Source organism: Amycolatopsis sp. TRM77291, assembly GCF_054166285.1.
In genome coordinates, this window is the sequence record NZ_JBSZHF010000001.1 from 5283756 (window position 1) to 5399098 (window position 115343).

At 66.1% G+C, this 115343-nt stretch carries 111 protein-coding genes, 1 tRNA gene and 2 pseudogenes (2 of these 114 cut by a window edge); 52 read left to right on the top strand and 62 right to left on the bottom strand.

What is annotated here, in order from left to right; all coding sequences use genetic code 11:
- The 3 genes from ACXIZN_RS24415 to ACXIZN_RS24425 all read left to right on the top strand — a co-directional run.
- Positions 1-97: the end of a VOC family protein gene (locus ACXIZN_RS24415; RefSeq protein WP_457957065.1), read on the top strand. Its footprint begins 368 nt before the window's first position; the window shows 97 of its 465 coding nt (coding positions 369-465); its start codon lies off the left edge, out of view; the stop codon is at positions 95-97.
- Complete coding sequence (locus tag ACXIZN_RS24420; RefSeq protein WP_457957066.1) at positions 94-1065, top strand: CPCC family cysteine-rich protein; 972 nt, start codon at positions 94-96, stop codon at positions 1063-1065. The genes ACXIZN_RS24415 and ACXIZN_RS24420 overlap by 4 nt, the downstream gene beginning before the upstream one ends.
- A gap of 123 nt (positions 1066-1188) precedes the next feature.
- Positions 1189-1662, top strand: a complete 474-nt coding sequence (locus ACXIZN_RS24425) for a hypothetical protein (RefSeq protein WP_457957067.1) — start codon at positions 1189-1191, stop codon at positions 1660-1662.
- On the opposite strand, the gene ACXIZN_RS24430 is transcribed toward ACXIZN_RS24425, so the two are convergent.
- Positions 1659-2492: a hypothetical protein gene (locus ACXIZN_RS24430; RefSeq protein ID WP_126737171.1), complete on the bottom strand. Its 834-nt coding sequence runs from the start codon at positions 2490-2492 to the stop codon at positions 1659-1661. The two genes, ACXIZN_RS24425 and ACXIZN_RS24430, sit on opposite strands and share 4 nt — an antisense overlap.
- Before the next feature lie 96 nt (positions 2493-2588).
- Here ACXIZN_RS24430 and ACXIZN_RS24435 point away from each other — a divergent pair, with 96 nt between their 5' ends.
- From ACXIZN_RS24435 to ACXIZN_RS24445, 3 genes are all read left to right on the top strand, one after another.
- Positions 2589-2999 (top strand): DUF6228 family protein, encoded by a 411-nt coding sequence (locus ACXIZN_RS24435; protein WP_457957068.1) that lies wholly within the window; start codon positions 2589-2591, stop codon positions 2997-2999.
- A 488-nt stretch (positions 3000-3487) separates the two neighbouring features.
- The gene (locus ACXIZN_RS24440; RefSeq protein WP_457957069.1) at positions 3488-4897 is read left to right on the top strand and encodes a M20/M25/M40 family metallo-hydrolase; all 1410 of its coding nucleotides are present in this window, start codon (positions 3488-3490) and stop codon (positions 4895-4897) included.
- A gap of 7 nt (positions 4898-4904) precedes the next feature.
- Entirely contained in the window at positions 4905-5498 is a 594-nt protein-coding gene (locus ACXIZN_RS24445) for a hypothetical protein (RefSeq protein WP_457957070.1), read from the top strand.
- On the opposite strand, the gene ACXIZN_RS24450 is transcribed toward ACXIZN_RS24445, so the two are convergent.
- Positions 5485-6189 (bottom strand): class I SAM-dependent methyltransferase, encoded by a 705-nt coding sequence (locus ACXIZN_RS24450; RefSeq protein ID WP_457957071.1) that lies wholly within the window; start codon positions 6187-6189, stop codon positions 5485-5487. The two genes, ACXIZN_RS24445 and ACXIZN_RS24450, sit on opposite strands and share 14 nt — an antisense overlap.
- Positions 6190-6364: 175 nt before the next feature.
- Between ACXIZN_RS24450 and ACXIZN_RS24455 the strand changes: the two genes are divergently transcribed.
- Both ACXIZN_RS24455 and ACXIZN_RS24460 read left to right on the top strand, forming a co-directional pair.
- On the top strand, positions 6365-6619 hold the full coding sequence (locus ACXIZN_RS24455; protein WP_093932065.1) for a hypothetical protein: 255 nt from the start codon (positions 6365-6367) through the stop codon (positions 6617-6619).
- A 45-nt stretch (positions 6620-6664) separates the two neighbouring features.
- The gene (locus ACXIZN_RS24460; RefSeq protein ID WP_457957072.1) at positions 6665-7459 is read left to right on the top strand and encodes an LmeA family phospholipid-binding protein; all 795 of its coding nucleotides are present in this window, start codon (positions 6665-6667) and stop codon (positions 7457-7459) included.
- 53 nt (positions 7460-7512) lie between these two features.
- Here the strand turns inward: ACXIZN_RS24460 and ACXIZN_RS24465 are convergent, their stop codons facing one another.
- The 7 genes from ACXIZN_RS24465 to ACXIZN_RS24495 form a co-directional block, all read right to left on the bottom strand.
- Entirely contained in the window at positions 7513-8706 is a 1194-nt protein-coding gene (locus ACXIZN_RS24465) for a peptidase inhibitor family I36 protein (protein ID WP_457957073.1), read from the bottom strand.
- A gap of 131 nt (positions 8707-8837) precedes the next feature.
- Positions 8838-9434: a hypothetical protein gene (locus ACXIZN_RS24470; protein WP_457957074.1), complete on the bottom strand. Its 597-nt coding sequence runs from the start codon at positions 9432-9434 to the stop codon at positions 8838-8840.
- Positions 9431-11056: a VWA domain-containing protein gene (locus tag ACXIZN_RS24475; protein WP_457957075.1), complete on the bottom strand. Its 1626-nt coding sequence runs from the start codon at positions 11054-11056 to the stop codon at positions 9431-9433. The genes ACXIZN_RS24470 and ACXIZN_RS24475 overlap by 4 nt, the downstream gene beginning before the upstream one ends.
- Positions 11053-12207, bottom strand: a complete 1155-nt coding sequence (locus ACXIZN_RS24480; protein ID WP_457957076.1) for a toxic anion resistance protein — start codon at positions 12205-12207, stop codon at positions 11053-11055. Before ACXIZN_RS24480 ends, ACXIZN_RS24475 begins: the two co-directional genes overlap by 4 nt.
- Positions 12207-13295 carry a hypothetical protein gene (locus ACXIZN_RS24485; protein WP_457957077.1) on the bottom strand — a complete coding sequence of 363 codons (1089 nt, stop codon included), beginning with the start codon at positions 13293-13295 and terminating at the stop codon, positions 12207-12209. Before ACXIZN_RS24485 ends, ACXIZN_RS24480 begins: the two co-directional genes overlap by 1 nt.
- Before the next feature lie 139 nt (positions 13296-13434).
- Positions 13435-14856 carry an ATP-binding protein gene (locus ACXIZN_RS24490; protein WP_457957078.1) on the bottom strand — a complete coding sequence of 474 codons (1422 nt, stop codon included), beginning with the start codon at positions 14854-14856 and terminating at the stop codon, positions 13435-13437.
- Positions 14853-16505: an NAD(P)/FAD-dependent oxidoreductase gene (locus ACXIZN_RS24495; RefSeq protein WP_192746180.1), complete on the bottom strand. Its 1653-nt coding sequence runs from the start codon at positions 16503-16505 to the stop codon at positions 14853-14855. Before ACXIZN_RS24495 ends, ACXIZN_RS24490 begins: the two co-directional genes overlap by 4 nt.
- 25 nt (positions 16506-16530) lie before the next feature.
- Here ACXIZN_RS24495 and ACXIZN_RS24500 point away from each other — a divergent pair, with 25 nt between their 5' ends.
- Positions 16531-17256 carry a hypothetical protein gene (locus ACXIZN_RS24500; protein ID WP_457957079.1) on the top strand — a complete coding sequence of 242 codons (726 nt, stop codon included), beginning with the start codon at positions 16531-16533 and terminating at the stop codon, positions 17254-17256.
- On the opposite strand, the gene ACXIZN_RS24505 is transcribed toward ACXIZN_RS24500, so the two are convergent.
- Positions 17243-17797, bottom strand: coding sequence for an HdeD family acid-resistance protein (locus tag ACXIZN_RS24505; RefSeq protein WP_457957080.1), 555 nt, complete (start codon positions 17795-17797; stop codon positions 17243-17245). The genes ACXIZN_RS24500 and ACXIZN_RS24505 overlap by 14 nt on opposite strands.
- A gap of 102 nt (positions 17798-17899) precedes the next feature.
- Positions 17900-20053, bottom strand: coding sequence for an RICIN domain-containing protein (locus ACXIZN_RS24510; RefSeq protein WP_457957081.1), 2154 nt, complete (start codon positions 20051-20053; stop codon positions 17900-17902).
- A 269-nt stretch (positions 20054-20322) separates the two neighbouring features.
- Here ACXIZN_RS24510 and ACXIZN_RS24515 point away from each other — a divergent pair.
- Positions 20323-20395: transfer RNA gene (locus tag ACXIZN_RS24515), tRNA-Ala, on the top strand.
- Positions 20396-20762: 367 nt separating this feature from the next.
- Positions 20763-21134, top strand: a complete 372-nt coding sequence (locus tag ACXIZN_RS24520; protein ID WP_457957082.1) for a hypothetical protein — start codon at positions 20763-20765, stop codon at positions 21132-21134.
- Positions 21135-21287: 153 nt separating this feature from the next.
- Here the strand turns inward: ACXIZN_RS24520 and ACXIZN_RS24525 are convergent.
- The 3 genes and pseudogenes from ACXIZN_RS24525 to ACXIZN_RS24535 all read right to left on the bottom strand — a co-directional run.
- Positions 21288-22151: pseudogene (locus ACXIZN_RS24525) on the bottom strand (recombinase family protein); the annotation flags it as partial.
- Positions 22148-22771 carry a recombinase family protein gene (locus ACXIZN_RS24530; protein ID WP_457957083.1) on the bottom strand — a complete coding sequence of 208 codons (624 nt, stop codon included), beginning with the start codon at positions 22769-22771 and terminating at the stop codon, positions 22148-22150. The pseudogene ACXIZN_RS24525 and the gene ACXIZN_RS24530, both read right to left, overlap by 4 nt.
- Positions 22768-22902: a hypothetical protein gene (locus ACXIZN_RS24535; protein WP_457957084.1), complete on the bottom strand. Its 135-nt coding sequence runs from the start codon at positions 22900-22902 to the stop codon at positions 22768-22770. Before ACXIZN_RS24535 ends, ACXIZN_RS24530 begins: the two co-directional genes overlap by 4 nt.
- Positions 22903-23669: 767 nt before the next feature.
- On the opposite strand from ACXIZN_RS24535, the gene ACXIZN_RS24540 reads away from it, so the two are divergent.
- Positions 23670-23972: a helix-turn-helix domain-containing protein gene (locus ACXIZN_RS24540; protein WP_457957085.1), complete on the top strand. Its 303-nt coding sequence runs from the start codon at positions 23670-23672 to the stop codon at positions 23970-23972.
- A gap of 29 nt (positions 23973-24001) precedes the next feature.
- Here the strand turns inward: ACXIZN_RS24540 and ACXIZN_RS24545 are convergent, their stop codons facing one another.
- From ACXIZN_RS24545 to ACXIZN_RS24565, 5 genes are read right to left on the bottom strand one after another with little or no spacing between them, the layout of a single operon-like run.
- Positions 24002-24790, bottom strand: coding sequence for a deazapurine DNA modification protein DpdA family protein (locus tag ACXIZN_RS24545; protein WP_457957086.1), 789 nt, complete (start codon positions 24788-24790; stop codon positions 24002-24004).
- Positions 24787-25308 (bottom strand): VUT family protein, encoded by a 522-nt coding sequence (locus tag ACXIZN_RS24550; RefSeq protein WP_457957087.1) that lies wholly within the window; start codon positions 25306-25308, stop codon positions 24787-24789. Before ACXIZN_RS24550 ends, ACXIZN_RS24545 begins: the two co-directional genes overlap by 4 nt.
- Positions 25305-26087, bottom strand: a complete 783-nt coding sequence (locus ACXIZN_RS24555) for a recombinase family protein (RefSeq protein ID WP_457957088.1) — start codon at positions 26085-26087, stop codon at positions 25305-25307. The genes ACXIZN_RS24550 and ACXIZN_RS24555 overlap by 4 nt, the downstream gene beginning before the upstream one ends.
- The gene (locus tag ACXIZN_RS24560; RefSeq protein ID WP_457957089.1) at positions 26084-27010 is read right to left on the bottom strand and encodes a DNA methyltransferase; all 927 of its coding nucleotides are present in this window, start codon (positions 27008-27010) and stop codon (positions 26084-26086) included. The genes ACXIZN_RS24555 and ACXIZN_RS24560 overlap by 4 nt, the downstream gene beginning before the upstream one ends.
- On the bottom strand, positions 27003-27977 hold the full coding sequence (locus ACXIZN_RS24565; protein WP_457957090.1) for a hypothetical protein: 975 nt from the start codon (positions 27975-27977) through the stop codon (positions 27003-27005). Before ACXIZN_RS24565 ends, ACXIZN_RS24560 begins: the two co-directional genes overlap by 8 nt.
- A 666-nt stretch (positions 27978-28643) precedes the next feature.
- On the opposite strand from ACXIZN_RS24565, the gene ACXIZN_RS24570 reads away from it, so the two are divergent.
- Entirely contained in the window at positions 28644-29486 is an 843-nt protein-coding gene (locus tag ACXIZN_RS24570) for a hypothetical protein (protein WP_457957091.1), read from the top strand.
- Complete coding sequence (locus ACXIZN_RS24575; RefSeq protein WP_457957092.1) at positions 29477-29917, top strand: pilin; 441 nt, start codon at positions 29477-29479, stop codon at positions 29915-29917. Before ACXIZN_RS24570 ends, ACXIZN_RS24575 begins: the two co-directional genes overlap by 10 nt.
- On the opposite strand, the gene ACXIZN_RS24580 is transcribed toward ACXIZN_RS24575, so the two are convergent.
- The 3 genes from ACXIZN_RS24580 to ACXIZN_RS24590 all read right to left on the bottom strand — a co-directional run bounded on the left by ACXIZN_RS24580 (position 29854) and on the right by ACXIZN_RS24590 (position 31203).
- The gene (locus ACXIZN_RS24580; RefSeq protein WP_457957093.1) at positions 29854-30456 is read right to left on the bottom strand and encodes a hypothetical protein; all 603 of its coding nucleotides are present in this window, start codon (positions 30454-30456) and stop codon (positions 29854-29856) included. The genes ACXIZN_RS24575 and ACXIZN_RS24580 overlap by 64 nt on opposite strands.
- Before the next feature lie 190 nt (positions 30457-30646).
- A complete protein-coding gene (locus ACXIZN_RS24585) occupies positions 30647-30904 on the bottom strand; it encodes a hypothetical protein (RefSeq protein WP_457957094.1) in 258 nt (85 codons plus the stop codon).
- A 65-nt stretch (positions 30905-30969) separates the two neighbouring features.
- A complete protein-coding gene (locus ACXIZN_RS24590; RefSeq protein ID WP_457957095.1) occupies positions 30970-31203 on the bottom strand; it encodes a hypothetical protein in 234 nt (77 codons plus the stop codon).
- 665 nt (positions 31204-31868) lie between these two features.
- Between ACXIZN_RS24590 and ACXIZN_RS24595 the strand changes: the two genes are divergently transcribed.
- Complete coding sequence (locus tag ACXIZN_RS24595; protein WP_457957096.1) at positions 31869-33050, top strand: PrgI family protein; 1182 nt, start codon at positions 31869-31871, stop codon at positions 33048-33050.
- Positions 33047-34870 (top strand): VirB4 family type IV secretion system protein, encoded by a 1824-nt coding sequence (locus ACXIZN_RS24600; RefSeq protein WP_457957097.1) that lies wholly within the window; start codon positions 33047-33049, stop codon positions 34868-34870. Before ACXIZN_RS24595 ends, ACXIZN_RS24600 begins: the two co-directional genes overlap by 4 nt.
- A 41-nt stretch (positions 34871-34911) precedes the next feature.
- On the opposite strand, the gene ACXIZN_RS24605 is transcribed toward ACXIZN_RS24600, so the two are convergent.
- Positions 34912-36018 (bottom strand): DUF3644 domain-containing protein, encoded by a 1107-nt coding sequence (locus ACXIZN_RS24605; RefSeq protein WP_457957098.1) that lies wholly within the window; start codon positions 36016-36018, stop codon positions 34912-34914.
- A 75-nt stretch (positions 36019-36093) separates the two neighbouring features.
- Positions 36094-36342: a hypothetical protein gene (locus tag ACXIZN_RS24610; RefSeq protein WP_457957099.1), complete on the bottom strand. Its 249-nt coding sequence runs from the start codon at positions 36340-36342 to the stop codon at positions 36094-36096.
- 277 nt (positions 36343-36619) lie between these two features.
- On the opposite strand from ACXIZN_RS24610, the gene ACXIZN_RS24615 reads away from it, so the two are divergent.
- The 8 genes from ACXIZN_RS24615 to ACXIZN_RS24650 all read left to right on the top strand — a co-directional run bounded on the left by ACXIZN_RS24615 (position 36620) and on the right by ACXIZN_RS24650 (position 46097).
- The gene (locus ACXIZN_RS24615; protein ID WP_457957100.1) at positions 36620-37447 is read left to right on the top strand and encodes a GP88 family protein; all 828 of its coding nucleotides are present in this window, start codon (positions 36620-36622) and stop codon (positions 37445-37447) included.
- 55 nt (positions 37448-37502) lie between these two features.
- Complete coding sequence (locus ACXIZN_RS24620) at positions 37503-40043, top strand: type IV secretory system conjugative DNA transfer family protein (RefSeq protein ID WP_457957101.1); 2541 nt, start codon at positions 37503-37505, stop codon at positions 40041-40043.
- An 18-nt stretch (positions 40044-40061) separates the two neighbouring features.
- Positions 40062-41105 (top strand): replication-relaxation family protein, encoded by a 1044-nt coding sequence (locus tag ACXIZN_RS24625; protein ID WP_457957102.1) that lies wholly within the window; start codon positions 40062-40064, stop codon positions 41103-41105.
- A gap of 3 nt (positions 41106-41108) precedes the next feature.
- Entirely contained in the window at positions 41109-42053 is a 945-nt protein-coding gene (locus tag ACXIZN_RS24630) for a C40 family peptidase (RefSeq protein WP_457957103.1), read from the top strand.
- Positions 42054-42217: 164 nt separating this feature from the next.
- Positions 42218-43336, top strand: a complete 1119-nt coding sequence (locus tag ACXIZN_RS24635) for a tyrosine-type recombinase/integrase (protein ID WP_457957104.1) — start codon at positions 42218-42220, stop codon at positions 43334-43336.
- Entirely contained in the window at positions 43333-43665 is a 333-nt protein-coding gene (locus ACXIZN_RS24640; protein WP_457957105.1) for a helix-turn-helix domain-containing protein, read from the top strand. The genes ACXIZN_RS24635 and ACXIZN_RS24640 overlap by 4 nt, the downstream gene beginning before the upstream one ends.
- On the top strand, positions 43665-44873 hold the full coding sequence (locus ACXIZN_RS24645; RefSeq protein ID WP_457957106.1) for a hypothetical protein: 1209 nt from the start codon (positions 43665-43667) through the stop codon (positions 44871-44873). Before ACXIZN_RS24640 ends, ACXIZN_RS24645 begins: the two co-directional genes overlap by 1 nt.
- A gap of 300 nt (positions 44874-45173) precedes the next feature.
- Entirely contained in the window at positions 45174-46097 is a 924-nt protein-coding gene (locus tag ACXIZN_RS24650) for a hypothetical protein (protein ID WP_457957107.1), read from the top strand.
- Here the strand turns inward: ACXIZN_RS24650 and ACXIZN_RS24655 are convergent.
- Positions 46025-46609: pseudogene (locus tag ACXIZN_RS24655) on the bottom strand (histidine phosphatase family protein). The gene ACXIZN_RS24650 and the pseudogene ACXIZN_RS24655 sit on opposite strands and share 73 nt — an antisense overlap.
- Before the next feature lie 597 nt (positions 46610-47206).
- Between ACXIZN_RS24655 and ACXIZN_RS24660 the strand changes: the two are divergent.
- Positions 47207-50098 carry an NACHT domain-containing protein gene (locus tag ACXIZN_RS24660; protein WP_457957108.1) on the top strand — a complete coding sequence of 964 codons (2892 nt, stop codon included), beginning with the start codon at positions 47207-47209 and terminating at the stop codon, positions 50096-50098.
- 221 nt (positions 50099-50319) lie between these two features.
- Here ACXIZN_RS24660 and ACXIZN_RS24665 read toward each other — a convergent pair whose 3' ends face one another.
- On the bottom strand, positions 50320-51231 hold the full coding sequence (locus tag ACXIZN_RS24665; protein ID WP_457957109.1) for a hypothetical protein: 912 nt from the start codon (positions 51229-51231) through the stop codon (positions 50320-50322).
- A 323-nt stretch (positions 51232-51554) separates the two neighbouring features.
- Between ACXIZN_RS24665 and ACXIZN_RS24670 the strand changes: the two genes are divergently transcribed.
- Entirely contained in the window at positions 51555-52181 is a 627-nt protein-coding gene (locus tag ACXIZN_RS24670) for a hypothetical protein (protein WP_457957110.1), read from the top strand.
- Between the two features lie 26 nt (positions 52182-52207).
- On the opposite strand, the gene ACXIZN_RS24675 is transcribed toward ACXIZN_RS24670, so the two are convergent.
- From ACXIZN_RS24675 to ACXIZN_RS24800, 26 genes are all read right to left on the bottom strand, one after another.
- Positions 52208-52486: a hypothetical protein gene (locus ACXIZN_RS24675; protein WP_457957111.1), complete on the bottom strand. Its 279-nt coding sequence runs from the start codon at positions 52484-52486 to the stop codon at positions 52208-52210.
- A 162-nt stretch (positions 52487-52648) separates the two neighbouring features.
- Positions 52649-52933, bottom strand: coding sequence for a M48 metallopeptidase family protein (locus ACXIZN_RS24680; RefSeq protein WP_457960592.1), 285 nt, complete (start codon positions 52931-52933; stop codon positions 52649-52651).
- Entirely contained in the window at positions 52834-53436 is a 603-nt protein-coding gene (locus ACXIZN_RS24685) for a YgjP-like metallopeptidase domain-containing protein (protein WP_457957112.1), read from the bottom strand. Before ACXIZN_RS24685 ends, ACXIZN_RS24680 begins: the two co-directional genes overlap by 100 nt.
- Positions 53433-54044 (bottom strand): DNA-processing protein DprA, encoded by a 612-nt coding sequence (locus tag ACXIZN_RS24690; RefSeq protein ID WP_457957113.1) that lies wholly within the window; start codon positions 54042-54044, stop codon positions 53433-53435. The genes ACXIZN_RS24685 and ACXIZN_RS24690 overlap by 4 nt, the downstream gene beginning before the upstream one ends.
- Positions 53947-55833 carry a hypothetical protein gene (locus tag ACXIZN_RS24695; protein WP_457957114.1) on the bottom strand — a complete coding sequence of 629 codons (1887 nt, stop codon included), beginning with the start codon at positions 55831-55833 and terminating at the stop codon, positions 53947-53949. Before ACXIZN_RS24695 ends, ACXIZN_RS24690 begins: the two co-directional genes overlap by 98 nt.
- A 59-nt stretch (positions 55834-55892) precedes the next feature.
- Positions 55893-56462 carry a hypothetical protein gene (locus ACXIZN_RS24700; protein ID WP_457957115.1) on the bottom strand — a complete coding sequence of 190 codons (570 nt, stop codon included), beginning with the start codon at positions 56460-56462 and terminating at the stop codon, positions 55893-55895.
- Between the two features lie 192 nt (positions 56463-56654).
- Positions 56655-56969: a hypothetical protein gene (locus tag ACXIZN_RS24705; RefSeq protein ID WP_457957116.1), complete on the bottom strand. Its 315-nt coding sequence runs from the start codon at positions 56967-56969 to the stop codon at positions 56655-56657.
- Positions 56970-57018: 49 nt separating this feature from the next.
- Complete coding sequence (locus ACXIZN_RS24710; RefSeq protein WP_457957117.1) at positions 57019-57318, bottom strand: hypothetical protein; 300 nt, start codon at positions 57316-57318, stop codon at positions 57019-57021.
- Between the two features lie 13 nt (positions 57319-57331).
- Positions 57332-58105, bottom strand: coding sequence for a DUF7178 family protein (locus ACXIZN_RS24715; protein WP_457957118.1), 774 nt, complete (start codon positions 58103-58105; stop codon positions 57332-57334).
- Positions 58106-58468: 363 nt separating this feature from the next.
- On the bottom strand, positions 58469-58864 hold the full coding sequence (locus ACXIZN_RS24720) for a hypothetical protein (RefSeq protein ID WP_457957119.1): 396 nt from the start codon (positions 58862-58864) through the stop codon (positions 58469-58471).
- A gap of 1835 nt (positions 58865-60699) precedes the next feature.
- Positions 60700-62667, bottom strand: coding sequence for an AfsR/SARP family transcriptional regulator (locus ACXIZN_RS24725; protein ID WP_457957120.1), 1968 nt, complete (start codon positions 62665-62667; stop codon positions 60700-60702).
- Positions 62668-63765: 1098 nt separating this feature from the next.
- Positions 63766-64200, bottom strand: coding sequence for a hypothetical protein (locus tag ACXIZN_RS24730; protein WP_457957121.1), 435 nt, complete (start codon positions 64198-64200; stop codon positions 63766-63768).
- A 26-nt stretch (positions 64201-64226) separates the two neighbouring features.
- Positions 64227-64652, bottom strand: coding sequence for a pilus assembly protein TadG-related protein (locus tag ACXIZN_RS24735; RefSeq protein WP_457957122.1), 426 nt, complete (start codon positions 64650-64652; stop codon positions 64227-64229).
- A 26-nt stretch (positions 64653-64678) separates the two neighbouring features.
- The gene (locus ACXIZN_RS24740; protein WP_457957123.1) at positions 64679-65155 is read right to left on the bottom strand and encodes a TadE/TadG family type IV pilus assembly protein; all 477 of its coding nucleotides are present in this window, start codon (positions 65153-65155) and stop codon (positions 64679-64681) included.
- On the bottom strand, positions 65152-65619 hold the full coding sequence (locus ACXIZN_RS24745; protein ID WP_457960593.1) for a TadE/TadG family type IV pilus assembly protein: 468 nt from the start codon (positions 65617-65619) through the stop codon (positions 65152-65154). The genes ACXIZN_RS24740 and ACXIZN_RS24745 overlap by 4 nt, the downstream gene beginning before the upstream one ends.
- 13 nt (positions 65620-65632) lie before the next feature.
- Positions 65633-65818, bottom strand: a complete 186-nt coding sequence (locus ACXIZN_RS24750; protein ID WP_457957124.1) for a hypothetical protein — start codon at positions 65816-65818, stop codon at positions 65633-65635.
- A gap of 50 nt (positions 65819-65868) precedes the next feature.
- Positions 65869-66762, bottom strand: a complete 894-nt coding sequence (locus ACXIZN_RS24755) for a type II secretion system F family protein (RefSeq protein ID WP_457957125.1) — start codon at positions 66760-66762, stop codon at positions 65869-65871.
- Positions 66759-67670 (bottom strand): type II secretion system F family protein, encoded by a 912-nt coding sequence (locus ACXIZN_RS24760; RefSeq protein ID WP_457957126.1) that lies wholly within the window; start codon positions 67668-67670, stop codon positions 66759-66761. Before ACXIZN_RS24760 ends, ACXIZN_RS24755 begins: the two co-directional genes overlap by 4 nt.
- Complete coding sequence (locus ACXIZN_RS24765; RefSeq protein ID WP_457957127.1) at positions 67667-68890, bottom strand: CpaF family protein; 1224 nt, start codon at positions 68888-68890, stop codon at positions 67667-67669. The genes ACXIZN_RS24760 and ACXIZN_RS24765 overlap by 4 nt, the downstream gene beginning before the upstream one ends.
- 215 nt (positions 68891-69105) lie before the next feature.
- A complete protein-coding gene (locus ACXIZN_RS24770) occupies positions 69106-69945 on the bottom strand; it encodes a chromosome partitioning protein (protein ID WP_457957128.1) in 840 nt (279 codons plus the stop codon).
- The gene (locus ACXIZN_RS24775) at positions 69945-70526 is read right to left on the bottom strand and encodes an SAF domain-containing protein (protein WP_457957129.1); all 582 of its coding nucleotides are present in this window, start codon (positions 70524-70526) and stop codon (positions 69945-69947) included. Before ACXIZN_RS24775 ends, ACXIZN_RS24770 begins: the two co-directional genes overlap by 1 nt.
- A gap of 227 nt (positions 70527-70753) precedes the next feature.
- On the bottom strand, positions 70754-71746 hold the full coding sequence (locus tag ACXIZN_RS24780; protein ID WP_457957130.1) for a hypothetical protein: 993 nt from the start codon (positions 71744-71746) through the stop codon (positions 70754-70756).
- Between the two features lie 14 nt (positions 71747-71760).
- Complete coding sequence (locus ACXIZN_RS24785) at positions 71761-72129, bottom strand: hypothetical protein (RefSeq protein ID WP_457957131.1); 369 nt, start codon at positions 72127-72129, stop codon at positions 71761-71763.
- A gap of 232 nt (positions 72130-72361) precedes the next feature.
- Positions 72362-73018: a prepilin peptidase gene (locus ACXIZN_RS24790; protein ID WP_457957132.1), complete on the bottom strand. Its 657-nt coding sequence runs from the start codon at positions 73016-73018 to the stop codon at positions 72362-72364.
- On the bottom strand, positions 73015-73677 hold the full coding sequence (locus ACXIZN_RS24795; RefSeq protein ID WP_457957133.1) for an SAF domain-containing protein: 663 nt from the start codon (positions 73675-73677) through the stop codon (positions 73015-73017). The genes ACXIZN_RS24790 and ACXIZN_RS24795 overlap by 4 nt, the downstream gene beginning before the upstream one ends.
- On the bottom strand, positions 73674-73856 hold the full coding sequence (locus ACXIZN_RS24800) for a hypothetical protein (protein ID WP_457957134.1): 183 nt from the start codon (positions 73854-73856) through the stop codon (positions 73674-73676). Before ACXIZN_RS24800 ends, ACXIZN_RS24795 begins: the two co-directional genes overlap by 4 nt.
- Positions 73857-74140: 284 nt before the next feature.
- On the opposite strand from ACXIZN_RS24800, the gene ACXIZN_RS24805 reads away from it, so the two are divergent.
- Positions 74141-74536 (top strand): winged helix-turn-helix transcriptional regulator, encoded by a 396-nt coding sequence (locus ACXIZN_RS24805; protein WP_457957135.1) that lies wholly within the window; start codon positions 74141-74143, stop codon positions 74534-74536.
- On the opposite strand, the gene ACXIZN_RS24810 is transcribed toward ACXIZN_RS24805, so the two are convergent.
- Positions 74537-77206 (bottom strand): MFS transporter, encoded by a 2670-nt coding sequence (locus ACXIZN_RS24810; RefSeq protein ID WP_457957136.1) that lies wholly within the window; start codon positions 77204-77206, stop codon positions 74537-74539.
- A 164-nt stretch (positions 77207-77370) separates the two neighbouring features.
- A complete protein-coding gene (locus ACXIZN_RS24815; protein ID WP_457957137.1) occupies positions 77371-78225 on the bottom strand; it encodes a sigma-70 family RNA polymerase sigma factor in 855 nt (284 codons plus the stop codon).
- A gap of 1531 nt (positions 78226-79756) precedes the next feature.
- Here ACXIZN_RS24815 and ACXIZN_RS24820 point away from each other — a divergent pair.
- From ACXIZN_RS24820 to ACXIZN_RS24830, 3 genes are read left to right on the top strand one after another with little or no spacing between them, the layout of a single operon-like run.
- Entirely contained in the window at positions 79757-80158 is a 402-nt protein-coding gene (locus ACXIZN_RS24820) for a helix-turn-helix domain-containing protein (protein WP_457957138.1), read from the top strand.
- On the top strand, positions 80159-80620 hold the full coding sequence (locus ACXIZN_RS24825; RefSeq protein ID WP_457957139.1) for a DUF5753 domain-containing protein: 462 nt from the start codon (positions 80159-80161) through the stop codon (positions 80618-80620).
- A gap of 43 nt (positions 80621-80663) precedes the next feature.
- Positions 80664-80903 carry a DUF397 domain-containing protein gene (locus tag ACXIZN_RS24830; protein ID WP_457957140.1) on the top strand — a complete coding sequence of 80 codons (240 nt, stop codon included), beginning with the start codon at positions 80664-80666 and terminating at the stop codon, positions 80901-80903.
- A 69-nt stretch (positions 80904-80972) separates the two neighbouring features.
- Here the strand turns inward: ACXIZN_RS24830 and hisS are convergent, their stop codons facing one another.
- The 4 genes from hisS to ACXIZN_RS24850 all read right to left on the bottom strand — a co-directional run bounded on the left by hisS (position 80973) and on the right by ACXIZN_RS24850 (position 86080).
- Positions 80973-82274: a histidine--tRNA ligase gene (gene hisS / locus ACXIZN_RS24835; protein WP_457957141.1), complete on the bottom strand. Its 1302-nt coding sequence runs from the start codon at positions 82272-82274 to the stop codon at positions 80973-80975.
- 75 nt (positions 82275-82349) lie between these two features.
- On the bottom strand, positions 82350-83552 hold the full coding sequence (locus ACXIZN_RS24840; protein WP_457957142.1) for a hypothetical protein: 1203 nt from the start codon (positions 83550-83552) through the stop codon (positions 82350-82352).
- A gap of 354 nt (positions 83553-83906) precedes the next feature.
- Positions 83907-84806 (bottom strand): phosphotransferase family protein, encoded by a 900-nt coding sequence (locus ACXIZN_RS24845; protein ID WP_457957143.1) that lies wholly within the window; start codon positions 84804-84806, stop codon positions 83907-83909.
- Positions 84803-86080, bottom strand: coding sequence for an XRE family transcriptional regulator (locus tag ACXIZN_RS24850; RefSeq protein WP_457957144.1), 1278 nt, complete (start codon positions 86078-86080; stop codon positions 84803-84805). Before ACXIZN_RS24850 ends, ACXIZN_RS24845 begins: the two co-directional genes overlap by 4 nt.
- 188 nt (positions 86081-86268) lie before the next feature.
- On the opposite strand from ACXIZN_RS24850, the gene ACXIZN_RS24855 reads away from it, so the two are divergent.
- The 14 genes from ACXIZN_RS24855 (at position 86269) to ACXIZN_RS24920 (ending at position 103172) form a co-directional block, all read left to right on the top strand.
- A complete protein-coding gene (locus ACXIZN_RS24855) occupies positions 86269-86778 on the top strand; it encodes a hypothetical protein (RefSeq protein WP_457957145.1) in 510 nt (169 codons plus the stop codon).
- Between the two features lie 685 nt (positions 86779-87463).
- The gene (locus ACXIZN_RS24860) at positions 87464-88219 is read left to right on the top strand and encodes a DUF5753 domain-containing protein (RefSeq protein ID WP_457957146.1); all 756 of its coding nucleotides are present in this window, start codon (positions 87464-87466) and stop codon (positions 88217-88219) included.
- A gap of 662 nt (positions 88220-88881) precedes the next feature.
- Positions 88882-90096, top strand: coding sequence for an ROK family protein (locus ACXIZN_RS24865; protein WP_457957147.1), 1215 nt, complete (start codon positions 88882-88884; stop codon positions 90094-90096).
- A gap of 277 nt (positions 90097-90373) precedes the next feature.
- A complete protein-coding gene (locus ACXIZN_RS24870; protein ID WP_457957148.1) occupies positions 90374-91072 on the top strand; it encodes an ABC transporter permease in 699 nt (232 codons plus the stop codon).
- Positions 91069-91833: an ABC transporter ATP-binding protein gene (locus ACXIZN_RS24875; protein ID WP_457957149.1), complete on the top strand. Its 765-nt coding sequence runs from the start codon at positions 91069-91071 to the stop codon at positions 91831-91833. The genes ACXIZN_RS24870 and ACXIZN_RS24875 overlap by 4 nt, the downstream gene beginning before the upstream one ends.
- Before the next feature lie 38 nt (positions 91834-91871).
- The gene (locus ACXIZN_RS24880) at positions 91872-92954 is read left to right on the top strand and encodes an ABC transporter substrate-binding protein (protein ID WP_457957150.1); all 1083 of its coding nucleotides are present in this window, start codon (positions 91872-91874) and stop codon (positions 92952-92954) included.
- Positions 92951-93886, top strand: a complete 936-nt coding sequence (locus ACXIZN_RS24885; protein ID WP_457957151.1) for a carbohydrate kinase family protein — start codon at positions 92951-92953, stop codon at positions 93884-93886. Before ACXIZN_RS24880 ends, ACXIZN_RS24885 begins: the two co-directional genes overlap by 4 nt.
- Before the next feature lie 15 nt (positions 93887-93901).
- Positions 93902-95338, top strand: a complete 1437-nt coding sequence (locus tag ACXIZN_RS24890) for a sulfatase family protein (RefSeq protein ID WP_457957152.1) — start codon at positions 93902-93904, stop codon at positions 95336-95338.
- Complete coding sequence (locus tag ACXIZN_RS24895) at positions 95335-95715, top strand: YidH family protein (RefSeq protein WP_457957153.1); 381 nt, start codon at positions 95335-95337, stop codon at positions 95713-95715. The genes ACXIZN_RS24890 and ACXIZN_RS24895 overlap by 4 nt, the downstream gene beginning before the upstream one ends.
- Positions 95712-95996, top strand: a complete 285-nt coding sequence (locus ACXIZN_RS24900) for a DUF202 domain-containing protein (protein ID WP_457957154.1) — start codon at positions 95712-95714, stop codon at positions 95994-95996. Before ACXIZN_RS24895 ends, ACXIZN_RS24900 begins: the two co-directional genes overlap by 4 nt.
- A 47-nt stretch (positions 95997-96043) precedes the next feature.
- Positions 96044-96925, top strand: a complete 882-nt coding sequence (locus ACXIZN_RS24905) for a formylglycine-generating enzyme family protein (RefSeq protein ID WP_457957155.1) — start codon at positions 96044-96046, stop codon at positions 96923-96925.
- A gap of 1150 nt (positions 96926-98075) precedes the next feature.
- Positions 98076-99503: an amidase gene (locus ACXIZN_RS24910; protein ID WP_457957156.1), complete on the top strand. Its 1428-nt coding sequence runs from the start codon at positions 98076-98078 to the stop codon at positions 99501-99503.
- A 174-nt stretch (positions 99504-99677) separates the two neighbouring features.
- Positions 99678-100034, top strand: coding sequence for a nuclear transport factor 2 family protein (locus ACXIZN_RS24915; RefSeq protein WP_457957157.1), 357 nt, complete (start codon positions 99678-99680; stop codon positions 100032-100034).
- 786 nt (positions 100035-100820) lie between these two features.
- On the top strand, positions 100821-103172 hold the full coding sequence (locus ACXIZN_RS24920) for a molybdopterin-dependent oxidoreductase (RefSeq protein ID WP_457957158.1): 2352 nt from the start codon (positions 100821-100823) through the stop codon (positions 103170-103172).
- A gap of 64 nt (positions 103173-103236) precedes the next feature.
- Here ACXIZN_RS24920 and ACXIZN_RS24925 read toward each other — a convergent pair whose 3' ends face one another.
- The gene (locus ACXIZN_RS24925) at positions 103237-103446 is read right to left on the bottom strand and encodes a hypothetical protein (protein WP_457957159.1); all 210 of its coding nucleotides are present in this window, start codon (positions 103444-103446) and stop codon (positions 103237-103239) included.
- Between the two features lie 559 nt (positions 103447-104005).
- Here ACXIZN_RS24925 and ACXIZN_RS24930 point away from each other — a divergent pair.
- Entirely contained in the window at positions 104006-104863 is an 858-nt protein-coding gene (locus ACXIZN_RS24930) for a PaaX family transcriptional regulator (protein WP_457957160.1), read from the top strand.
- Between the two features lie 43 nt (positions 104864-104906).
- On the opposite strand, the gene ACXIZN_RS24935 is transcribed toward ACXIZN_RS24930, so the two are convergent.
- Positions 104907-105320, bottom strand: a complete 414-nt coding sequence (locus ACXIZN_RS24935; protein ID WP_457957161.1) for a RidA family protein — start codon at positions 105318-105320, stop codon at positions 104907-104909.
- Positions 105321-105468: 148 nt separating this feature from the next.
- Here ACXIZN_RS24935 and ACXIZN_RS24940 point away from each other — a divergent pair, with 148 nt between their 5' ends.
- The 5 genes from ACXIZN_RS24940 to ACXIZN_RS24960 are packed head-to-tail and all read left to right on the top strand — an operon-like array spanning position 105469 to position 111811.
- The gene (locus ACXIZN_RS24940) at positions 105469-106311 is read left to right on the top strand and encodes a fumarylacetoacetate hydrolase family protein (RefSeq protein ID WP_457957162.1); all 843 of its coding nucleotides are present in this window, start codon (positions 105469-105471) and stop codon (positions 106309-106311) included.
- A gap of 12 nt (positions 106312-106323) precedes the next feature.
- Positions 106324-106767: a cupin domain-containing protein gene (locus tag ACXIZN_RS24945; RefSeq protein WP_457957163.1), complete on the top strand. Its 444-nt coding sequence runs from the start codon at positions 106324-106326 to the stop codon at positions 106765-106767.
- Entirely contained in the window at positions 106764-107708 is a 945-nt protein-coding gene (locus ACXIZN_RS24950) for an acyl-CoA thioesterase (protein WP_457957164.1), read from the top strand. Before ACXIZN_RS24945 ends, ACXIZN_RS24950 begins: the two co-directional genes overlap by 4 nt.
- A 57-nt stretch (positions 107709-107765) precedes the next feature.
- The gene (locus ACXIZN_RS24955; RefSeq protein ID WP_457957165.1) at positions 107766-109424 is read left to right on the top strand and encodes an AMP-binding protein; all 1659 of its coding nucleotides are present in this window, start codon (positions 107766-107768) and stop codon (positions 109422-109424) included.
- 11 nt (positions 109425-109435) lie between these two features.
- Positions 109436-111811 (top strand): bifunctional salicylyl-CoA 5-hydroxylase/oxidoreductase, encoded by a 2376-nt coding sequence (locus ACXIZN_RS24960; protein WP_457957166.1) that lies wholly within the window; start codon positions 109436-109438, stop codon positions 111809-111811.
- Positions 111812-112407: 596 nt separating this feature from the next.
- On the opposite strand, the gene ACXIZN_RS24965 is transcribed toward ACXIZN_RS24960, so the two are convergent.
- A complete protein-coding gene (locus ACXIZN_RS24965) occupies positions 112408-112869 on the bottom strand; it encodes a MarR family transcriptional regulator (protein WP_457957167.1) in 462 nt (153 codons plus the stop codon).
- A 51-nt stretch (positions 112870-112920) separates the two neighbouring features.
- Between ACXIZN_RS24965 and ACXIZN_RS24970 the strand changes: the two genes are divergently transcribed.
- A complete protein-coding gene (locus tag ACXIZN_RS24970) occupies positions 112921-113118 on the top strand; it encodes a hypothetical protein (protein ID WP_457957168.1) in 198 nt (65 codons plus the stop codon).
- Positions 113119-113261: 143 nt separating this feature from the next.
- Here the strand turns inward: ACXIZN_RS24970 and ACXIZN_RS24975 are convergent, their stop codons facing one another.
- Positions 113262-113561, bottom strand: coding sequence for a hypothetical protein (locus tag ACXIZN_RS24975; RefSeq protein ID WP_457957169.1), 300 nt, complete (start codon positions 113559-113561; stop codon positions 113262-113264).
- 1063 nt (positions 113562-114624) lie between these two features.
- On the opposite strand from ACXIZN_RS24975, the gene ACXIZN_RS24980 reads away from it, so the two are divergent.
- A protein-coding gene (locus tag ACXIZN_RS24980) for an SDR family NAD(P)-dependent oxidoreductase (RefSeq protein WP_457957170.1) crosses the window boundary here: on the top strand, positions 114625-115343 show its 5' portion. The gene runs 16 nt beyond the window's last position; only the first 719 of its 735 coding nucleotides appear in the window; the start codon lies at positions 114625-114627; the stop codon falls past the right edge of the window.

Below are 115343 nucleotides of genomic sequence, written 5' to 3' on the forward strand. Positions count from 1 at the left end.
CGATCTCGCGGTCCAGCCGGGATTTCGCGAAACCTGGGCCCCGGACGCAGCGGCGATGCCGCCGCTCGAATTCGACGACCCGGCCGCCGGTCCATGAAACCGCCGGATGAGGTCGACGGTCTGCGCGCGCGTTTCGAGGCAAGGCTGAGCGGACTCCGGGGCAGCCGGATCTTGGCGGTGGACTACTGGGATGTCCACAACTTCGCCGCCGAACCTGCGCCGTGGGACTACGGAAACTGGCATCACGCCGTCATGGGCGTCGGACTCGACACCGATGCGGGGCCGGCGACGATCACCTGGACCGACACCTTCTACAGCTACGGTGTCGAGGTCCTCGACGGCCGGATCGAAGACCACCTCAGGATCGGTGACGAGGGCCCGGAGCGCGTCGGGCCCGACGTCGGCTCCGCGGGCCCGTGGGACCGATACCTGCGGACGCCGATTCACGGGACCGCCGCTCATTGGGAGCGACTGGAACTGGGCCCGAGCCGGCGAGCCGACGGCACTGTCGTCGAGCCCGCGAGCGCCGTGGAAGTGCCGCTGGCCCTGCGCCTCGACTTCGCCGCCGGATCGGTGTGGTTCGTCGCCGCCATGCCGCAGCCGCCGGACTGGCAGCGCGTGTTCGTCGGAGGCGACGAGATCATGGTCGTCTTCTCGCCCGAGCGAATGCGCGACATGGGCTTCGGAGACGCCGAATTTCTGACCGCACAACTCGTCACGAGCCGGCCCAGGCGCTCCGGCGCGCCCGGGCCGGACGCGGACGACGAGCCGATCGGCGGGCGAACGACCTGGTACCAGGCGTACACGAGGCACAGGAACGTCTTCGCCTCACCCGACGGAGGGCCATACACCTGTCCCTGCCGCGGCCACGCGACCCTCGGTGAGCGAGGCGGATACGAAATCTGCGAAGAATGCGGCTGGGAAGATGACGGGCAGGACGACCACGACAGCGCCATCGTCCGCGGCGGGCCGAACGGGCGGCTCAGCCTTGACGCCGCACGAACCCGATACGTCGCCGCAGGCGGCATGAGGCGACCTCACGTGCTGCCTCACCAACCCACCTGACCTCATGCCGCTGTGCTTTCCACTTCGAGATATCGGACAGCGACTGCTCACTTGTCCCGAACCGGCCACCCCCGTGTCGTTGCCACTCTGCTCACCCCCGGCCCGGCCGGTACTGTCTCGTGCATGGACACCTCGGCCTTCGCACTGATCTTCGGTGATGGAGGCATAAGGGCGCGGCTGGACTGGCGACGGGTCCATGACGAGTGCACCGTCGAAGAGCGGTACACCCGCTCCCGTAAGGAACTCGGCGAGCTGTGCACCGTGTGGTACACGGACGAGTCCGGACGCGACACCGACTACGCCCACCAAGGCGCCCGCCCCTTGCGGGTGTCGGAGGTCGCGATCACCGAAGCGTCCTGGCCGCGCGCCCGTGCGTCCATGATCACCACACTACGACAGGAGTTCGGTCGCGCGAGCAGGCCGGTGCAGCTGGCGCTTCCGGGTTACCGGGCCGGCGACGAGGTGGTGCTGCTCGATGGCAACCATCGCGCGGCGGCGGCGTACCTTGCCGACGCCGATACCCGATTGCTGCTCTACATTCTTTGCGGCCCAACGGATTCTGGCATGTTGCCCGACCTCAGGCACTACTCGCGCTAGGCCGCTTCCTCTTCGTCACGCCGTTCCACGTCGGGGTACTTGGCCTCCGCCTCGCGCATGGCGAAGTCGAACGCCAGGTTGCGCAGCGCCTCGGCCTGCTCGGTCTTGCGCAGGCGCCGCACGGCGTTCATGATCACGAGACTGATGAGCACCGCTCCCGGTACGGCGATGATCTTGATCGCGATCGGCGTTCCCGACAGCACGGTCGCGTCGACGGCGAGAAGGAGCACGGGCATGATGGTCGACACCAGGATGTTGATCTCCGCCTCGGTGTTGTCGACGCTCAGTGCGGGCGCGCGCCCGCGCAGCCACAGCTTGCTGTAGGTGAACAGGTGCAAGGACGCGTTCGCCTGATGCCCGCCGCCCGCGGGCAGGCTGCGATCGAGGGCGTCGTTCCGGCCCTGCTCGCCGGAATCGAGATGCCGCAGGATCGGGTGCAGCCCGGTGAGCCGCTCGGTGAAGTCGTCACCGAAGGTGTCGCGAATCCTGGTCCACGATGCCGTGAGCGGTGGCGACCCTTTGCGCCGGGTGAACCGCTCCGACAGGGCGGTGAGCTTGAAGCCGACCTCCCTGGCGAGATAGCCGACCACGAAGCTGGCCGCGATCGCCACCAGGATCAGCACCACGATGCCGGCACCCTTGACCTTGGCCAGCGAGTCCAAGATGAACGCGATATCGGACTGGCCGCGCCTGACGAGGTGCACGCAGAACACGAGGAGCTCGGTCACCAATACGGCCCCGGGAAGAAGCACGCTGGTCAGGTAGATGGCTGTGTAGAAGCTCATTCTGCTTGGCGCGGACTTCGCGGCGAGTCCGCTGAGAGGCTCCATGCGGCTCGACCTTAGACCGGCCTGGACGACCGGGATAGCACTTTCCGGGTTTTTACCGGGTTGTCGTACTCGCATCCGCGACACCATGATGCGACGGTGAACCAGACGAAAATCGGCTCCGGCCACGAATATCTGCGACTGACGGCCGAAGCCGCCGATGGCGAGCCGCCACAGTCCCTGCTGGCCGAGCTGCGGCTCCACGGCCTCTCCGCGTCGGTCGAGGTCTCGCACCACTATGCGACAGGGTTCGCCGATCTCGCGGAGTTCTTCCAGCGGCACGCGGACGACTGGCGTGGCTGGGACGGAATCCGAACCTGGGAGTCCCTCGAAGGGGAGCTGAAGATCGATGCGTCCCACCGATACGGCCACGTGCAGCTGCGGGTCACGCTCCAGAGCTTTCGGCACGACTGGGGAAACGACGGCTGGACCGCGACCGGCGACTTGACGATCGAGCCTGGAGAGGAATTGTCGCGAGCCGCCGAGGAGATCAAGTCCCTGGCGGGTTAGGCGGCGCGTCAGGCCCCGAAAGCTTTGACTTCACAGGGATTACGACTGTCCATAAAGGACTAAAGGTCGGGCTTCGGCACGCGCTGCCGGGCGCAGGCCTAGACCGGGGGTTGCGAAAGCCACTTTCGCAACCTTCAACGTTGCGAAAGTGGCTTTCGCAACGTTGAATGTAGCCGGGCATCGTCCTGGTGACCATGTCGCGAAAGCCACTTTCGAGACGTCTGGTGTCCCGAAAGTGGNTTTCGCGTGGTGGCTGATGTCGCGAAAGCCACTTTCGCAACCTTCAACGTTGCGAAAGTGGCTTTCGCAACGTCGGCCGCGGCCGGGCACAGTACCGCCCTGGCGATCATGTCGCGAAAGCCACTTTCGAGACGTCTGGTGTCCTGAAAGTGGCTTTCGCGACACCGCTTCCCAGGCCATAGCCCCCTCGCGACGGCTCACCCTTTCGCCGCTAGACGCCCGAACACGAGGCGCGTAGGAACAGGAGAATGGCTGAGGAAAGGTCCAGACGAGTTTTCCTGTCCACCACGGCGGCGCTCTCGGCGGCCGCCCTCACCGGTGTCCCGGCCGGCGCCGAAGAACCGGAGGTTCGAGGCCCGGGCGAACACCTCTCCCCGCAACGCCCCGACGCCGAACTCCGGGCGATCATCCGAGAGATCGACGAACGTCGCATCGAGGCCATCGTAAGGAGGCTCGCCGGATTCGGGACGCGGCACACGTTGTCCTCGCAGACCGACCCCGTCCGGGGAATCGGCGCCGCCCGCGACTGGATCTTCGCGGAGCTGACGAAATCCGCGCAGCGGTCGGGCGGCCGGATGACGGTGGAACCGCAGTCTTATCTCCAGCAGCCCGCCCCGCCCCGGATCCCGGTCGCCACCACGATCACCAACGTCGTCGCCACGTTGCGCGGTTCCACCACCCCCGAGCGGGTCTACGTCGTGTCGGGCCATTACGACTCCCGGTGTTCGGATCCGCTCGACGCGACGAAGGACGCTCCGGGCGCCGACGACGACGCTTCCGGTGTGGCCGTCGCGATGGAACTCGCCCGGGTTCTCGCCACCCGCCGCCCGGCGGCGACCATCGTGTTCGCGGCGGTCGCGGGCGAGGAGCAAGGCCTGTTCGGCGCGCGGCATATGGCGACGCTCTACAAGGCGGCGGGCACGAACGTGCAGGCGATGTTCACCAACGACATCGTCGGTTCGAGCAAGGCGGACGACGGCACGAGGGACCCGCGCACGATCCGGTTGTTCGCCGAAGGGGTGCCGACGTCGGAAACCCCGGCGCAGGCCGACATCCGGCGCGCGGTCGGCGGCGAGAACGATTCGCCGTCCCGTCAGCTGGCCCGGTTCGTGCGGTCGGTGGCGGAGAACGACGCGACCGGGATGACCGTCCGGGTGATCCACCGCCGCGACCGCTATCTCCGGGGCGGCGATCACATCCCGTTCCTCGAACAGGGTTATCCGGCCGCGCGGTTCACCGAACCGCACGAGGACTACGCGCACCAGCACCAGGACGTCCGGGTGGAGAACGGCAAGCAGTTCGGCGATCTGCCCGAGTTCTGCGACTTCCCGTTCATCGCCAGGGTCGCGCGGGTCAACGCCGCCACGGTCTGGTCGCTGGCGACCGCGCCCGGCACCCCCGAGGACGTGCGGATCCGGACCGACCGGCTGACGAACGACACCGATCTGGTGTGGCGGCGCGGGACGGACCCGGATCTCGCCGGTTACGAGGTCGTGTGGCGGGAGACGACGGCGGACGACTGGACGCACGCGATCAAGGTCGGCGACCGGACCGAGGCTAAAGTGGATCTGTCGAAGGACAACGTGTTCTTCGGTGTGCGCGCGGTCGGGAAGAACGGCCGCCGCGGTCCGGTCGCGTTCCCGACACCCTTGAGTTGATGCCACGATGACTGTCACCCCCGACGACCTCGACGCGGCGATCGCGAGCGTGACGCACAGCCTGCGCGAGGCGTCGGGCCGTGACTGGTCGTCGGCTCCGGGCACCGGCGAACTGAACGCCTGGCGCACCGCCGAACATCTCGGCGACTGCCTCATCTCCTACGCCGGACTGCTGATCGCGCGGCCGTCGACGCCGCGGTTCGTCTGCTTCGAAGCCGTCGCCGACCGGGCCGCGACCCCGGCGGAGATGCTGGAGTTCGTCACGGTGGGCGGCGGGCTCCTGAGCGCCGCCCTCCGCACGGTGGCCCCGGACGTCCGCGCGTATCACCCGAGCGGCCGCGCCGACCTCGAAGGATTCGCCGGAATGGGCTGTGTCGAGGTGCTGGTCCACGGCGAGGACATGGCCCGCGGGCTCGACGTCACCCTCGATCCGCCGCGCGACGTCTGTTCGCGGGTGCTCGCGCGGATGTTCCCGGAGGTGGACGTCACCGGCGTCGATCCCTGGACGGCGTTGCTGTGGGCGACGGACCGGACGGAGCTGCCGGGCCGCCCGTCGCGAGCCGGCTGGCAGTGGCGCGGCGCGCCGCTCAGCGAGGCCTGAAAGCCACCACGGCGGCCTGGACACCGTCCCGCCAGACCACGGCGGGCTCCTCGACCGGGTCGGCCCCCAGCGCACGCAGATGCCACGCGGCGGGCGGATGCCATTCGGCCGAGGGCGAATCGCCGAACAACCGGGCCCGTTCCACCACCGCGGGGCCGAGCACCGGATCCGCCGCGGCCTGCTCCCACCAAGCATTCCAAGAAGTTCCGCCGTCGTCACTCGTGGGCACCACCGCGCCGGCGTCCGGCATGTCGTCCACAGTGGCCACGAATCCGCCCGCCCGCACGAGCCCGGCGAGTTCGGTGTACAGCTCGGTCAACCGGGCTGGCGGCAGGTAATGCAACGCCATGGCCGCCAGAACGGCGTCGTAGCCGCCATCCGGCAGCCGCGTGACCCAATCCGGGTCACGCAGATCGGCCGGGACCACCTCCACCGAGGACGGCAGGGACGCGCCGGCGATCGCCAGCATCACCGGGTCCAGATCGACCAGCGTGACCTCCGCCCCGGGAAGGCGCTCGAGCAGGCGGGAACAGAGCGTGCCCGTGCCGCCACCCACGTCCAGCACCCGCGGCGCCGCACCGTCACAGCGCGACGCGACCAGGTCGATCATCCGCTCGATCGCCCGCTCCCGCCCTGGCTGGTACCTCGCCATGAGGCGCTCCCAGCGGCCGTTCCAGTCCCCAAGTGTCATAACGGCAATGATAATCGATATCAATTTTGCAGCGTTCCGTCATCGGCCGCCTCCAAGCAGTGGGCGCGGTACGGCCGATCGGCGCAACTTGCCCGCTGAAGCGTTTGCCGCGGCGGAGTCCGGGAACTTTTCCGGTATGTCCAGATGGCGAACCACCAGCAGGAGCAACACCGCCGTGCGGGTCATCACCGGTATCGGCGCGCTGTTCGCTTTCATCGAGTTGCTGTACATGGTGATGGTGCTCGCGGGAGCCAACGCGGGCAACGGATTCTTCATCTTCATCCAGGCACTGGCCAAACCGCTGGCGTTGTTCTGGCCGGGACTCTTCCCGGTGAGTGACCCGAATCTCGCGGTCATCCTCGACTACGGTCTGGCCGCGGCGTTCTGGGTGATCCTGGCGGGTGTGATCGCCCGTTTCGCGGCCCGCTGACCCCCTGCGGCGGCGATCGGCGTCCCGTTCGGCGACACTGGACTGATGAGCGACGGCAGATGGTTCGACCTGAACCCGCTTCCCGAGCTGTTCGGCCTGGCCGCCGCCGGGCGGGCGCTGCTGCCCAGCGTGCCCGTGACGCCGGCCGCGATCCTGAAGACCGTCACCGAACAGCTGGTCGGGCGGCGGCTGACGGCCAAGGTGGACGGGCACGACGTCGGGCTCACCCTGACGGGGCTCGACTACCACGCCGACAGCCTCAGCCTGGCCGCGACCGGCAAGATCGGCGACGTCCGCATCGTCGTCGAGGACGTCGACTGGCCGGAGACGCCGCTCGAACGCATCACCGTGCTGGCGTCGAACGTCCGGCTCCGCTCGCTCCCGTCCCCGGCCGCCATCCCCGAGCAGGTGAGGATGGCGATCCGAGTGGCACCGGAAGTCCTCCAGGCGCGTGTCGCCGAGGTCCGGCCGGGCATCATCGTGACCCCCGGCGACGACGGGCATTTCCACGTCCGCTGGGAAAAGCGGCCCCGCTGGGGACATCTCGCCCTTGAGTCCACTGTGGAGGGCGACGCCGTGGTCCTCCGGCCGATGGCCGTCCACATCGGACGCCGCCGGTTCGGCCCGCCGTCCCGCCTCAAACCGATCGTCCTGCCGCTTCCCGAACTCCCGCAAGGGATCCGGCTCACCGCGGTCGAGGCGCACGACGGTCACCTGGTCCTGCACGCGCTGGCGGACGAATGGCCCGAAAAACTGTCCACCATCCCGCTCGGCGACCTGCTGGGCTGGGTGACCACGGCGGTGGCCACGCTGACCCTGCCGCGGCTCGGCGGACGCTGATCGGCGACGACCCCCGTCACCACGGGCGGCGGGGGCCATCGCCGGGTCATGGATCAGCTGTGCAGCCGCCCTTGCGCGACGGGCAACGCGGTCGTCTTCGGCGTCGCCGCGGGAAGCGCGGCACTTTCCGCCTGCGGCGCGGCCTGGGTCCGCACGAGCCCGGTCGAGTTACCGCACACCTTCTTCTTCTCGGCCGAGGTCATCTTCTTGCCGACGGTCCTGGTCTGGCCGACGACACCGGGCGCCGGGCCTTCACCACTGAAGTTCCAGACGTACCACTGGTGGTGTCCCCACCGGCGCTTGTCGTACCACATGTCGTACGAGCCACTGGCCACGCGCATCACCGGTGAGCGGTCCAGACCCGCCCAATAGCCCGGATTCACCTCGATCCGAGTCTCGACGTTCTCGCTGGTCTCCCAGCCCCATTCCTGGCCCCACGTGCGCTTGTAGGCGACCGTCCACTGGACGAGGAACTCGAAGCCCGCGCTCACGCTGAGCTCGTTCGACACCGTGTTCTTCCCGCTGCGCGTGTCCCGCTTGCCGATCACCTGGGTGATCTTGTTGGAGCTGCAGTTGAACACCGTGTCGACCCGGCCCCAGTCGCCGTAGAAGTCCTGGCCGCGCTGGTCGACGTGCGCGTTGCAGGTCTTGGTGGCGCGGCCGCAGTCCCGGAGCAGTTCCGCTCGGGAGGGCCCTCGTTTGTACAGCACCGAGCTGCCGCGGTCGTTCATGTTCGACCCGTAGTTGCCGCTGTCGTTGGCGTACCAGTCCTGGATGTCGCCCTGCCGGTAGGCGTCCGCGTACATCGTGATGTGGCAGTTGTTGAAGGTCTGGAAGGAGGAGACCTTGTCGTTCCAGTCGTTCCCGAGATAGTCGAGGTACTGGACGGTCCCCTCCGTGCACGGCGACCCGTGGATGGCGAGACTCGCGCCGCCGAAGTTCCAGTGTTCGTAGAGCACGCTGATCACCGTGGCGGCCGCCCCGGCCTTGCCGGACTCTTCGATCCGCGCGGCCATGCGGCCGTTCTCTGGGGTACCGGGTTTCGCCGCCGTCTCCGGCACACCGGTCACCTTGCCGTCCGACGCCGCGGCGATCGACTCGCCGAAGCTGCCGTAGCACCGGATCGCACCGGTCGCAGCATCGGCGACGCAGTGCTCGCCGCGCTGTCCGGCGTTCGCCGGGACACCGCCGGCGAGACACATCACCACAGCGGCCAGGACGGCCGCCCCGAGTCTGTACTTGTGCACGTCTGAACTCCCTGGGACTGACGGAAACCGACCACCACCGGATCGGCTTCCCGAGTCCACCACGGGAAAACAGCCTTGCCCATGCAGAAAGACCGGCAGACCTGAGTTCGCTTACCGGTGACCGGGACCGCTCAACCGGATTCGCCGCGCTCGCGCAGATATCGCGTGTGGTCGACCTGCTGATGGACGTCGGCCGCGTAGAACCGCTCCGCGATGCGATGCGCTTCGGTCTCCAGCAGTTCCAGTTGCGCGAGGAGTTCCTCGGACGCGCTCGGCTCGCCACTGGCCCGGCGTTTGGCGGCGAACCACCACGGCAGATTCAGGTAGGTCTCCACCGAAAGCGGCAGATCGGTGCGCGCCAGCCGGGTGACGGCGTGCTGTACGTCCGGGTTGGCCGCCCATCGCTCCGGCCGCGAAAGCAGGTCTTCGAGCACCTCGGCGATCCGCCGCACACCGTCCACAGAGGACTCCGGCATCCGTTGTGTCCGCGCGGTCACCTTGCCCACCAACGAGTCGAGATCGGCGCGCAGCTGACCGGCCTCGGCGACGGCGTCCACCGAAACCAGCCGCACCCGCTCGGGCGGCGCGAGCAGCGCGAACACCGCGTACAGCCCCGCGACGACGACCGGCCACAATCCGCCGACGACACCGGTCAGGTACAGCGCGAGCCCGATCAGCCCGCCGACGCAGCCGGCGAGGTTCTTCGTGGAGCCGAGGTACCGGATCACTGGTACCCGCGGATTTCCTGGAACACCTTGGGCAGCACGTCGCCTCGCGCGTCGAACACGTTGCCGCCGGTGCGTTTCGCGACCTCGCCTAGTTCGGCGGAGTCGCCTTCGCCGAAGATCACGGTGAACACCGGGATCTGCCGCACCGCCTCCGGCAACGACGGGAACCTCAGCTGGAAGTCCGAGAACTTGGAGCCGTTCGCGTTCTGCCCGTCGGTCATCAGGACGATCGAGGTGAACCGGTCGGGGTCACGCGCGACCAAGGGACCCATGATGTCGTACGCGCGTTGAAGACTGTCGTAGATCGCCGTGCCGCCGTTCGCGTCGAGGCCTTCGGCGAACCGCTTGATCTTGTCCAGCGCGGGTTGCGGATCGCCTTCCGGCACGGTGAACGTCTCCGGGCTGCCGGGCACGGTGTCGAACGGCAGCATCGTGACCTCTTCCCGGCTGCGGAACCGGCGGTACCGGCCGGTCAGCGAGCCGTCGGCGCCGGTCAGCCCGATCAGCGCGGTGCGCAGCGACTCGATGCGGTCACCCGACATGGAACCGGAGGTGTCGAGCACGTACAGCGTCCGCGACGGCCGCCGGATCTTGTCGAAGTAGGCGCCCAGCAACGCGTCGACCGCCTGCTGCGTCGCCGGGAACGGCAGCTCGACGAGGTCCTTCTGCGCGAACTGCTGTCCCAGCTGGACACCCGGGACGACCGGGCGGCGCTGCGTGGTCTCCATGATCTTGCGCTGGGTGTCGGGCGTCCGCAGCCGCTCGGCCAGCTTGCGGTGCGCGTCGCGCGCGTCGGAATTCGCGCTCTGCAACAACGTCAGCGGGTAGTCCGCGGTGACGACACCGTCGGACGGGTACACGAGCGTCAGCGGCTCGGGAAGTTTCCCGCTCGCGTTCATCGACAGCAGGACGGACTCGTAGTTGATCAGGCCGTCGACCTTCTTGCCGGGATCCTGGCCGGTCGCGCGTCGTTGGTAGGCCTCGGAAAGCCAGCCGGACGAGCCGGCGGACATCGCCTGCGCGCTGAAGAATTCGGTCAGTTTCGGGGTGACGGAAGCGATCTGCCGCGCGTCGACCGCGTTGCCGGCCCCCGCGAGCGCCGACGCCACCCCGACGAGTGCCGAGAAACCGGAGTTCGACGCCGAGGGATCGGTCATGCCGTAGGTGAAGGCCTTCTTCCCGGCCTGCTCGGCGATCTCGCCCCAGCCCACCGGCCTGCCGGTCCACCCGAGCCGCTGCGCCGAAGACGCGGACAGGCCGAGCACCACCGGCGAACTCATGATCTTCACCTGCTCGCCCAGCCGTTTCGCGGCCTCCGGAACCGCCGCCGGGTAGCGGTTCGACGAGAACCAGACGGCGTCGTACTGGCCGTCCACCTTGCCGTTCGCCAGCGACTCGGTGCCCTCCAGCGTGCCGGTGAACTGGAACTTGACCTTGACCCCGGTCGCGGCCGCCTCCTGTTCCAGCAGCGGCTGCAGGTCGGCCAGTTCGCTGCCCGCGAGCACCCGCAGCGTGCCGGCTTCGGCCGCCCCCAGGTTCTGCGTCCCGCCTTCGCTCGAATCGCAGGAAACCAGTGACAGCGCGCAAACCGCGCCGACCGCCAAGACCGCCCAGCGTTTCACGATGCCCCCTCGGCCGTCGCCGTCTCGTGAGACCGGCGCAGATGGTCTTCGGCCCGCCGGATCTCCCCCGACAGCGCCTCCACGGTCGCCGCCATCGTCGAGACGGCCCCCTCCTTGAACTCGTCGATCGCGTCGATGCTCCGGTAGATCCGCTCGAACGACTCGCGGATCGTCTCCACCGCCACCGCGGGATCACTGCCCGCGCGCTGGATCTCGGCGCTGCGCAGTTCCAGCATTTCCGCGTTGGCCCTGATCAGCCCGTCGGTGGTGGCCTGCACGGCCTGGACCTCGTCGAGGACGTCCCGCTGACCGGCGAGCGCCCCGCTCACCAGCAGCGCGACCCGCAGCGCCGCGACCGTGGTCGACACCGCCCGTTCAATCCCGCGGATCAGCTCGTCGTTGTTGCGCCGCACCAGATCCAGCGCGAGATAGCCCTGCGCGCTGACCGCGAGCTGGGTCAGCAGGTCCTGATGCCGTTGCCGGATCGGGTGCAGCGCGTCGGCCCGCAGCGACTTGGCCCGCGCCGGGTCGGTGAAGTCGAAGATCCCGGCCTGGCGTTCGACCGCCGTGTCGACGGCTTCGGCTAACGCTGCCGCTTCCGACAGTTTGCCGAGCGTCGCCCACAACCGCTCTCGTTCGCCCTTGAGCGCGGCGTTGTCCCGCCGCAGGACGTCCTGCCGCGCCCGCAGCTCCAGTACCAGCGCGTTCACCGGCTCGTTGGCCGCTCGGTAGCGGTCCAGCGCCTTCTTCGCGCTGCCCGCGACCGGGATCAGCCCCATCAGCTTACGGCCGGTGAGCGGCAGTTTCGCCGGGTCGATCTCCGCCACGGTCCGCCGGAGCCCGGCCAGGCTCACCGCCGCCTGCTGCTGAGGTGACCCGATTTCCGCCAGTGCCCGCGCCGAGCGATCCAGGAGCGCCCCCGCGACGGTCGCCGCCGCCCGCATGTCGGACTCGCCGACCGCGAGCAATTCGTCCAGGACGCGGGTGAACTCCGGGGACCGGACGTCGAGCGCTTCGAGGCGACGGGCGAAGTCCTCGGCGCGTTTCGCGACCTCCGCGTGGACCTCCGGCGCGAGGGTGACCAGGCCGGCGGCCCGCTCGGCCGGGATCGCCTCCACCGGTTCGGGTGGAGTGAGCGTGAAATCGTCCATCAGTACTGCTTCTTCACGGCGTCGAGCAGCCGCTCCAGCGTTTCGAACGACGGCGGCTCGACGGCGTCCACCAGATCCGCGGGCACCGGCGCCTTGGCCGCGGCCACGACGTCGGCGAACAAGCGCGGGTCCCCGGTGCGGAAACCGAAGGTGGCGGCGAGTTTCCCCAGTTCCGGGTCGGTCGCCAGCAGCCTGCCCACCTGGTCGCCGTTCGGCTTCAGGGGCACGAGCGTGTGCTTCGAGTACACCGTCGGCGCCGTGTACAGCAGGCGCATGTCCGGCCGGATCGAACCGTCGGCGCGGACCAGCCGGTCGACGAACTGCGACTCGTAGATCAGCGCCATCGGCGTCTTGCCCATACCGGCGGCGAGGTAGTCCTCGAACGGGCCTTCGGTGCTGTTCTGCGTGTAGCCCTGGTCGATGAACAGCTTCGACACCGCGGGGAGCACCTTCGCCTCGGCCTCCGGCGTGCTGACCACGTTGTTGCCGTTGGCGACGAAGGAGACGATCGACAGGTACATCGCCGCCGAATTCGATTCGCGCGGGTCCGTGGTCGTGACCAGCACGTTCTTGCGGGCCGGAAACGCGGTGTTTCCGGGAAGCTGGTCCCAGCGCGTGCCGTTGCGCGCCAGGTCGAGGTACTTCGCGATGTCGAGCACCTGGTAGTCCCCGGCGCCCTTGCGCACGATCCCGTTGGCGCTCAGGAGGTTCACGATCGGCTCGAAGGTCGCGACCGCCATCGGCGACTGGAACGGCGTGTGCACGCCGGTCACCTTGTGGTCGCGCTGGATCCGCTGCGCGGCGGGCGACGAGGACGGGAACGCGAACTCGTACTTCCCGAGGTCCATACTCGCGATCTGCCGCGAACCGGCGGTGTCGGCCTCGACCTTCAGCCCGTGCTTGGCGAACGCGTCCGCCACCCGCTTGTCGGAGAAGAAGGCCAGCTTCTCCGAACCGATGACCCCGCGCACCGTGGTCAGATCCGTACCCTGCGCGGTGCTCTCGTCACCGTCCGGGCCCCAGACGATCACGGCGGCCACGGCCAGCAGCAGCACCACGGCCAACCCGATCGACAGACGGCGTTTCACCGGCCCACCCCCTCGTTCACGGGCTCGATCTTTCAGCCCGTTCGACTCTTTTGACGCGCGGGCGAGCCATTTCGAAGTGAACGATCGATGAACGGAAGAAGTCGTCGGTTTCTGGCGAAACGTTGGGGTAGAAGGAAAATCAGATCACGGACTGCTCCGAGACCGGAAGGCACACGGTGAACCGCGTGGCACCGGGCGCCGAGTCGACCCGGAGGTCGCCCTGATGCCGTTCGACGACGATGCGCCAGGAGATGTCCAGACCGAGCCCGGTCCCCTGTCCGACCGGTTTCGTGGTGAAGAACGGCTCGAAGATCCGCTGCCGCACCTCCGCCGGGATACCGGGTCCGGTGTCGCCGATCTCGACGTGCACGTGATCGTCCACTCTGGACGTCCGCAGGGTCAGCGTGCCCTCGGCCCCCATGGCGCCGAGCGCGTTGTCGATGATGTTCGTCCACACCTGGTTCAGCTCGCCCGCGTACGCCGGGATCCTCGGCACCGCGTGGTCGTACTCCTTCACGACCCGGATTCCCGGCCCGATCTTCCCGGCGAGCATGACGAGGGTGGAGTCGAGTCCTTCGTGGACGTCGATCCACTGGTGCGGCGCGCGGTCCATCTGGGAGTACTGCTTGGCCTTGCCGACCAGCACCGAGATCCGGGTCGTCGAATCCTCGATCTCCCCCATCAGCATCTCGGTCTCGAGCGCGTACGCCAGCCAGCGGACTGCGCCGTCGAGGAAGGTCTCCCCGACCGAGTCGAGCAGCCGGTCCAGATCCGGCACGGTCAGGCCCGCGCGGACGTAGATGTCGGCGAGGTCCCAGCCCTGGTCGATCCCGTGACCGTCGAACCAGTCGCCGATCTCGTCCTCACGGTCGGCCTGCTGCATCGCGGTCAGCTTCGGGGCCGAGGCGACCTGCTTGACCAGCTGTTCCTGGATGTCCAGCAACTGCTCCAGCAATGTCGGGTCGACGTTCTTCTTCGCCAGCATCGCGAGCTTGTGCCGCATCCCGGCGACCCGCTCCCGCAGCGCCGCCGTCGCGCGGACGGCGGCGGCCGCCGGGTTGTTGAGTTCGTGCGTGAGCCCGGCGGAAAGCTCGCCGAGCGCCAGCAACCGCCGCCGCGAACCGATCACGGTGTCGCTGTTGCGCCAGCCGAGGTACATGCCTTCCAGCAGATGCGTCGCCATCGGGAACCAGCGGCGGAACTCGGTGGCGAACTCGGCCGCCGGCAGGGTCAGGAAGGTGAGGTCGCTGACCGCGTGCACCGAAGCGCCGTAGGTGTGTTCGGTCTCCTGGTGCACGAAGAACTGCGTCGCACCGCAGTAGGCGCCGCGCTGATCGGACCGGATCGTCTCGACCTCGGTGCCGCCGACGAGCCGCGTCATCCGCAGCGCGCCCGAAAGCAGGAGATAGAAGCAGGTGGCCGGTTCACCTTCGCGGATGACCGTCTCGCCGCCGGTGTAGTGCTCCAGCACGGCGTGCTCGTCGATCCAGTCGAGCTGGTCCTCGCTGAGGTGCTCGAAGAGGAAGAGCCCGCGCAGTTCCTCCCTGGGCAGAACGCTCATTGCTCCTCCAGATAGCGGTGGACCAGGGTGACCGCCATGGCGCCTTCGCCGACGGCCGACGCGACACGCTTCACCGACGCCGCCCGGACGTCTCCCGCCACGAACACGCCCGGGATGGAGGACTCCAGGTAGTGCGGGTCGCGATCCAGCGGCCAGCCCGGCGGCGGGCTGCCTTCGGTGAGCAGATCGGGGCCGGTCCGCACGAAACCGTGGTCGTCACGCTGGATCTCCGTGCCGAGCCAGTCGGTGCGCGGGGCGGCGCCGATGAAGATGAAGAGGTGCCCGGTGGGCACGGTCTCGGTCGCGCCGTTTTCGCACAGGGTCAGCCGTTCGAGATGATCGTCGCCGTGCGCCTCGACCACCGTGGTCCGGGTGCGGACGTGGATGTTCGGTATCCCGGCGATCTGCTCGATCAGGTAATGCGACATCGACGCTTCGAGCGACTGGCCGCGGACGAGGATGGTGACGTCCGCGGCGTGCTTGGAGAAGAACACCGCCGCCTGGCCAGCCGAATTCGCGCCGCCGACGATGTAGACGTGCTCGCCCTTGCACTCGGGCGCTTCCGTCGCGGCCGAGCCGTAGTACACGCCACGGCCGGCGAGCTCGGCTACGCCCGGAGCCTCCAGCGCCCGGTAGGTGACGCCGCTGGCGAGCACCACCGAATGCGCCGAGATCTCGGTCCCGTCGCCGAACATCACCACCCGCGCGGAGCCGCGTGCCTCCAGGCCCACAACGTCGCGGGCGGTGAGCACTTCGGCGCCGAACTTGAGCGCCTGACGCCGCGCGCGGTCGGTGAGCTGCGCGCCGGAAACGCCGTCCGGGAAGCCGAGGTAGTTCTCGATGCGGGAGCTGGTGCCCGCCTGTCCGCCGGTCGCCTTGCGCTCGACGATGACGGTGCGCAGGCCCTCCGACGCGCCGTACACGGCCGCCCCGAGCCCGGCGGGGCCGCCGCCGATCACGATCAGGTCGTAGAACTCCTGCGCCGGGCGCGTGGACAGGCCGACGGCGTCGGCGAGCTCCGGCCCCGACGGCTGGCGCAGCACCGTGCCGTCCGGGGTGACCAGCACCGGGATGTCCTGCGGCGCCGCGTCCGCCGCCTCGAGGATCCGGCGGCCTTCATCGTCGTCGACGGAGTACCAGCGATACGGCACGGCGTTGCGCGCCAGGAAGTCGCGCAGGTGGAACGACGGCGAGGAGTACCGGTGACCGATGAGCTTGATCTCGTCGACCGGCCGCTCCCCCACCGCGCGCCAGGTCTCCACGAGCGCGTCGACGACCGGGTAGAGCTTCTCCTCCGGCGGGTCCCACGGTTTGAGAAGGTAGTGGTCGACGTCGACGACGTTGATCGCCTGGATCGCGGCGTCGGTGTCGGCGTAGGCGGTCAGCAGCGCGCGACGGGCGTTCGGGAACAGGTCCATCGCCTTCTCGAGGAAGACGATGCCGTCCATCTGCGGCATCCGGTAGTCGGCGAGGATCGCGGCCACGGCGTCGCCGCGCAGCTTGATCTCGCGCAGCGCTTCGAGGGCGTCGGCACCGGAATCGGCCCGGATGATCCGGTAGTCCTTTCCGTACCGTCTGCGCAGGTCGCGGGCGACCGAACGGGACACGGCGGGATCGTCGTCGACGGTCAACAGGATCGGCTGGCTCACCGGATCAGCCTATTACGTTGTGGCCATGCTGACCGAAGCCGAAGAAGTGATCCACGCCCGTGCCGCCGTCGCGTGCGAGGCGGCCACCGCGGCCGGGCTGCCGGGCACCTTCTCGGCCTGGCGCGAAGACGGCCTGCTCGCCGTCCTGGCCACCGCGCCGGAGTTGCGGTTCCTGCGCACGATCACCGGCGTCACCGAGGCGAACCTGCCCCGTGCCGTCCGGCTGGCCGGCGAGTCGTGCTGGGACGGCGACCCGCCGACGCTGGTGCTGCCGCCGGGCTTGATCCCTCACGGCACCGGTCTCGTGCCCGCCGGTGTCCGTCCGATCGCGACTCTTCCGCTCGCCTTCGCGGCGTCGGACGCGGACGTCGACGACTCGCCCGACCTCGACGCGTTTCTCCGCATCCTGCTCGATGGGTACGAAAGTGACGGCGTCGTGACGGCGTTCATGGCCGCCGAACACGCCGACCCGCGAATCAGGCGGTCGCTGCTGGTCGAGGACGGGGCGCCGATCTCCGCCGCGGCCCTGAGCGCGCACGGTCCCGGCGTCGTTCTCGGCGGGTCCGCCACGCCACGTGCGCATCGCGGCAAAGGCGCGCAGGCGCGGCTGCTCCTGCACGGCCTGGGCACGGCCGCCCGCGAGGGCCGCCGCTTCGCCGTCGCGACCGCGGTGGAAGGTTCGCCGAGCTTGTCGAACCTGCGCCGTGCCGGAGCACAGGTCCATTTCCGGCGGGCTTTCAGGCCTGGGTGAGCTTCCGCAGGCGGAAGGCCAGCACGAGCAGCATCACGCCGTACAGCAGGGCGTAGATCCCGACCAGCAGCGCGATCCCGTACGCGCCGGCGATCGGGTTGACCACGATCACGATGCCCGCGATCAGCGAAAGCGCGCCCGCCGCGATGAGGAACGCCTCGCCCTCGATCTGCTTGCGCAGCCGGATCGCCGCGACGATCTCCATGATGCCGGTGAAGATCGCCCAGAAACCGACCAGCAGCGCCAGCACGAGCACCGTGATCCCCGGCCAGATCAGGACCAGGACACCGGCGATGATGCCGAACGCGCCGAGGACCCCGTAGGCGGCGCGATGGGCGGCGTCACCCGGCCGGAAGGCCTGCACCACGCCACCGATGCCGTCGAAGATGGCGTAGATGCCGTAGAGGATCGCGAGGGCGAGGACGGTCGTTCCCGGCCAGATCAACGCGAGAACGCCGAAGAGGATGGCGAAGACCCCGCGCAGGGCGGCGAGCGGCCAGGCCAGGCGGGGTTCGACGACGGTGAGACCGACGAGAGGCATGCGCCGAGTATCGGAGCGCCGGTGCGCGAGCGCGCGGCACGCCACCCGTTGGGGTGAGGCCGGTGCGCGCCGCGACCGCCATCCCGGCGCGCACCGGGGTCATCAGGGATAGGCGACCAGGTTGGCCACGGTCGATCCCGAGTTGGCGGGCCCGCCGCGGTCGTTGATCACCCGGCTGATGGTCCCGTTCCCGCCGAGGGAGACGGCGACCATGCTGCGGAACCGGACGTTCGGATTGTTCGGCACCTCGATCGCGCGATCGGCCACCACACTCGGATTCACGTTGAAGTAGCAGTAACTTCCGAGCCCGTATGCCTCGTGGTTCGTCACCGAGCCCGCCACCTTGTAGGCCGCGTAACCCCGCGTCGAGCCGTTCATCCAGGCGGCCTGATTCGGTGGGTCGTAAGGCATTTCGTTCTGATAGAAGTACGTCCGGCCGCGCTCGCCGGTCCAGATCGTCTGGTACTTCTGGTAATGCTCGACGAACAGGCCGTACATCGTGATGTCGTCACCGTTGACGATCAGGCCCGTGTCGCCGGTGTTGGTGTTCCACCCGACGCCGCTGCCGTGGTCGGCACGCCAGATCCACAGGTGGTCGCCGATGACGTCGTCGCTGTTGACCACCAGGCTGTTCGTGGCCTTGCCGACGCCCGCCCCGCCGACGCGGAAGAAGACGTCGTGCAGCGAGGTCGGGTTGGCCGCGTGGTCCTGCGCCGAATTCGCCGGGCCGACCTCCATGAGCGTGTTCGAGTTCGTGGTACCCGCGTCGATCAGCACGCCGGCGATCTTGACGCCGTCGACGTCGGCCACCGTCATCGCGGTGATGCCGTTGTCCGGGATCAGCGTCGCCAGGCCGAGGCCGAGCACGACGGTGTCCGGCCGGGTGACGCGGAGCGTCTCGTTGAGGTGGTAGACGCCCGGGGTGATCAGGAGGTCCTTGCCCTCGGCGAGGGCCGCGTTGATCTGCGCCGCCGTCGTGCCGGGCTTCGCGATGAAGAACCGGCTGATCGGCAGCGAGGAGCCCGGCTGGCCGGCGCCCCACGTGATGCCGGAGGCGTTGGTGCGCTTGGCGGGCACGAAAACCTGGTACGCGCCCGCGCCGTCGACGTGGAGGAACGGCTTCTCCCGCACGACCGGCGTCGTGCTCACCGTGGTGTACGGCGGATTCGGGAAGCTGGTCGACGGTGCACCGTGGACGCCCGCGAACACCATGTTCCAGTTGGAGCCGCTCCAGCTCCCGAACTGCGAGTTGCGCGAGATCCACTGCTGCTGCGAACCGGACCGGACCTGACCGTCGACCTTCACGTCGGACATCCAGCCGCCGCTCGACCAGCCGCCGTCGTCGAGCTGCAGGTTGCCGCGGACATGCATGCGGCGATACGGCGCGGCTTGCGAAACGGCCCACCGGTCGGTGCCGCCCGCCGGGTTGACGGACAGGTTTTCCGCGCCACGCCAGAAGTTCTGCGTCGCGTTGCCCTGGAACCAGTCGGCCTCCGCGTGCACCGCGCCGTTGATCGTCACGTTGTCGGGAGAAAGGCCGAGCCCGAGCACCTGCGTGTAGAACCCGACGTTGACATCGACGTTGTACGAACCCGGCTTGAACAGCAGCGCCTTGCGATTCGAGCCGAACTGACTGGTCTCCTGCTGCGAGAACACACTGTTCACCTGTGACTGGATCGCCGCCTGCGACATGCCGGGGTCGAAGACGAGCACGTTCGGCCCGAGGTCGGGGTTCGCGGTGCCGGAGACCGGGGTGAGCCGGAAGGACTGGGCACCGGTGCCGTTGCAGGCGTACTGCTGGAGCTGGGTGCTGTCCTGGGTTGAAAGACCGGGGATGTCCAGGCACTTGCCACTGTTGCGGCTCACGAAGTGATACGCCCCACCCGACTCCTCGACCGGCTGCCACTGCTGGTTGTTCCCGCCGCCGTAGGCCCACAGGTGGATCAGCCCGCCGTCGGCCGTCGACACCTCGGCGACGTCCCACACCTGGGCCGGGTTGTTGCGCGTGTTGACCCGGTAGTAGCCGCCCGAGGTGGGCTGGAACCGCCACTGCTGGGAAAGGGTCTGGTTGCAGGCGTACTGCTGGACGACCGTCCCGTTCGCCGTCCCGGCGGCACGCGCGTCCACGCACTTCCCGCCGGTGGTCGACACCGTGTACCAGGTGTCGGGGACGATGGCCGCCTGCGCCGCCGGAGCCACCACCATCAGCGCTCCGACCAGTGAAAACAGGGCTATCAGGGCTGCTCTGGCCCTCATCGGGACCTCCTCCGCGTCATTCGGGCAGGGCGAGCTGAGGCGGAGCCCAGTGGAGACGCGGCGTAGCGGGCGGGGACCTCGGCGTCACGATGGTCGAAAACGTAACGGCGGTCACACGCCGAGTCAATACACGTCTAAAAATAAGGCTCAAAGATGCTGGTCAGCGCGGTTTACGGCAACCAAGGGTGCATAGAGTGACCCCCGCGTGAACGGCACTGACGGGCGGTGTAATGTATGGACACACGAGATGCGGAGAACAAAGCCGCTCCGGGGCTATGGCGCAGCTGGTAGCGCACCTCACTGGCAGTGAGGGGGTCAGGGGTTCGAGTCCCCTTAGCTCCACCCTAGGGTCACTATTAGAACCCTTGCCCGCGTGAACGCCCTTGAGTAAGAGGGCGACACCGGAAGCTGAATGGCCACTCGCTGAGCGGGTGGCCTTTTTGCTGTCCACTCGTCGTGGCAAGGCGCTTCGAGGTGCCGGGACGTGTTCACGCTGGAGGGCGTGAAGCTGACCAAAGGGCTCGTGCAGGTCGTGATCGGTGACCTGGTCGTCCTCGATGTAGAGGCCATGGAAGATGGCTTGATTGAGTAGGCGCCGTTGCTGGTCGTTGCAGCGTCGGTAGAGCTCTTCGGGCGATTCCAGGAACTTGAGCGCAGCTCGGATGAGCCGAGCGCTGTCGGTTAGGTCGGCGCTGGTCGTCTCGAGCCGTTGCGTGAGACGTCGCCGTTCGGTTTCGATGTCGCGGAGCTTGGCCTTCACCTTGGTTTGCGGCAGGGTGCCGTCGGCGGCGAGGTCGATCAAGTTCTCCTCCTTCGTGTCGAGCTCCCGCAGCTGACCGGAAAGCTGCTTGTGCAGCAGACGCGCGGAGGCTTCCTGCTCGTTGATGACGGTGTCGATGTGCGCGCCGACCTCCGCGATGTATTCCGGGCGGAACCGCACGCTGGCGTAGTGGCGCTCGATCGCCTCCTCGACCTGGTAGACGTGGACATGCGCGCCAGGGCAAAGGCTCTCGCGCTTGTTCCGGCAGAAGAAGTACAGGTACTCGTACCCGTGGCGATTTACGGTGCGCTGGATCGCTAGCCGCTGAGTCCGACCGGCCCGGCGGCAGAAGCCGCAGAACACCGAGCCTTTGAGGTAGTGGTGGTGAACACGACGGCGTTCCTGCGCCGTTGTCCTCGACTCAAGGATTTCCTGGACTTTCTCGAAGAGCTCCTCGTCGTCGATCAGCCGCTGATGCCGGCCGCGGATCTCCTCCCCCTTGTAGTCGACGTAGCCGAGGTAGTAGCGATCGCGCAGCATCTGCGAGAGCTTGTTGATCGACACCTTCTTCGCCGGGTGCCTGTTGGTGGCACGCGTGCGAAGTCCGCGGTCATACAGTTCATCAGCCAAGTCATCCAGGGAGTAGTCGCCCGTGGCGTAGAGCTCGAAGGCCAGCTTGACCATCGGCGCTCGCTCGGGGTCGACGATGATCGTGCGGATCACCCGTCCCTCGGAGTGGTCGATGTAGTTGAGATAGCCGAGCTTGGCGCGACCGAGGGTGCCGCCGCTGCGGGCTTTCTGCCCCATCTTGTAGGCGATATCGGCACCGGATTGGCGAGATTGGTACTCGTTGAACGTCGCCAGGATGCCGTGCATCAGCTGGCCGACCGGGGTGTCGTCGATGGCCTCAGTGGCTGACACCAGGGTCACGCCGCGCTTGCGGAGGTCGGCCATGACGATCGCGTCGTCGTAGCGATTCCGCGCCATGCGCGACAGCTGGTAAATGATGATGACGTCGACGTCGCCCTTGCTGCGGACTCGCGCGAGCATGCGCTGGAACGCCTCTCGCTTGGTCATCTCCAGGGCCGACCGACCGGGCTCGACGTACTCGTCGACGACCGTAACGCCCAGTTCTCTCGCCTTGCGCTGGCATGCCTCACGTTGAGCCGGGATGGAGATGCCCTCGACGTTGTAGTCGGTTTTCACTTGCCCGGACGAGGACACTCGCAGATAGATCACCGCGCGCGTGCCGGGCTCGAGGCGTTGGGACGGCCGCTGGGAGCAGTGCGCGACGTCTATCTGCAGTTCGTCATTCGAATCGGCGTAGGCGCTGGTCATGGCATCTCGCTGTGAGTCGCCCTGGAGGGGGACAGCGTTCGTCGACGCGACTTGTCGCCGGATTGCTGCTCGTGACGACGGCGGTCGCGACGGTCCGCGAGCGCGCCCGTTTGCTCAATCTCGGCAACGGCGCTTACTACGCGTACAAGGAAGAGGCCGTGCGGAGTTTCGGTATCAAAGGCGGGGTCAGCCACCGAGACGACCCGCACACCTCGGGACGTCAACTCCGCGAGCAGGAAGGCGAGGTGTCGAGTTACGCGGGACAGGTTGTACATGTGGCCAACGACGAGCACATCGATGGCGCCGGATCGGACTGCCGTCAGCATGCGCTGCAGACCTGGACGCCTCAACGTGCCGCCTGATCCGTCGTCGCTGCTGCGGAGGACCACGCGCCAACCAGGCTGAGAGGCAACATAGGACCGCAGGAGATCATTTTCGGTGAGCGTGGGCCATCGCTGGTAAAGGCCAACGCGCACGACACGTCGAGCCCGCGAGTTCGCGACCGGCGCACGAGTACTGGGATCATGATCGACTGGCGGCATTGCTGAGCTTTCCTTTCGGGGCTTGACGAGCGAGTCGTCCGCGGGGTTCGTTTGAGTGAGCGGAACTTGCGGCGTCATGCCGCGTCGCGGAGTTGATCGCGATGGTCGGCGTCCGAGGTGTCCGGCTCGACTGACGGTGGTTGCTCGCCAGATTCGGCCGCCAAGATGTCCGCCGCGAGGCTGGCGACCACCCGCGCGAGCTTGCGCATGTCGGGCGGATCGCGGCGAACACCGCGCACCACCAAGTTGCGTCCAGTCCTGCCCGCGCCTCCACGTCGTTGGGACTGCTCGACCGGAGCAGGGACGTCGGTGTGGTTGTCATTTGACTGATCGGAGTTGCGAGGTTGAGCGCACATGAGCGCCCCCTTCGTGCCCGCGACGCCCGCAGGTGACGGAGCTTCACGGGACTGCTGGTCGGCGACAGGAACCGTCGACACAGCGGGCTCTCCCAGCCGTCGACACCTGCAGTCGCCGGTTCGCGCAAAGCGGATTTCGCGGTGACGCGGGCACGCACCATGACGTGCGTTGAATGAGCTGGGATCGCCGAAGCTGCCACGGCCAGCGGACCTCTACTCCCCGAGTACGGCTTCGCGGGGCCGGCGCTCGTGGCCGTGCTGGACTCTTGCCGTTCGACAGGATCGTGTCCCTTGCCGAACTGGTGCCGGGTCACCTCGTTGGCGCGAGATGGACGGTCGATGCGAGTCCAGATGAGTGCAACCGGCGCGGACCGCGAGCCTCGATACGTCGCCATGGCGATGAACATGATGGATGCCGAGGCACCTCCCCTGTATCGAGCCGAACATGGGCTTGCCATCTAACTAAGGTAACACCTGAATTAACCTGGCAGCACGTTAGTTAAGCAAGTACTGCCTGTTACTAGTGAGTGTCTACTGAACACGCCGAGCGTGCGGCGGTCGACTTCCGTCACCATCGGGGACACTGAGCGTCGGTTGGCGACGGCGCGAAGCGCCCCGAAGTGACGAACGCGGGACGGCAACAGGTGCAGATTGAGTGGCGGCTGCGGAAGGTCATGGCCTCCCGCGACATCTGGACCGCGACCGAATTGCGCCAACTCCTCATCCGGCGTGCCGGGTTCGAGCTGTCCCTCCAGTCCGTTGACGTGCTGATCAAGAAGCAGCCGGTCCAGGTGAAGATGGCGACCTTGCAGGCGTTGTGCACAACGCTGCGGTGCACGCCCAACGAGCTGTTCGGCATCGAATCGCCACGTGAGGTCTCGCTCGTCGAACCGGAAGATGCGGAGTCGCGCGGCGAGCGTTGAGCTCGCAGGAGCCGCTGCCGTGATGGTGTTCACGTGACCCTCGCCAATTGCTCTGGGAAAGCCCCGACCGCGGACAGTCTTGCCGAGCTAAGCGTGGATTGGATCCGTCCATACCAGCTCAGCGCGAAGCGCAGGCAGTTCGATTCGGTGCGGTGGCTCGGGCCGCATCCAGGGACGTAGCGGCCGCGTCTACTCCAGGACATCGAGTCCGAACTGGAAAGAGCCTCGGCGTACCGGTTGAGACCGGTGATCTTGATTCCGAAGCCGTGCAGACTTAGGTCGCGCCCTGCAAAGGCGCGCATGATGCGCTCCACGTCAGCGCTGCTCTGGCGCCGGCACACCGTGCCTACCCCGACGAGCGGCTCGGCTGCCAGATCGATCCCGGACCGGTCGTAAAGGTCAGCACACCTTTTGTAGTCCGACAGGGTCCAGCCTTGCAGCGTCGGCACCCAGGCGAGCTCGGGCGCGAGTTCCCGCAGGCGGACGAGGTTGCGCACGGTACGCCGTTGATGCTCGCGGACCGTGAGACCAGTGCTCTTGAGGATGCTCTGCTCACACATCCAGTCCTGCGGTGCAGCCCAGGAGAGGTTGCCAATCTCGTCGGCGTAACGGCGGACCGCCCGGACGTAGTCCTTCTCGTTGGTCTCCCAGCGACCGTGGAGCTGCAGTTCAGTGAAGCCACCGGAGTCAAGAGCCCACTCGGTGATCGCCCTGGGCAACGTGCGGCGGTGGCCAAGTCGCCGGTGCGATACCAGCAGCGGAATGTCCGGCACACGGGTGAGCCAGATGGGTTGATGGACGCCCAGGTAGAACTTCACGCTGGCACCGCCCTCCGGCGAGCGCGGACGCCTACGAGCAGAGCGACCGCGACGACGGTGGCGGCCGTCTTCCCTACGAGTTGGCCGGGAAGGTAAATCAGTGAGCCAAACGCCAGTGGCAGGAACAGCAGACTGTCGACGGACAACCCGACAGCGTTCGAAAAGCCCACCGCTGCGATGCGACTCCGGCGGCGCAGCGACGTGTAGGCGACGAGGTCAACCAGTTCGGAGACAGCGAACGCCGCCACACTGGCCAGCGCGATGCGCGGCTCCGCGACCAGCCCGGACAACACCATGCCGACCGCGATCGCGATCAGCGTTGTCCGGGTACCAACCGCCTCCTGGAGGAGATCGCGCACCGTGAACGCGAGCCCGGCGAAGAACGCACCGGCAGGAATCTGCAGACCCGCGACGGCGACTGCTGGCCAGATGGTGAAGGCCTGATTCGCCCCGGCGACCGCCGCCGCGTAACCGGCGAACAGGACCGCAGTGGCAAGAGTCCACTGGTAGGTGTTCATGCCGCACTCGGTGGAGTGTCGGCCGGGTTCACTGAGCCGGGAAAGGGCTCAGCAGGGTCGGGCTGAGCGCGGCGGAAGGTGCGCTCGTCGACCAGCCGCTCGTGCGCGTTCGGTGCCGACGTGACCCACCGGTCCACGGGCACCGGGCGGCCGGCGACGGTGCGAGCCCAGACTTGGCGTCCGGTGTACTTGACGTTGGTGACGATCCGCCGCACGGCCTTGGCAGTCCATCGCCCGTTGGGCACCGGAGCTGGGTACTGGCCCGGGTCGCGGTTGAGCCGCGCGGCGATGACGGCGAACTTCAGGCCGTAGTCGGCACGCCAGATGAAGATCTGCTTGACGACCGCGGCGGTCTGCCAGTCCGGGACGAGAACCGCCCGCAGTCTGCTGTGGCCGCTCGGGTCGGTGACGCGGATGCGTAGGGATCGGTAGCCATACGGCGGCGACCCGATCTGGTAGCCGGCGCGGACGAGTTCGACCATCGCCTGGCGAGCCCGACGAGTCGTTTCGGCATGGTGCGCCGTGAGTGCAGCCCACTCGATGCGGTTGCCGCGAGCGTCGACCGGTTCGCCGTCACCAGCCCCGGATTCTGCATCCACAACTGAGACGCTCGAACGATCTACCCACAGGTTTGTCCACAGCCGAGACCACCGCGATGGACAGGTTTCGGCCACCGGCGTGCCAGTGCAGTGATGGCGGTTGGCGGCGCGGAACGCGGCGCGCTTACGGCGGAACTTGGGGTGCCAACCGCACTCGCGGCAGTACAGGCGGGTGGTCATGCCGCTCGCCTCCAGCCCGAGCACTCGACGTCTTTGAAGGCGGGCTCGATGACCGCGTCCTCAGCCGTCCAAGGGATGCCGGCCACCGCGGCCGCGGTGAGCTCGGCGTCGTGTGCGCGTTGGAAAACGAGCACCTCGTGGTGTGCGGCGAGGGCGGTCGGCGTACCGACGGCGCATGCTCGGGCGGCGGCGCGGCGTTCGGTGAGCGAGGCGCGCGTGACCAGTCGGGTGCCGCGCAGTCCGGCGGTCAGCGCGATGCACCGGTCGATCGGTGCGAGGCCGGCGACCGTCGCCGCGGACAGCAGCGGGGTGGTCAAGTCGATCAGCGAACCGGTTGGCTGCCGAAGAGGGCGTGTCACGATCGCGAGGTGTCCACCGGAGCGCAGCAGCGGCTCGCAGTAGGCGAACGTCGTAGCGAGCTCGGTGATGGCCGAGTCGGGGTCGCGGTCCGAACCCGGTGTGCGGTCGGATGCGGTGCGCAGGGCGGTCAGGATGAGTCCGACTCGACCGACCAGGCCTGCAGCGCGGGTCCTGGCGAGCACCTTCGGATGTGCGTCGAGGACCGATCCGTCGTGCCAGGCGCCTGCCGCCTTCGTGGCGGTGATGTTGGCGCGCGCGAGCGTCCACCATCGGCGACGGGAAGTCAGACCGAGCGTGTGCCGACCGGCTCGCAGCGCCTCGGTCAGCACGGTTCCTGCCCCGCAGTCTGGGTCCACAACAAGGTCTCCGGCCCGGGTGTAGATCGCGATCGCATAGGCGGCGACGGCGGGCGGGACCCGGTCGATGTCGGCGTCGGTTCCGGGCACGCAGCCGCTGTCGCGCAGCTGCACCGAAGGTTCGCGCTGCCCGGTCGGCCAGACCGACAACGGCGGAACCGGGGGCTCCTCCCCTTGCGACAACGGCAACGCAGGAAGGTCAGCCATCGGAGGTCACCTCGCCGTCGCTCCTGCGGCTCAGTGCGGACCGGTTCGTAAACACCAGGAGGTCTTCGTGCACCTGGAGGTGCCGGAAGGAGGTCGTCAACCGTTCCGACTGGGCCTGGGAACGAGCACGCACGGCCGAAGTCGTCACGGCGAGCGTGCCGTCGCGGACGGGCACGCGCAACAGCGCGATGCGATCGAGATAGCGCAGTCCGGCGTGGTGCGCGGTGCGCACGAGCTCACCAGCCGGGTCGGCGAGCTGGCCACTGGAGCGGTCACCATGAGTGACAACGGCGAGGGTGCCGTTCGAGGTCAGCAGGCCGGCCCAGCCGGCCGGGCGGAACCAGTCGAGCGTGCGCGGATCAGCTGCGGTGATGATCAGGTCGTAGCGGTCCGGACCGTGGCCAGTCGTGGCTGAGTCCGATACCGGAAGGCGGTCTGCCGACGGTCCGGCTGGGCCGCCCGCAAACGGACTCCTAGCGTGCAGTCGGGGTCCGGACTCCGACCCGTCGACGGTGCGTTCGCCGACAGGGCAGGGATGTGCGACGGCGATATGGGTCTGGACGCCGCGGCCGAGTCGGACCACGGCCCAGCCGGCTTCGTGTAGACCCTCGTACGGCACGGGCCGGGGCCGATTGCGAACCATCGTCGCCGGCCGCGACGCGGGTGGCGCGAGGTACGAGGCGGGCTCGAGCAGCAGCACGCGCTGGCCGGGCTGGGTGTAGTTGGTGACGATCTTGATGACCGCGGTCAGCAGCCAGTTGGCGAGCAGGCCAGTGCCCTCGCGCAGGTCGTCTTGAGCACACGCCCAGACGGTGCTCGGTCGGGCAGTGCGGGAGTGACCTAGCGCCCGGTGCGGAGTGCGCAGGCGCGGTGTTCGCCGTGGCTGTGGCAGCGGGATCGGGATGGTCGGGGTGTCAAGCTCCTGGGAGTCGTCTCCTGGGGAGCCACTGCCATGTGCCGGGGTCATCGCGGACCTCCTCCGACGGATGGTGCCGTGTGTTCTGACACCCCTTAACTCCGTTTTTCGGCCCTGTTTTGGACACACTGAACCAACTTTCGTTGAACCCGGATTAGCCCGGCCTTGAGGCAACGGAAACTGCTCACCCAGTTCCGACCAAGGATAGACGATGACACAAGCCTGCAATGTCAGAACAAGTTCCGCGAACCGTGTCCCAGTCGGCTCCCAACCAAACCTTTCAAGATCGTGTTGCGCTGATTTGTAGCGAGCTCTCAGACCGTGCCCGCTCGGGCGCCAGCCGATACCAACGCCGTACTAGCATGCGACTATAAGCCCAGCTCAGTGACTACTACAGCTGATCACTACTTGACCACCGACATGTGACGTAGTCGATCTTGCCCGTCGGGCTTACACACGGCGAAATAGTAGCCATGGAGCACTTTGCTAGCTGAAGGCTAGTAATAGCCTGGTATTTCACTGGTATCGGTCATGGCTTCCTGACGTCGTTGTTGTTCACATCGACGCCGTGGGAGTAAAGACATGGCAGTACAATCTGTTTTCCATCGCGGTTTCGAAGATGCTGTTCCGAACTCGTTGGATATCGCGCGGGACACCTTTACCTGGCTGGTGACCGGGCCTCATCCGGTGTCGCTGAATGGCCGGCTCTTCCCAGGGTTGCCCGATCGGCGCATTCCGCTGGACGAGGTCCGCGACCATCTGTTGGCGCGCCGGTGCCCGCAGTCCACACGGGACTCGGTGTGGGCGCATTTGGTGCTGCGCTCCCGTATTGAAGGAGCGACCTGGACGGTCGCCGCGGTCGGAGTCGCCCTGCCCGCGCTGACCTCCGTCGCGGCCACCTTGACCAACCGGTTCGCCGGCGATCCGGCCGACATTCACGCCGAAGTTCTGCGCGGCTTCCTGACCGCGTTGTCGACCATCGACCTGCGTCCGCCGCGGATCATGCTGCGGTTGCGATGGGAGGCGTACCGGTCCGGCTATCAGGCACTGGAGGAAGCGCTCGCGGGTCCGACTCCAGTAGCGCCGGGTTTTCGATCGACCCCGCCGCACGCGCCGTGGGGTCACCCGGATCTAGTGCTCGCCCGCGCGGTAGCGGACGGAGTCCTGACCCAGACCGAGGCCGCGTTGATCGGCACGACCCGGTTGGAAGAGGTGCCGGTCGCGGACTGGGCGGCGCAGCACCAGCTCGGCGAGTGGGCGGTCTATAAGGCGCGCAAACGGGCCGAGCTCCGGCTCGCCGAGTACCTGCGCGCCAGCGCAGCCGAGACCGATCCGACTGACTCGCTGACCGACCAGGTGGCCACCGCGGTCGCCCTCGCGCGACCGGTCACGCCCGCCCGCGACCTTCCGCGGTCGTCACTGCCTGTGTCCACGCCGGAGGTCGAGTCGGCGCAGAAAATTCAGGATCGCGTGTCCAAAACGGACGCGAAATCCGGAGTTCAGGGCTGCGGGACACACCCGCGCTCAGCCCGACTTCCGGAGGTGCCCCAATGCGCCTGATCGATCGGTTCCTCCCCGCCGTAGGCGGGCCGCGTAGTGCTCCCCTCGACAACGATCCCCAGCCTGTCGCGCCGGGCAATCGGACTCCGACGCGACCGCGGCGTTGGGCGCACATGGCCCTGACCGTCGAGCTGGCAGTCCTCGCGCTGCTGGTGTCGTCGTCCCCGGCGCACGCCGACACCGTGGTGCTCGCCATCGCCGGGTCGGTAACCGACGTCCTGAACAACATCCGGAACTGGATCATGGGCATCCTGGCCGGCTTAGCCACGGTGTTCCTGTCCATCGGTGGCGTCCGGTACGTGATGGGAAGCGGCGACCCCGGCGAGATCGAGAAGGCCAAAACCGCATTCAAGTCGGCGGGTTGGGGCTACGGCCTGGCGGCGCTCGCACCGCTCGTCGTGGAGATCCTCAAAGGCATCGTGGGGGCCTGACTGATGTCCGCCAGCACCCCGCCCACCGTTCGCCCGTACCGACAGCCCGGTCCGATCGCGCCCGCCGCCGCGGATCGAGTGATGCTCTCGCCGATCTCCGACGTCGGCGCTGACCGGCCAGCGACCGGCCGGCCGCCGCGTTGGGGCGCGGGCTGGTTGCTGGCGCTGACCATCGTCGTGTTCCTGACCGGTGTCCTCACGATCAGCGCATCGGCGCAGCCGCCCACACCGAATCCCGGCCCGCCGACCCCCACGCCAACGCAGCCCACGTCTCCGATGCCGTCCACTCCAAGCCGGCCGGCGACGACTCCGAGCACGCCATGCACCGGCGAGGACTGCATCCCCCAGCCGAGCGCACCCCCCTCGAGAAGCACCGGCCCGCAACAGCCCGGAAGCGGCAACGATGACAGTGACTCGGACTGCGGGATCACCGATATCGGAGCCTGCATCACCGAGGCCATCAACTCGGCGTTCAGCAGCGTCGTCGACGCCGCGCTCTCGCCGATCCTGGAACTGATCGGGCACACCGCGCTGTCCACGCCGACAATCAGCGACCTCCCCGGCATCGGTGACCTGTGGAACAACTCGTGGGAGATCGTGGTCGCTGCCTACGGCCTGCTCATCCTCCTTGGCGGCATCATCGTGATGGGACACGAGAGCGTCCAGGCGCGCTACTCGATCAAGGAAATCGGGCCGCGAATCCCGATCGCCTTCCTGGCCTCGGCCCTGTCATTGTTCTTCGCCGACAAGCTCATCCGACTGGCCAACGGCCTGACCCTGGGAATCATGGGGGATGGGGTGAACGCGCCCTCGCTGGGCAACACCCTCAAGGACGCTGTCGCCGGGGTGAAGAACGGCGGGCTCTTCCTCATCCTGGTCGCTCTGGTGCTCGTCGTCGTGGGTCTCGGCCTGCTGGTCGTCTATGTGGTCCGGATCGTCGTCACGCTGGTTCTGATCATCTCGGGCCCCTTGTTCCTGATGTGTCATGCACTGCCTCACACCGATCCCCTGGCTCGCTGGTGGTGGAAGGCGCTCACCGCGACGCTGGGAATTCAGGTCGCGCAGGCCCTGGTGCTGATCACCGCGGTGCGGACAATCCTGTCCGGCGGCGTGAATCTGTTCGGTTCGACGCTGTCCGCGCTCGGCACACTGGTCGCCGCGATCGCGTTGTTCTTCATCTTGTTCAAGATCCCGTTCTGGTTGCTGAAGGCGGTCAAGGTCGGCTCTGGCCGTTCCCTCCTCGGCGGCCTGGTTCGCGCGTACATCGCGGCGAAGACCTTCGGCATGGTCGCTGGCAAGGCCGGGGCGTTCGGTAAGGCCGGCGCCGCCGTGGGCGCGAAGTCCGGCCGAGGAGGTGGAGGTGGCCGCGGCAGTGGCGGCGGCTCAGCGGACCCGCCATGGCCTGCTCGGCCGCGCCTCGCGCCGACCCCGGACATGGTCAACAAGCGGCTCCAGGCCGCCCATGACGCCGAGCGCGCCCGCGCGGCCCGCCGGTCGCGGCTCCCTTCTCAGGCGCCGGAGTTCCTGCAGCCCTCGCCCCAAGACACCACCCACGACCCCGCCGTCACTCCGGCGAACCAGGGACAAGCCATGCCTCCCGAATTCAGCTCAGCCCCTACGCCAACCACGCCAATGTCATCGTCCCGGCGAGGGCCGCGGCCCGGCTCGGCGCCGAATTTTCAGGCTGCGGATGGGCCACGGCGGCGCGGCGCCACACCACCGCCGGCCCGCGCGATCCGTGTCGCGTCGGTGCCGGCGCAGCTGCGGTTTCAGCCGGCCACGCCGCCCGCTCCGCAGCCCGCGAGTCCCGCCAAGCCGCAGTCCGGATCCGCTGCTCCGTCTTCCGGCAGGCGCGGCCCGAGTCCCGCATCGGCGATGCCTACCGCCGCACTCAGTCCGTTCCACCGCCGGTGTTCCGCGCACCGAAACCCGCCTCAGGAGGTGAAGGAAAATGAGTCAGCCGGTAAGGATTCCTGCCGACGTCGATCGCGAAGACCGCGTGATCGGCCCGCTGACGGCGCGGCAGCTCTTCATCCTCGCCGTGGCAGGGATCGTCCTCTACGGCGTGTACACGCTCACCCGCGAGTTCGTTCCAGTGGCGGTGTTCCTCGTCGTCGCCATCCCGGTCGGGGTGACCGCCGCGTTCCTCGCGCTCGGTCAGCGCGACGGCATCACCCTCGACCGGCTGGTCCTGGCGGCACTGCGGCAGCGGCTGAGCCCGCAACACCGGGTGGCCGCGCCAGAAGGCATCCGTTCCGCTCCCGAGTGGCTCGACAATGCCGGCACCAAGGGAAGGCAGGGTGCGGGCACGACGGTGTCACCGGCCGCGCTGCGGCTGCCCGCGGAGGCGGTCACCGAGGCCGGTGTCATCGACCTCGGCAAGGACGGCGTCGCCGTGGTCGCGGTCTGCTCCACGATCAACTTCGGCTTGCGCACGCCGGCTGAGCAGGAGTCTCTGGTCACCACCTTCGGCCGGTACCTGCATTCGCTCACCGCTCCGGTGCAGGTCCTCATCCGCGCGGAGCGCCTGGATCTCTCCGGGCAGATCGCGGAGCTCCGGGAGCAGGCCGGAGGCTTGCCGCATCCGGCGCTGGAACAGGCGGCGCGTGAACACGCCGACTACCTCGACCAGCTCGGCCGCGCGACCGATCTGCTGCGCCGTCAGGTGCTGCTGATCCTGCGCGAGCCGTTGCTCACCAGCCGCCCTACCGACGGGCTCGGCGGCGCCTCACCACTGGCCGCGCTGGCGGCGAAGCGCAAGTCCGCGAAGCAGGCCGTCCAGGTTGATGACGCCACCCGGCGGGCCGCCGAGGCGCGGCTGGTGCGCCGACTCGGCGAGGCGGTCGAGCTTCTCTCGCCGTCGGGGATCACGGTCGTCCCGCTCGATGCCGGGCAGGCCACCGCAGTGCTGGCCGCGGCCTGCAATCCGGACTCGCTGATCCCTCCGAGCGCGGGGCTGGCCGGGTCGGACGAGGTCATCACCACTGCCCCGGACGAGGGCTGGAACGAGAACGCGTTCGGCCGGTCGGTGTTCACCACCGACGACGACTTCGGCGATGCCGAGGACGTCTGGGATGACGACGCCGAGGACCCCGACGACTACGAGAACTCCTCGGGGAGGTCCCGCTCATGAAAGCCAAAGACAAGCGCCTCCGCCAGAAGGTCGCTCAGCCGACGCTCGGACGGGCAGGCGCGTTCACCCCAGACGCCATCTCCGTCCGTGCCCGCGCGCTGGAAGTCGGCGGCGAATGGGTCTCCTCGTTCGCGGTCGTGGGCTACCCGCGCGAAGTGCACAACGGGTGGCTGCAACCGCTGCTGACCTACCCCGGACGCGTCGACGTCTCGCTGCACATCGAACCGATCGACCCCGTCACTGCTGCGAACCGGCTCAAGAAACAGTTGTCGAAACTTGAGTCCGGGCGCCGGCACACCAGTGAGAAGGGCCGTCTGATCGATCCCGCGGTCGAAGCCGCCACGGAGGACGCCTACGACCTGTCCGCACGGGTCGCTCGCGGCGAGGGAAAGTTGTACCGGATCGGCCTCTACCTGACCGTGCACGCCCAGACCGAAGAAGCCCTCGGCGACGAGGTCGCCGCGATTCGGTCGCTGGCGGCGTCGCTGCTGTTGGACTGCAAGCCCACCACGTACCGCAGCCTGCAGGGCTGGATCACCAGCCTGCCCATGGGACTCGACCTCGTGGGCATGAGGCGGACGTTCGACACCTCCGCACTGTCCGCGACGTTCCCGTTCACCAGTCCGGACCTGCCACCGCCGGACCCCACCTCGGTCGGCGCACCGAGCGGGGTGCTCTACGGCTTCAACGTCGGCAGCCAAGGGCTCGTCCATCACGACAGGTTCGCTCTCGACAACCACAACAGCGTGATCCTCGGCCGCTCCGGCGCCGGAAAGTCGTACCTGGTGAAGCTGGAGTTGCTGCGCTCGCTGTACCGCGGGATCGAGATCCACGTCATCGACCCGGAGGACGAGTACGCCCGGCTGGCCGCCGCGGTCGGTGGAACCTATGTCCAGCTCGGTGCCGAGCAGGTCCGTCTGAATCCGATGGACCTGCCGATCCACACCCGCACGGACGGGCGCCGCACCGCGCCCCGCGACGCGCTGATCCGCCGGTCGCTGTTCCTGCACACCGTCATCTCGGTGCTACTCGGCGCGGAGCTGCCGGCGACCGAACGCGCGGCGCTGGACCGAGCGATCACCGCGACATACCAGCGCGCAGGCATCACATCCGATCCGCGGACCTGGACCCGTCCAGCGCCGCTGCTGGCCGACCTCGCCGAAGTCCTCGCCGACGCCGAAGATCCCGCCGGAGTCGAACTTGCAGCACGGCTGCACCCGTATGTCACCGGGGCGTTCTCGGAGCTGTTCTCCGGATCGACCTCGACCCGGCCCGAAGGGCACTTGGTCGTGTTCTCGCTGCGGGATCTCGCCGATGAGCTCAAGCCGATCGGCACGCTGTTAACGCTCGATGCAGTGTGGCGTCAGGTCTCCAACCCGGCGATCCGCAAGCCCCGGCTGGTCGTGGTCGACGAAGCCTGGTTGCTGATGAAGGAACCCGCAGGCGCCGAATTCCTCTTCAGGATGGCCAAAGCGAGCCGCAAGCAGTGGGCCGGCCTCACGGTGGCCACGCAGGACACCGCCGACGTGCTCGGCTCAGACCGGGGGAAGGCTGTCGTCGCGAACGCGGCCACGCAAATCTTGTTGAGGCAGGCCTCGCAGGCGATCGACGAGATCACCCGAACCTTCGATCTCTCCATGGGTGAGCGCCAGTTCCTGCTCTCCGCCGACCGCGGCCAGGGTCTCTTGTCGACCGGAACCCAGCGCGTGGCCTTCCAGTCCATTGCTTCCCCTGTCGAGCATCAGCTGGTCACGACTGACCCGAAGTTCCTCGCAACTCTTCAGGATTCCGGAACGAACTCAGGGTGGGTTGAGCTGTGACCTGGAGTTTGCGAACTCGGCGGGCGACCGCTCAGCCTCAATCAACTGGCACGGCAACCCCCCACCGTGCAGAATGCGTGACTCGTCGAACGCCTCCGTGGACGGTGCGCCTGCCAAATGGCTTCCATATCGATGGCGCCGATCGCATCCCGCATCACTGTAAAGGCGTTGTCGGAATACCGGCGTTGACGGAACGAATCGAGTTCAACAAGATGGCTATATGGGCCGTCTTCATCAAGCCCAAGGTGTTGACGCAGAGCCGCGCTGCGGGGCCCGCTGAGCCCCACAGCCGAGGCGAGTTTGCTAGGCGACCTGTGATACTTCTTCAGGAGGTCCACCTCGCGAATCGCTGCCGCTGGAACAGATTCGTCTGCGACATATCTGACCGGCGCGCCTTGTTTCTGGGTGAAATGGACCGTGAGCGTCAGTCCTGCCCCGTCAACGGTCGTTGCGATATCCTCCAGTCGCGGGAAGACGTGTACACGGGAGTCGCCGCTGCGGACGCCGCGCTCAACCCTGGTTACGTCCTTATTGGATACTCTGGTGTCGGGTTCGACGTGAGCCTCCATCGCCAGCAAAGTGCGTATACGCGCTCGCGCTTCGTGCCCTGCGCGCCGCCCTGGCTGCAACAGCGCTCTGATCTGGCTGTACTCCTCATCGAGCACAAGTGCCAGATCACGAGGCGGATCGACCGACACCGGCAGCACTCTCGTGGGCAGATACGTAGCCAATCGATCAGCGAACACGCGCTGAAGGACATCGTCGAACAGCGTCACCCCAGCCCTCGCGTGCAGATAAAGGATCTGTTCCGAAACAACGTTGTACCAGTGCTGTTCGTCGTCGCGCATCGCGTCGATCGCACGGAGGGTGCCAGCGTCAGCGTCCTCAAGTTTGATGATGTTGTTCCCCATGGCGAGACGGACACATTTATCGAAACCAATGGACCGACCAGTTACTCTATCGAGCACATTCTTCTCGCCGGTCTGCACAAGAGCGGCCTTGAGCAGCATCTCGAACGCGTGTTGCAGGTGCAGCAGAACGCGAGTCACCTGGCCGGTGTCGTGAGGCGAGTTGAACGCTTCGACCGCGCAGGTCAGCGAGGCAACGGCTTTACCCTTCAGCACCCGGCTCTGTTGCTTGAGCTTCATCGCTCCTCCTGGCCCGCGTGTCGCGTCCGTTGTGGATGCAGTCGGGATTATGAGCGAAGGCGTTTCACGGCGAGATCATTGCGGCATCGTTTTGTAACCGGCGACACCGGGTTGATCGACGGTGGCGGTGTAGCGGTAGGCGCCGGCGATGGAGAGGCCGAACAGGTCGCAGATGCAGCGGACGTCGCCACGGCTTGCGTGGGCTTCGTCGAGGTAGCGGATGAACAGGTGCGGGTGGGCGATGTTGGGCCACGATCGTTGCCGGCAGGTCAGGTAGGCGATCAGTCGCAGCCGGACGGGGGCCGCCAGCGGGATGGCACTCACACAAGCACAGACGCCGGCGTTGTCCCGCCTGGCTTCAGCAACAGTGCCCGGGCACCACGGACAGTCAACGCGAACCTCGGGAACTTCCGGCATCCAAACCCCGCTGAAATCGCTGGGTATTCCGACACCGCGTCGGGGATCGAGAACTCTTTCGTAGAACTCGGCGCTGACGACGGCCTAGCGTCGCAGTTCGAACTCGACGCCGCCTGATTGCTCCCGCGCCGCATAGCGCGCACCACATCGAAAACTTCACCGACTCACCACTCAGGGGATACCCATGTCTGCATCCCAGTCCATATCTGGCGATTTTCGCCGACCCGCTCGGTTGCTCACGCAGAACAGTGAGATGCGCCAGATCGGCGTGTGGAACTGGTCGCTGCCCGCGTGGGCCGGCCGACTCGCCGACGGCCGCAGCTACAACACCTGCCCGAGTGCCGGTATCTGCGCCCAGGCGTGCTACGCCCGGCACGGCACCTACACCTGGCCGGTCGTGCGTGCCAAACACCAGGCGAACTTGATATTCGTCCTGGACGACCTTTCCGGCTGGGAAGCCGCCATGGTCGCCGAACTCGGCGCACCCAAGTTCTTCGGCGCCTGGATCAGGATCCACGACGCGGGCGATTTCTTCTCCGACGCCTATCTGCTCGCGTGGCTGCGGATCTCCCGCGCTCGTCCTGGCGTAAATTTCTATGCGTACACAAAGGAAGTCGACAGGTTCCGTCGACTCACTGAACCGAACGCGCCTGCGAATTTCCTATGGGTCTATTCCTACGGTGGATCGCAGGATGCCGCCCTGAATCCGGCCACTGACCGGGTGGCCGATGTTTTTCCCGACGAAGCGGCGATCGCCGCAGCCGGCTGGGCATCGCAGGAAGCCAGCGATCTGCTCGCGGTGCTCGGCCCGCGGCTCGTCGGCGTCCCTGCCAACCGGATTCCCGCCTACCTCAAGCGGTTGGCAGGCCGCCGGTTCTCCGAATGGCAGGCCGAGGTCGACGCCGAACGCGTCGCCCGCCAAGGCCGCCGCCATCTGCGCCTGGTCGTCGACAACACCCGCCCCGCGCCCGACCGCGCCACAGGGCAAGCCGACCGGCCGCGAGCGGCCTGACCTCACCACCCAGTTCATGCCCTGTTTCGTCGCTGCCTTCGTTGGGAGGTCCACGATGTCCAACTCGCTCATCGCCGCACCTGTGTCTTCTATCGCCCAACCGCGCGCCGACCTGACGGTAGGTGTGCTCGCCTCGCCGGTCGGCGACTACCTTCGCGACCCGCTCGGCGCGTTCCAGAACGTGCTGACACACCTGCGCGACCTTGCACTCACCTGGGCCCCAATCGTCGGACCGATCCTCGCCGTCGCCATCACCGCCGCGGTTGTCGCGCGGCGCCGGTGGCGACGCCGCTACCACGAGAAGCTGGTCACCGACGCCCGATTGGTCACCGTGCTGGCGCCGCCGACAGTCGACCCGTCCGGGGCGATCACCGTGTGGTCCAACCTGGTCGGGCTCCTGAGGCCGGGCTGGCGACGCCGGTTCGGCGGGCAGCCCCATCTCGGGTTCGAGCTCACGTTCACCGACGCCGGCGTGCACATCCGGCTGTGGGTGCCCGGCCTCGTGCCACCTGGCATGGTCGAGCACGCGATCGAAGCGGCCTGGCCCGGTGCGCACACCCGCACTACACCGGCAAAGCCACCGATCCCGCTCTCCCCCACGGCGGGCCGGCAGATCGAAGCGGTGGGTGGCGAGCTGCGACTGGCGCGTTCGGAGGCGCTGCCGATCCGCACGGATCACCCAGCCGACCCGATCCGGGCTCTACTCGGCGCGCCGGTCGGACTCGGCCCGCATGAGCGTGCCTGCGTGCAAGTTCTGGCCCGCCCGGTCGCCGGGCACCGGGTGGCCAAGGCCCGCCGGGCGGCGCTGCGGGTGCACGCGGGCGGTTCGGTCAACCTCGTCGGCCGGCTGCTCGACGTCATCACGCCCGGCAAGACACCCAAGACGTCGACCAGCAAGCGAACGCCGCAGCTGGATCGACAGACCAGCCTCGAGTACGCCGCCCAGGACCGGGCGGTTGTGGAGAAGCTGCGCGCTAACCAATTCGAGACCAGCATCCGATACGTCGTCGCCACCACCATCCCCGCGAACGGGACACACGGTGAAGTCCAGGCAGTGCGAGAGGTGCTACGGGGTCGCGGGCACGCGATCGCCTCGGCGTTCGCCGCGTACTCCGAGCACAACTACTACCGTCGGGTCAGGCTCCGTCATCCGGTCAATGCGCTGGCCGACCGACGACTCGGCAATGGCGACCTGCTCTCGATCTCGGAACTGGCCGCGATCGCACACCTGCCGATCGACGAATCCACACCCGGTCTACAGCGAGCCGGTGCGAAGGCCGTCCCGCCCCCACCCGGCATCGCCACCACAGGTGACCTGATCAAACCCCTCGGGTTGTCCGACTCCGGGCACGCCCGTCCGGTCGGCCTACACGTCGCCGACGCCCGCCACCATCTGCACATCCTCGGCGCCACCGGCTCCGGCAAAAGCGAGCTGATGGCCCGGATGATCCTCAACGACGCCGAGGCCGGCCGCGGGGTGGTCGTGGTCGACCCGAAGGGCGACCTGGTCAGCGACATCCTCATGCGCCTTCCCGAGGCGCTCGGCGAGAAGGTCGTGCTGTTCGACGCCGACAGCAGGTCCCGCCCGCCAGTGCTCAACCCCTTGGAAGGCACTGACAAGGCCCGCGCGGTCGACAACCTGGTATCCATCTTCTCCCGGATCTACGCCGCCTCGTGGGGACCACGCACCGACGACATCCTCCGCGCCGGGCTGCTCACCCTGACCGCGATGGCAGGCACGCCAACCCTGGTCGACCTGCCCAAGCTGCTGACCGTGCCGGCGTTCCGGCAACGGGCCTGCGATCAGATCGACGACGACGTGCTCAAGGGTTTCTGGTCGTGGTACGACGACCTCTCCGAAGCCAGCCGTGCACAGGTGATCGCACCGCTGATGAACAAGATCCGTGGATTCCTCTTGCGTCCCTTCGTCCGTGCGGCCATTGCAGGCGGTGCATCCACTGTGGACATGGACGAGGTGCTCAACACCGGCGGAATCTGTCTGGTCCGCATCGCCCGCGACGCGCTGGGGATGGAAACCGCACGGCTGGTCGGCTCCATCGTGGTCGCCCGCACCTGGCAAGCCGCCACCCGCCGAGCTCGCGTACCGCAGCGTCAACGACGCGACTGTGGGCTTTACGTGGACGAGTGCCACAACTTCTTGAACTTGGCCTATCCGTTGGAGGACATGCTCGCCGAGGCCCGTGGCTACCGGCTCTCCATGGCGTTGGCGCATCAGTACCTCGGGCAGCTACCCAAGGAGCTCGAGGAGGGCATCAGCACCAACGCTCGCAGCAAGATCTTCTTCAACGCCTCGCCCGAGGACGCGAAGCGACTCTCAAGGCACACCATGCCGCGGCTGAGTGATCACGACCTATCCAACCTCGGCGTCTTCCACGTCGCCGCCCGGCTCGTCCTAGGTGGCGAGGAGGCACCGCCGTTCACCGCGGTCACTGAGAAGCTCCCACCCGCAATTCCCGGACGTGCCAAGGCAATCCGCAAAGCTGCGAAAATCAACACGCGGCCGCCTGTTGCCGCCCAGGAGAACGTGTCGAGCCGTTCCGGTAAGCCCCGCGTGGACCCGCGCCGAGCAGCGTAATCCTGGAGGTGCATACCCATGATTTCAAATCCCACGCCTCAAAGGGCATTGCGCGGACACATGCCCCAACGCCCAACTCCACGCGCGGCCACCACCGGCGAACACCACGCCCAGCTCGCCGGGCGGCTTACCCTTCGAGACCGCTGGCTAGCCAGGATGCTGTACGAGCACAAGGTATTCACCACCCAGCAGATCGTCGAGCTCTGCTACCCGACCATGCGCGCGGCCAACCACCGCCTTCTCGACCTGTTCAAGTGGCGAGTCGTCGACCGCTTCCAGCCGTTCATCAGCTCCGGCACAGCCCCGATGCACTACGTACTCGACATCGCCGGTTCGGTCGCGCTCGCGTACGAGGACGGCCTTGACCCCAAGCGACTCGGCTATCGCCACGAAGACGCCATCGGCATCGCCCACTCGCTGCGCCTGGCGCACACTGTGGGTGTCAACGGGTTCTTCAGCAGCCTTGTCGCGCTCAGCCGCCAGCCCGGTGCCCGCGGGCTGCTGACCGCGTGGTGGTCCGAGCTGCGCTGCGGCCGTCTCTTCGGCGACATGGTCCGCCCAGACGCCTACGGCCGCTGGTGTGAAGACGGCCGCGAGATCGAGTTCTTTCTCGAATTCGACTTCGGGACCGAGGACCTCGGCAAGCTCGGCCGAAAGCTCCACGGCTACGAAAAGCTAGCTATCACAACAGGAATCACCACACCAGTCTTGGTGTGGCTGCCCACCAACCGCCGCGAAGCCACCGCGCGCAGGGCGCTCGCCGACGCACTATCCCAGTTGGACCGCCCAGCGCTGGTGCCGGTGGCCACCAGCGGCGCGGACACCACGGGTGTGGCCGGCGAGAACACCCCCGCCATCGCCTGCTGGTTGCCGATCTCCGGTCCGGCATCGCGACGCCCGGGCCGGCTGCGGCTCGCCGACCTCGCGCATCTCTGGCCGCACGCTGACCCGCCCACCGCGGGGCCGTCAAGCACCTCGGCCGAGGTCCAGCACGCGCCCACGAAACTGGCTGCGCCGGGCCCGCTCCCGCCGCCCCTTCCCACGAGCCGCTTCCGGAGGTGAACCATGAAGATCGCCGTTGCCGCTGTCGCGGCCGTCATCACGATCCCCATCCTCATCGGGGGCGTCGGCAAGGCGATCGTCGCTGCACTGCTCGGCACCGGTGGCACCGAGCCGAGCCAGGCCGCGATCGCCGAGATCCCCGACGACTACCTGGCGCGCTACCGAGCCGCGGCTTCGGTGTGCCCAGGATTGGACTGGACGATCCTCGCCGCGATCGGTGATGCCGAGTCCAGGCACGGGCGCGGCTCCGGCGAGGGCATCAAGGGCGGTGAGAACTACATGGGCGCCGGCGGTCCCATGCAGTTCATCAAGTCCACCTTCGACGGTGTCGTCGCGCGCCACACGATTCCCCCTGGAGGCGCCACCCCACCCTCGCGTTACAACGAACACGACGCCATCTACGCAGCGGCTTACCACCTCTGCGATTCCGGAGTGCAGAAGGACATCCGGAAGGCACTCTTCGCGTACAACCACTCCGAGGAGTACGTCAACGGCGTTCTGGCGCAAGCAAAGCGGTATGGCACATCCACCGTCGGAACCGGCGACTGCATCAAAATCCAGGCAGCCAGCCCGGCGGCGATCGTGGCGATCAACTTCGCATGCGGCCAGCTCGGCCTGCCATATGTCTGGGGTGGCAACGGGCCAGCCGGCGGACACGCGGGCTTCGACTGCTCCGGCCTCACCAAGGCCGCCTACAACGCAGCCGGCATCAATCTGCCCCGCACCGCGCAGACGCAGTACCACGCCGGTCCCCTGGTACCCGCCGGTCAGCCACTGCTCCCTGGCGACTTGGTCTTTTACGGAACGCCCGGCAACGTTCATCATGTCGGCCTGTACATCGGCGCGGGAAAAATGGTGCATGCCCCGACGTTCGGCCAGCCAGTCCAGGTCAGCAACTACCGCTGGAACGGGGACGAGTACATCGCAGCCAGTCGCCCGGCCAATTGACCATTATTGCATTTGAGGCAACATTGGCCGTGCTCTGATATTCCCGTTCTTGCTGTTCAGGGCGTTTTCCGGTGACGTCGGTGACGGTCGTGGCGTGTCGTTGACCTGGACCGTCCGATGTGGATGCAACGATGTTGTATCCACTGCAACCGGAGGTTCGGGTGGTGCGACAGGTCGATTTGGACGGCGCGGCGCATCTGATGCTGCCGCCCGGAGTGCGGCATCTGGACGAGACGACCGCCGTGTTCGAGGCGATGCTGGACGGCTGGCAGTGCCAGCAGCAGAGCCGGTTCCTGCGGGCGGAAACCATCGCGCCACGGGTGCGGCTGATCCGGCGGTTCGCGGAGTTCACCGGGCAGTATCCGTGGCAGTGGGGCCCGGGGGAGATCGAGGCGTTCACCGCCGAGCTGGTGTCCGGGCCAGCGCCGCTGGCCCATTCCACGGTGCGTGGTTATCAGGTGACGGTGCGGTTGTTCTGCGAGTTCGTCACCGACGCCCGCTACGGCTGGGCGGGTGAGTGCGAACGGCGGTTCGGTGAGACACCGGCCCAGATCTGCCACGAGTGGAACACCGTGGCGCACCTGGTCGAGCTCGAATGCCGGCCCGGCCGGCGCGCGTTGACCTACGACGAGGTGCAGGCCCTGTTCGACGCCGCCGACGCGCGGGTGGAGCAGATCCGCTCCCGTGGCCGCAAAGGAGCCCTGGCGGCGCTGCGTGACGCGGCGATCCTCAAGACGGTCTACGCCTACGGCTTGCGCCGCCGCGAAGCCGCCCAAGTGGATCTGGCGGACTTCCGACGCAATCCACGCGCACCGGAATGCGGTGCTTTTGGTTCGGTGCAAGTCCGCTACGGCAAGGCATCGCGCGGCAGCCCACCCAAGCGGCGCACCGTGCTGACAGTGCCGGAATTCGACTGGGTCGTCGACCTGCTGCGGCACTGGGTCGAGGAAGTACGACCGCTGCTGGCGCCCGATCGGCATCCGGCGCTCTGGATCACCGAACGCCGGGGACGGATCTCGACCGGTTACCTCAACGAGATGTTCGCCCGCACCCGCGAAGACGCCGAACTGCCCGCCGAGCTGGACCTGCATTCGTTGCGGCACAGCTACGTCACGCATCTTTTAGAGTTCGGCTACCCACCGTTGATGGTGCAGCAGCAGGTCGGGCACGCCTACCAGTCCACGACCGCGCTCTACACCTCGGTGTCGGACGAGTTCCGCAACCGGCTGCTGGAACAAGCCCTCACCGGGCGTCCTGAGCTATGGGAGACGACCACATCATGATCCGCAAGATGGGCCACACCTGGCACCTGCGCACCAAGATGGCCGAGAAGGGCCTGTTCCAAACCTCGGACCTGGTACCGCTGCTGGCCGAACGCGGGATTCACCTGTCCCGCGAACAGGTCTACCGAATGGTCACCCAGCCACCGCAACGACTGTCGCTGGACACCCTCGCCGCGCTCTGCGACATCCTCGACGCCACCCCGAACGACCTGATCGAGATCACCACCGCCCCCACCCAGGTCCGCAAAACCGGCACCGCCGTCGGCTCCGGCGGAACGGGCAAACCGGTGCCGCGGCGCACGACAATCCGCCGGCCGCAAGGACTCTGATGACCACGGCCGCACCCCACACCGACGCGGCCACACCCACCTACGGGGTCACCCTGCGGGCGAAGATCGCCACGGACAACCTCACTGACCTCGGCAGGTGGATCTCCGCGGCCATTCCCGGGCTCGATGAACCCTCCGCACGCGAGATCACCGAGACTGTCTGCCGAGGCCGCAAAGGCCTCTCCATGCTGCACCAGCATCTGCGCACCCACCCCGACGCGCTGACCTCCGGCGACTCGGACTGCCCGATCGTGTTCCCGAGACTCGTCCGATCCCTTATCCAGCAAGGATACTCGGTGACGCCGCTGCGCTGCATCGGCTGCGGACGCGGCGGGCTCACCCTGAACTGCCGCATCCCCGGCGGGCGGCTCTGTCGCACCTGCGCCAACTCCTCCCGCGCGCGGCCCTGCAGCCGCTGCGGCCGAGTCCGCACGGTTCACGCCCGTGAGAACGGGAACCCTGTCTGCCAACCCTGCTACAGCACCGATCCGGCCACCGGCATCCACTGCTGGGCCTGCGGCGACCTCACACGGATCGCCGCACACACACCGGACGGACACCCGATCTGCCGACACTGCTACCAGCCACCCACCCGGATCTGCATCCATTGCGGACAGAACAAACGGCCCCGTCTCCGCACCGCCGACGGTCCGATCTGCGCCACCTGCGTGAAACACCCACCACGGCGCTGCCAGCACTGCGGCACGATCACCAAGCTCGCCACCCGCAGCGACGCCCGGAAAGACCTCTGCCACGCCTGCCTGCCGACCCGCAACCACACCGAATGCCACCTCTGCGGGCAGTTCGGACCCTGGCGGACAAGTAAGCGGCTGGACGGGAAGAAGACCTGCCCAGACTGTCTTCGTGCCACATTCACCGCACAGCAACAGGAATGCGCCCTCTGCCACCAGAGCAGGCGGATCATCACCACCTGGCCGCTGGGCCCGGTCTGCGGAACCTGCTACAAACGCACCCGCACCCACCGCGGCGCCTGCGCCCACTGCAGCAACACAGACATCCTTCTCGGCCGTGACAGCACCGGCGCCGGGCTCTGCGCCACCTGCAGCGGCACAGCGCGCCACGACTACCGCTGCACCCGATGCGGCGACACCGGCTTCTTCCTCACCGCCGGCATCTGCACCCGTTGCCAGGCAGGCGACCGAGTCCACGAACTGCTCGCCGACAACGACAATCACATCCCCGCTTAACTCGAGCCGTTCGCCGAAGCCTTACGCACCAGCGACTCACCCGAAGCCGTCCTGCAATGGCTACGCCCCGGCCAGCCCGCCGCCACGATCCTGAGCCACCTCACCAGCACCGGCGAACCCATCAGCCATGACCTGCTCGACACCGTCGAACAAACCCTTGCCCTGCACCGATTACGTCAAACCCTCATCCACACCAAGGTCCTGCCCGACCGCGCCGACTACCTCGAACGCCTCGTCCCCTGGCTCGACAACCTCCTACGCGAACACCCACCGGAGCGGGCACATCTCGTCGAAACCTACGTGCACTGGACACTGCTACGCCGCGCCCGCCACCGGGCCCGAATCCGCCCGTTCACCCCCGCCGCGGGCAACTGGCTCCGCACCCGCGTCCGCGCCACCCTCAACTTCCTGACCTGGCTCGACGAACAGCACCTCACCCTCGCCACCATCACCCAGGCGAAAATCGACCAGTGGCTGACCGCGACGCCGACCTACTCCACCTACGCGGCTCGGGAATTCCTTTACTGGGCACGGCAACACCACCTGACCGGTGACGTGACCATCCCGAAGAAACCCCACCACCACAGCCTCGCACCGATCACCGAAGACGACCGCTGGACACAACTACGCCGCTGCCTGCACGAAACCGCCCTGCCCACAGCCGTCCGCGCCGCCGGAGCCCTCGTCCTGCTCTTCGGGCTCCCCCTCAGCCGCATCACCACCCTGCAACACCACGACATCCACACCGACCCCGACGGCAACGACTGGCTGCAGCTGGCCGACCACCGGCTCCTGCTCCCCGCAGCCGTCGCAGCCCTGCTGCGCGACCAACGCGACCACGGCACCGGCACCGGCACCGGCACCGGCACCGGCATGCTCGCCCGCGACGAACACCGCTGGCTGTTCCCCGGTGGGCTACCCGGACGACCCGCCCGCGACGGTCTCTACCGCACGCTCCGCGCGCACCTGCCCGTCCACCTCCGCCGAGCCCGCAGCGCCGCACTCGCAGCACTCGCCGCCGACATCCCCGCCGCCGTCCTCGCACACCTACTCAACCTCAACATCAACACCGCCATCGCCTGGGCCAACTACGCCCAACACGACTGGACCGCCTACCTCCACGCCCGCACCAACACAATCACGGCACATCATCAACCACTCCAGAACACCCCCGGCCCCTCGACGGCGGCAGCGACGTCGCCACGGCCCCATCGCACGCGATAAACCGCGGGCATCGGCATATCACGCGAAAACGGCCAACCAATCTCCAACCCGAGCCCCACGAGCAGCCGCGACACGAACGTGCCATGGCTACCGATCACCACCACACCACCTGCATGCCGATCCGCAACGACTTCAACCGCCGCAACAGCACGGCTTGTCAACTGCCGCAAGCTCTCACCACCTGGAAGGGCCAGGTCCGGATCAGCTCAGCTCCGGGCATAATGCACCGCATAATCCGGAGTCGGTTCCAGCCCCGAATCCCACTCGCGCAGCTCCCAACCGGTCACCACCTCCAGTCCCGCCAACCGCGCTGCAGGCTCGACAGTTTGCACCGCCCGCAAGTAAGGACTCGACACCACCGCAGTCGGTTTCAACGCCACCAGCTCACTCGCCAGCCGCCGAGCAGCCATCACCCCATCCACAGTCAACGGACGACGCAGCTCACCAGGACCATCCGAGGTCGGATGAACAGACGCCGCATGACGCACAAGAACGACTTCACAAAGCACCACACCTGCATAGCACCCTGGCCCAGACCAACCCAACGCGGAGGAATACCTCCACGTTCGAATACCTACACTCCACCAGTTAATTAGGCTTTATTGTAGTTTCCGAGGGAACATTACATCTTCCGCACCTAATGATGATACGTGCGTGGTCTTTTCTCAGATGCAGTGGAACTTTTCCAGGTCACCTCGCCACAGGACGAGCTTCTGCACGCCGCATAGTCAAAGGAACGTGCACGTTTCCGTGTCGCAGGTGAAGCCCTGAAAGTCAGGGAGTGACGATGGAGTAGCGGTGCCGAGATAGCACCGCCAGGCGCGCCTGCAGTACCGGGATCCGGCTCGGAGCGACGCGATTGACGATAGGCCGATTCGCCATCGGTACGGGTCCGATAGTATGGACCACCGGTTTGCCGATCACCTGCGCCTCGACAATATGAGTCACCTAGACGACGATGCAACAGTCAAACCCGCGACGGCCTCAGTGATCGAAAGTGGCATGTGAATCCGACGTATGGGGGCTCGATCGCTCGGCTGACTGGAGGCCCAGCCCACTGGGGGCTAGTAACGTTCGACTACTCTCACGAGCTCGTTGGAGGTGTTGAGGTGCCGCTGGACGTGCTGAAGAGCTGGCCTGACTTGGTGAGCGTGGTATCCGGCTTCGCGGGAATCCTCGGTTTCTTTCTCAGTCTGCGCGGTCGCCAATCCGTCAGGCTGGGGGCCGGCTGGGGCCTGGCACTGTTCGGCTTCCTCACCACTGCGGGCGCCGTCGTCTCGTTGGCGGGTCAACACGCGCCGCTACTTTCCGCTGGTTCGGCCGTGCGTGGAGGCATAGCTGTTTTCGGCGTTCTGCTCTGTGGCGTGGGTGTGAGCATAGTGGCTCGCACCCGTGCGCCGAATCACCAGATGTTGAAGGCGATCGCGTCGATCGTTCACGGACTGACGTACCCGCCAGATCCGACGGGACGGGTCCACGAAACAGTAGAGCTCGACGCCGTCGGCAGAAGGCGGAGCAGGTTGCGGCGACTGGGACGCAGGCCGCCAGGCAAGCTCGTCATCCTGACAGGGCCCGCGGGAACGGGCAAGACCGTCGGTCTGCGCTCGATCGTCACGGCCGTCTGCGAACGGGCTGAGAGACGACCCCGTCGACTGGCGCTATACGTCGACGTCCGTGCCGAGGATCTACCCGACGGCCGAATAGACGAAGACACGATCAAGGATCATTTGACCGCCTCGGTGCCGGGCAAGGCAGACAACTTAGCCCAGTACCTCGAGCAAGCACCGGCGCAACCGTCCTGGCTATTCGTGTTCGATCTCGACGAGGGGCTCACCCCCTCGCAGGCCGAGCAGTACGTGCAGGCGGTCCGCAGCTTCGTCATCAGCAGGGACGACTGCGCGATCGTGGCTACTCGCAACTCGGTGCCCAAGTCGTCAGCCTTCGCAATGGCACCACTTACGTCAAAACAACAGCGACAACTTCTCAGCGCCACAGGGCACACACACCCCGGGGTTCTGCGATGGCTGCGGCATGACCCACGTATAAGCGATATCGCGGGCAACCCGTTGCTACTCAGCCTGCTGGGCATCTCGTTGACACGGGATGAGCTGCGCGCCACCCGACACCAGGTGCTCGATGAGATCATCACGACACTGCTGCGACGGGACACTGACGTAGCCGACGCCAGCCAGTTGGCATATCTCGCGATCGATGAGCCCAGCAAGGCAGCGCCAGACATCCAGATCGCCGAAACTCTCACCCACCCTGGTCTCGGTCGAACGAGTGCGACCGGCTTCCGGTTCGCACATGAAGCGATCCACCACCACCTGGCCGGCAAACACCTGTGCCAAATCGCGGCGACAGTAGACGTGGACCCTCTCCTGGATGATCCGCGCTGGCATCCAGTGGTCGTCGCCGCACTACGCGGCGGTTGTGGTGCCCTCCGGGAAAAGGTCGTCGCGTCGGTCCGGACAAGACTCGCTCTGGACATCGGGTCGATGGAGCACGTCGTCACTAGCGTTGAAGCTCTGGCCGGTGACGGTGATCTGCCAACGCCCGGCAGCTTCAACTGGCCACCCGCGTCACTCGCGTCACTCACTTTGCTCCGCGACGGACTTCTCGACGAGACGGCGGATCAGCGGGCAAATGCAGTCATGGTCGAGGCCGATACCCTGGTACTCACCGCGATCGCGGCCGGCGCCAACCGTGACCGAGCCGACGCCATCGAACTGCTCCCCTTGACATCCTGCGAAGTCGCCGCCGCTGTCACCGACTATGTGATTCAACTGGAGGACGAGACCGGCCTCACCGACCGATTGGTAACACAACTCGCGGCTTCTCCGGCGATCTACCAGGGGTTGAGTGGCGCGAACCAGATACGGATGCTGCGCGCCTCGACCAAGCCTCATCGACTCAACCACGTTCTTTACGGCGTCGCCCAGAACGCTTCAGCAAGCTCGCTTCCTGGGCGGATGCGATGGATGCTACGCATCGGCCAGATGATGGCACTAGGGGTCATCGGGCTGCTAGTCCGGATGGCAGTTAATGCGCCACGGCCGTCCGGCCTCGTATTCGCAGCGTGCATAGCGGCTCCGGCGGTGACCTTTCTGCTGCTTTCTGCGATGCCACATTCCGCTGGTGGCAGCAGGATCGCTCGTTACTGCGGTGTCGCCGTCGTTTGGGTGGTCTCGCTGCTGGCCGCGTTCGGCGGCCTCGGCGCTGCGCTTTCACTCATCGGCGAAATCATCACCGGCCAAGTCCCGGCGGCCGCCGGGAGCGTGTTGTGGTTGTGGCTGTTCACCTGGGCGCCCGCTATGGTGCTCCACGCCGCCACAGCTCCATCGGACACCGCACCACGTCTGCTTCTACTGCCACAGTTTCGAGTCCTGCGCAACCCAATGGTACGCCCGGCCCTCGACGAGGTAAGGCTGGTGCTGCGGCGCGCTCGGTCCACTCCAGTGCGAGCGCTTTTCTTCGTGGTCGCCCTCGCGGGTATCGTATTTTTTGCCGTTACACCGCACCTGTGGTCCGACAAAGACACGGTCGAGTCCATTGCGAGCGCCTTGGTGCTAGTGATCGGGATCGCTTGCCTGATAGCGGCCCGCCCGAGCACTCCCAATGTGCCGCGGACCGGTTCCAGGTCGGAACGCGCTGCGGATCCGCTCGATGTGTTCCGTGTCGACGGCGGGTCAGATGCGATCAAGAAAGGGTTGGGGCGACTCTCCACGAACGTTGACTCCTTGCGTATGTCAGAGCACCTGTTGTCGAACCTCGATAGCGTGCTCGAGTTCATCAAGGAAACGATGCCCAAGCAGATGGAGGAGCCGATAAAGCCCAGGGTGTGGATGCTGATGCCCAAGGAGCAAGTGCCCGGCTTGTACTCTCTACTTCGAGAGTACGACAACAGAAACCCTGGCAAACTCACGATGCGTGCGCATTCGTCCAGGGAACGCCAGGAGATAAACACCCTGCGCGGTCAAGGGCGCTCGAAGGAAGGGTGACCAGTTCGCCGAGCAACCGCGCGTAGGCTGTTCTGCTAGCCTTGGCGGTTCCAGAGAAGCTGGCAGAGGGAGAGCGTGCCGAGCTCGCACTCGGTTACGTAGCGCGGACTACGTCGATGCCGCGTTCGGCCAGACAGGCTATGGCCTGTCTGGCCGAACAGCACATGTGAGTCGCTCTCGGCTACCGCAGGCCGGTACGGAAGACTTCAAAAGCTCCATCCTTAATCCAAAAAATACGTCGCCCGCCTGGGCCATGCGATCTCTTTCCCATTGAAGTGCACACTGAGCCGATCGCCATCCTCCTGTCGACGAGCAAACGCCTCAACCAACTCGTCGCACGTCATGGAGCGAAACAGGCCAGGCAAAAACACCGTATGGTCACCCATGACGACGGCTACACACCGAAGCTCATCCGGCTGCTCCACCAGCAGCAACCGCCTTCCTTCGGGCGGAGCGTCGGGGTCGCGGAGAATGTAAGTCGGCAGAATTTCGGTCCCTGGCTGCTTGAGTTGCTCTCTGTACTGATCCATCACGTCTCGGAAGATGTAGCTCCATCCCAAAGCCGCAAAGGCCGCCAAATATGCGGCACGAATCCATGAGATCCGGGCTCGTGCTTCATCAAAGCGAGTATGCACTGTGAAGGAATGGTTAGGTTTGGGATTTTGGCTCTCGACGTAGGCATCAAGGGCTTCAAAGTGTGCAACTTGCTTCCTCTGATCGTTCTGTTTCGGAACTCCAAAAAGCTGGACGCCGTTCTCTGTCCACTGTGCCGTGCCCCTAAGCGGAATGCCGTCAACGTAGGACGTCATCGGGAGAGCGCGTCCGGTGACCCTTCCGCGCATGAAGTCGTCGGCGTCAGATCTTGTCGCCGCGTGTGAGTCGAAGGCGGTGCCCGCAGTGTTGTTACATCGTTTGCACGTCAGCAGCAGGGGGCTGCCACCAACACTCTTCGGGGGTACATCTTCGATAGTTAGGAGGCCAGCAGCTACCGCTTCGCGTGGATACGCCACAAGGCAACACGGGCAAGCGTAGTAGTCGTTGTTTCCGAGGAGCTTGTTACCCAGGCCGCGCCGGTCAAGCACCTTCCGCAGCTTGGGTGCACCCTCGTCGAACCATCGCAGCCGCTTGTCCACGATCACATAGCCTAACGTTCGTCATATCACAGCTCTCTACTGATCCTCCGTTCGTCGAGAGGTTGTGCCAGTCGCCGATGTTGCGGTTGAAGTCTCCGAGGTTGAGGCAGGTAACGATGAGAGGGGTCGGTCGAGGGATGGTTCCGTAGCGCGGTTTTCCGATCCCATCGGGTCAGCGGCACTTCACGGGTGCATGTTGGTCGGCTACGACCGTGCCTGGCTTTCGCAGCCAGTCGTGCCAACTCGCCAACAAGTTTCTTCTGCATCACGCCGAGGCCGTCTCCGTTAGCCTGGCCATCATGGGGGAAGGCGACGAGTGTGATGTGCCGGCGGTCGCTGTGCGCTGGTGTGACGACGAGCCGCAGCCTGGTCTGGTCGAGGTGGAGCTGGCCGACCGGCACGGCACAGTCCATCGGCTGGTCCACAAGACCTACTTCTTCGAGAGTGACGACCCGCTCCTACCGGACGCCGAGTACCCGATCGACGTCGCGATCCGGGGCACCGTGGTCGCGGTCGACGGGGAGGTGCTCACCGTGCGGGCCCACCACATCCCCGGCCGGGACCCCGCGGACGACCTGCTGACCTTCGAGGTCGACCTGTCCGATGTGCGGCCTGTCGCCGTCTTCCTCGTGGGAGAGCTGTGCGAGTTCGACGCGGAGGCGATCGTCCTGCTGGACGACGACTATCCGGGGGTGATCCTCGTCGAGTTCACCGACGCGTACGGCCGCCCGCACCAGCTGATCGGCAAAGTCCCCTACTTCGGCAACCACGAAGCGGTGACTCCGGACACGAAGTTCCCGGTCACCGTCACCGTCGACGTCGTGGTCGGCGAGTCCGCGGACGGGGTGGTCGCGGTCAGCACCCGCTGGCTGACCTCGTCCGAGGATCTCCCGTTCGTCTTCGATATTCCGGCCACAGCCCTGCGCACCATACGCGATCAAGAGCTGTAGATCGGATTCTCGACGACCTCATAGGCTTACGATTCGTCCCCGGCATCGCCTTCAAGGAGCTTGTACACGTTGCTGCGCTGCATCCCGACTTCCTTCGAGATCCTCAACCGCGGAACTCCGGCAGCGTCCGCGGCGAGGACGGCCTCACGCCGCTTCTTCCGCGCTTCTCGTTGCTTGGCCAAGAGACCGCTGATCTTGTCCTCGAGTTCGGCCTGTTGCTTGCGCGCGTCGTCGAGTTCCCTCTTGACCCCTTCGACCTCGGTTCGGCAGGCGCGAAGCTGAAGGACTTCCTCGGGGTCGCCCATCGGGGAGCCTCTCTCGCAGCGATTCACCGTGCTGCTCACGATGAACCTTCGTTGTTTCGTCGTGTGTATCACACATGTCTATCATTCCTCCGTCTAGGACATCTGGTGATGGCGGGCAACCTCCGGTCGCGCCAAGGTCGTCCGCCAGTTGTCTGCTCCCGGCTAGGTCGACGGCACGCCTGGCGTCCGGTCTCCGAGCCAGGAGTGCCTGCCGACCTCCGCAAGCTCAGCCTTGCGGTGCTGCCAGTCGGGCATCCACAGGTACATCCGCCGCTTCCAGGCGCGGCCATGAGCTGCCCCGCTGGGCTGGGGGGCGTGGGCTTGTTCGTGGACGAGCACATACTCGATCAACCGGAGCGGCAGACCGAACACGGCCCAGTGCAGCGTCGTGGTGTGCTTGGGCGGCCCGGTGTAGAGGCCCCAGCGGCGCCGGCCGAGGTCGCGCACGGCGTAGGTGAGGCCGGTGATCCGACCGTCCACCTCGTATTGGCGGCCCACGCGGCGCGCCCACGCCAGCCCACTTCCCGGTACAACCCGATCACCGCCCGGCGGACCAGTTCTGGCCGCTGCTTTCGCGCGTACAGGACACCGTCCGACGTGATCGCGGGAAGCTGGTCGAACTCCACGGGCGGTGCGGCGACGAGCTGGAGCCGGTAGCGGTGGCCGAGCAGGTCGAACTTCTCGCCATCGACGAACTCCTTGACCGCGAAGTCTGGAGCCAGGCGCATGGCAGTGTGGACCTTATCGGCGATCGATCGGCGACGGCTGCTGACGAATGCGGCAAGCTGCTCCGGGTCGGCCGTCGGCGAGATCAGGATCGCGACCGCGCCACCCGGCTTGATCTCGATGGCGGAGTTATGGCGACGCGGACGAATGGCCACCTCGACCTGCCACTCGGGCGGCAGGTCGAGGGCGGCCAGAGCGGCCCGGAAGGCGTCCGGGCCGATCATCGCACTCCCTCCTGGTAGTTGATGTGCTCGACCGAGCTGGCCACGGTGGCGGCGCCGGTGCGCAGCAACTCGTTGACGCCCGTTGACGTGACGGAGTGGATCGGTCCGGGTACGCCGTAGACCCGGCGGCCGAGCTCGCCAGCGGCTCGGGCGACGGCGAGGGAGCTGCTGCGCTGCCCTGCCTCGACGATCAGGGTCGCCGCGGCGAGAGCAGCCAACAGCCGGCACCGCGCGTGGAACCGGATGCGGGTCGGTCGTGTGCCGATCGGGTACTCGCTGACCAGCAACCCGCCCTGCTCGATCACCGCCTGGTAGAGCCGGGCGTGCTGGTGCGGATGGGTCCGGTCGACCCCGTTGGCGAGCACGACGATCGTCCTGCCGTCTGTGGCCAGTGCGCCGCGGTGCGCTGCTTCGTCAACGCCGAGGCTGCCGCCGCTGAGGACGGTCACCCCGGCACGGGCGGCATCGGTTGAGCCCTTTCGCGAGAACGGGATGCCTGACGAGGAGCGATTAGCCCCAGTTGCGGTATTCGCGGTTCCACTTGGCTTCGACCTTGGGCGCCAGTTCGGCGCGCAGGTCGTCCACGGTCCGGCTGTGTTTGGCGGCAAGCGCGGCCAGGATGAGCTGCGCATCCTCGTGGTACTCGGCGATGATGTCGCGGTGAAACGCCACGTTGCGCTTGGCAAGGAGCCGGGCGTAGGACAACGCGTCGATGTAGGAGCGCCGCGCGGTGAACTCGGTCTCGATCTGCCCGTACTGCTTGGTGCGCAGAGGTGTTCCGTCCGGTGCGGTGATCGATTTCGCAGCTTTTGCCTTCGCGCGTTCGGCCTTCTCCGCTTCCCGCGCGAGTTGCTCGGGGGTCTTGATCCGGCTGGGCCGGTTGCGGACGTCGACCGGCGCGCTGGGGTAGCACTCGGTGCACGCGGCCTTGCCGGCCTGCTCAACGATCTCGGTCTCGTCGTGCCCGGAGAGCTGGGTGAGCCAGGCGAATCGGGTGGCTGGGAAACAGGTGCGGCACGCCATGGTGCGGTGCACGTGGCCACCCGTGTTGAGGACCAGCCAGGCACGGGTCCAGCCGTCCCGGCGTGCGAACTCAGCTTCAAGAGGACGTGCCGCTTCCTCGCACTCGGCGATGGTCTGGCGAGCCTGTTCGATTCGGGGCCGCAACTCGGTCGCGTACTCGGCCATGCCGTCGTTCACCAGGCGCCGAACGCGGGCGGTGAGCCCCTTGAGGGTGTCGTTGGCCTTGGTGTGCTCGATGTCGAGCCGGGCGAGCTCTTCGTCGATCTCGGACGGAATTGCGGTCATGGGTTCGTCGATGGGCATGGTGTTCACCTCGGAACGGGGTCGAGCCAGACCGTGTCGGCCAGGCATGGGCGTGGAAGGCGTCGCCGGCGTGCCAGGCGCGGGGATGACCGCGGCGAATTTGGTGGTTGGCGGCGCGGTCGACAACGCGGATGCGGCGGGAGCCGGGCACTGGCCGACCGTCATCAATGGACGGCCGACCGGAGGTGCGAAAAGGTCAGCGGCAGTGGCCGGTGACCTGGACAAGGTGCGCCATGTCGACCACGGGCCCGGCCCAGTAGCGGACGTGGGCCGGTTCGTTCCCGATGCCCCAGACGTAGAGCCGGAAATCGGGGTCGTTCGGGCAGGCCCACACGGAGCGCTTACCGGACCCGTCGGGTGCGGGGCGCCGTGTTCGTCGCATTGATCATCGACGACCAGGCCCCCACCCCAGGACGACCGCAGGTGCGCGAACACCCGGACGTACGAGGCATCGAACGGCGCGGTGTGGGCTTCCTGCCGGGCCGCAGCCCATTCGGCCAGTGCGTCCGCGGACAACGGTCGGCGGGAGGTGATCACGGCGCACACGGCGTCGACGTCGGTGAGCCGGCCGTGGTCGCTGCTGTCCGCGTAGGCCAGTGCGCACGGCCCGGTGAACCACAACGTGATCCACTGCGGGCCGCGATGCCAGCCGCGCGCATAGCCGCGCCGGTCGCCCAGCTCGGTGATCGGGATCGGTGGCAACACGCCGTCCAGGCCCCGGCCCGGTCGGGGCGTCCACCCGTGTGCGCGGAGGTCGTCGTCCACGGTCGGGTAGATCATGTCCGTGGTCCGGGCGCCGGAGTAGCCGCGTGCCGCGCGGCTCAAGGTGTCCGCCAAGCCGTTCATGCGGCCGGTAACGTTGCGCAGGCCCTGCACCGGCATCGGGTTCGAGCTCAGCGCGTCGTCGTGCAGGTCGGCAACCTGGCACCGGAGTTCCTCCGCGAGCCTGGCCAGGCCGGTGAGGCTGCCAGCCTGCACACGGTTCACCGTCTCCAGGGACTCGGCCCGTGCGCGTTCCCGTTCGAGCTCCGCGCGCAGCGCGTCCAGGGTGGTCGAGTGGTCGGTGGTCATCGTGGTGCTCGCTTTCGTCGGTCGAATTGCGTAAATGTGTGGAGGTGGGGGAAAGGGGGTCACTGTTCGGCGAGCACGCGGTCGAGCTGATCAAGGAAGTAGTCAACGTCCGTGTTCGGGCGCATCGCGTCGCCCGACGGCATCCAGTCGGAGTCGTCGACGTAACCGGCGCTGGCGACCTGGTCGAAGGTGTCGACGTAGTCGGTGTGGTCGCATTCGCAGCAGTCCGGCGCGGTCACCGGGTACAACTGGCTTCCGACGTTCAGGTACGCGGTGGCCAGCGCGCGTTCCCGGAAGGTGGGCGCGGTGTAGGTGGCTATCGCGGTGACCACGCGGGCGGCCGGGAATCGGGCGAACGATTCGGCCAGCACGTCGTGGTGGGCGTGCCAGCACGCGGAGATGGTGCGGCGCCTGCCGTTCGGTCCGGTGCCCTTGCCGAACGCGTAGGCGCTGCCCTTGGCGCCACAACCCGCTGTGTCGGTGGCGCGGAGGGTGAACGTGGCGCGGGGACCGGCACGGTTGCTGCGATCCTCGCCCGTGCGCACGGTGATGTTTCCGTCGTAGAGCGCGCCGGACACGTCGCGGACGACACTGTGAATATCGGTGAGGGAAACGCCGTACACGAACATGGTGAACTCCTTTGCTCATTCGGGAAACGGTGGTGATGACGTGCACGCGGACGAGTCGAACAATCCGCAACAGAAAAAGGGCCGTTGCAACCATTGCGCGCGGTGAGAGCTGCGCAGCGCCCGTCATGAACGGGCGCCGAGACACGCGGCTGGTTATCGGTGACATGTCCGGGGGTGCGCGGACCGTTGTTGCTAGATCCAGGAATCGACGCGGCGGACGGTGGCGCCGCACTTCTTGGCGACGTACTCCGCAGCGTCGGCGAGGTCCGAAAATCGGTAGCGGTACGCGGACAGCGGCACCGGAACGGGCGCCCCGTCGGTGGAATCGATGCGCCAGCGTCCGCGCGGTGCGCGTTCGCAGGCGACGAACGCACACCCGTCACGAGTGAAAGCGACCGCGCTATCGGCGTCCTGTTCGCCGTAGGTGTCGTCAGTCATCACGTAGCCGTTTTGGGCGTACTGAAAGTGGAGCTCTACGACGTTGGCCGTGTCCGTTTCGGTGGACATGTTCTCTCCCTTGGCGTTGGCCGGTAGGACGTGGGAAGGTGCGCGGGTTTCAGGCCCAGCGCGGTTGGAATTCCTCGCGCAGTCCGTCAAAGGTCCACGCGCCGAAGATGCGGAACTGTCCAGTCCGCACGCGCACGTGTGCGCGCGGGACACAACCGCTCGGCGTGAACGCGGTGTGTTCGCCAAGTCGGTAAGCACCCCGAGTCGCGGTGACCAAAACGGAGATTTCGCCGCGCGGGGTATACCCGGTCACCTTGGCCGGTACGAGACCGGAGAAGCTGTCCAGAAAGATAAGGTCACCGACCCGAATAACAGTTGTCGGAATCGAACAGTTTTGCGTGTCATTCATCGTGAGACCTCACTTAGGCAGCCGACTGGTAGCCCGTTCCGGGGCACGTGGCCAGATCAGGCAGGTAGACGGTCCGGAATTCGTTCCACGCGCGTTCGGAATTCGCGCGGGCATGGTTGCGTCCCCTGTCCAGCCGGTTGCGGCCGCGCCGTTGCTCGGCTTCCTGGTTGAGTCGTTGACGGACCAACCAGGTCACGGCCTGCACCTGGTGCGCCGAGACGCGTTCTCCCCCGCGTGCGGAGATCAGCTCCGCGGCACGGCGGTACAGCCTGACCACGTGGTCGTACTGCCGGCGGGAAACCGATCCGTCCTTACGGCGGAACCCGTTGACCGGCGCCGAGTCGTACTCCTCGGAGGTGAGCGCGCGACCGTGCGCCACCGACAGCGCGTGCCGATCGATCACCACGCGCGGGTCATCCGGATCTTGATCTCCGCCGAACTCGATAAGGTGGGCAAAGTCGCGGATTTTCGGACCGTTCAGAATATCCTCATACTGCTCACCGGCGAGCAGCCGATCAGCCGCGCGTTTCTGGCCGGTCGTGGCGAACATTCCGGAACCGGGCCCGCCGATTCCCTTACCCTCGCGCAATACGCGAGCGGCATTAAGGACGTTGCCGATCCATCCCTGTTGCGGCGAGTAAATCGCGAGCATTCCGGCGCCGAGGTGAGCGTCACCGTTCGCGATGACGGTTGCCACGTGGTACGCGTCGGCATACCAGCGCATTCCTTGCGCGGTTTCGTCGAGTGTGGCCTGTTCCCAGTGCCACACGATGTTTTCGTGGCTCACGGGGTGCGCCCGAAACCATGGGTGGTCGCTGGGGGCAGGCATGACAATTCAGTCCCCTTAGGTGTGATTCACGGTCACCGGCGAGTCGTCCCACAAGCGGGACCATCCCGATTGCACGGGACGCGCGCCGGCCGTTCGTACATATTTGCCCAGGGCGAGCAATTCTCGTCGCACTTCCCCGACGTCCAATTTCCACAGCTCACGGGAGATTTCGTCCCGTACGCGGTCAAGGTCAATCGCACCCGATGACGCGAGGGAATACAGAGCGGACGACATACCGCCGTGCCAATCGGACGCGATCCGTCGCGCTTGCCCATTGCTGATCATGACAATGACTGCACTCATCAGTTTTCACCCCGCGATTCACGCCGCGACCGTGGCCGGAATGGATTCCATGGCGGAAAAATCGAAAATGGCGAGCTGCACGGTTTCCCGCGCAAGGGCCATTGCCTCGGACAGGCCCACAGTCACGACAGAAACGTCCAGGTAGACGCGACCGGTCGCAGGATCGCGCCACCCGCCGAGAATCCGACCAGGCAGCGAGAGAGCGTCTTTTGCTTGCGCGATGTATTCGTGAAGATCGCTGCTAGTCACGGGACCGTCGAAAACTTGTTCACATTCCGGGTGCACGGCAACCGCAAAGCCAGTACGGACGTCCGAACCGTCGTCAGGATTGACAGAAAAACCGCCGTCCGGAACGGACAGAGCGTCCGCCATGGCACTAATACGGACAGACCAATCGATCAGAGACATAGTCATGGCGGTACTCCGTTTCGTGCGCGAAAGTGGTTGACTGGCAGCGATTCAGACCAGTTGCGAACTGGCATCGAAACGCGTAACCCTCGCCGTTGCGAGATCTCCGCCACGGGGACACGTCAAAAGACACCGTGGTGATCGACTCGCAGGGACGCCGTGCCCTGGTCTCGTCGCCTCCTTGGCGGCCGTCCTATTTACATGTCTATTAGACACTTAAGTAGGACACTTCGCAAGAGTGTTCACCCTGGTCGTGACCGTCTCGTGACATGACCTTTGAAACGGCGCCGGTCAGCGGCCATGCGCGTATGAGCTGCGCGAACAGCAGCCGGCACGGCGGAGCCCAGCCGCGCGAACAGCAGCCGGCACGGCGGAGCCCAGCCGCGCGAACAGCAGCCGGCACGGCGGAGCCCACGGAAACGAAGGTAAAGGAACGGCGACCATCGCAACCAGGGCGACCACGGAGTCGGGAGGATCGCCAGCCGACCACCACCAGACGACTGTTCATATGCCTGCCGGCTACCGAGTCGGGCGTTGCATCGGCAGGGTCTGCGGTGCTCATGACCAGGCGGTTTAGTGCACCCGCGGGCCTACCGCTCTAACAGGAAACTGGATCGGACCGTCGAGCAGCAGGTCGCTACGACACCACAGATCCCGCGAGGCCTCATCGTCTACGTCCGCCCAGCCCCCGGTCCGGACACCTCAGCAGGAAGAACTGATCCCTGCTTCAGCTCATCCTTCAGCCAGGATTCCGAGACAGTCGGCCCCCAGGAAGCCCTCGTTCAAGCAAGCGACCTCCGCACGCCCCTCTCACTGGACCACTGGGAGACGCGACCCGAATCCGAGGTCAAGCTCTCACGCTATCTTCCCCGAAGATAGCTAGCCAACCTCTAACAGCTCCAGCACATACGCAAGCCGTAACACTAGAGCCATTAAGCATCACTAGATGATTATAAATCAGGCTTAACTCTGCGAACAAGACCCGCCAACTATGCCCGTAACGAGCTTAGTACGCAACATAGTCTGCTGACACAAGAAGTTGGATAGGTTGCAAAGTCTAAAGTTGACTTGCAGCCTTAGATTCTAATAATTAGATCCTAAGATCCTGCCCGCAAGCGGCAACCAAGCCGTTGACGTGCGAAAACGTTCGTTTACGCACCATTGCCCCCGCGAGGGGTTTGCGACTTCGACCCAAATTCGGTGCGGCATCGCCGATTCGGTACGCTTCGATAAGCACCGGAGCGGCCGCGGTGCAAGGTCATGTTTCGTCCTGAAGTCACCGATCTCGGGGAAGAGATCGGGAACTGCCCCGACTCTCCCGAGCCACGCTCGGGTGATAGTCACAGGAGGAACATTGCTCAGGCGAAAGAGCAGAGTTGCCAAGCAAAGGGGTCCGTGCTGCAGCAAAACGTGGTGTCACGAGAGCAGCGGGGCAGGTTGCCGCCCGCCCCGCTGGATACTCGTCCTTGCCGCCCTTGCCAGGCCGCTGTATGACCTTGGAAAGGAGGCATGGCGCCACTTGCTGGTGAAGTGACCAGGTGGGTCGCGGTACCCATTCAGAGGCCTCGACCCGCCTTACAGCTTGTTGCCGTAGCAGCGTGCTGCTAGCAGAAATGCTAGCAGCACGTTAATACGTGTACTTGTGTAGCCACCGTGTGGTGTACCCCAGATCTGGCGGCGAGTCTGCAGGTGGGAACGTGTTGCTGTTGGGTCATCGTTGAAGAACATCGGCCTGGCGGAGCGCCTGTCGAATCTCAGCGGCAGCACAGAAACCGAGCGACTTTCCGCACAGGACGACCAACGCCAGCGAAGTGCTGCTGGCGAGGCCAGGGGTTTACCGCTCAGCCAGCGGCGGCGTTGTCGGTCGGAAACTGCCGACGGGTGCTTCCGCGGCGTTGAAGAAAGTCGGCGAGGTTAAGCGTCTCCCTGCTGGGACGCTGGTTGATCTCGTCGAGCGTGGTGGTCAAGAGCGCCAAGGTGCGCGGGATGGCGGCGTGCTGGCCGAGGCGCGCCTGTGTACGAATGATGTCGCGATATACGCCTTCGTTGTACGGATCGAGCGTACGAGTGCGTTCCAGCAGTTCGAGCACAGTGTCCGGATTGGAGTCGCCGTGCAAACGGATCAGAGCACCCAACCCGTCCAAGACGTCGCGGCGAATGGACTCGCGGTAGGGCTCGACCCACGACGCGACCAGATCCTCGGCGAGATCACCTTGGTATAGCTCGACGGCATCGCGCAGCTGAGTCTGAGATTGACGATCGGCCGTGCGCGGGAGCCGCAGGGCGTGTTCGAGATGCCAGAAGTCAACGACGGCTAGGTCGGGATTGAGCTGATAGCGGCCGTTCTCGCTGAGGATGAGGTTGCCGGTCAGGCCGTCGGTGGCGTCGCTGAGCGTGCGGCGCAGCGTCGAAAGCGTGTTGTGGAAACTGTTGTACGGCCGAGGGGGCCGGCTGTCAGGCCAGACTGCTTCGTTGAGGACTTCGCGGCGGACACCTCGGGGGTGCAGTGCAAGGTAGACGAGCATCTCGCGCTGCTTCGGGGTAAGCGTGCCGGTGAGTTCGCGTTCGCCGCAATCGTCACGCAGGGCAAGGTGGACACAACCGAGTATGCGCAAGGTAAGCGGCCGTTGAGACGCCCCCGGGTCCTTCGCCACCAGGCTCGGCTGCTCCGCGGTCCGTGTTTCACGGTTGACGGGCAGGGCGTCGACGGTGCTGAGCTCATCAACTCTAGCCGCGTTTGGGTCAGGCGGCTGGACGTCGAACACTTGCAAGCTCGGTATCGATGCGGCCTGCTTCTCGTGGCGCAGGTCCGGCGGACGGGTCGACTCGAGCTGTGTCATCTCCTCCTCCGAGCGCGGCTCTGACCCCGGGCGTCGCATGCGGCCGTGATCGTCCGCGAGCGGCACATCGTCATCGCCAGCCGCGGTGGCTACGAGGTCGGGGACCACTTCGGCGTCGCGGAGCAGGTTGAGCAACTCGGTGGCGTCGGCGGCGGGGAGGGTGAACAGACGTGTGCCGGCGAGGAAGTCGCCAAGACCGGGGCTGGTAGCGCTGACGGTGCCGTCGGGGCGGACACGGATAGTCGCGCCTGGCCGCCATTGGCCGAGCAGGATGCCGGCCAGGCCGAGAGTGGAGCCGTTGTCGAGGACGGCCTGCAAACGGCGATCGGCGTGTGGTGCAGGGCTGGCAAGCAGCACAAGCGAGGCTGCGGCGGCATGCGATTCACTCTCCACGAGAGCGTGGCGGGTACGGGTCAACAGGGCCGCTTCCATCTTGTCGAGGGCGGCGTCGAGGGAATCGACCACCAGGACGGTGGAAGGCAACTGCTCGACCTGAACGTCGTCGAACGCCAGGTGCAAGTCCTCGGCGGGGATGATCACGCAGATGCTGCCGCCGTGCTGGTGCTCGGCAAGCAGGTGAAGCAGGAGTGCGCGGGCGGCATCCGTGGCGCCGGGCCCGGCCAGCCCCAGGCCGCGGGTGCCGGCGAGGTTCAGTGCGAGTTCGTTTCCACCTCGAACGCCGACTCGTGTCGGAACGAGTGCCGGTTCGTCGTCGGGTTCGAGCGCGCCGTCTGCGGTGATGTGGATCCGTGGTGAAGCGGGCGCCAGGTCGATAAACTCCACGTCGTTGGACTTCATGTTGTCGTCGTTTGCGGTGCGCAGTGCGCGGACCACGGGCGCGATTGGGCGCTGGAGGTCGGCGCGGTCTCCGCTGCCGATGCGGTAACGACGGCGTCGCCACACTCTCATCGACACCGTGGCTGCGGTGACTAGGCCGGCCAGGCCGAGGCTGACGAACACGCCAGTCATCAGGTCCAGGCCTGGTTCGGCCTGGGCGGCCGCACCCGGAACCTGCGTGGTCGGTGCTGGCTGGGTTGAGGGGGTCGGACGCGTCGGAGGGGTCGGTTGCGGGGGTATGGACGGCGGGCGTTGCTCGTCCAGCGCTGGTTCGTCGGGCGGGGCGGGGATGTAGGCGGTAATCCTCCAGCCGGGCCGCACCAGGTTGGGGTCGGTGAGTGCACGACCGTCAGGTTGCTCGACGCCTCGGTTGAGCTGGAACAGCTCGGGCCNGCGGGGGTATGGACGGCGGGCGTTGCTCGTCCAGCGCTGGTTCGTCGGGCGGGGCGGGGATGTAGGCGGTAATCCTCCAGCCGGGCCGCACCAGGTTGGGGTCGGTGAGTGCACGACCGTCAGGTTGCTCGACGCCTCGGTTGAGCTGGAACAGCTCGGGCCATCGGCTACCGCCGCCGGACCCGTAGACGCGTTCGGCGATCCGCCACAGGCTGTCGTAGATCCCATCGTGCGGAAGCCGGACTTCATCGGTGGTCCGCACGGTTCCTGGAGGTGCAGGCGCAGCTCGATCGGTTAACTGTCGGGCCAGCGTGTGCACAGCGGGGCCGGGCGTCAAGGGCGCGGTCACCGCAACCCCCGTCAGAGCCGGTGCTGCCGACGTCGGCACCGTGTATGGGGTTCGGCTGCTGAGCAGGGTCAGCACGATGGTGCCAATGAGGGCTGCGGCGAGCCCGTGCAGCGGGCCAGGCGGACGGTCCTGCGGCCAGGTGATCCCGCGCGCGGCGTCGACGGTGCACCGAATGACGTCGATGGCGAAGAAGAACCAGACGATCCAGCACAACAAGACCAGGGTATTGAGCAAGACCTGCGGGCTCATGGAGTTGGTGAGCAGTGTCGCCTGGATCTCGTCCCAAGCCGGCAGATGATTTGGCAGAGGCCAACCGACGAAATGCGCCAAAGCCCAGGGCAGGCCGGCAACGAGCGCGAGCAGGGCGATGAGGGCGAGCAGTCCACACAGGATTCGGCCGACGAGCCAGAGAGCGTTGGCCGGCGCCCACGAGGCGTGGTGGTTCGTGCTCGGTGTCAGCTTCACGGCGTGCTCAATTCCTTGGCAGATCAAGTCACTTCGACAGGGACGCCCGCGGCCGCGGACCGAGGTTTGGCAACCTCAGGGCCCGCCGGCGCCGGTCCGGATGCCTTCGTCGGCGCCGTGGGTAGACCTTGGCGCGCCTCGGTCTTCGCAGCGGACGAGGTGGGCTTCTTGCGTTTGGTGCGAGCGGTCTTCCGGCCGTTGAGCCACCGATCCAGGTCAGCAATGGGCACGTCGGTGAACTTCGCCAACTCGTCCATGCCGATCACGTCGTTGGACTCGGCGAGTACGTCACCGAGTTCTCGCTCGACATCGCTGAGTTGCTCGGCGACGTCCGCCCGAAGTTGTGCGAGTTCGCCGACCCGCTTCGCCGCGGCAGATCGTTTCGCGGTCGCGGCAGTGTCGTTCTCTGCGACTCGATGTTCGATCTCTTCAAGAGTGGCCATCCTGGTCTCCTTCATCGTTGACCTGCGTTGAGGGCCGCTGGTCATGGCAGGGCTCCCGAAATTCCTTTCTGTGGCTGAGCTTTTCCGGTACCGATGACCGTGATCGAGCCGATGCCGATCAACGAGAGCAGCTGCGTCGATTGGCTGACGGTTACGGTGACGTTGACCGTGTTGCCGGCGACGGAGACGGTGCCGGCGTGGCCAACGGCGGCGAGGTAGTTGCGGGCGGCAGCATTGGCTTGCTGTGTTTCCAGGCGCAGTGTGCCGTTGGCGCGGTAGGCGGTCAGATCGATTTCCTGGGCGCCGGCCCGGGCGGCTTCCTGGGCTTCACCGAGGGCACGGATCTTGGCCGCCAGCGCGAGTCCGCCATCGAGCACAAGTCCAGCGAACAGCAGGGCCGCGGTAACGATGATGACGACGAACGCGGTGACCCGCCCGCTGTGGTCCTCGCGCAGTTGGCGCAGCACGCAGCGAGGAGACGATCCTGTGAAGCTCATCCTGGTCCTCCTGTCTGCACGAAAGTGCCGCGCCACACGTCTACTGGTGAGGAGAAGCTGGATTCGAACCTCCGAGATCCCGGGACGCCGAGCATCGTCAGGTCACCCAGACCGACGCTGCACGAGACGGTGACGGTGACCGTCGAGCCGGGCTTGAGCCCTTGGGTGTCAGTGGAGATCGAGAGTGACTGGCAAGTGATGCCAGCGGAAGCCAAAGCGGCGCTGGCTGTCGCCTGAGCGTTCGCCGTTGCCTGCGACGGAGTACGGGCCAGGGTGGCAGCGCGAGCGGCCTGGTGCGCCACGTCGTTGATCCGCAGCTTCGTGTCAGCGAGCCGACCGCACAGCACCACGAACAACAGCAGCAGAATGAGCAGTGGAGTGAGCAAAGTGAGCTCGGCCGCGGCGGAGCCACGTTCATCGCGGCGCAGCATGCACAGCTGGGCGCGCCTGCAGGGCTTGGAACTCGCGCTCATGGCGCTGCCCCCGCACCAGTCGGCGGAGTGAATTTCTCAACGGGACCAACTGCTTCGGCGTGAATCGCGAGGATCATGAACGGAATGACACTCGTCGCCGTTCCCGTGATGGTCACCGCGGCTTCGGCGCTCCCCCGCTGTGCGTTGACCACACCTCCCTGCAATGGACCACTTCCCAGTTGCGCCAGGACGCGTTGCCCTTCAGCGTTGCCTGCGGCTGCGCTGCCGCCGGAGACCCGCGCTGCGGACAGCGCCTTGGATGCGGCGGCTTGGGCGATGTGGGTGGCGTGCATGTACAACGCGAACTGGGCGATGAGGAGAATCAGCAGAAGCAGCAAAGGCGTGGCGATGACGAGTTCGACCGTTCCGCCACCCCGCTGGTCGTTGCGCAGTCGACGCAGCGCGGAGCGCACGCGCGCCCCGAGCGGCCGCTCGCGTGTCGTCGCCGTGTTCGATCGAGGCATCGTGGTCACCGTCCTACAGATTGATACCGTTGGCTTTCTGGGTGACCTTCATAACGATGATCGCGATCACGGCGATCGCGAGCGCCGCCAGCAGAGCAGTGACCACGACAGCTTCGGTCGAGTACCCGTCCTCGTCGTGACGTAGTCGATCCAGCGCTGCGCGAAGGCGGGCGACAAGAATCTGGACTTCGGTGAACATCAGCTTCTCCCCTGTGGTTCGGGGTCCGTTATGGACTCCTCTCGTGGAACTCAGAGACCTCCCAACACCTGTGCGAGTGCGGGAAACCCAATAAAGACAAGGAATCCACCGAACAGCATCACCACGGGCAGGCTCATGCGTTCGGTGGCCGCTTGGGCGTCGCCTTCGGCGTCGGTGAGTTCGCGGGTGCGCAGCGCAGAGGCTTTGGCAGCGAGGCTGGCGCGCACGCGGGCGCCTTCGGTTCCAGCCAGGCTGACCGACGCGGCTAGCTCGGACAGTTGGTGGACGTCGAGCTCAGAGCCGAGTTGGCCGAGGGTGGCCCAGGGCGTGGTACGGGTGAGTTTGGCGGTGACCAGCGCGCGGCGAAGCTGTTGGAAGGCCCAGCCTTTGCCGATGCCGACCGCGTCGGAGAGGGCTCCATCGACTCCGGCGCCGCCGGCCAGCAGGACGCGGATCAGGTTGAGGTACGCCGCCAGCGCGTGCCGGAATGTCGTGCGTCGCCGCTCAGCTTCCTTCTTGACGCAGATGTCCGGGAGCAAGAAGCCGCCCAGCGCGAAGATGAGGCCGGCGATGGCCGGAACTTCCCATCCCAGACTGACATCGGCCACCACGAGCAGGAGCTCCATCAGGATTGGCAGCAGCAATCCGGTCACCGCTAACGCGGCCTTCTCGGACAGGTGGTGCTCGACGCTCTTGCCTGTGACGGCGAGGTCGTTGCGTAACTTGCGGTTCGGCAGCCCGAGTGCGGCTAGCGGCTTGACGAACGGCTTTCCCCCACGCAGAGCCCAGCCGTCGGAGTCCGCAGCGAGGATCGGCGGCGGTGCCGGTGTTGCATGCAGCCGGTCGACCAAAGTTCGCAACGGTGGCCGTGGCGGAACGAAGTAGACCGCCAGCGCCCACAACCCCACGCCGAGCCCCGCGCCCCACAGCAACGCACCGATCATGACGACGCCTCTTTCTCCAAGAGGAGGTCGTCGGCGTCGTGCGGCCGGATCGTGCCCAGCTCGGTCAGGAACCTCTCCGGCTCCCGCATGCGTGCAATCCTTGCCAGCCAAACAAAAGCGGCGGCGAAGAGAAGTCCGACGATCAGGAGCATGATCTGGCCGAACGCCGTGTCGTAAGGGGCGAGATAGCCGCGGTTGAGCAGCACCAGGCCGACGGCGAAGCTGAGCGTGGTGATCACGATGACCCGCACGCTGGTCTTGGTCCGGGCGCGGCCGGCTTCGACCCGCATTCGCATCGACGCCTGCTCGCGCGCCTCGCTGGCCAGTTCCCCGAGCAGGTCCGCCAACTGCCGGGCCTGATGTTCGGCAGCCAGCACGAGCGCGGAGATCACCAGGTCGGCGGTCGGGTCCCGCAGCTGCTCGGCGAGGTAGCGCAGCGAGGGGGCGAGGCGTTCACCGCGTTCGAGCCGGATGGCCAGCTCGGTGATCTCTTCGCGGATCGCGGCGGGGCAGGCCGGGGCCGTGGCGAGGATGGCCTGTTCCAGTCCGGCCGCGGCGACGAGTGTGTCGCGCAGGATCTCCGTCCACCCTGCGATCGCTTCGATCCGTTCGAGGTGACGCTTGTGGTCGACGTTCGAGCCGAGGATCCGCGGCAGACCGAGCACGGCCAAAACGGTCAGGATGGCCCCGACCGCCCAGCCGGTGATCGCGCCGACGGCCAGGCCCGCGAGCACGGCTACTACAAGCCAGCCGACCTGCTTGCGATCGTGGTGAGCGACGAGCCAGACGTTCAGTCGCGACGGCGTCGCGGGGCGAGCGGGGCGGCCCCGTAGCCCGGCCCAGACGAGCAGGACGCCGATCCCCAGGCCCGCACCGAGTAGTCCGAACAGGGCTGCGGTCGTAGTCATGGCGTCCACCACCCTTCGCGCCGCTCGAACAGGTCTGGGTCGTAGCCGACGTCCATGAGGAGGTCCACGGTGTCGGTGCGCAGTGGCGCGCCGGGCACGGCCCGCAGATCCGGACCCGGTCGCCACACTTCGTTGCTGACGATCTGGCGGTCGTCGGCGCCGACGACTTCGCGGATGGAGGACACCACGCGTTTGCTGGTCTCGCCGCGGGGCTTGTCCAGATGCACCACGAAGTGCAGGGCAGCGGCGACCAGGAGGTTCGTCGCTTCCATCGGCAGCCGCTCGGGGCCTTGTACGGCGTAGGCGGCGAGCTTGGTGAACGCGCCCTGGCTGCTCGAGGAGTGCAGGGTGCCCATGCTGCCGTCGTTGCCCATGGACATCGCGTTGGTCAGCGGGATGACTTCCGGTCCGCGGACCTCGCCGACGATCACGCGGTCTGGGCTCTGGCGCAGGGATTGCCACACCAGGTCCGAGAGCGAGACCTCGCCGACGCCTTCGAGATTGGGTTCTCGGGCCTGCATCGCCACCACGTCCGGGTGCGCCTTGTCGTCCTCGCCGAGACCGAGCTCGAAGACGTCCTCGATCGTGATCAGCCGCTCCCACGGTGGAATCGCCGAGGCCAGCCCGCGCAACATAGTCGTCTTCCCGATCGCTGTGCCGCCTGTGACCAGGACGTTGCGCCGCGCGCGGACCATCGCGGCCAGAAAGGATTCCAATGCCAGGTCGATGGTGCCGTTCTCGCGCAGCTCCGCCAGGGTGACCTTGGTGAATCGGTGCCGCCGGATCGACACCGAAGGCCGCGCAGTCACGGCCATGACCGCCGAGACCCGTTCACCCCCCGGTAGCTGAAAGTTGACGACCGGCGAACCGCGATCGAAGCGACGCTCCTCAACTCCGGATCGGGTGGCCAGGTCGCGGATGAGCTCGACCAACTCGGTGTCGGAGCCCACCACCGGCGGAAACCGGCGCCGGCGTCCGTCGGCGTAGCGAACGAATACGCGGTCGTAGCCGTTGATGTTGATGTTCTCGATCTCGGTGTCAGCCAGCAGCGGTTCAAGACCGGCCAGCCCAAAGACCTCGTCGAGCACGGCCGTGATCACCCGCTGCTCGACGTCCGGCCGCACCAGGTCGTGGGCTTGCCGCATCTCCGCCTGCGCGTGAGCCTCGGCGGCGTCCTGCAGGATCGCTTCGGCCAGCTGACGACGCGCTACTGTCCCCATCGGAGCACGACCGCTGCTTTCGTCGTCCCGAATTCTTTGGCTCAGTTGCGCGGACAGCTGCTCACGTAGGTACTGCCGCAGCCGGTCCACGGCCGCGGCCTCCCCCGCGGGTCGATGGGGAAGCTCCGCTGGGCCTGGGAGGTTCGTCGGGCCGGGGTGAGCGGTAGTTCCGTTCGACGTGGTTGTCAGGTGCGGCGCACCGAGTCCGACGCGGGTCATGACCTCGCACCGTTCCGGGCCTGCGGCCCGAGTTTTTGCTTGGCCATGCTGGAGATCGGCGGCCGGGGTACCGCCAGCTGCAGGTGCGGGTCGCGGGTGCCGCCGTTGTGGGCGTCGTGCCAATGCGCGAAGGCGTTCAGCGCGATCTTGGCGGCGGCGCGTCCGAGCGCGGACTTCGCCGGGCTGTGCCGGCCGTTGCCGTGCCCGCACAACACGGCGGCACCCTTGTCGTCATGGGGAACGCGGCCCATCACCGGGATGCCCATGACCTGGGCAACCTCGGCAGTCGAGTAGCCGTCGCCGACGAGCACGAAACACGGCTTCGCCGACCACCGCTGAGCGACCTGCAACTTGAGGGCGACGTGTGCGAGTTCGTCGTCGTGTGGTCGGGCGACCAGCAGCATCGCGTCCGCACCGCGGATGATCGGGAACGCAGGCGAATCGGGATCCACTCGGCCGCAGTCGACGATGACTGTGGTCCCAGGTTGGTCGGCTGCTCGGCGCATCGGCGACGACGCGCCCGGAGCCAGCAGCGACAACGCGGCGCGGGCTTGTTCGGCGCCGGCCGGCCCGAGCACAACCCGCAGGCCACCGGGCAAGAACTGCGTGTGCTGGGCGAGCAGGTTCGGCTCGGAGCCACCGCGGCCCCGTGCAGCGGCGGCAAGACTGACCAGCCCCGGTGACTCGGGCAGGCGGAAGCGGGCCATCAGGTCGCCGCCGGCCGGGTCTGCCTCGACGACAACCGGGTTCTCCTGCCCTGGCCACCGAGCGCCGAGGGCGGTGGCCAACGTGGTGACGCCGGGAGAGCCCTTGAGTGAACAGACCGCGATGAGCATCAGCGTCCACCTCCGGCGATCGCTACCAGGCTGAGCTGGCCTGCCGGAGCAGAGGCCAACGCCCGAGCGTCCGATTCGGACAGCTGCAGGGAAACCACGGTGGCCTGTTCGGTCTCGCGCGTGGCGATTCCGGCCACCACCGCGGTCCAGGACGAGTACTGTCCGATCGTCGTTCCCGTCGTGGTGGCCTGGCCCGGGGTGGCGAGCACTGCGACGGTGGTTCCGGCTGCCAGATCGGGCGGGAACTGCCCAGGCTTCAGTCCGACTGCCGCAATTGCCTTACCCGGCAAGGGAGTCTGTGGAGCACCGAGGATCGAGCGGGTAACCAGCGAACCGGCGGGCAGACTGAACGCGACCGGTTGTCCCACCACGGTGGACGTCGACGATGCCGACATGACGTCCATGCCGGAGTCGGTCGCCATGCTGACCTGCTTGAGGTCCTGCGCGGTGAGGATCTGACCTACCGCAACTGGACGGGCCAACGCCAGCACGCCTTCCCGTTCTCCCAACTGCATCCCGGCGAACACGCCGCCCGCGGCGCACACCACGACCAGCAGGGCACCGAGCAGCAGGTAGGGCACGCTGCGGTGCCGACCTCCGCCGCTCAGGCGTGAAGGCGACTTGCCGCCACGACCCGCCCACGCGTTCGGCGACGCCTGTTTCCGCGCCGTCGTGTTCGTCGAACCTGCGGTAGATGTCACCACTGACCTCCTTCAGGCATGACGCCATCGCAACGCGTCGATCTGGTAGTCGACGTGCCTTCGGTGTTCGTTGTGGACGCCCGTCCTCGTGAGACGGGAGGTCTAGCTCAGCCGGTCGCGATGCCCTGGCTCTCGGCTACGCGGAATGCGGCATTGCCGGTCGTCGTCATGTTCGGGAACGTGCCGCCTTGACCCGCGCCCGACCAGGTCACGGTCCAGTTCACCGTGGCCGACACGGGGAACGCTTCTGCTCGCTGGCCAGCCGAGGAGCTGCGGTAGGTGTAGCCGCAGTCCGGCGACGCGCTTTTCGGATTGCCGCCGGCGGGGAACGGAGAGCCCGGGCCGGCGCAAGTCACCGAGCCGCCACCACCCATTGACCATGTCACCGAGGTCGGCCTGGCGACTGCGGTCACGGAGACGCCGGGTACCGCCGCGGTGGCCGACACATCGCCCCAGCTGCTGGAATCCAGCCACATCCAGGTCGGCAAGCTCACCAGCTGATCGCCGGCCGGGTTCGCCTTGATCTTCGGCGTGGGCAGACGCAACTGACTGCGCGCCTGCGCGGCGAGTTCAGCAGGGGACGGCAGTGGCGCCGGATCGGGCTGGCCGTCGGCGATCCAGACCGGCGGACGGTACAGCGCATCCGCGAATCCAGGTCCCGTGCATTTATAGACGTACCACGCGCCCGAGGGCGGCTGGGCCTGCGCGAACTGCGCGGTGGGCGGCCCACTCTGCGGCCGGTACACCGCAGCGGCCACGCCCGACTTCGGCGGAACGCGGATTGCCGCTGGTTGCACGCCGCCAGGTGCTGGGGCCTGGTAGCCGCTGCGTTCGTATCCGCACTGGGCCAGGTTGTTGCTCCCACCGACGATCGTGTCGCCGTTGGAGTTGGCCTGCCCAGTGCCGGGATTGTTCTTCCCAGGGTTACCCGGCTTGCTGTTTTGGTTGCCCTGGCTACCGTTTCCCTTGGTGCCGCCCTTGCCCGCGCCGAGCTCACAGCCGGGGTTGGGATACTGGCTGCAGTCGGTGAACCCCCAGCCCCCGTCGGCTAATGCGGGTACCGCGGTCGCCACGAGCACGGCCGCGGACAGGCTGATCACCACTCCTGAGCGTTTCAACACGAACCCACTCCCTCCACGGCGAAGCGGGTGACTCTCCACGTTCCATCCTGCTGCTTCTTGACTTCCGCGGTGATCGAGCGTCGCCCGCCCGGAGTATCGTTGATCAACTGGCCATTCTTGTACTTCAGCCAGCCGCTGTCGTCACCACAGTCCGAGATCATGACCATGGCCGGGTTGGCTTGCGGATCCACTTTGGACACTTCGGGGTTGGTCTTCGGTGCGCCTTTGGTCACGACACCGTTGAGGTTGTCGGTATACAGGCTGCGGTTGATCACCCCGAGCGCATCGCCTGTCGCGTACTTCGCGAGCTCGGGTGACTGCCAGTCGCCGGTCTCGCCGGCCTTGGCCATCTGCTGCCACATTCCCGTGTAGGAAAGGACTGCCGCTTGCCGAGCGGTTTCTTCGGGAGTTGCAGGCGATGACATCGGAGCCGCCGGCGTACTGGAAGGCGAGCGCGTATCAGAATTACCGCTGGGCGCCGGCGACGCGGTACACGCCGTCATCGAGCTCAAGCAAAGCCCGACCACCAATCCCGTAACAACCTGTCGGTTGGTATACCTCATCTACGGCCCCCTTCGTTCCCACAGCCATCTGTCAACGGAAGCAAAGTGCGCTGGCGACCATCGCTGGCGCTAATGGCACCGTCGCGACTTCCGCCGATCTGCGGACGAGTCGCGCTAAGGCCATGACCACAGCGAGACAGAACCAAGCCATGAATGTCCCGATGACGACGGACGTCCAACTGTGCCAGCCGAGCATGAAACCAACGGGCACAGCAAGCTTTACATCTCCACCGCCGAGTTGCCCAGGACGGAAGAAATAGAGAGCACCGTAAAAGGCCAGCAGCGATCCAGCGCTGGCCAGTGCGCGCAACAGTGCGTCAGCATCACGTTGAGTCACAGACACTGCGGCGCCAACCGCGCACACCGTCACGAACGCCACCCCCACGAGGCGATCTGGAATCTGCCCGGTACGTGCGTCGACGAATGCGATCGGCACTGCCGTGAGCGCGAACCCACTCGCGACCAGCAGCGAACCTGCTGGCTCCTGTCGGAGCACGAGCGCCGTAACCGCGACGGCAATGGCCAGCGAGGCAGCGGTCAGGTTGAACCATTCCTTCCCACTCCATCTCCGCGGGTGGCGAATCGGCGACACGTCACGTTCAGGGCCTACGCCCGTCGGCCTGAGCCCGGCCATCTCGCTGCCCCGATCCTCACCGAAGAGGATCCGAATCCTGATCGCCATCGTCATAGTCCAATCACCGTGACCACCAACGACCCGGCGGAGGCCGCGACCGCACGCTCGTACTCCGGGGCCTTCACGATCACGTCGACCACGGCTGTTCCATGTTCGTCCGACTGCCCTAGGTCGGCAATCCGCGCCATGAAGGCACCTCCCCCGCTGTTCGGTCCTCCGCACGGTCGACCGGCCGGCAACGGTGACACGCAGACGACTACTCCCGGCAGCAACGCCCGCGCTGGACGCTCGTCGCGTTCGAGACGTAGCCCGACCACGTACTCACCGCGCTGAACCAAGGGATCTGCAGTGAGCTCACGCGCTGTAAGGAATGTCCCCGCGGGCAGGCTCGCGGTCAGCCGCTTTCCCAGCACGCCCGCCATCTGGGATGCTCGGATGACCTGCACACCCTGCGCGGGTTCGATCTCGACCGTCGCGATGTCCTCCGTCGACAGCGGAACCGACCATGCGACGTCGCGCGCAAGCACTAACACCGGCACGGTGTCATCACGCAGCACCGAAATGCCATAAAAGATCGCTATCGCGACCACGGCAGCGATCAACGGTGCGAGCAGGTTCTCCCACCGGCGCGATAATCCCCGCGGCTTGTCGAGCGCGGCACGGGCAGGTGGCTCATTCACTCGAGCAGGTGCACTCAGTTCGTCCACTTTCACGATGCCACCTCGTCGGCCGGGTCGAGACGTTCGATGACGCCACACCACTCGCCGCAGGCGCCGCACATGACGGTTCCGGACACGTTCGACCGGTCAGTGAGCAGCATGTCGCGGGTGACCGGCAAGGCCTCCGCATGACCGCACGCCAGCAGGTACTCCGCCAGAAGCGCCTCGCGCACTCCTGGATGTCCTTCAGTCCCGGTCAACGTCACATCCCCTCCCCTGCTGGTGTTGGCGACCGGCTGTCTCGGCGTTTTCGCCGCACCGAGATCAGCCGGTCACCCGCTCACTCCGTTCCCCGGCGTCGAACGTCGGGCAATTCGGTTCTAGCTGGTCAACCCCGACTATCTGCAAGGTAAGTACGGACTGAGCCTGGGCTCAGTCCGTCGATCTTCACCCGAACAGTGGACGCCAGCGCGGTTCAGTTGCGCCGCCGCAACTCGGTTCGTGGTAGGTAATGGCCGTGACCAGTGACTGGGACGTCCCCTACCGCCAGAGCCTCCACGAAGCACTGGCCGTGCTGTCCGGTCAATGGACGGTGGCGGTGCTGGCCACCCTCGCGCTCGGCGAACGCCGCTACAAGGATCTGATGGCGGAGGTGAACAGCGCCGAGGAGCGCGTGGGATGGGTGTCGCACCCGAAGCCGGTCACGGACAAGGTGCTGACCGACACGCTGCAACGTGCCCGGGACAACGGCCTGGTCGTCCGCCGCGCTGAGGGCGGCCAGATCGGCGGCAGCGTCTGGTACCGGCTTACTCCCAGCGGAAAGGAACTACTCCGGGCGCTCAGGCCGCTTGCAAGCTGGGCGCAGCAGAATCGCGACAGTTTGGCGGAGGGCGCCTCACCAGGCGACGCTTGATCAAGTGATCGTCTTGACCAAGCGAACCTGGTTCCGCCCAGCGTCTTTCGCTGCGAACAACGCCAGGTCGGCGGCAAGAAGTACGTCCTCAAGGCTCGCACCGGCATCCGGGAACACCGCGGCGCCGATCGACACGCTGAGCGGGTGGTGTCCGCCCGCGGCCTGGTCGTGAATCCCGTCGACGCGCAACCGGAAGACTGCCTCGCATGTTCGGTTGGCAGCGGCTTCGAGCTCCTCCGGAGTCACACCGGGCAGGACCACGACGAACTCCTCGCCGCCGAACCGGCCGCCGTAGTCTTCGCCGCCTACGACGTCCCGAAGGACTTGCCCGACGGCCCGGAGCGCCCGGTCGCCAGCCAGATGCCCGAAGTTGCTGTTTATGCGACGGAAATGATCAAGATCGATCATGAGGATGCCGATGCGTGCGCCGCTACGCCGGGCTCGCGCGAACTCGGCTTCAGCGAGAGCGTGCCAGGCAGTCGAGTTGAGCAGGCCGGTCTTCGTGTCAATGGTGGCCGCATGCTCGAATTGCCTGATCAACACGGATCTGTGTAGCGCGTACAACGGGACGAAGATCAGAATCACGAGAGTCGGATGAATGCTCAGTAAGATGGCGGTCACTACGCCCATGTAGAGGGTCGCAAGTTCGAGCACGTTCTCGCTGAACTCGCCGAGGAGTCTCCTCGCCGTCCTGTCCGGGCGCACGATCGCGATGGTGATCGCGGCGATCGCCGAGTTGACGGCGAAGTACACGACGACGACCGCGGTGCACACCAGTGCATCGAACGCGTCGAAGGCGTGGGTCATCGGCACCAGTTGCAGGCGTTGCGCGAGCCATCCGGCCACCTGACAGGACAGGATCACGTTGCTCGCATTGAAGAGGAACCGTGATGCGAACGTCCCAGCCACGCCGCGCGAACAACGGAGCCAGAGGTGGACATAGAGAACGACAGCGAGAGCAGCCTCAAGCGCCGGCGACAAGATGAGAGCTCCGGCGAGCGTCCACACTGAGGAGAAATTGACGTGTGGGGTGTCCGAGAAGCGTCGGCGACGGCGTTCCACACGGCGTGCCATCTCGGCCGCAATCAACCCGAAGGCCATCATGAAAAGGCAGACGCGGAAGTCCGCCCATGACGGTGGGTCAGCAGCCACGCTGATGCCAACTGCTGCGACTGCGGCCATCTCGATGAACAAGACGAATCCACGCGCATACAGAGAGTGAGACCAAACAGACCAGCCTACGCGTCCGTTCGGGCTATCGCCATGCGCGCTCTGTGACTTCCCCGGCATACTGACCGCACTTCCGTTCCCTTCGGAGGAGGGGCCGGTCTCCGAAGTCGCCGCTTCCTGGCCGGTGGTTCCTCCTCCTTCAGCCGGACGTCCCGGGAGGAGGCCACGATGCGTAACAAGGAAGTCTGATGGTCTTCGTGCTGCCCTATCAGCTTGCGCAGGCTCGTCCTCGGTGACTCTGCCTCGTCGAGGGCGAGCCATCTTCCAGGCCGCTCCGATGGTCACGACCAGGGCCGTGGCCAGTAAGCCGGCCGCAGCGACGGTATAGGTCGGGCCGATGAGTTCGGCGACGACACCGCCGCTCAAGATCGCCACGCCTTGCCCGGCGTAGACGGTGGTGCTGAACCGTCCCATGACACTGCCACGCCGAGAATCAGGCACGAGGGAAACGATCATGGGCTGAAGGCGGATCAAATAGATCGTCGAGAAGACGCCGGATGCCGCCCACAGCACGATCGACCACACGATTCCCGGGGCGAACGCACAGGCAATGAGTGGCACTCCGGCGAGCGCGGCCGGCACTACGACGGCCCGTTGAGTCGGCGTGGTCGAGGTGCTGGTCTTGGCTGCCCACCAGGCCCCGATGACGCTGCCAACAGGATCCGCTGCCATCAGGAGACCGATCGCGACCGCTCCGAGTCCGAGAGCTTCTGCGTATGGAGCCGCCAGACCCTCCGGCACCACGAAGAGCCCGATCAACGCGCCCAAAATGAACGGCGCCGCCAATCTGAAATCGATCCCTCGGGGCTGCGCATCGCCAACATCCACGGCCGACGTGCGTTCCTTCGCGGCTCTGCCGGGTCTCACGCCTACTGCGATGATCAGTGCGCTGAACCCGAAGGTGAAGGCATCGAAGGCCAGGGCGCCGGACGGGCCGAGCACGCCGACAAGAATCCCGCCGAAGCCGAAGCCCACTACCTGAGCGATCTGGACCGTCATTTGGCGAAGGGCGAGGCCAGGTTGATATCGCTCCTCTCCCAGCACGTCTGGCAGGAGCGCCAACTGGGCCGCTTTGAACGGCGCCGACGCCATGGTCAGCAAACCGACCAAGGCCCAAAGCAGCCAGAGCGGCATATCGGGGACGGCCATCGCCGCAGCCAGTCCCGCACGCACCAGGTCGGTCAGCACGAGAACGCGTTTGCGCGGGAATCTGTCGGCCAATCCGGACAAGAGAAATCCGCCGAGAACGGCAGGAACGAAGGTGAGCGCATAAGTCAGCGCTGTGAGCACAGCCGACGATGTCCGGTCGAAGACCAGAACCGCCAGAGCCACCCTCGCAAGCTGATCACCGAGGATCGAAACACCTTCGGCCGACCACAGCGCACGAAACTCGCCGACTCTCAATGAGTCGACAAAGCCCGCCCCTCCCACACGCCGCACTTGGTCCCTCCAACCGCGCGGTTGTGCCTATCCAGTCGCCTTAACGGCGTCACACGTCTGGACCAGCCACGGTATGCCCGGAGAGTCGCCATCTGGATACCATCAGCGAACTTTCACCCGATCGCAGGCACCCTGTCACTCATCGTGAGCGCGAGGTTGATCGGCTACAAAGGACCGGCGTCAGTTCGTCTGCCGATGCGGAAGGCACCATTGATTTCGGCCAGTTCCGCCGATAGCAAACGGCACGATTCGCAAGCACTGAGGTGCTCCTCAACCTGGCTGGCCTCGCGCTTCAGCAAGCCGTCCCGGGTCCAAGCCCCGAGGCGTTTGATCGTGGGAGCGCATCGTTTCGCGTTGTCGACAGCCAAATGGGCCTGAAGATAACCTTGACGAAGGCCTTCTCGTGCTCGGTAAGCCAAAGCCGAGACACCACTGGCTGTGAGCCCTAGTTCGGGCGCGATATCCGCGGGCGCCCTACCTTCGATTTCGGTGCGCCAGAGGACGTCTTGCCACCGCGCAGGCAACCGCGCGAACGCCCTGGCCGCAAAGCCTCGCTCCAGGCCGGCTATCGCCGTATCGCTGAAGGGCACGCTAACCAGCACAGGATCGACAGTCGCCGTGATGTCCTCCGACAGCTCGACTTTCCGATCTCTACGCGTCTTCTTATAGGCGGTGTAACGCAGCGCCGTGAGCAGGTACGAGCGAAAAGCGGTACTAGGGCCTCGGCCAGAACGAATTATCTTGAGAACCTTGCTGAACGCCTCGGCCACCAAATCGTCAGCCTCGAAGCTCGAACGAGCAAGCTGACGGGCCAGGTTCCGAGCCGACACGACATGCCGCTCGTAGAGCTCGCCATACGCCGTATTGTCTCCGTTCCGGACCGCGACGATCAGCCGGGAATCGCATCTCTCCAGAACTTCGCCGATCGACGCCCGAGCCCCTGAACTGCTACCGCGCGTACAGCAAACACGCCTACGCCAGCCGCCCTTCTCGCCAGAACGATCAATAAGTTGAACCACGTCTGCGTACCCCAATTCCGTTCTGTGTCAACAAAAGCGCGTTCCTGCCTGCCTGCTATCAGGGAGGCGAATCGCCAGGTTCAGCAAGCTCGTGTCGTCCCGGCCCGGACGAGTCGAGCAAGGAGACAGCGAAGGCCGGGAAGAGAGCAGCCATGGCGCGCACGCAGCACAGCGGGCACAAGGTGTCCGGGACCGGTGGCCGCTGTTCCCAGATCTCTTCGATCGGAAGTCCGCATAGACCGAAGCACTCGTCGTTCGGCCAGACGACGTGGACACGACCGGCATAACGGTCCGCGGTCCCGCCCTGCTGGTTGGTACCCCAGAAAAGTAATGGCTGCACCTGCGTCTGCTGCATGGTTCACCGAACCCACGCGGTTCGACGGAAATGTTGGTGACGCCCAGCCGCCTGAGCCCACGAAATCAGCGAAGGCATCACCGTTGATCTTTCCTTCCATGGCGCCGCTTTCGTGCGAGGAAGAGCGGCAGAAGTGGAACCGGTGGCCCGATCCGGGTCGGGGGCCACATCGGGCCACCGGAGTTGTAAAGCGCCCACGATGCCGCGGGCGCAGGTCTGTCACCGAGCGACGGACATCGCCATCGCTCTTGTGGTGGCGATTACCGCGGACTGAGGTGGGAAGTCACCTCGCGCCGTCGGCTTGCACTCCCAGCGCCAGAGGTCGAGCCGTTCGTCGGCCGGAGACGGCAGGACGACGTGGTCTCCCAAGGGAGCGACGGACGCACCGAACCGGAGCAAATCGGCGAAGACAGCCTCGTTCGGCTTATGGCCGGGCCCGGTGATGAACGTCCACCGCTCGGTATGGGGCCGCTCGACCACAGGTCCTGCGAGCATTCGAACCCGCAGTCCTGCGAGAACTCGGCGACCAAGGTCGCGGGGCATGCTGACTGCGCCGAACAACCCTCCCATGGGAAGGAGGATCCGCCGCGCGAAGGGATCAATGGCAGCAGGCAGGCAATACTCGTTGCGGTAGAAGGCGCACCGCTCTTCCGGAGTTGAGCCCGAACGTGTAGCTGAGCCACCAGTGGCCGACGTTGTCACCGCGAGCCACCTCCTCCATGAGTCGTGAATCGCTCGTTGGTGACGGATTGCCGTGGGCTGCGCGGCCGGGCGACGAGGTGCTCGAAACCCCGGGAGGCGAGGGTCGAGTCCGACATCGTCAGCGGCGCCTCGGGGGCTGGGCGCGATGGCAAATGACGACAGCGCTGAATCCGGCGCTGCTCAGCCACGTACCACCAGCCGACACCGACTCCGACCACGCAGCCCACTAGAAGAAGGAGCGCCACTGCGATCGCCACCCCAGACCCCCTGGACATTTCAACGGGGGCTTCGAAGGCACTGGGGACGACCGCGGCCTTCGCAGCGGCGATGCTAACTTGTGTACACATCGCTTCACGCTCCTTCAGGACCTGGTGATATCTATCTACCTCTCGACTGTAACTTGTGTACTCAAATTAACTAGGCCACCGAATGAGTGAATTGCGGATACGCTCCGCGACAGGACACCCTGTGGAGGTGAAGGACTCCGTGACGCAACACCTGCAGTTGCCGCCGCCTGTCATGAAGGTCGTCCTCGGCAATCAGCTGGCCAGGCTGAGGGAAGTCGCTCATGCGACGCAAGACGACGCGGCGACGGTCCTGGGATGCACTCAGCAGAAGATCGCTCATATCGAGAGTGGCAGCGGGATCAAGCTGATCGAGCTCAATGCCCTGCTCGACCGCTATGACGCGAACGAGTCCGACCGGGCCTACACGCGGGACCTTCAAGCCGAGAGCAACCGCCGAACCAAGCGCGGCGCCTTCAGCACCCGGTTCCGCCAGTACCTGCGACTGCTGGTCGACATGGAACCGAGCTGCACCAGGTACTCCTCATACCAAGCACTCGTCGTCCACGGACTTCTGCAGACGGAGGACTAAATGCGCACGAACGCGCGTGCCTGGCGGCCTTCGCTGACTCCCGAGGAGATCGACAAGTACGCCGCCGATCGGCTGGCGCGGCAACGAGTGCTGGACAACACCGACCAGCAGTTCTGGTTCATCCTCGACGAGGCCGCGCTCCATCGGACCGAAGGCGGTCCGGTCATGAAGGCGCAGATCACAAAGCTCATAGAGACCATCGATCGCCCGAACATCGAACTGCAGATCGTGCCGTTCGCCACCGGCTACTACATGGGCCAAGGGCACGACTACACCATCTTCGGTTACGACACGAACCCTGCGGTTGACATCATCTATCTCGAGCAACACGACGGCGGCGAGTACGTCGACAACAGCAAGCGGACGGCGCGATACCTGACGCTCTGGGACCACCAGAAGGCAGCTGCCAGTGGGCCAGAGCAGACGCGCCGCACCTTGCTCGACATCGCCTCGTCGCTGTAGCCGGTTGCGGCCTCGTCGAGAGCAGAAGGGTACGAGCAGGTAGATGAACATCCAGGACGCCCATAAAGACCACCTCGATACCGATTTCAAGGAGTGGCACAAGTCCCCCCTGAGCAATCCGCCGGACAACCAGTGCGTCGAGGTCTCGATCACGAAGGACGCCGTGGGCCTCAGGGACAGCCGGAACCCGGACGGCTTCGTGCTGGTCTTCGACCACGGCGAGTGGGAGGCGTTCGTCGGCGGCGTCGCCAACGGAAGCTTCCGCCTGCCAAGGCCGAGCTGACACCGGCCGCGGATCCGCGGAGAACGGGCCTGGTTCGGCCCGTTCTCCGAAGACCTCGTGGATAGCCACCTACGGTTTCGACGCCATCCGTTCCGCGAGATTCGCGGCGACGTCGGCGAACGCGACCTGGCTCTGCTCACCGGACTCCATGTCCCGCACGGTCACCGTCCGACGTTCCTGCTCGTCCGGGCCGTAGAGCAGGACCCAGCGGGAACGCTGCTCGTTTGCCCACTTCATCTGCTTCGCCAGCTTGCCGGAGGAGCCGAGGTAGACGGCCGTGCGCAGGCCGCGGGCGCGGAGCTGGCCGGCCAAGCTCACGATCTCGCGTTCCGCGCCGAGGACGGTCAAGGCGACGTCGAGGCCCTGTTCCATCGGCGCTTCGGCCTCCTGGATCGCAAGAATGCGTTCCAGGCCGATCGAACCGCCGCAGGCCGGCATGTCCGGCCCGCCGAGCTTGGCGACCAGCTGGTCGTAGCGGCCGCCTGACGCGATCGAGCCGGGGTACCCCGCTGCGGAGACTTCCCAGATGGGACCGGTGTAGTAGTCCAAGCCGCGCACCATGCGCGGGGTGAACCGGACACGGCCCGCCGGGAGGTCCTCGGTCAAGGCGAGCAAGCGGTCGACCTCGGCCAGTCCGGCGCGGCCGCGCTCGGTGGCGCCAAGCTGCTGGCGCACCCGCTCGCTGTCCGGAGCGATCACGTCAGCGACCACACTCTCGGCGACGGTCGTGGTCAGACCGCGCTCGACCAGTTCGGCGACCACAACCTCCCGAGCGGCCTTGTCCAGCTTGTCCAGCGAGCCGAGCACGCGCGTGCCCAGCTCGTCCGGGATGCCGTAGGCCTCCAGCAGACCGGCCAGGGCCAGCCGGGAGTTGAGCTGGAAGACGAACTCCTTGACACCGAGTGCCTCAAGTCCGCTGTTGATCGCCCACACGATCTCGGCGTCAGCCAACGGAGACGCTGAGCCGAAGATGTCGATGTCGCATTGCACGAACTCGCGGAATCGCCCGCGAGCGGCGCGATCCGCCCTCCACACATTGTCGATGACGTACCGCTTGAACGGCAGCGACAACCGGCTCCCGTGAGTGACCACCGCGCGGACGGCCGGGACGGTGTGGTCGTAGCGCAAGGCCAGGTCGGCTTCTCCGGTGGCCTCGTGGACACCGCGCTTGAGGATCTTGAAGATGAGACTGCTCGCCTCCTCCCCGAGTTTCCCGGCGAAGACCTCGAGCCGCTCGAACACAGGTGTGGTCAAGGGCTGGAAACCATGATGCTCGAAGATCGTGCTCACCCGGTCGAACGCGAGCTTCCGGCGACGGACCTCGTCGCCCACGAAGTCGCGGGTACCTGATGGTGGCTCGACCTTCGCCATGAACCAGCCCTTCACACGTCGTGGATTGAACGGTCATTCTGGCCGAACACCCGACCCGGTGACGGGACCGGCCCCTCAGGATGCTTCGTGCCAGTCCCCGAAGAACTCCCGCAGCAGGCCGAGCACCTGCCGCTCGCTGTCCTCGTCACTGAGTCCGGTCCGCATCATCGGCGTGCCCTCGATCGGGTTCAGCGGTTCCCAGCCGCCGACGTCGTTCATGAGCTTCGAGACGCCCTTGAGCAGGGACAACGATAGTTGCGGGTTGAGCGCGTCGAGGGCGTGCGCCAGGACGTAGATCGCCGACCGCTGCGGCGTTGTGGAGTCCACTCGTTCTAGGTAGTTGCTCGCGCTGTAGCGCGGATAGCAGGCGTCCAGCAGGTACTTCGGGATCTCCCACAGCGGGAACAAGCAGTCCACGGTGCCCATCCGCCGGACCGGATAAGGGAGAGGCTTACGGCCGTTGAACAGACAGAACAGGAGCTCGGCCGTCAGGTCCTCCCGGTTGTAGCCGACCGCCAGAGAGCGGGCTCCTCTATCCGTGCACAGGCGCCGTCCGACCAGGTTCACGAAGAACGTCCCGAAGAAGTGCACGGTGTCCGGGCCGAAATCCCTCCTGAACGACTCCCACAACTCGGCCGGGGACTTCGTCATGCCGAGGAGATCCGCCATGTCCTGCGCGTACAGGACCACGTGCTCGAACCCCGCGCCCTCGCACAGCTCCCGAGCACGGTCGACCGCGGACTCCGGCCACAAAGGCTCCATCGCCAGCGTGAAGCAGACGACGTTCCCGGCTGACTGCCCGGTCGCAGAAACGAACTGCTTGAGTCCGTTGACCAAGGTATTGCTGTCCCCACCGCCGGAGATCCCGGCCAGGATCGGTCCGGTGACTTCGTACTGGGCAAGGAAGTGCCCGATCCTGCTCGCCACCATCTCCCTCAACGTGGTCTCGTCTACAAGATGCGCCCGCGCCATCGGCTCGTGGCTGCCCACGTCGAGATCAGGCAGTGCCACAACCGGACTCTCGTCGTGGGCGACGAGTTCAACCTGAGGAGCTCGAAGCGTCGTGATGTCGGTGTTCCGGACGCACCGCAGCACTACCCGGTGGGCCACCGGCACCTCGTTCAGCACCGTCGTCATCGGCGTCGGTCGCAATCCCTCTTGATCGTCGACGACATAGGCTTGAAACAACGACGGCGGCAACTGGTTCGCCAACAGCATGTCCGCCAGCGACCACGCCTCAGGTGGCTTGAGGGACCGCGGGCCGGCAGTGAACTCCAAGCTGACACGTTGCCGATCAATAGTCATCAGAAGAACGTCCTCCCAGCTCGCGGTCCCATCGCCCTACAGGTGCGCGGTCAGCGCGACCGGCGTCATGAACTCCTCGAGGCGCGACGGCGTCATCCGATCCAGACCGTTCCGGACGGGAATCGTCTCGGCGACCAGGGCCGCCAGCTCGGTCACTTCAAGCCGCTCGTCTGACGCGGCGACCGCCTCCGACTGGGTAACAAGGGATGCAGGCACAGCAGGACCTCCAATGGGCTCGGAAAGCTCGACTCCATCGAAGGTAATGAGGCGATCACCACCTGTGAACACTGCGCAGTTGAAGCGAAATCAGTACTCGAGACGCGAGGTTTACGGCAGAGCACGCCAGCCGGGCCAGGGCCGCTCTCCGTGCTTGCCTTGGAGACATTCGAGACGCCATACCGCCTGCTCCTGTGCCGTGCGGTTTCGCGCTGCGACTTGCACTGCCATGCACGTCATCCGGAACTCACGGGTGTCTCGGAACAGATCGAAGCCATCCCACTGGCTCACATCGTGACCGTAGGTGGCGCAGAAGGCGTCGTATTCTTCCCGGCTTATCCAAGCGAAGGACCGGTACTTGATCGCCGTGTGCACGAGGTCCCATTCAGGCGGACCGATCGCGGCCCGCTCGAGGTCGAGGAAGACGACGCGATCATCAGCGGTCGATACGACGTTGCCCACCCAGGCGTCACCGTGCACGACACACCACGGCAAGCCGTCTGGACGACGAACCCAGCGGTCCTTGAGATCTCCGAGCAAGTCCCGCATCCAGTCCCGGTCCGAAGAGTTGAGCGTCGTCGCCAGATCGATCCGCTCGGCGAGCCTCACGAAGGGCTGAATCTCTGAGAGATCGAAGGTTCGGGGCGGGTCAGCATCATGGAGCCGCCGGAGCGCCTTGGCAACTTCTACGGGCGTCCCATGTCTATGCGGCGGCAGTTCTCGCCAGAACGTCACCGCGTGGCCATCCACGACCACAGGCTGGTCCCGAGGGTCTGCGAGCTCGACAGCCGGGATGTTCGCCTCCTCCAGCCATCGAGCGACCTCGACCTCCTTGCGAGCTGAGGCGACCTGGCCGGTACGGGCGATTCGGGCGATCAGGCCGTGCGCGGCGCTGATGATCGCGTTCTCGCCAAGGCGGATGACCTCTGCGTTCGATGTATCGAGTCCTGCGGTCGCGCACGCCCGTTCCAGGAGGTTCAGGACGTCCTGTTCGTCAGTAAGCTCGGTCACGCGACGCCAAGCCGATCACCGATTCCGCTTTGTAACTCGGCCACTTCGGACACGCGACGGTGATCGTGTGCGAATGTGCGCAGCTCTCGCAGGTCGTCGGCGGCTCGTTTCGATGTAATCGTGCCCGCCTCTTGCAAGGCCCGCGTCCCGATCTGGGCTGCTTCGACTGGGTCGCCCGCGCGCATCGTCAGCGAGGCCAGCTTGATCCCGGAGATGGCGCGCGACCGCGCGTACAGTTGAGAATGGCCGGCGACAGCGAGTGCAAGGCGATCGCGTGCCTCACCGACGAAACGCCCGTCGACAGCGAGATCGAACAGAGCGTGGCCGGTGTCGCCGGCATGCTGCGCTTCGTCGTAGTACCGCATCCAGACGGGGTCGTTGTCGGGCTCGGCATTGGCGAACTGCTCATCCGCGAGGCCCACCGTGTATGCGGCTTCAGAGACCCGGTGGAGCTTGGCGAGTGCTCGAGCGCGCGCGGTCAGCAGCATGGCTCGTTCGGATGCCGTGAGCCTGTCAGCACGGACCATGGCCAGCTCGACCAGCGTCAATCCGGCGTCGGGATCTCCACACCAAATTTCTTGCCTGGCCATACTGGACAACACCTTCGCGCGAAGATGCCAGTCGTTGGCTTCCTCGGCACAACCACGAGCGAACTCGAACATCCGGCGAGCGTCGTCGTGGGCGTAGGCATCGAACGCCATGAAGGCCGCGGTGTGGCCGAGAAATCCTACGGCTGAGTGCAGGTCGCTGTGGAGTCGCTCGCTGTATCGCGCGTTGAGAAGACAGGCGGAGTACCGCAGCTGGGCTGCGACGGCTTCACGAACCAGGCCGCCCCCACACGTATGGTCCCAGGTGCCGAAGAGCTGCGCTGCCGTCCGGACCTCTCCGATCTCCTTTTGGCCAACGACCGAGGGAACCGGTGTCGGCTGCCGGGTCAGCAATGCCTCACCCAGCGGGGCCACCACGGCTCCGGCCGTGACCCCCAGAGCGGCACGCAAGAAGTCGGAGCGTTTCACGGTGTCCAGGCTAGCCAGCCGCGACCGCGACCGACGAAAGCCGAGTTCGGCGTCCGTCGCGACGCCGAGCACAGCGCGAAGTCCGTCTCGGTAGTCCGCCTGCGGCCACCTGATCGCCCCGCGTTCCAGCTTGCCGATGTAGTTGCCGTCCAGCTCGATCGTCCGGTTCAGGTGATCATGCACCCAGGCGTTGACCTGCTCGGCAAGCTCAGCCCGGCTCAGGAACTCGCCTGGCACTTGCGCCGATTCCGTGCGCATTCGAAGTTGCCGAAGTTGATCGTTTGGTCCAGACACGACCGCCTCCCCGGAGTACTCGTCTCTCGTGATGATCGCACAGTAACCGGCCCATTACTCCTTTGAACTCTCCCTGTAAACCTCCCCCGATCCTCCCCTTGACATCCCAAGCATCCGGCGTTCCGCCAGGTGACGGCCCGCAACCAGGGTGGATGTATGACCACTCCGAGGACGAGAGCGACGGGTGCACAACCGACCTGCACCCTGTTGCCGCCTACCTTCGAGCGGGAAACCGGCACGATGCGTCGACAGGGCTGGAAGCAGCCGCGCCCGTCGGCCTTGCCCTTGGCGAGCACATGAGCACGCCCGAAGCGGAGCGTCGAGCGGTTGAGGAGTTTCCGGTACTTCGCAAGCTGATCGATCTTCGAAGTGCTGCCCAGTGGTCCTTCTTCCCCGTCGTCGAGGGAAGCGAAGTCACCGAGATCCGCGGAGTACGCGCTTGGGTGTACGGATGGGCCGACGCGCTTTTGGTTCGCCACAGCAGTGATGCCGCCGCGCTTCGGGTGAATCCCGACGACGAGATCGTGTGGCAGCAGGACGGCGGCCTCGCGGACGTTGTGGACCGATTGAGCGAACTGCCGCCCCCGGAATCTTCCCGTGCACCCTCCCTCGCCATTGCCCACGCGGGCCGGCTCCTCTGGACACCAGGTCGAAGTCTGTAGCAACGCAGCGTTCGCGTTCACTTTTCGCGCCGTCGTACGGACTCATCGAGAGGATCAATGTTCACCAGCGGAAACTCCTCGTCGACGCACTGCGCCGAGGCCCAACGACCAGACATTCAGGTGTCGAGCAGGACGCGTCCGGCGTTCGACCTTGACTGGGCATTGGTGAACCTTCCGTCCCGTGAGGTACGAGCACACCACGTCTACGGCCCCCAATTACAGAAACGTGTTGCACAGGAGTACGAGCGCGACTACACCCTAACCGCGGCGAAACTCGCAAAGACTTACGGGACATCACCCTCATGGATACAGAGTGCGATCGAGAATTCTGGCGTCGAACGCCGCCCCAAAGGAGCTAGACGCAAGCCGAGGCCATACACCGACGCGCAACTCCGAGCCGAATACGAAAGAGACCAGAGATCGGTTCGGGCCATTGCGCAGAAATACTCCGTCGGACTCAACCTGGTATATCGCGATATGACCAGGCTGCGAATTCCGCTTCGCGGCGTCAGCGAGCAGCGACGCTTGGATCAATCATGAACTGCCACCCCTGCGAACATTCGGACAGCAAGAAGGAAAGCAGCCTATGCGCAAAGATAACCCATCCCTCCCCAGCCGACTTCTCGGCAGCGAGCTACGCCGAATACGGAAACGTGCAAAATATCAAGCAGTCGACATTAGTCGCATGACAGGGATCGGGTCCGCGACCATTTCGAAACTTGAGAAAGGCGCACGGAGCCTGGACACTGTCGAGGTAGCTTTTATTCTCGGACTCATCAAAGCAACACCCAAGGAGTTCTCCGACGCAATGACCATAGCAGGGCTTGCAGCCTCTAATACTTGCACATTAAGGCACCCTATAAGGTTCCCCGATCAAGTCGGCCCACTGCTCGCGCTCGAGGAGCAAGCGGCGAGCGCGACGATCTTCGATCCCACCAGGGTACCAGACCTTCTCCAGGCAGAGTCGTACATTAAAGCCGAACTCTCGACGCTCGACACCCCCATTTGCGACCATGAGCCCTTGCTTGAAGCACGAAAGCTCCGCCAGCGACGGTTCTCCAATCTCAACGGCATGCAAGCAACCTTCTATCTCGATGAGCGAGTCTTGTGCCGTCATTCAAGTGACGCTTCGGTGATGCGAGACCAGCTATTACAGCTGACATTCATGGCATCGACTTCGCAATGCCATATCAGGATCATACCTGCAGAGGTTCCCGTTCCAGCCACACCCGCGCCGGTAGCCCTTTTCGAAGAACCCGAACTCCCCACATTAGCGAAGATCACAACCCCCTTCGCAACCATATTCTCCCAGAACGAAACCGAGGTCAGGTTCTACAGTAAAGAGCTCAAGAAGCTAAACAAATACTCACTGGACGCAGGCGAATCAATCGCATGGATGGCTACCCTGGCCGACAATCTCCAGCCGCTTACAGCCGATTAGGACACACTCGAGGTTGCAGCCAAACCAGAAGCCGAATTTGTGCGACCCCAGCTCACCTTGATGAGGTTTCGAACCCGCTCCCAGCGAGAACGTCGCGCAAATTCAGACGGCGGCGCAGCGGGCGCAGCCCGCCCGTGCCGCCCTCGTCGAACAACACAGTCTCCGCCCTAGCCCTTCCGCCGCTCTCAACGCCCCCTAGCGAAACTCTCGGACGACGCCAGGTCGGGGTAACCGTCAGGGGCACCCAACACCCATTCACCAATGACGTGGATCTCGAAGCGCCGAAGTTCGCAGCCGCCGGCTTCCCACGCCATGTCACTTGTCTCGACGCGCCACTCACGCCCGGTGACACGCTCCCTCACCAGCCATAGCCAGCCCGTCCACCTCCTCCTTTACCTGCACGTCATGCTGCGATCGACCACACAACTTAGCGCAAAACTAGAACACATGTTCGCATCAAGGCGCTGGGCAGGCCTGAAACCATCCATCCGGCTGCCTACGCAGTCCAGTCCGCCTCACACACCGGGCAATTCAACTTCCTTGAATTAAAGTGTCTGGCGCGGCATCCTGACGGCACGCTCCGGCGCGGCGATACGGGCTTGCTTGCCTGGTAACCGAGTTGAAACGTTGGTCGACTTAAATCAATGCCAGGAAGGACATCTGTGGGGAACGCACCGCTCGGCCAGGGTCTGCGCGGCTCCGGTTCGAACGCGCGCCGTGCCGGGCGGCGTAACGAGTCGCTGGTCGTCGACCTCGTCCGTCGCAAAGGCCCGGTCTCACGGGCCGGGATCGCCGAACGGCTTGACCTGGAGTTCCAGACGGTCTCCAATATCTGCGCACGCCTGCTGGCCGCAGGGCTGCTGCTCGAGGATGGCGTAGTCAGCAAGCCGCACCGCCGTGCGCGGGCCTTGGTGGTCAACGCGGGCGCGGTCCACGCAATCGGCGCCGAACTCAGCCGCGCCGAGGCCAGCATCGTGCTGATCGCTTTCGACGGCGTCGTTCTCGGTCGCCGCCGCGTCGACGTAGCCGACCGTCCCGTCGGCAATGTGCTCGACGACGTGGCGTCTGCGGCGAAGGACCTGGTCGCCGAGTGCGGTGTGGATCGCACGACCCTGGCTGGCGTAGGGATGAGCGTGCCCGGTCCGGTCGACCGGTTGGACGGGCGCATCCTGGCGCCACCAAACTTCCGCCGCTGGGAGCAATTCCCCGTCAAGGCTGAGCTGTCCCGTCGCCTGGACCTGCCTGTGCATCTCGAGAACACCGCGATCAGCGCCGCACTGGGCGAACACTGGCTGGGTTCGGGGAACGACGTGCAGGATTTCGTGTACGTCTACGTCGGTTCAGGCGTCGGCCTCGGGATCGTGGCCAACGGGCAGGCGGTACACGGCGCCCGGGGCAACGCGGGCGAGTTCGGCCACCAGGTGATGGACCCGGCGGGCCCCAGGTGCACATGCGGGCAGCGCGGTTGCCTGGTGCAGTACGCGACGCCGCGCAATATCGTGCACCGGCTGCGCCAGGCGGCGCGCGATCAGGAGCACCTCACCGGTGAGCCTCAGTCGCTGCCTGCGAACGCGACGGATGCGCTCGCGCCGGACGCCCCACCCTGGATGCGGGCAGTGATCGACGAGTGCTTTGCCGTGGTCGGCCGTGCGACCGCAGGGTTGGCACGGCTACTGGACCCGGAGCGGCTCATCTTGGGCGGGCCGGCGACTGAGCTGTTCGGTGAGCAGCTACTGCGGGCGATTACGGACGAGCTGGGTGCTCTGCCTGCGCTTGGCCGCACCCTGCCCGACCTGCAGCTGGGTGCGGCGGGCGCGGATGCGGGACCACTGGGCGCCGCATCGTTGCCCTTGCACGCCAGGTTCTCCCCAGCATGACCCTCGACCGTTGACATTCAAGTAGTTTGAATTAATACTCTCCTCGTCGGCCGTCGACGAGGATCAAGGCCATGGACTTCCCGTCACCGGCGACGCAGCACATCTGGATATTCAACTCACTTGAACCTAGTGCAGGGAGTCATCCATGGCTCTGTCCGAACGAGCCACCGGCATCCGGCCTTCCCGGTCCGCCGGTTCCGCGCTCGCCCGCCGAAACGGGACGAGGACGGTGTGGCTGGGCCTATCCGTCATGGGGCTGTTGGTTGCCCTGTGGTGGTTGTTCGCCGCCGCCGTCATCCGCAACGAGAGCCTGTTACCGCTGCCCTCGTCGGTCGCGAAGGTGTTCGTCCATGACATAGGCGACGGCAGTCTGCTCGGCCACGTCGCGGCGAGCCTGCAGCGTGTGTTCATCGGGTTCGCGATCGCCGTAGTCACCGCGATCCCCGTGGGTTTCCTGCTCGGTTGGTACCGCACCCTGCGCGGGCTGGCCGAGCCGGTCATCCAGTTTCTGCGGGTGATCCCCCCGATCGCGATCATCCCGCTAGTCATCGTCTACCTCGGCATCGGGGAGTCTGCGAAGATCTTCCTGATCTGGTTCTCCGGCTTCCTGACCATCGTGATCAGCGTCTACGGCGGTGTCCGCTCGATCGATGCCGGACTGATCCGCGCCGGGCGGGTGTTGGGCGCCAAGGACACCGACATCTTCCTCGACATCGCGGTGCCTGCAAGCGTGCCGTTCATCTTCGTCGGCATGCGGCTGGGACTGGCCGCGGCTTGGGCGACGCTGGTCGCCGCCGAGCTGATCGCTTCGTCGGAAGGGCTTGGATTCCTCATCATCCAGTCCGGCCAGTACCGCGACCTGGCCCGTGTGCTGCTCGGCATCGGCGCCATCGGCGTCATAGGTCTGTTGATGGACCGCCTCATCCTCCTACTCGACAACCGGCTCACCCGCTGGCAGGAGCGCGAAAACCGATGAACGCCCCCATCCTCGAACTCGACCACGTCACCGTCCGCTTCGGCGGCGCCGCAGACACGATCCCGGCGCTGCAGGACTTCAGCCTTCGTGTGGAGGACGGCGAGATCCTCATGGTCGTCGGCCCGTCCGGCTGCGGCAAGACCACTGTGCTCAACCTGGCCGCCGGCCTGCTCCCGCCGACCTCAGGCCAAGTGACGTTCGAGGGGCAACCGGTCACAGGGCCCGACCCGCGGCGCGGCGTGGTGTTCCAGCAATACGCGCTGTTTCCGTGGATGACCGTGCGGCAGAACGTCGAGTACGGCCTGAAGCTGAAGAAGGTACCCAGGGCCAAACGCCGCGCGATCTCCGACGAGTACCTCTCTCTGGTCGGTTTGCCCCAAGCTGCGGACAAGCTGCCGAAGGAGCTGTCCGGCGGTATGAAGCAGCGCACCGCGATCGCGCGGGCTTACGCGGTCGACCCGCACATGCTGCTCATGGACGAGCCGTTCGGCGCTCTCGACGCGCAGACCCGGCTCGGTCTCCAGTTGGAGCTCGCACGTACCTGGCAGCAAACCCGCAAGACGATCCTCTTCATCACCCACGACATCGACGAAGCGTTGTTGCTCGGGCACCGCGTTGCGGTCCTGTCAGCCCACCCCGGCCGCCTCAACACGATCATCGACGTCCCGTTCGCCCATCCCCGCACCGCAGACCTCCAGCAGAGCCCTGATTACCAGGCCCTGCGGGCAAAGCTCTTCGAGCTCATCTACTCCCACGCCTGAGACCACCGAGGACCACTGTGAGACGACTTCTCCATGCGGTGGCTACCGCGCTCGCCGCGACCACCGTCCTGTACGTGAACCCAGCAGTCGCGGCCCAGAACGCCGAGATCACTGTCGCCTACCACCCGAACTTGCACGGCGGAGCGCCGATGGCCATCGCGCAGGCGCAGGGCCTGTTCGACAAGGAAGGTCTGAAGGTCAACCCCGTCCGGTTCACCTCGGGCGCACCGGAGCTGGACGCCATGATCGCCGGGCAGCTCGACATCGGCTACCTCGGGCCCGGCGCGCTGCCCGCTGTCATGCGCGGCGAGGTCGCGCTGCTCACCGTCGACCACCCCAGCGCGACCGAGTACGTGCTCGCCTCGCAGCGTTCAGGGGTGCGCAGTCCTGCGGATCTCAAGGGCCGCCAGGTTCTAGTCGCCTTAGGCACAAGCGGCGAGCTGGTCCTGCGTGAAGCCCTCAAAACGGCGGGATTGAGCTGGAACGACATCACCCCGGTCAACTCCCCCGATGAAAGCTCCCTGACCGCCTACACCTCCGGCGCGGCCGATGTCATCTCAGTCGGACCGACCTTCACCGCGCAGGCGCGCGCTCAGACTCCGTCCACGACAGTGTTCGACTCCAGTAACTCTCCCGATTTCGCCCTACCGGGCGTGTGGATCGCCAACAAGGAGTTCGTGACGGCCAACCGCGACCTGGTGGACCGGTTCCTGCGGGCCTTCGGCGTGGCCAACGACTACCGCCTGGCGCACCAGGACGAGGTCGTCGGCCTTACCGCCCGATACACCGGAACACCGGAGGCCGACCTGCGCGCGCAACTGAACCTGACGCAGTGGTGGACCACCGAGCAGGCCCTGCGAGCCATCTCCTCGGGCGAGGTGGAGTCGATGCTGGCCGGCCTCAACCGCCGCTTCCAGGAGACCGGGAAAATGACCAAGCTTGCCGCGGTCACCGACTATTTCGACGGCCAGGCGACGGTCACCGCATACCAGCGCGTCAGCCAGGGCACAGCACAACGAGTCGACGACAGCGGGTTCCCCTGGGTGTTCGTCATGATCGGCGTCTTCCTCGTGCTGCTGCTCGCGGGAATCGGCGTCATCATCCGCAGGGCCCGCTCGTGACCGCGGCGATCGCGGTGATCGGCGAGTCCCTCATGGACTTCTGCCGGCCACCCCAGGGGCCGGTGACCGCGCTGCCCGGCGGAAGCCCGCTCAACGTCGCTGTCGGCCTTGGCCGCCTCGGGCACGACGTCACGCTGCTCACCCAGCTCGGCGACGACCCGGCCGGCCGGACCCTGCGCGCCTATCTGCACGACAATAACGTCCGCCTGGTCACAGGATCGCAGCCAGCCAGCCGCACCAGCACGGCCCAGGCGGGGATCGGCGGCGATGGCTCTGCCTCCTACACCTTCGATATCACCTGGTCGCTCGACGCCACCGCCTTGACCGGCCGATGGATCGACCGGGCCGACATCGTGCACACCGGGTCACTGGCAAGCCACCTGGACCCCGGTGCAGCCACGGCGTTGGACGCGCTGCGCCAGGCCCATGGGAGGGCGCTGACCTCCTTCGACCCGAACTGCCGTCCTGCGCTGACACCCGACCACCGCGCCATCCGTGAGCGAGTCGAGCAGTTCGTCGCCCACGCTGACATCGTCAAGGCCAGCGAGGAGGACCTCGCCTGGCTCTATCCCGACCAGCATCACTGGCAGGTAGCCCACCGCTGGCTGTCCCTCGGCGTGGCGCTGATGGTGGTGTCCAGGGGCGCCCACGGCGCCTGGGCGTGCACGTCCGCCGGTGTGACGGTCGATCTGCCCGGCATCCCGGTGCACGTGGTCGACACGGTCGGCGCCGGGGACGCCTTCATGGCCGCGTTGCTGCATGGATTGTCCGCGTGCGGGCTCACGTCCGGGCGCGACCAGCTTGCCGACTGCCCTCGAGAACCGCTGTCCCGGGTCCTGCGGCAGACCATTCGCGCGGCCAGCCTCGCCTGCACCCGCCCCGGGGCCGCACCACCCTACCTGGCCGAACTCATTCAGCCCGCCGACCTTTGAGGAACCACCTGCGCCATGACCACGCGACGCCCCAACATCGTCCTCATCCTCACCGACGACCACGCCTCTCACGCCATCAGCGCCTACGGGTCCGTGGTCAACCGCACCCCCCGTATTGACGAGATCGCTACCACCGGCGCGCGACTGGACAACTGCTTCTGCACCAACGCGATCTGCGCCCCCAGCCGCGCGAGCATCCTCACCGGCACCTACAGCCACATCAACGGCGTCACCACCCTGTCCACCCCGATCGACGCCGGCCAGCCGACGTTCGCCACCCAACTCAAGCAGGCCGGATACCGCACCGCCATCGTCGGGAAGTGGCACCTCGGCGACGGCCCCGGCCACAACCCCGAGGGCTTCGACTACTGGGATGTCCTGATCGAGCAGGGCGAGTACTTCGACCCCACCTTCCTGTCCGCCGACGGACTGCGCACTGAACCCGGCTATGCCACCGACATCATCACCGACCTGTCGCTGCACTGGGCCGAATCCCTCGACGGCGACGAACCCTGGTGCCTGCTGATCCACCACAAGGCGCCCCACCGCCCGTGGGAACCCGATGAGAAGCACGCCGGCATGTACGCCGACCCCATCCCTTTACCCGCCACCTTCGACGACGACTACGCCACGCGCTCGGCCGCCGCACGCCACGCCACCATGCGTATCGCCGAGTACCTGGCCGAGGAGGATCTCAAGCTCGCGCCGCCGGAGGGACTGAGTTACGAGGAACTGGCGGTCTGGAAATACCAGCGCTACATGCAGGACTACCTCGCGGTCGTCGCTTCGGTCGACGATAACGTCGGCCGGGTAATCGACTGGTTGCGCAACACCGGCCAGTTCGACGACACCCTGCTGATGTACACCTCGGACCAAGGGTTTTTCCTGGGCGATCACGGCTGGTTCGACAAACGGTTCATGTACGAGGAATCACTGCGCATGCCGTTCGTGCTCAGCTACCCCCGCGCGATCGCGCCCGGCCAGACACACGAGGGCATCGTGACCAATGTGGACATTGCCCAGACCATCTTGGACGCCGCAGGTGTGCCGCACCACAACCGCATGCAGGGCCGCAGTTTCTACGGAGACCTCACCGACACAACGGATGCCGGACCGCCCGCCGAAGGGCTGTACTACCGGTACTGGGAGAACGACTCGCCCCTGCACCACGTCCTTGCCCATTATGGCTACCGCGACACCCGGTACAAGCTCATCTACTTCTACAACGACGGCATGGGGCTGCCCGGCTGCGGGCCCTACACCTATCCGCCCGAGTGGGAGCTATACGACCTCCACGAAGACCCGCACGAGCTGCGCAACGTCTACCACGACCCCGACTACGCGCAAGTCCGGGAACAGCTGAAGGAAAAAATGTGGTACGCACAGGCCGCGGTCGGCGACGTGCCGCACCCCAGCCAGCCCAGGCCTACCGCCCTCCAGGCGGCCTCGTGACTCCGCGAAAGAGTGCGCCGGCGAAACTGAAATGGTCCGAGGAGGGCCAGGAACCGGACTACCGCTTCACCCTCGCCAACGAACGTACCTTCCTGGCCTGGTTACGGACCGCGCTCGCGCTGCTCGCCGGTGCGATCGCCCTGAACGAGATGGTCCCGAATTTCTCGGCGCCCGGCGCACGCAGGGCATTGGCGGTGACGTTGGGCTCCGCCGGGACGCTCCTCGCCGCATTCTCCTACCACCGGTGGGCAGGCTGCCAGCGGGCGATGCGCAACGGACGCCCCCTGCCGACCACGCGGGTCCCATTCGCCGCGGGCTGGGCGATCACCGCGGCGGGAATCGTCGTGGCCGTCATCTTGCTGACGGAGACTTCATGACCGCTCGAGACCCGGGCCTGCAACCCGAACGCTCCGAACTCGCATGGCGGCGGACTGCTCTATCCTCGCTCCTGGTCGCGGTTCTGTCACTGCGTACAGCCGTCATACACCACAAATGGCCGTATGCCATGGCCTGCGCAGGTTTGACCGTGACAGTGAGCCTCACCGCCTGTGCCCGACGGGGCCGGTCGGAGCGCGGTACGTCGCGGGCGCTGCTGCTGTGGACGGCCGCGAGTGTGGTGGGCGCGGGTGCGGTCATCGTGGCCGGGCTGGTCGGGTGAGAACGATGCGATCGTCTCGCCGGTTGACGGAAGCGGAGGTGTGACGGATGGCGGGGTGTTGCCCACCGCCGCGGGACCAGCAGGGCCCGGCGGCGGTTCGCGTGCCGGGTGGCAGGGTCGACGACGGTGTTCTGATCAAGTTGCCGGGCGGAGCCTTTCGAATGGGAACCGCCGATCCCGACGGCTTCCCCGACGACCGCGAAGGCCCGGTGCGGGAGGTGACCGTGGCGCCCTTCGCTATTGACGCGCACTGCGTGTCCAACGCGCGCTTCGCTGAGTTCATTTCAGCCACCGGCTACAGCACCGACGCCGAACAGTTCGGATGGAGCTACGTGTTCGCGAAGTTCCTCCCCGGTCAACTCCGCAAACACTCTCCGCGTCCACAGCAGACACCGTGGTGGTGTGCCGTATCTGGAGCACACTGGCGACGCCCCGAAGGTCTCGGAAGCGATCTGAACGGACGCTGGAACCATCCCGCGGTGCACATCTCATGGAATGACGCCACCGCATACTGCACCTGGGCCGGACGCCGCCTACCCACCGAGGCCGAGTGGGAATACGCCGCGCGCGGCGGGCTCGACCAAGCACGCTATCCCTGGGGCAACGAACTCACCCCCAACGGACGGCACCGATGCAACATCTGGCAGGGCCGCTTCCCCGTACACAACACCGCCGACGACGGCTACACCGGCACCGCCCCGGTGGACGCCTACGAACCGAACGGATTCGGGCTCTACAACGTGGCAGGCAACGCATGGGAATGGTGTGCCGACCCGTTCGACCCGACCGACAGCCAACGCGCCATGCGCGGCGGCTCCTACCTCTGTCACGACTCGTACTGCAACCGTTACCGCGTCGCCGCCCGAACCGCCAACAGCCCCGACAGCTCCAGCGGCAACGTCGGCTTTCGCACCGCCGCCGACCTCTGACTCCCGGGTTTCTCCGCGACGGCGTAGGTCTCCAGAACAGGCGTTGTCGTATGTACGCTACCGGAATTAGCCAGCTCCACCGGCCGCCCTGCTCTGACGTGCGCAACTTCGGACAGGTCGAGCCAGGGTTCGACAGCGGAACCCGACCACTGTAGTCCGCATCGTCCCCATGCCTCGTCGGATCGGCGCGCCCTCCCGTCGCGATTCCGAGTGTGACGGTCTCGACGTAGTCACGGGACGTAGCGCTGCCGTAGAGCTCGGATCGACGATCTGCAAACGCGGGTAGGAGAACCGGCGGCACTTTCAACCGTAAATGCATGGTTCCGACCAGGGTTTAACGGCCTGGTTCAGTCAGCGGACCCGGCGCTGACCCAGCTGGACAGAACCAGCCTAGATTCGGCACTACCCCGGTAGTTGCGCTGCCGGGTCAGTTAGTCACGGAGGAGCGATGGCCACGATCACCGCTGACCTAGCATCCACGCACCTGGAGTGCCGGGCGGACACATCAAACCTGTCGACTGGTCAACGTTGTAACGGGCGAAGGCGTTCGCGGCCGCATCGGCACCGCGGTGTCAGCGGTCTGTTCGGTCACGGTCCACCGCTCGTCATGATCGTCTGCGTTGCGGGAACGCCGCTAGCCGCCACATTTGCCAGGCCAACCACCACCTAGCGATCAACGCACCGGCCCGCGATCAAACGGACGTAGTGCTCGCCCTCGCCACCTTCAGCGACGTCCCAGGCGAACGACGCGTCGACGACAAGCGCTGGGATCTTACCCCGTATGGCCTCCCCCAATACTGAAGGGAGCGCCCGCCTCCTCGCAGCAAGGTCACAGTCACCGCACGAGGCTCCCGCTCGGTTCTCTTCATCGAGATCGACACGATGCTCAACGATGAGGAGCGACAAGCTGGTCTGTTTCGTCGCAAGCCCCACAACATCAATTCAAGCGATCGCTTGTGAGCCAGGTCGACAAGCAGCCGCGGAAGATGACGCTGCGCCTGCCGCAACAGGACGTACGAGCTCAGATAGCGGCACAGGGATCTCGTCAGTCCACCAGACAGTCAGTTTCGGCCGACAAACTTCAGCCGCGGAAAACCTACTCAAGGCTTTCGGCACCAACCAACTCAACGACCACATCTGAGGTAACCCTGTGAACGCCATCGATCTCTTCTGGTCCGACGCGACCGACCTGGCTGCGGCTGTGGCAAAGGGCGAGCTCACCGCCACGGAGGTGGCCACCGCGTATCTTCGCCGCATCGACGAGCTCAACCCAACGCTGAACGCCTACGTCTATGTCGACCGGGATGAGGTACTGCGTAACGCCGCTCTGCTGGACCAAATGCAGGAAGCGGGCGAACCGCTCGGCCCTCTCCACGGAGTGCCGGTCGCGATCAAGTCCCTTACCGACGTCAAGGGCATGCCCAAGACAGCGGCAATGAAGATCTGGGAGGGAGCCGTCGCGGAGAAGGACTCCATCGTCGTCGAACGACTTCGTGCTTCCGGAGCACTCATCCTCGGCCTCACCAATGCCCCGGAATTCGGCTATTACGGCGGAACCGACAACCACCTGTGGGGCCCGACCCACAACCCGTGGAAGTACGGTCACACCCCCGGCGGCTCCAGCGGCGGCTCCGCGGCCGCAGTCGCCGCTGGTCTGACTCCACTCGCCGAGGGCACCGATGGAGCGGGCTCAGTCCGCATCCCGGCGTCCCTGTGCGGCGTCGTCGGACTCAAGCCCTCGCTCGGTCGTATCCCACAACAGATCACGCCGTCACGCAGCCAGTCGAACCTCTTCCACGGCCCGCTTACCCGATCCGTTGCCGACGCCGCCATCATGCTGGACGCCATGGCTGGCGAACACCCCGGCGACGTCTACAGCATTCCCAAGGATGCTGAGCCGTACGCCGCCGCGGTGGGCAAGTCCATCTCGGGTTGGAAGATCGCCTACACCCCTGACCTGGGCACCGGCGCCTACGTGGACCCGGAGGTCGCGCAGATTGTGCGTGACGCTGTTTCTGCCTTCGAGGAGCTCGGAGCAAAAGTCACCGAGGCCACCCCCGAATGGCCCGGACCCATCGATGAGATCATGTGGAAAAGCGCATGGCTGCCCGGGTACGCCGGTATGAACAGTCTTGCCGACTGGGAAAGCCTGCACGACCAGGTAGACCAAGGCTTCATCGAAATCCTGGCACAAGGCCGAGAGTTGACCGCAGCCGAAGTCGGCGGATTCGACGCTCTGCGCGGTATGGCGTACGACCTACTGCAGGCATTCATGGAGCAGTACGACCTGATCGTCTCTCCGGTACTTACCAGTGCGACCTTCCCGTTCGACCACATTGAGCCTCAATGGCTGAGGAACAAGCCGTTGAAGGATCGCATCCTGGGATGGTTGCTCACCTACCCCTTCAACATTCTGACCAACCCGGCCATCTCAGTGCCGGCGGGCTTCACGGCTGATGGCCGCCCGGTGGGCCTGCAGATCGCTGGACGGTTCCGCGCCGACGCTTCAGTGCTAACCGCAGCAGCAGCCTTTGAGACAGTACGTCCGTGGCACGACGTCCGCCCGCAGCTCGGCTGACGAATACGGCTGCGCCATCGACTGCCTGAGGAGTTTCACCACCGATGCCGTACCGCCAAGGTTGCCAGGCATCCTCTAACTTTGCGGCAGTTCGCTGAGCGGGCTGGACAGTCTCCACCACCCGCGATCGTCGCTATCGTTCTGACGACATCCGCCCCATGAGAAGGAGCAAAATTGTCTGCTGAAGCCGACGTCGTAGCCGTCATCGAAAGCTATGTCGAGGGTGCCGCCAAGGCGGACCCAGACGCGGTGAAGGCCGTCTGCCACGAGAGCGCATTCTTTCGAGGCTTCATCGGTGACCAGTTCACAATCACCACGCCCGCTGAGTACGCCGACACGGTCGTCGCTACCGCACCGGCACCGGGCGACGACTATAAACACCAGATCCACTCCGTGGCCGTCACCGGTGACATCGCGTCCGCGACCCTCGACGAACAGGGCTACCTGGGCTTCAACTTCCGCGACAACTTCGGACTGATGAAGATCGACGGCACCTGGAAGATCATGTCGAAGGTATTCACCACCGTCTGAGCAGGGGGCGAGTGGAATGGACTCTGCTGAAAGTGAGAACCTCGCTCGATGAGGCGCTCGAGTCTGCTCACCCGATCTGGGCCTTATCTGTCGGAGCTGGGTCTTGCGCACCCACGAGAGATCCGCTCGATCCGAGCGCACGGGGTGCGATCTCGCCCTCGCCGCAGCTGATCGCCGCGTCGCACAGATGCAGAACCTCGTTGATGAGCGGCAACATCAACTTGAACTCGTCATCCGCGCGGCGTGGGTGCCGCGTCGAGGGCTTTGTCCTACCGCTCAGCCCATGCTCAGTACGGGGACGTGTGGCCGCGGCATCGGGACGCCCGGCAGTGCTGCGGGTCCTGGGGTGAGTCCGCCCTCGGCCCGGGGCTGATGCGAGCTGAAGCGCGCAGGCCCTGGCTGGGGAGCCCTGCCCGCCCTCGCCGCGAAGCGGCGGGGGCCCTGGCGCACAAAGCCCATTCTGAACCGCACAAGCCCTCTTTCCCGAACACCGGGGCGAACCAGCAGTGTGCGCAGCAAATAGCCGACCAGGAATCCACCGGACCGCTGAGCGGACCAAGCCTGCTAGATGTTGTCCCAGCCGGTGGCAGCCTGGGCCGACGCAGCGACGACAGGAGACGGCCAGGTGTTTGCCACGCGGTTGTTCATTGCCGGTGAAGGGGTCGACGCAGCTGCGGGCGACACAGCGGAAACCATCAACCCCGCCACGGGTCGGATGACCGGGACTTTCCCCGGCGAGGTCGAGGCCGCTGCAGCTCCTGCGTGCGGACCAAAGGACTGACACCGATGAAGCGACGGACATTCACGGCAACTCACTGGGGAAACTACACCGTGCACAGTGAGGACGGCCGGGTAATGGGACTGGAGCCTGCTACGGCAGATAGCTCCCCTTCGCCCATCGGTTCAGGCATGGCGAGTGCGCAAAACGACTCTGTTCGGATTAAACAGCCCATGGTGCGCGAGGGCTGGCTCCTCCACGGACCAGGACCTGCACGCGGCAGGAGAGGACGTGATCGCTTCGTTCCGGTGACGCATGAAGTAGCGTTCGACCTGGTCAGCTCGGAAATCGACCGCGTGCGAAGCACCTACGGCAACGCGGCAATTTACGGCGGTTCTTACGGCTGGGCCAGTGCAGGCCGATTTCACCATGCACAGAGCCAGATCCACAGATTCTTACGCATGGCCGGCGGCTACACCGACTCGGTCAACACCTACAGCCTCGGCGCCCTCGAAGTGATCATGCCGCATATCGTCGGTGGAGCGCCCATGAGTCTGCTGGCTCGGGGCCCGAACTTCGATGAGATCGCAAGCGACGGCCAGCTCGTCATCTCCTTCGGAGGCATGGCACCCAAAAACGCCATGATCGAACAAGGCGGGATTGGCGATCACCGATCCCCGTCACTTCAGCAGCGTTGCCGACAGGCAGGCGTGCGCTTTGTCAACATCTCCCCAGTCCGATCCGACTCGGCACCATCGCTGTACGCCGAGTGGCTCCCTATACGACCGGGCACAGACGTCGCGTTGATGCTGGCTCTGACCTGCGAGATCGTTCTCGCAAACCGTCATGACCAGGATTTTCTGCAGCGCTGTTGTATCGGGTTCGAACCGTTTGCCGAATACCTCATGGGGCGTGTCGACGGTATCCGCAAGGATGCCGCCTGGGCACAGAGCATCACTGAGATCAACGAGGAAACGATCCGGTCACTAGCTGAGCAGATCGCCACGTCGCGCACTGTGATTAACGTCAGCTGGTCACTTCAGCGTATGGACCATGGCGAGCAGCCTCATTGGGCAGGCGTGGTGCTATCCGCTGCCTCCGGATCCCTCGGCCGCCCTGGCGGAGGATTCGCGGCTGGGCTGGGCACTTCACTCGTCGGTGTTCGGCGAGGCTTGCACAGTAAAGCCTCGCTACCCCAGGGAAAGAACCCGGTCACGAGCTTCATTCCGGTCGCACGGATCGCCGACATGCTACTCGCGCCAGGCAAATCCTACGAGTACAATGGCCAGTCTCTGCGCTACCCCGACATTCGACTTGTGTATTGGGCTGGGGGGAATCCGTTTCACCACCATCAGGACCTCCATAGGCTCGCCCGGGCTTGGCAACGACCAGAAACGATCGTGGTACACGAGCCCTGGTGGAACGCCAACGCTCGATTCGCCGACGTGATATTTCCTGTGGCGACCTCACTTGAACGTGAAGACTTCGCTGCAGGCCGATTCGACATCACACTGAGTGCGATGCACAAGGCCGTCGAACCGCCCCCCGGTGTCCGGAGCGACTACGAAATTTTCAGCGTCCTCGCGGACCGGCTCGGTTTCGCTAAACAGTTTACCGAAGGGAGGGATGAACGTGCATGGGTTCGCGAACTCTATGAGAGGACCCGGGCCGGCATGGCGGATACTGTTACGCTCCCACCGTTCGAGGAGTTCTGGGAACGAGACCAGATAGACCTTCCCGAACCGGTTGATCTACAATATGGCAGCTTCACCTTGCTGCGGGAGGACCCCGAACGCTATCCGTTTGATACACCATCGGGACGGATCGAGATCACTTCGGACACGATCGCGAGCTTCGGCTACGACGATTGCCCCGGGCACCCTGTCTGGCTGGAGCCGCGGGAGTGGCTCGGCAGGGCGCCGACAGATCGCCTTCATCTGGTCTCCAACCAGCCTCGCCGCCGCTTGCACAGCCAGTATGACAACGGCACCCACAGTGCACAGGGCAAGGTTGCCGGACACGAGCCGGTGCTCGTCCATCCGTTGGACGCGCAAGCGCGTGGCATCACCTCCGGCGAGGTTGTCCGACTGTGGAATTCGCGAGGAGCTTGCCTCGCCGGCGCGGTGGTGACCGACGAGGTCCGCCAAGGGGTCATCGTCCTGGCAACGGGTGCGTGGTTCGACCCGGTAGATCCCGGTGCGGCAGGTTCACTCGATCGCCATGGAAACCCGAACGTCCTCACTTCAGACAAGGGCACAAGTCGGCTCGCGCAGGCTTCCTCAGCTGGAACTGCCCTCGTTGGACTTGAACGTGTCGCCCAAGATACGGCGCCCGCTACCAGGGCATTTGAGCCACCCGAAGTAGTCGATGACGGACACGCAGCTGAATTGCTCGCCCGTCGAAACAGCAGATGTGGCTGACGAAGCCAAACTAACGGCTACGAAGCCATCTCGTATGTCCAAACCTCCACAAGTTCAGGCGCTTTCATCGGTGTTCGCCTTGGCGATTGGGCGAATGACCGGGCACCGAGCAGCGGGAATTGGCCGCTCGTCGTGAGGAGGGGTGGCAGCGGTTCACTTGGGCTGCGACCTTGGCGGTGGCCACGGTCTTGATGGTGACCGTCCTGCTGTGCTCGGCGTGCCGGTCCAGCAGCGGCCACTCGCCGCCGATACCGCGGATCGCGACGCTGGCCACCAGCAGTTCCTCGACGGTATCCGCGCGGACGCCATGGGGGCGGCGAGCCGTTCGTTGGCGGCCGCGAGCCGCTTGGGCAGACGATGAGGCCTGCAGGTAGGCACATCATCCATGACGCCGTTCGCGTTCTATTACCCGAGCTAGTCGTCGTGGAGAATGTCACCGCCCTCCGCCGGAGGGGCGGTGGTCTCGACCGAGTTTTCACTCGAGCTTGCCGGCGCGAGCGTGTGTTCCTGTGTGCTGGCCCCAGCCGGGACCGGATGCGGGTGATGCAGGCCCTCGATGGCGAACCCGCGGCCCGGTCAATCGAGGTTCAGTGGTGCGAGGGAGGGCATCGGGACAATCGTCAACGACCCGGTCGACTCGGTGACCGGCTGGCACGCCTACTCCGACGCCGACAGAGGCGAACCTCGATCGGCGGCGATCCAGACCGCTCGCCGTCCGGGGTGTCCATCCCAGCCGAGTGCGCAACACTATGTCGCCCTTGTCGCGGGCGTCAAAGAGGCACGATGTCCCTTGCGGGAACCTGCGCGCAGTCCGGAAAAGTTATGCTGCTTTTGTGGCAAGCGTCAGGGAGCAGGGGGCCGATGAAGGTGCGGGCAAGTCGTGGCAGCCGCGGGCGCTGATCGTCTCGCTGTACGGCCTCTACGCCCGCGACCGGAGCGGCTGGCTCTCAGTAGCGTCGCTGGTCCGGCTGATGGCGGACCTCGGGGTGGACGAGCGGGCGGTTCGGTCTGCGATCTCCCGGCTCAAGCGCCGGGGGCTGGTGGACGCCGAGCGCGTCGGCCGGATGGCCGGGTATCGGTTGTCCGCAGCGGGCTACAACATCCTCGCCGAGGGTGATTCCCGGATCTTCGATCGCCACCGGGGCGTGCTCGACGACGGCTGGTTGCTGGTCGTGTTTTCGGTGCCCGAGGTCGAGCGAGACAAGCGGCACCAGCTGCGCTCGCAGTTGATGCGGCTGGGGCTGGGGACCGTCGCGCCGGGTATCTGGATCGCGCCGGCACACCTGCGGGACACGGTGGCGACCACGCTGGAGCGCGCCGAGCTCCTGGACTTCACCGAGCTGTTCCACAGCAAGCACATCGGAGGCCGCGCGGCTGCGGACTCCGTTCGCGACTGGTGGGACCTGGACGCGCTTCGCGCGCAGTACGCGGATTTTATCGCCCGTGAGCGGCCGGTGCTGCGCCGCTGGCGAAACAGCGGCGGGCGTCCGGTCGAGGCGTTCCAGGAATTCGTCCGCGTGGTCACGATCTGGCGGCGTCTGCCCTATTTGGACCCGGGGCTGCCGCTCGACGCCCTTCCGGCGAAGTGGGAGGGCGTCGAGGCGGAGAAGCTGTTCGCCGCACTGCGGGAGCAGTTGGACGGTGCCGCGAAGGACCACGTGAACAGCGTGCTGGAGCCACCGGCTGGCTGATCCGGTTCTCCGGGCCCGCGACTGCCCCGATGACGGCGGCGGATCAATGCCGGAGCGCGGCGATTCCTTCGATCTCGATCAGCGCTTCCGGTTGCCACAGCGACGTCACCCCGACCCCGGTCATCGCGGGGTAGTTCTCGCCTGCCAGTTCGCGCCAGATCCGCCCGATCTCCTTGCCGCGGGCCTGGTAGCCGGGGATGTCGAGCAGGTAGATACGCACCGAGAGCAGGTCGGCGGGCTCGCAACCTGCTGCCCGTAGCGCGGTCAGAAGGTTGCCGAGCGCCTGCCGGAACTGGTCGACGATGTCACCGTCGACGATCTTCCCCGAAACGTCCATTGCGGTCTGGCCGGACAGGTGAACCGTGTCGGCGAAACGGACGGCATGGGTGAAACCCGATGGCCTGGCCAGCTCGGGCGGGTTGACCTGCTGCACAGGGGTGCTCGCTGCCTGCGTCATGAATCCTCGCGTCTCCCGGGCTTTTCAGCTCACCCGAAGTCGGTTACCTTGATTTCGTGACGATCGTAAAGCAAGCGCGATATCGAGCCAACCCCGAGCGGAGGGGTTGACCATGCGGCTCTCGACCCTCCGCCTGCCAGGCGGGACGATGGGTGCGCACACAACCGCGGCGGCGGTGCTGCGCCAGGAAGGCTGGCGGGTGCTGCCGCATGCCGATGTGGGAGGCCTGCTGCGCGCCGAGGACGGTCTCGTTCAGGCGCGCCGCGAGCTCGAGTGGCCGACGCCGTCCAGAGAGGTGGTTCCGGTAGGGCAGGCGGAGCACGCGCCGGTGGTCACCACGGCTCGCAAGATCGTCTGCTGCGGGCACAACTACCGCGCCCACATCCTTGAGATGGGTCGGGAAATCCCGGCGCACCCCACGCTGTTCACGAAGTTCGCCGACACGCTCGCCGGGCCGTACGACCCGGTAGAGGTGCCGGAGTGGGCCGGCGGCCTGGACTGGGAGGCCGAACTGGCCGTGGTGGTGGGCGAATCGGTGTATCGCGCCGACAAGTCCACCGCGGTGGCCGCGGTGGCCGGGTATACCGCGGCCAACGACCTGAGCGTGCGCGAGTGGCAGCACCACACATCGCAATGGCTGCCTGGCAAGGCGTTCGACGGCACGACACCGCTGGGGCCGGTCTTGGTCACACCCGACGAGTTCGACCCCTGCGCCGGTATCGAGATCAGCTGCCACGTCAACGGTGACACCGTTCAGCGCGCCGACACCGCGGACCTGGTCTTCGATGCCGGTGACCTGATCGCCTACGCCTCCCAGTTCACCCGGCTCGGGCCGGGAGACGTGGTGCTCACCGGCACCCCGGCAGGCGTCGGCACTGCCGGGAAGCCGCCTCGATCGCTCGCCGACGGCGACGTGGTCGAGGTCCGCGTGGCCGGTATCGGCACGCTGCGCAACAAGATCCGGCTGCTCGCCCAGACCCCGATCCACTGAGGAGGATGCACGATGAGTACCGAACAACAGCTGAACACCGATGTGGTCCCAGTGGTCACTCGCCACGGCCACGAGCACGGCAACACCGGCCAGTCGGGCGGAGCGGTCCGCATGTCCGGGGTGTCGCCGCAGCACACCCCCGCGACCAGGATCTGGTACGGAAGGGTCTCCAACGAGCCGGGGTACCGCTCGCTGCCCCATCATCACGGTGAGGCCGAGACTGGCGGTTACGTGCTCAAGGGACGCGGGCGCATCTGGTACGGCGAGGGCTACCGGCACCACGTCGACATGAGCGAGGGCGACTTCGTGTTCGTCCCGCCCTTTATGCCGCACGTCGAGGGCAACATGTCCACCACGGAGGAACTGGTGTGGCTGACCTGCCGGACACCCGACAACATTGTTGTGAACCTCCCCGAGGTCGACGATGCGATCCTCGAGGGGTACCGCCGCGCATGAGCAGCGTGACCAGCCCGCCGGGCACGGCTCGTTCCGCGCCGACTTCGGCGACGTTCACCGCGGCCGTGACGCTGCGCGAGGCTGAGCCCGAGCACCTCGACACCGCCTACGCTGCCACCACCCAGCCGTGCCCCTGGCCCAAGGCCTACGGCGGCGACCTGGTCGCCGCCGCGGCGGCTGCCGCCATGCACACGGTGCCCGACGGGGCAGGGGGCAAGTCTTTGCAGTCGATGCACTCCTACTTCCTGCGCCCGGCCGACATCGGCGCTGAGGTTCGCTACGAGGTCGAACTGCTGCGCGACGGCCGCGGCTACAGCACCCGTCAGGTCCGCGCCTACCAGAAGGCCAAACCCATCTTCGTCGCGCTCGCGTCCTTCGCCGCCGGCGAGCCGGGCGGGACCTTCGCGCCGAGCGCGCCGGAGGTCCCGGAACCGGAAGACCTGCCCACCTCGGCGGAGTACCTGTCCGAGCGGCAAGGCGGGACGATGACGACAGCGACGAAGACCTACTGGAGCGGTGAGCGCAGCTTCGACATGCGGCACGTCCCCAGTCCGGTCTACCTGGAGGTCGAGGGCGGGCGCGCATCCCACCAGGCACTCTGGATCCGGCCGTACGATGCCCTTCGCCCGGTGCCCGGCCTGACCCGCGAACAGCGCGATCTGGCCGCCTTGGCCTATGTGTGCGACTACACGGTCCTCGAGCCGATCCTGCGCGTGCTCGACCTGCCGTGGGCGCGCCAGGGGCTGGTGACGGCCAGCCTGGACCACGCCATGTGGTTCCACCAGCGGCCCGTAGAGAGCGACCTCGACGGCTGGTTGCTCTACGCCCAGGAAGCGGAGCACGCCGGTGCGGGCCGCGGACTCGGCCACGGCCGCTTCTTCACCCGCGACGGCCGTCATCTCGCCACGGTGGCACAGGAAGGGATGATCCGCGCCTCCTGATGCTGCGCTCACTCATTGTTGACCGGCCACCCCCATCGGTTCCAGAAGGGATTTCCGATGCAGCTTTCGCCCAGTGCCCACACGGACACCTTCGCCCGCGACCACCTCCCGCCGCTCGAGCAGTGGCCCGACCTGGAGTTCACCAGTCCCGAATTGCACTACCCGGACCGGCTCAACGCGGCCGCCGAGCTCATCGACGCCGCTGTCGCCGCGCACGGACCCGACCGGCCAGCGATCCGCACCGACTCCGGAGAAGTCTGGTCCTACGGTGACCTGCAGCGCCGCGCGAACCAGGTAGCCCAGGTGCTCGCCGAGGATTTCGGGCTGGTGCCGGGCAACCGCGTACTCCTGCGGTCGCCCAACAACCCGTGGGCCGTGGCCTGCTGGCTCGGCGTGCTCAAGGCAGGCGGGGTCGTGGTCACCACGGTCGCGGCCCTGCGCTGGCGTGAACTCGTCCCGATCGTGGCCAAGGTCCGTCCCTCGGTGGCGCTTGTGGACCACCGGTGTCTGTCCGATGTCGAGGTCGTGCGGGACCGGGAATCGCCGGAACTGGTGCTGGTGCCGTTCGGGGGTGGCACCGAAGACGATCTGCTGGCCCGGTGCGCAGCCAAGGAAGGCGTGTTCACCCCGGTGACGACCGCAGCCGACGATGTGGCCCTGTTCGGCCCCACGTCGGGCTCGACGGGACTACCGAAGATCACCACGCACTTTCACCGAGACATCCTTTCGATCGACAACACTTTCGGCCGCCACATGCTGCGGCTGGTGGCCGATGACGTGGTCGCCTGCACCGCTCCGCTGGGTTTCACCTTCGGGTTGGGGATGCTCGTGGTGTTCCCCTTGCGCGCCGGCGCGTCCATGCTGCTGGTGGAGACCGCCACTCCGGCCGAACTCGCTACGCTCGTCGAGGAACACCGGGTGACGGTCTTGGCCACGGCGCCGACCGCCTACCAGCAGATCCTCAAGGCAGGCCAGGCCGGTCGGCTGCGCGGGTTGCGCAGCGCGGTGAGCGCGGGGGAGCACATCCCGCAGCACGTGTGGCAGGAGCTCGAGACCGAGATCGGATTGCGGGTCATCGACGGCATCGGTGCGACTGAGATGCTGCACATCTTCATCTCCGCTTCGGGGGACGAAATCCGCCCAGGGGCCACGGGTAAACCGGTGACGGGATACCGCGCGACGATTCTCGGTCCGGACGGGGAGGAACTGCCGCCCGGGGCCGAAGGCAGGCTCGCCGTCATCGGGCCCGTCGGCTGCCGCTACCTCGACGACGATCGCCAGCAGGCATACATCGTCAACGGGTGGAACGTCACCGGCGACATATTCCGCCGTGACGAGGACGGCTATTTCCACTACTGCGCGCGAAGCGACAGCATGATCGTGTCCTCCGGGTACAACATCGCCGGACCCGAGGTCGAAGCGGCCATCGACGCTCATCCCGACGTGATCGAATCCGCGGTCGTCGCCGAGCCGGACGCTGAACGTGGGTCGATCGTCTGCGCGTTCGTGGTGCTGCGTGACGGGGTTGGGGGCGACGAGGCGAAGGCCAAGGAGATCCAGGACCACGTTAAACAGCAGATCGCTCCGTACAAGTACCCGCGTGACGTTCGCTTCTGCAGCTCGTTGCCGCGGAACCCCAGCGGGAAGCTCCAGCGCTACGTCCTGCGTGACACCGTCGAGGCAGAGCAGGCCGACCGGCTCGCCGCCTCCCAGTGAGAGGAACTCCGTTGAAGATCGCAATCGCGGGCGGCGGGCCGGGTGGCCTCTACTTCGCCGCCCTGATGAAGCAGCTGGACCCTGGCCACGAGGTGACGGTCTGGGAACGCAACGCGCCCGATGACACGTTCGGGTTCGGCGTTGTCTTCTCCGACGAGACCTTGGGCGGGATCGAAAGCGCCGACACCGTGGTTCACGAGCAGATGGCCGAACGATTCGCCCGCTGGACCGACATCGACGTGGAGTTCAGCGGGCACGCTTTCACCGTGGGTGGGCAGGGTTTCGCGGCCATGGGTCGCAAGGATCTGCTGCGCCTCCTGCAGGAGCGCGCTGCGGATCTGGGCGTCACAGTGCACTACCGGACCGAGGCCCCGGATGCGGACGAGCTGCGAGACACGCACGATCTTGTCGTAGGCGCGGACGGGGTCAACTCCCGGATCCGCACCAAGTACGCCGATGTCTTTCACCCGGCACTGGACCACCGGAAGAACAAGTACATCTGGTTCGCCACAGACCTGGTCTTCGAGGCGTTCCAGTTCTTCGTCAAACAGACGGAGTGGGGCACCATGCAAATCCACGGTTACCCATACTCGGACAACGCGTCGACGTTCATCGTGGAGATGCATCCGGATGTCTGGCGACGGGCCGGGTTCGACGCCACCGAAAGCGAGGACTTCCCACCGGGCGTTTCCGACGAGTACGCCGTCGAGCGGGTGCGTGAGATCTTCGCCGAGGAGCTTCGTGGGCACGAAGTCCTGACCAACAACTCGAAATGGCTCAGTTTCACCACGGTTCGCAACGAGTGTTGGTTCAGCGATAACGTGGTCCTGCTCGGCGACGCCGCCCACACCGCCCATTTCTCCATCGGCTCGGGGACCAAGCTTGCGATGGAGGATGCGCTCGCACTGGCCGCATGCCTACACGAGCACCCGGTGGTGCCCGCCGCGCTCGAGGCGTACCAGGCCGAGCGCAAGCCGGTGGTCGAGTCCACGCAGCGCGCGGCCCAGGCCTCGCTGGAGTGGTTCGAGAACATCGGAATGTATGCCAGCCAGGACCCCATCGAGTTCTGCTTCAACCTGCTGACGCGGTCACGGCGCATCACCTTCGAGAACCTCCGCGAACGCGATCGGGACTTCGCCGGGCTCGTCGAGCAGAACTTCGCCGAAAAAACCGGAGCGGCCAGGCTCGCCCCGGCGATGTTCCAGCCGATCGAGATCGGCGGGCTGCGGCTGGAGAACCGGGTCGTCGTGTCACCGATGGACATGTACAGCGCGCAGGACGGCGTGGCCAACGACTTCCACCTCGTCCACCTGGGCTCGAAGGCACTGGGCGGCGCAGGCCTGGTGATGACCGAAATGGTGTGCGTTTCGCCCGACGGCCGGATCACCCCAGGCTGCACCGGGCTGTGGAACGACGACCAGCGCGACGCCTATCGTCGCGTCACCGACTTCGTGCACGAAACAACTCCGGCCAAGCTCGGCCTCCAGCTGGGGCACGCCGGTCGCAAGGGGTCGACGAAACTGATGTGGGAAGGCATCGACCAGCCGCTGTCCGAAGGTAACTGGGCGGTGATCGGGCCCTCCGCCCTGCCGTATGGCGACGGGTGCCACGTGCCGCGCGAGGCCACCCGCGCTGAACTGGACCAGATCGTGCGGGATTTCGCCGCTGCGGCCGAGCGAGGCGTCGCCGCCGGGTTCGACCTCATCGAAATCCACGCCGCACACGGGTACCTGCTTTCGTCGTTCCTGTCACCGCTGGCGAACCAGCGCACCGACGAGTACGGAGGCTCACTGGAGAACCGGTTGCGGTTCCCGCTTGAGGTGTTCGACGCCGTGCGGAGCGTGGTCCCGGACGCGATCCCGGTTACCGTCCGAATCTCGGCCACCGACTGGATGCCCGACGGCAACACCGAACACGACGCAGTGGAGATCGCCCGCGCGTTTGTCAAGCACGATGCCGCCGCCATCGACGTCTCCACCGGACAGGTGGTCAAGGACGAAAGGCCGGCGTTCGGCCGGTCGTACCAGACACCGTTCGCCGACCACATCCGCCATCATGTCGCCGAACCGGCCGGGGCGAAGGTGATCGCCGTCGGGGCAATCTCGTCCTACGACGACGTCAACTCGATCCTGCTCGCCGGGCGGGCGGATCTCTGCGCGCTGGGCCGAACGCACCTCTACGATCCTCAGTGGACACTGCACGCCGCGGTGGAGCAGGGCTACAACGGCGAGGGAGGCCGGTGGCCTAGTCAGTTCCGCGCAGGCCGCCGCAAGCCGCCGACATCCCGCACAGACAAGGTGCAGCCTCGTCTGGCGCTGCTCCGGGCACCGGAGGTCGATAGCGTCCACCTCCGCTGGCGCCCCGCGCGCACCCACAGGATGGCGTGAGAGTGACACGGCAAACGCACCAGACGACAAAACCGATCGCTCCGGTTGCTCGGTACCGTCCACGCGGGCTGCTCAGGTGCGTTGCGGCCCCCCGAGGCACTGTAGCCGCGTGTGGTCAGGCTTGCCGAAGTGCGCACTCGGACGGCACGGTGCCGCAGATTCCGCCTGACAGGAGCTGTCGATCTCACGCCAGCAGCGGCCAGCTACGAGGCCAGCACCACGGGGCCCGGATCGCCTTTCGGGGGCCTATGTCTGCAGCGTCGCTCGTATCGGCACATTGTTCGTGACCGGCGGAGCCGACACGGCCCTCCGTAGGCGCACGCGGCTTGATGGCCACCACCAAGGAAGCGTGTTCGTCCATACCGGAGTGATGCTGCTGCGACTCGGTGAAGAAGTGGCTCGACTGTCGCTACAGGTGGAGCGTGTACTGGGTCTGCGGAGTCAGGAGGGGTCGGCGACCGCTACGGCTGCGGCGGTTTGTCTGGTCGCGGCGGGGCCGCGGTGATGGTGACGGCGTCGTGGCGCCCCTCCTTGAGAAATCGCGGCTCCTGGGGCGAGAACCGCGGCCCGGTCACGGTCCCGATATGCGGCGCGCTTCACCGGCTCTGGTTCTGGGTGATGCTCTGTGTCACGTGATCGAGGATGTTCCTGGTCTCCTCCAACTGGGCGAGGAGGTGGTCGGGGACGAATCGGAGGCGGTCCACCCAGTGCTGGTGCACCTTGCGCAGGTTGTCGTTGGCCATCTCGGTGAACCCGACCCCTCGTCCGCTCGTGGTGCGTACCAGCAGCCCCTGCGACACGAGGTCGAGAGCGATCGCGCTGACGTTGCTGCACTGAAGTCCCGTCGTCGCGGCGATCTGGGTCGCGGTGATTCCTGGTTGACGGTGGATCTCGTGCATGACAGTGATCTCGGTACGCGTCAACGCAGCGAGGTCTCGTGCCGCGCGGCCACGCAGCTCAAGGTGGTGGGAGAGCGCGAGGATCGTATCTGCTAGGCCGTTGACGCCGACGCAGTCGGAATTCCGAGCGGCCGCGTCAACCCTGTCGGCCAGTGTCAACGTTGTAACAGCCGACGACGGTCACGACCGTGCCGGCACCACGGTGAGATCATGGGGGAAAACGCATGGCTGCCCGAGTACGCTGGCATGAACAGTCTTGCCGACTGCGAAAGCCTGCACGACCAGGTCGACCAAGGCTTCATCGAAATCCTGGCACAAGGCTGCCTGACCGAGTTGCTCGGCATTGACGCATTCGGCATTGAGCGTTGCCAGCGGAGCGAGAGTCTGGCGCCAACGCTTCCTCGATGAGCGGCCGTTGCCGCAGTTGCGGACCTCGGAACGCGTGGTGGAGTTCAGCAGCCAGGGAGTCGATGCCGCGCTGGCGTGAGCTTGGTGGCGGCCCTTGCAGGACCGCCACCAAGGCGACGAGGGGCCATCTCGTGGTTTCGGCTTTATCGAGCGGCCCAGATGCCGGCGGCTGCACAGGTTTCCGCGAACGCCGCGAAGTCCCGGGCAGGTTTGCCAAGTACTTTCTCAATGTCGTTGCTGATGGTGTCGAGTGTCCCGCTTGCGATATCTGAGTAAAGATCCGCGGTCTCGGCCGCGGACTCCGGAGAAGCACCCGACCGGATCTCAGCGGCAATGAACTCGCTCCGGGTCAAGGGAACGTAGGTGATCTCGCGTCCCGTCGCGCGGGAAATCTCGGCTGCTACATCCGAAAAGGGCCCTGTCATGATTTCCGTGTAAGCCACGGATGATTGTGTGGTTATGTTAGTGGATTGGTAGGCGGTCGGGGAAGAGTACGACAAGTGTGTTGAGTGCTTGTTTCCATCCCCAGGTTCCGGTTCCTGATGGTCCTCCGCGGTGGCTGGTGATGTTCCGGAGTCCGAGGTAGAGGAGTNGGCCTTCCTGGATCGCCAACGACGATCCGATCTTGGTCCATCCGCGGCTTACACGGTTGTCATGACACGGCCCCGAAAAGCTCATGGCCCTCGGGCCGGTGAGGTCGTATGCCCGCCCAGCATGGACGTCGTTGGTCAGGGTGGCGGCAGCGACCTCCGCGATGTCGTCAGCATCGACGAACGCCTCACGTCCGTTCCCCGCAGGCAGGCGGATCTCGCCGTCGACGATGGGCGCGAGCAGGAAGTCCTCGCTGAAGTTCTGGTAATACCACCGCAACCGAAGGGCAGTCAGCGTCAAGCCAGAAGCACTGACCTGTTCCTCCGCCGCGCTCGGACCGTCACCCAGATCCGCCGACGAGACCAAGGTCACTCGGCCGACACCAGCCGCTAGTGCACGGTCCGCGAAAGCGCCGATCACCTGGGGATGAAGCCCAAACGGCGGCACGACATAGATAGCGGACACGCCGTTCAAGACAGGTCCCCACGTCCCAGGGTTCTGCCAGTCGAACGGAAGCGGGGTCGAACGCGCGACCTCCCGGACTGGATGCCCACCCCGGCGCAAGATCGCGGACACGCGACGACCGGTCTTGCCCGACGCTCCGGTTACCAGGATGAGGTCTGTACTTGACATCGTGAGTTCTCCTTGCAGCTATGGGATGGGGCTTGTCCACAGGTACCCCCATGTATTGCTCTGAGGTCGGCAGAGTCGCCGCGACGCGCACGACGTGCTCCAGGTTGCCCGTCACTCGACACTATACAATCAAGAATGTACAGTTTGAGGAGGCGTCAGCCACGCCCACTGGGACCGTCCCGGGTGCACTGCCGGCTCAGTGAACGCTCGGCGAGCGAGCATCCGCGCAGGCAATCAGCCTGCCATGTCCGGTGACGAGAAGAACGACGAGAAGAAGCACACATGACTAACGTTGCAGTTGTCACGGGAGCGGCGAGTGGGATCGGCGCAGCCACCGCCAAACTCCTTGTCGAGGACGGGTACGACGTCGTCGGACTCGACCGGAGTCTGGCCGCGATCGACGGGGTGACGTTTTACCCATTTGATGTGACCGATGTCGATAACCACGACACAATCCTCGACACGATCGAGCACGCGCACGGGCCGATCGAGGCATTCGCGAACGCCGCCGGGGCGTACTTCTACACGACGATGCGAGAGGTCAGCCTCGAAGACTTCCGAGCCCAGCTCGCAGTGTTCCTCGAAGGCGCAGTCTTCCTCTCCCGGGCTGTCGGGCTGAGGATGCTCGAACGAGGCCGGGGAAGGATAGTCAACGTCACCTCCACCGCGTCCACGGCGTCGATGGCGAACTCGTTCGCCTACAACACCGCTAAGGGAGGACTCGACGCGGGTACCCGCGCGCTCGCGTTGGAGCTGGCACCTCACAATGTGCTCATCAACCTGGTCGCACCAGGGTTCGTCCGCACACCGATGTCGAACGACCCGAGCTCCGGTCAGAACGAAGCAGACAGCGACTGGTTCACAACTGGGTTCGTCGACAGCGGTCGCCTGCCCATTGGCCGGACCTCGGAACCCGTCGAGATCGCCGGACCGATCGTCTTCCTGCTGTCCGAGCGCAACACCTATATCAGCGGCGAGACCCTCGTCGTCGACGGAGGGAT

Excerpts from the sequence above, each read along its gene's own strand:
- ACXIZN_RS24970 (WP_457957168.1), top strand. The coding sequence starts at position 112,921 with ATGGGGGAAAACGCATGGCTGCCCGAGTACGCTGGCATGAACAGTCTT.
- ACXIZN_RS24535 (WP_457957084.1), bottom strand. The coding sequence starts at position 22,902 with ATGCGCAAGCTCGCGCGGGTGGTCGCCAGCCTCGCGGCGGACATCTTG.
- ACXIZN_RS24640 (WP_457957105.1), top strand. The coding sequence starts at position 43,333 with ATGATCCGCAAGATGGGCCACACCTGGCACCTGCGCACCAAGATGGCC.
- ACXIZN_RS24445 (WP_457957070.1), top strand. The coding sequence starts at position 4,905 with ATGACTGTCACCCCCGACGACCTCGACGCGGCGATCGCGAGCGTGACG.
- ACXIZN_RS24740 (WP_457957123.1), bottom strand. The coding sequence starts at position 65,155 with ATGAGCGCGAGTTCCAAGCCCTGCAGGCGCGCCCAGCTGTGCATGCTG.
- ACXIZN_RS24425 (WP_457957067.1), top strand. The coding sequence starts at position 1,189 with ATGGACACCTCGGCCTTCGCACTGATCTTCGGTGATGGAGGCATAAGG.
- ACXIZN_RS24510 (WP_457957081.1), bottom strand. The coding sequence starts at position 20,053 with ATGAGGGCCAGAGCAGCCCTGATAGCCCTGTTTTCACTGGTCGGAGCG.
- ACXIZN_RS24725 (WP_457957120.1), bottom strand. The coding sequence starts at position 62,667 with ATGACTGGCGTGTTCGTCAGCCTCGGCCTGGCCGGCCTAGTCACCGCA.
- ACXIZN_RS24890 (WP_457957152.1), top strand. The coding sequence starts at position 93,902 with ATGACCACGCGACGCCCCAACATCGTCCTCATCCTCACCGACGACCAC.
- ACXIZN_RS24755 (WP_457957125.1), bottom strand. The coding sequence starts at position 66,762 with ATGATCGGTGCGTTGCTGTGGGGCGCGGGGCTCGGCGTGGGGTTGTGG.
- ACXIZN_RS24940 (WP_457957162.1), top strand. The coding sequence starts at position 105,469 with ATGGGTGCGCACACAACCGCGGCGGCGGTGCTGCGCCAGGAAGGCTGG.
- ACXIZN_RS24420 (WP_457957066.1), top strand. The coding sequence starts at position 94 with ATGAAACCGCCGGATGAGGTCGACGGTCTGCGCGCGCGTTTCGAGGCA.
- ACXIZN_RS24765 (WP_457957127.1), bottom strand. The coding sequence starts at position 68,890 with ATGGGGACAGTAGCGCGTCGTCAGCTGGCCGAAGCGATCCTGCAGGAC.
- ACXIZN_RS24935 (WP_457957161.1), bottom strand. The coding sequence starts at position 105,320 with ATGACGCAGGCAGCGAGCACCCCTGTGCAGCAGGTCAACCCGCCCGAG.
- ACXIZN_RS24790 (WP_457957132.1), bottom strand. The coding sequence starts at position 73,018 with ATGACGATGGCGATCAGGATTCGGATCCTCTTCGGTGAGGATCGGGGC.
- ACXIZN_RS24955 (WP_457957165.1), top strand. The coding sequence starts at position 107,766 with ATGCAGCTTTCGCCCAGTGCCCACACGGACACCTTCGCCCGCGACCAC.
- ACXIZN_RS24555 (WP_457957088.1), bottom strand. The coding sequence starts at position 26,087 with ATGACCACCCGCCTGTACTGCCGCGAGTGCGGTTGGCACCCCAAGTTC.
- ACXIZN_RS24590 (WP_457957095.1), bottom strand. The coding sequence starts at position 31,203 with ATGCCGAAGGTCTTCGCCGCGATGTACGCGCGAACCAGGCCGCCGAGG.
- ACXIZN_RS24585 (WP_457957094.1), bottom strand. The coding sequence starts at position 30,904 with ATGACACATCAGGAACAAGGGGCCCGAGATGATCAGAACCAGCGTGAC.
- ACXIZN_RS24945 (WP_457957163.1), top strand. The coding sequence starts at position 106,324 with ATGAGTACCGAACAACAGCTGAACACCGATGTGGTCCCAGTGGTCACT.
- ACXIZN_RS24685 (WP_457957112.1), bottom strand. The coding sequence starts at position 53,436 with ATGATCGGCCCGGACGCCTTCCGGGCCGCTCTGGCCGCCCTCGACCTG.
- ACXIZN_RS24620 (WP_457957101.1), top strand. The coding sequence starts at position 37,503 with ATGTCCAACTCGCTCATCGCCGCACCTGTGTCTTCTATCGCCCAACCG.
- hisS (WP_457957141.1), bottom strand. The coding sequence starts at position 82,274 with ATGGCGAAGGTCGAGCCACCATCAGGTACCCGCGACTTCGTGGGCGAC.
- ACXIZN_RS24595 (WP_457957096.1), top strand. The coding sequence starts at position 31,869 with ATGAGTCAGCCGGTAAGGATTCCTGCCGACGTCGATCGCGAAGACCGC.
- ACXIZN_RS24850 (WP_457957144.1), bottom strand. The coding sequence starts at position 86,080 with ATGCGCACGGAATCGGCGCAAGTGCCAGGCGAGTTCCTGAGCCGGGCT.
- ACXIZN_RS24695 (WP_457957114.1), bottom strand. The coding sequence starts at position 55,833 with ATGACCACCGACCACTCGACCACCCTGGACGCGCTGCGCGCGGAGCTC.
- ACXIZN_RS24440 (WP_457957069.1), top strand. The coding sequence starts at position 3,488 with ATGGCTGAGGAAAGGTCCAGACGAGTTTTCCTGTCCACCACGGCGGCG.
- ACXIZN_RS24720 (WP_457957119.1), bottom strand. The coding sequence starts at position 58,864 with ATGACTATGTCTCTGATCGATTGGTCTGTCCGTATTAGTGCCATGGCG.
- ACXIZN_RS24760 (WP_457957126.1), bottom strand. The coding sequence starts at position 67,670 with ATGACTACGACCGCAGCCCTGTTCGGACTACTCGGTGCGGGCCTGGGG.
- ACXIZN_RS24920 (WP_457957158.1), top strand. The coding sequence starts at position 100,821 with ATGAAGCGACGGACATTCACGGCAACTCACTGGGGAAACTACACCGTG.
- ACXIZN_RS24450 (WP_457957071.1), bottom strand. The coding sequence starts at position 6,189 with ATGACACTTGGGGACTGGAACGGCCGCTGGGAGCGCCTCATGGCGAGG.
- ACXIZN_RS24905 (WP_457957155.1), top strand. The coding sequence starts at position 96,044 with ATGGCGGGGTGTTGCCCACCGCCGCGGGACCAGCAGGGCCCGGCGGCG.
- ACXIZN_RS24550 (WP_457957087.1), bottom strand. The coding sequence starts at position 25,308 with ATGAACACCTACCAGTGGACTCTTGCCACTGCGGTCCTGTTCGCCGGT.
- ACXIZN_RS24430 (WP_126737171.1), bottom strand. The coding sequence starts at position 2,492 with ATGGAGCCTCTCAGCGGACTCGCCGCGAAGTCCGCGCCAAGCAGAATG.
- ACXIZN_RS24565 (WP_457957090.1), bottom strand. The coding sequence starts at position 27,977 with ATGACCCCGGCACATGGCAGTGGCTCCCCAGGAGACGACTCCCAGGAG.
- ACXIZN_RS24630 (WP_457957103.1), top strand. The coding sequence starts at position 41,109 with ATGAAGATCGCCGTTGCCGCTGTCGCGGCCGTCATCACGATCCCCATC.
- ACXIZN_RS24460 (WP_457957072.1), top strand. The coding sequence starts at position 6,665 with ATGAGCGACGGCAGATGGTTCGACCTGAACCCGCTTCCCGAGCTGTTC.
- ACXIZN_RS24825 (WP_457957139.1), top strand. The coding sequence starts at position 80,159 with ATGCGCACGAACGCGCGTGCCTGGCGGCCTTCGCTGACTCCCGAGGAG.
- ACXIZN_RS24600 (WP_457957097.1), top strand. The coding sequence starts at position 33,047 with ATGAAAGCCAAAGACAAGCGCCTCCGCCAGAAGGTCGCTCAGCCGACG.
- ACXIZN_RS24700 (WP_457957115.1), bottom strand. The coding sequence starts at position 56,462 with ATGTTCGTGTACGGCGTTTCCCTCACCGATATTCACAGTGTCGTCCGC.
- ACXIZN_RS24645 (WP_457957106.1), top strand. The coding sequence starts at position 43,665 with ATGACCACGGCCGCACCCCACACCGACGCGGCCACACCCACCTACGGG.
- ACXIZN_RS24490 (WP_457957078.1), bottom strand. The coding sequence starts at position 14,856 with ATGAGCGTTCTGCCCAGGGAGGAACTGCGCGGGCTCTTCCTCTTCGAG.
- ACXIZN_RS24950 (WP_457957164.1), top strand. The coding sequence starts at position 106,764 with ATGAGCAGCGTGACCAGCCCGCCGGGCACGGCTCGTTCCGCGCCGACT.
- ACXIZN_RS24750 (WP_457957124.1), bottom strand. The coding sequence starts at position 65,818 with ATGTTCACCGAAGTCCAGATTCTTGTCGCCCGCCTTCGCGCAGCGCTG.
- ACXIZN_RS24500 (WP_457957079.1), top strand. The coding sequence starts at position 16,531 with ATGCTGACCGAAGCCGAAGAAGTGATCCACGCCCGTGCCGCCGTCGCG.
- ACXIZN_RS24560 (WP_457957089.1), bottom strand. The coding sequence starts at position 27,010 with ATGGCTGACCTTCCTGCGTTGCCGTTGTCGCAAGGGGAGGAGCCCCCG.
- ACXIZN_RS24860 (WP_457957146.1), top strand. The coding sequence starts at position 87,464 with ATGACAGGGATCGGGTCCGCGACCATTTCGAAACTTGAGAAAGGCGCA.
- ACXIZN_RS24605 (WP_457957098.1), bottom strand. The coding sequence starts at position 36,018 with ATGAAGCTCAAGCAACAGAGCCGGGTGCTGAAGGGTAAAGCCGTTGCC.
- ACXIZN_RS24705 (WP_457957116.1), bottom strand. The coding sequence starts at position 56,969 with ATGTCCACCGAAACGGACACGGCCAACGTCGTAGAGCTCCACTTTCAG.
- ACXIZN_RS24745 (WP_457960593.1), bottom strand. The coding sequence starts at position 65,619 with ATGCCTCGATCGAACACGGCGACGACACGCGAGCGGCCGCTCGGGGCG.
- ACXIZN_RS24675 (WP_457957111.1), bottom strand. The coding sequence starts at position 52,486 with ATGGGCGACCCCGAGGAAGTCCTTCAGCTTCGCGCCTGCCGAACCGAG.
- ACXIZN_RS24875 (WP_457957149.1), top strand. The coding sequence starts at position 91,069 with ATGAACGCCCCCATCCTCGAACTCGACCACGTCACCGTCCGCTTCGGC.
- ACXIZN_RS24830 (WP_457957140.1), top strand. The coding sequence starts at position 80,664 with ATGAACATCCAGGACGCCCATAAAGACCACCTCGATACCGATTTCAAG.
- ACXIZN_RS24625 (WP_457957102.1), top strand. The coding sequence starts at position 40,062 with ATGATTTCAAATCCCACGCCTCAAAGGGCATTGCGCGGACACATGCCC.
- ACXIZN_RS24530 (WP_457957083.1), bottom strand. The coding sequence starts at position 22,771 with ATGACGCCGCAAGTTCCGCTCACTCAAACGAACCCCGCGGACGACTCG.
- ACXIZN_RS24730 (WP_457957121.1), bottom strand. The coding sequence starts at position 64,200 with ATGAAGGAGACCAGGATGGCCACTCTTGAAGAGATCGAACATCGAGTC.
- ACXIZN_RS24480 (WP_457957076.1), bottom strand. The coding sequence starts at position 12,207 with ATGGACGATTTCACGCTCACTCCACCCGAACCGGTGGAGGCGATCCCG.
- ACXIZN_RS24615 (WP_457957100.1), top strand. The coding sequence starts at position 36,620 with ATGTCTGCATCCCAGTCCATATCTGGCGATTTTCGCCGACCCGCTCGG.
- ACXIZN_RS24505 (WP_457957080.1), bottom strand. The coding sequence starts at position 17,797 with ATGCCTCTCGTCGGTCTCACCGTCGTCGAACCCCGCCTGGCCTGGCCG.
- ACXIZN_RS24855 (WP_457957145.1), top strand. The coding sequence starts at position 86,269 with ATGTATGACCACTCCGAGGACGAGAGCGACGGGTGCACAACCGACCTG.
- ACXIZN_RS24710 (WP_457957117.1), bottom strand. The coding sequence starts at position 57,318 with ATGAATGACACGCAAAACTGTTCGATTCCGACAACTGTTATTCGGGTC.
- ACXIZN_RS24770 (WP_457957128.1), bottom strand. The coding sequence starts at position 69,945 with ATGCTCATCGCGGTCTGTTCACTCAAGGGCTCTCCCGGCGTCACCACG.
- ACXIZN_RS24575 (WP_457957092.1), top strand. The coding sequence starts at position 29,477 with ATGCGCCTGATCGATCGGTTCCTCCCCGCCGTAGGCGGGCCGCGTAGT.
- ACXIZN_RS24900 (WP_457957154.1), top strand. The coding sequence starts at position 95,712 with ATGACCGCTCGAGACCCGGGCCTGCAACCCGAACGCTCCGAACTCGCA.
- ACXIZN_RS24785 (WP_457957131.1), bottom strand. The coding sequence starts at position 72,129 with ATGTGGCAGCAGATGGCCAAGGCCGGCGAGACCGGCGACTGGCAGTCA.